Source organism: Streptomyces sp. NPDC042102, assembly GCF_055582305.1.
Genome location: NZ_JBVJDL010000001.1, coordinates 614,643 through 727,534, shown reverse-complemented (window position 1 = coordinate 727,534; position 112,892 = coordinate 614,643). Strand labels below are relative to the sequence as shown.

Annotated in this window: 98 protein-coding genes, 1 tRNA gene, 2 pseudogenes and 1 riboswitch (1 of these 102 only partly in view); of the genes and pseudogenes, 46 read left to right on the top strand and 55 right to left on the bottom strand. The window is 73.3% G+C overall.

The genetic code is table 11. The annotated features are described in order from the left end of the window. From ACZ6KO_RS03000 to ACZ6KO_RS02975, 6 genes are all read right to left on the bottom strand, one after another. Nucleotides 1–1,530 carry the 5' portion of a 3-hydroxyacyl-CoA dehydrogenase NAD-binding domain-containing protein gene (locus ACZ6KO_RS03000; RefSeq protein WP_469299193.1) on the bottom strand. The gene continues 642 nt to the left of window position 1, outside the view, so only the first 1,530 of its 2,172 coding nucleotides appear in the window; its start codon is at nt 1,528–1,530; its stop codon lies off the left edge, out of view. 50 nt (nt 1,531–1,580) lie between these two features. Next, nucleotides 1,581–2,795, bottom strand: coding sequence for an acetyl-CoA C-acetyltransferase (locus ACZ6KO_RS02995; RefSeq protein WP_469299191.1), 1,215 nt, complete (start codon nt 2,793–2,795; stop codon nt 1,581–1,583). 45 nt (nt 2,796–2,840) lie between these two features. Then, nucleotides 2,841–3,983: an acyl-CoA dehydrogenase family protein gene (locus tag ACZ6KO_RS02990; RefSeq protein WP_469299188.1), complete on the bottom strand. Its 1,143-nt coding sequence runs from the start codon at nt 3,981–3,983 to the stop codon at nt 2,841–2,843. Between the two features lie 9 nt (nt 3,984–3,992). Continuing rightward, the gene (locus tag ACZ6KO_RS02985; protein ID WP_469299186.1) at nt 3,993–5,018 is read right to left on the bottom strand and encodes an LLM class F420-dependent oxidoreductase; all 1,026 of its coding nucleotides are present in this window, start codon (nt 5,016–5,018) and stop codon (nt 3,993–3,995) included. Next, the gene (locus ACZ6KO_RS02980; RefSeq protein ID WP_469299184.1) at nt 5,018–6,274 is read right to left on the bottom strand and encodes a CaiB/BaiF CoA transferase family protein; all 1,257 of its coding nucleotides are present in this window, start codon (nt 6,272–6,274) and stop codon (nt 5,018–5,020) included. Before ACZ6KO_RS02980 ends, ACZ6KO_RS02985 begins: the two co-directional genes overlap by 1 nt. 173 nt (nt 6,275–6,447) lie before the next feature. Beyond that, nucleotides 6,448–6,837, bottom strand: a complete 390-nt coding sequence (locus tag ACZ6KO_RS02975) for an MmcQ/YjbR family DNA-binding protein (protein WP_469299182.1) — start codon at nt 6,835–6,837, stop codon at nt 6,448–6,450. A gap of 94 nt (nt 6,838–6,931) precedes the next feature. On the opposite strand from ACZ6KO_RS02975, the gene ACZ6KO_RS02970 reads away from it, so the two are divergent. Next, nucleotides 6,932–8,131: a saccharopine dehydrogenase family protein gene (locus ACZ6KO_RS02970; RefSeq protein ID WP_469299180.1), complete on the top strand. Its 1,200-nt coding sequence runs from the start codon at nt 6,932–6,934 to the stop codon at nt 8,129–8,131. Between the two features lie 13 nt (nt 8,132–8,144). Here ACZ6KO_RS02970 and ACZ6KO_RS02965 read toward each other — a convergent pair whose 3' ends face one another. Then, a complete protein-coding gene (locus ACZ6KO_RS02965) occupies nt 8,145–8,822 on the bottom strand; it encodes an endonuclease V (protein WP_469299178.1) in 678 nt (225 codons plus the stop codon). Nucleotides 8,823–8,848: 26 nt separating this feature from the next. Between ACZ6KO_RS02965 and ACZ6KO_RS02960 the strand changes: the two genes are divergently transcribed. Further along, a complete protein-coding gene (locus tag ACZ6KO_RS02960) occupies nt 8,849–9,148 on the top strand; it encodes a YciI family protein (protein ID WP_469299176.1) in 300 nt (99 codons plus the stop codon). A gap of 1,027 nt (nt 9,149–10,175) precedes the next feature. On the opposite strand, the gene ACZ6KO_RS02955 is transcribed toward ACZ6KO_RS02960, so the two are convergent. Continuing rightward, complete coding sequence (locus tag ACZ6KO_RS02955) at nt 10,176–11,279, bottom strand: WD40/YVTN/BNR-like repeat-containing protein (protein WP_469299174.1); 1,104 nt, start codon at nt 11,277–11,279, stop codon at nt 10,176–10,178. A 303-nt stretch (nt 11,280–11,582) separates the two neighbouring features. Here ACZ6KO_RS02955 and ssgD point away from each other — a divergent pair, with 303 nt between their 5' ends. From ssgD to ACZ6KO_RS02940, 3 genes are all read left to right on the top strand, one after another. Continuing rightward, nucleotides 11,583–11,999 (top strand): spore wall synthesis regulator SsgD, encoded by a 417-nt coding sequence (gene ssgD, locus ACZ6KO_RS02950; protein ID WP_469299172.1) that lies wholly within the window; start codon nt 11,583–11,585, stop codon nt 11,997–11,999. A 294-nt stretch (nt 12,000–12,293) separates the two neighbouring features. Then, a complete protein-coding gene (locus ACZ6KO_RS02945; RefSeq protein ID WP_469299170.1) occupies nt 12,294–13,937 on the top strand; it encodes an ABC-F family ATP-binding cassette domain-containing protein in 1,644 nt (547 codons plus the stop codon). 223 nt (nt 13,938–14,160) lie between these two features. Beyond that, on the top strand, nt 14,161–15,132 hold the full coding sequence (locus ACZ6KO_RS02940) for an acyl-ACP desaturase (RefSeq protein WP_469299169.1): 972 nt from the start codon (nt 14,161–14,163) through the stop codon (nt 15,130–15,132). 104 nt (nt 15,133–15,236) lie between these two features. On the opposite strand, the gene ACZ6KO_RS02935 is transcribed toward ACZ6KO_RS02940, so the two are convergent. Further along, the gene (locus ACZ6KO_RS02935) at nt 15,237–15,488 is read right to left on the bottom strand and encodes a WhiB family transcriptional regulator (RefSeq protein WP_401450126.1); all 252 of its coding nucleotides are present in this window, start codon (nt 15,486–15,488) and stop codon (nt 15,237–15,239) included. A gap of 83 nt (nt 15,489–15,571) precedes the next feature. Then, a complete protein-coding gene (gene ligD / locus ACZ6KO_RS02930; RefSeq protein ID WP_469299165.1) occupies nt 15,572–16,591 on the bottom strand; it encodes a non-homologous end-joining DNA ligase in 1,020 nt (339 codons plus the stop codon). Nucleotides 16,592–16,665: 74 nt separating this feature from the next. Here ligD and ACZ6KO_RS02925 point away from each other — a divergent pair, with 74 nt between their 5' ends. After that, nucleotides 16,666–17,739 carry an ATP-dependent DNA ligase gene (locus ACZ6KO_RS02925; RefSeq protein ID WP_469299161.1) on the top strand — a complete coding sequence of 358 codons (1,074 nt, stop codon included), beginning with the start codon at nt 16,666–16,668 and terminating at the stop codon, nt 17,737–17,739. A gap of 49 nt (nt 17,740–17,788) precedes the next feature. Here the strand turns inward: ACZ6KO_RS02925 and ACZ6KO_RS02920 are convergent, their stop codons facing one another. The 3 genes from ACZ6KO_RS02920 to ACZ6KO_RS02910 form a co-directional block, all read right to left on the bottom strand. Further along, nucleotides 17,789–18,529: a class I SAM-dependent DNA methyltransferase gene (locus ACZ6KO_RS02920; RefSeq protein WP_469299159.1), complete on the bottom strand. Its 741-nt coding sequence runs from the start codon at nt 18,527–18,529 to the stop codon at nt 17,789–17,791. A gap of 69 nt (nt 18,530–18,598) precedes the next feature. Further along, nucleotides 18,599–19,990, bottom strand: coding sequence for an NAD(P)/FAD-dependent oxidoreductase (locus ACZ6KO_RS02915; RefSeq protein WP_469299157.1), 1,392 nt, complete (start codon nt 19,988–19,990; stop codon nt 18,599–18,601). Between the two features lie 120 nt (nt 19,991–20,110). Further along, the gene (locus ACZ6KO_RS02910; protein WP_469299155.1) at nt 20,111–21,043 is read right to left on the bottom strand and encodes an NAD(P)/FAD-dependent oxidoreductase; all 933 of its coding nucleotides are present in this window, start codon (nt 21,041–21,043) and stop codon (nt 20,111–20,113) included. 124 nt (nt 21,044–21,167) lie between these two features. Between ACZ6KO_RS02910 and ACZ6KO_RS02905 the strand changes: the two genes are divergently transcribed. Beyond that, nucleotides 21,168–21,668, top strand: a complete 501-nt coding sequence (locus ACZ6KO_RS02905) for a nucleotide triphosphate diphosphatase NUDT15 (RefSeq protein WP_469299152.1) — start codon at nt 21,168–21,170, stop codon at nt 21,666–21,668. Between the two features lie 39 nt (nt 21,669–21,707). On the opposite strand, the gene ACZ6KO_RS02900 is transcribed toward ACZ6KO_RS02905, so the two are convergent. The 3 genes from ACZ6KO_RS02900 to ACZ6KO_RS02890 all read right to left on the bottom strand — a co-directional run bounded on the left by ACZ6KO_RS02900 (nt 21,708) and on the right by ACZ6KO_RS02890 (nt 26,318). Next, complete coding sequence (locus ACZ6KO_RS02900; RefSeq protein ID WP_469299149.1) at nt 21,708–23,804, bottom strand: DHA2 family efflux MFS transporter permease subunit; 2,097 nt, start codon at nt 23,802–23,804, stop codon at nt 21,708–21,710. 80 nt (nt 23,805–23,884) lie between these two features. Beyond that, a complete protein-coding gene (locus ACZ6KO_RS02895; protein WP_469299147.1) occupies nt 23,885–25,234 on the bottom strand; it encodes a 6-phospho-beta-glucosidase in 1,350 nt (449 codons plus the stop codon). 97 nt (nt 25,235–25,331) lie between these two features. Further along, nucleotides 25,332–26,318, bottom strand: a complete 987-nt coding sequence (locus tag ACZ6KO_RS02890) for a helix-turn-helix domain-containing protein (RefSeq protein WP_469299143.1) — start codon at nt 26,316–26,318, stop codon at nt 25,332–25,334. 219 nt (nt 26,319–26,537) lie between these two features. Here ACZ6KO_RS02890 and ACZ6KO_RS02885 point away from each other — a divergent pair, with 219 nt between their 5' ends. From ACZ6KO_RS02885 to ACZ6KO_RS02870, 4 genes are all read left to right on the top strand, one after another. Beyond that, nucleotides 26,538–27,221, top strand: coding sequence for a helix-turn-helix domain-containing protein (locus tag ACZ6KO_RS02885; RefSeq protein WP_469299141.1), 684 nt, complete (start codon nt 26,538–26,540; stop codon nt 27,219–27,221). Nucleotides 27,222–27,286: 65 nt separating this feature from the next. Continuing rightward, nucleotides 27,287–27,844 carry a toxin-antitoxin system, toxin component gene (locus ACZ6KO_RS02880; RefSeq protein WP_401450099.1) on the top strand — a complete coding sequence of 186 codons (558 nt, stop codon included), beginning with the start codon at nt 27,287–27,289 and terminating at the stop codon, nt 27,842–27,844. After that, nucleotides 27,841–29,028: an MAB_1171c family putative transporter gene (locus ACZ6KO_RS02875; protein WP_469299138.1), complete on the top strand. Its 1,188-nt coding sequence runs from the start codon at nt 27,841–27,843 to the stop codon at nt 29,026–29,028. Before ACZ6KO_RS02880 ends, ACZ6KO_RS02875 begins: the two co-directional genes overlap by 4 nt. Nucleotides 29,029–29,213: 185 nt before the next feature. Further along, nucleotides 29,214–30,575, top strand: coding sequence for an FAD-dependent oxidoreductase (locus ACZ6KO_RS02870; RefSeq protein ID WP_469301496.1), 1,362 nt, complete (start codon nt 29,214–29,216; stop codon nt 30,573–30,575). Between the two features lie 64 nt (nt 30,576–30,639). Here the strand turns inward: ACZ6KO_RS02870 and ACZ6KO_RS02865 are convergent, their stop codons facing one another. From ACZ6KO_RS02865 to metG, 5 genes are all read right to left on the bottom strand, one after another. Then, nucleotides 30,640–31,416, bottom strand: coding sequence for a bestrophin-like domain (locus ACZ6KO_RS02865; protein ID WP_469299136.1), 777 nt, complete (start codon nt 31,414–31,416; stop codon nt 30,640–30,642). A 41-nt stretch (nt 31,417–31,457) separates the two neighbouring features. Next, entirely contained in the window at nt 31,458–32,066 is a 609-nt protein-coding gene (locus ACZ6KO_RS02860; RefSeq protein WP_469299134.1) for a hypothetical protein, read from the bottom strand. A 121-nt stretch (nt 32,067–32,187) separates the two neighbouring features. Further along, nucleotides 32,188–32,607, bottom strand: coding sequence for a DoxX family membrane protein (locus ACZ6KO_RS02855; protein WP_469299131.1), 420 nt, complete (start codon nt 32,605–32,607; stop codon nt 32,188–32,190). Between the two features lie 96 nt (nt 32,608–32,703). Continuing rightward, a complete protein-coding gene (locus tag ACZ6KO_RS02850; protein WP_469299129.1) occupies nt 32,704–33,447 on the bottom strand; it encodes an antibiotic biosynthesis monooxygenase in 744 nt (247 codons plus the stop codon). 154 nt (nt 33,448–33,601) lie between these two features. Continuing rightward, complete coding sequence (gene metG / locus ACZ6KO_RS02845; protein WP_401450087.1) at nt 33,602–35,314, bottom strand: methionine--tRNA ligase; 1,713 nt, start codon at nt 35,312–35,314, stop codon at nt 33,602–33,604. Nucleotides 35,315–35,766: 452 nt separating this feature from the next. Here metG and ACZ6KO_RS02840 point away from each other — a divergent pair, with 452 nt between their 5' ends. Next, the gene (locus ACZ6KO_RS02840; protein WP_469299126.1) at nt 35,767–36,300 is read left to right on the top strand and encodes an RNA polymerase sigma factor; all 534 of its coding nucleotides are present in this window, start codon (nt 35,767–35,769) and stop codon (nt 36,298–36,300) included. A gap of 824 nt (nt 36,301–37,124) precedes the next feature. After that, nucleotides 37,125–37,874, top strand: a pseudogene (locus ACZ6KO_RS02835) (IclR family transcriptional regulator domain-containing protein); the annotation flags it as partial. Between the two features lie 324 nt (nt 37,875–38,198). Here ACZ6KO_RS02835 and ACZ6KO_RS02830 read toward each other — a convergent pair. After that, nucleotides 38,199–38,286 (bottom strand) — tRNA-Leu (locus ACZ6KO_RS02830). Nucleotides 38,287–38,494: 208 nt separating this feature from the next. Here ACZ6KO_RS02830 and ACZ6KO_RS02825 point away from each other — a divergent pair. Then, nucleotides 38,495–39,688, top strand: a complete 1,194-nt coding sequence (locus ACZ6KO_RS02825; protein WP_469299123.1) for a low temperature requirement protein A — start codon at nt 38,495–38,497, stop codon at nt 39,686–39,688. 66 nt (nt 39,689–39,754) lie between these two features. On the opposite strand, the gene ACZ6KO_RS02820 is transcribed toward ACZ6KO_RS02825, so the two are convergent. Continuing rightward, the gene (locus ACZ6KO_RS02820; RefSeq protein WP_469299121.1) at nt 39,755–40,696 is read right to left on the bottom strand and encodes a beta-ketoacyl-ACP synthase III; all 942 of its coding nucleotides are present in this window, start codon (nt 40,694–40,696) and stop codon (nt 39,755–39,757) included. A gap of 243 nt (nt 40,697–40,939) precedes the next feature. On the opposite strand from ACZ6KO_RS02820, the gene fdhD reads away from it, so the two are divergent. Continuing rightward, nucleotides 40,940–41,776 (top strand): formate dehydrogenase accessory sulfurtransferase FdhD, encoded by an 837-nt coding sequence (gene fdhD / locus ACZ6KO_RS02815; RefSeq protein WP_469299118.1) that lies wholly within the window; start codon nt 40,940–40,942, stop codon nt 41,774–41,776. A 30-nt stretch (nt 41,777–41,806) separates the two neighbouring features. Here fdhD and ACZ6KO_RS02810 read toward each other — a convergent pair whose 3' ends face one another. Continuing rightward, nucleotides 41,807–42,250: a (2Fe-2S) ferredoxin domain-containing protein gene (locus ACZ6KO_RS02810; RefSeq protein ID WP_469299116.1), complete on the bottom strand. Its 444-nt coding sequence runs from the start codon at nt 42,248–42,250 to the stop codon at nt 41,807–41,809. Next, nucleotides 42,247–43,278 (bottom strand): bile acid:sodium symporter family protein, encoded by a 1,032-nt coding sequence (locus ACZ6KO_RS02805; protein ID WP_469301494.1) that lies wholly within the window; start codon nt 43,276–43,278, stop codon nt 42,247–42,249. Before ACZ6KO_RS02805 ends, ACZ6KO_RS02810 begins: the two co-directional genes overlap by 4 nt. Before the next feature lie 209 nt (nt 43,279–43,487). Here ACZ6KO_RS02805 and ACZ6KO_RS02800 point away from each other — a divergent pair, with 209 nt between their 5' ends. Then, nucleotides 43,488–44,366 (top strand): LysR substrate-binding domain-containing protein, encoded by an 879-nt coding sequence (locus ACZ6KO_RS02800; RefSeq protein ID WP_469299114.1) that lies wholly within the window; start codon nt 43,488–43,490, stop codon nt 44,364–44,366. Nucleotides 44,367–44,410: 44 nt separating this feature from the next. Here the strand turns inward: ACZ6KO_RS02800 and ACZ6KO_RS02795 are convergent, their stop codons facing one another. Continuing rightward, complete coding sequence (locus ACZ6KO_RS02795; RefSeq protein WP_469299112.1) at nt 44,411–44,824, bottom strand: VOC family protein; 414 nt, start codon at nt 44,822–44,824, stop codon at nt 44,411–44,413. A 50-nt stretch (nt 44,825–44,874) separates the two neighbouring features. Beyond that, on the bottom strand, nt 44,875–45,552 hold the full coding sequence (locus tag ACZ6KO_RS02790) for a hypothetical protein (protein WP_469299110.1): 678 nt from the start codon (nt 45,550–45,552) through the stop codon (nt 44,875–44,877). Nucleotides 45,553–45,883: 331 nt separating this feature from the next. Here ACZ6KO_RS02790 and ACZ6KO_RS02785 point away from each other — a divergent pair, with 331 nt between their 5' ends. From ACZ6KO_RS02785 to ACZ6KO_RS02750, 8 genes and pseudogenes are all read left to right on the top strand, one after another. Further along, nucleotides 45,884–47,713, top strand: a complete 1,830-nt coding sequence (locus ACZ6KO_RS02785; protein WP_469299108.1) for an AMP-dependent synthetase/ligase — start codon at nt 45,884–45,886, stop codon at nt 47,711–47,713. Between the two features lie 91 nt (nt 47,714–47,804). Continuing rightward, nucleotides 47,805–48,071, top strand: a complete 267-nt coding sequence (locus ACZ6KO_RS02780) for a hypothetical protein (protein WP_469299106.1) — start codon at nt 47,805–47,807, stop codon at nt 48,069–48,071. An 88-nt stretch (nt 48,072–48,159) separates the two neighbouring features. Next, a complete protein-coding gene (locus tag ACZ6KO_RS02775; RefSeq protein WP_469299103.1) occupies nt 48,160–49,425 on the top strand; it encodes an ABC transporter substrate-binding protein in 1,266 nt (421 codons plus the stop codon). Nucleotides 49,426–49,447: 22 nt separating this feature from the next. Beyond that, nucleotides 49,448–52,273 carry an ABC transporter permease subunit gene (locus ACZ6KO_RS02770; RefSeq protein ID WP_469299101.1) on the top strand — a complete coding sequence of 942 codons (2,826 nt, stop codon included), beginning with the start codon at nt 49,448–49,450 and terminating at the stop codon, nt 52,271–52,273. A 146-nt stretch (nt 52,274–52,419) separates the two neighbouring features. Beyond that, nucleotides 52,420–52,872 (top strand): annotated as a pseudogene (locus ACZ6KO_RS02765) (ATP-binding cassette domain-containing protein); the annotation flags it as partial. An 18-nt stretch (nt 52,873–52,890) separates the two neighbouring features. Further along, complete coding sequence (locus ACZ6KO_RS02760; RefSeq protein ID WP_469301492.1) at nt 52,891–53,109, top strand: ABC transporter ATP-binding protein C-terminal domain-containing protein; 219 nt, start codon at nt 52,891–52,893, stop codon at nt 53,107–53,109. A 136-nt stretch (nt 53,110–53,245) separates the two neighbouring features. Next, a complete protein-coding gene (locus ACZ6KO_RS02755; protein ID WP_469299098.1) occupies nt 53,246–54,094 on the top strand; it encodes an aldo/keto reductase in 849 nt (282 codons plus the stop codon). 17 nt (nt 54,095–54,111) lie between these two features. Then, nucleotides 54,112–54,567 carry an RICIN domain-containing protein gene (locus ACZ6KO_RS02750; RefSeq protein WP_469299096.1) on the top strand — a complete coding sequence of 152 codons (456 nt, stop codon included), beginning with the start codon at nt 54,112–54,114 and terminating at the stop codon, nt 54,565–54,567. A 105-nt stretch (nt 54,568–54,672) separates the two neighbouring features. Here ACZ6KO_RS02750 and ACZ6KO_RS02745 read toward each other — a convergent pair whose 3' ends face one another. Together ACZ6KO_RS02745 and ACZ6KO_RS02740 are read right to left on the bottom strand one after the other, a co-directional pair. Then, nucleotides 54,673–55,443, bottom strand: a complete 771-nt coding sequence (locus ACZ6KO_RS02745) for a class I SAM-dependent methyltransferase (RefSeq protein ID WP_469299094.1) — start codon at nt 55,441–55,443, stop codon at nt 54,673–54,675. Next, complete coding sequence (locus ACZ6KO_RS02740; RefSeq protein ID WP_469299092.1) at nt 55,443–55,745, bottom strand: 4a-hydroxytetrahydrobiopterin dehydratase; 303 nt, start codon at nt 55,743–55,745, stop codon at nt 55,443–55,445. The genes ACZ6KO_RS02745 and ACZ6KO_RS02740 overlap by 1 nt, the downstream gene beginning before the upstream one ends. Before the next feature lie 170 nt (nt 55,746–55,915). Here ACZ6KO_RS02740 and ACZ6KO_RS02735 point away from each other — a divergent pair, with 170 nt between their 5' ends. Both ACZ6KO_RS02735 and ACZ6KO_RS02730 read left to right on the top strand, forming a co-directional pair. Next, nucleotides 55,916–57,811: a hydroxysqualene dehydroxylase gene (locus tag ACZ6KO_RS02735; RefSeq protein ID WP_469299090.1), complete on the top strand. Its 1,896-nt coding sequence runs from the start codon at nt 55,916–55,918 to the stop codon at nt 57,809–57,811. A 44-nt stretch (nt 57,812–57,855) separates the two neighbouring features. Beyond that, nucleotides 57,856–58,647, top strand: coding sequence for a helix-turn-helix domain-containing protein (locus ACZ6KO_RS02730; protein WP_469299087.1), 792 nt, complete (start codon nt 57,856–57,858; stop codon nt 58,645–58,647). On the opposite strand, the gene ACZ6KO_RS02725 is transcribed toward ACZ6KO_RS02730, so the two are convergent. The 3 genes from ACZ6KO_RS02725 to ACZ6KO_RS02715 all read right to left on the bottom strand — a co-directional run bounded on the left by ACZ6KO_RS02725 (nt 58,633) and on the right by ACZ6KO_RS02715 (nt 62,525). Further along, entirely contained in the window at nt 58,633–59,049 is a 417-nt protein-coding gene (locus tag ACZ6KO_RS02725; RefSeq protein WP_469299084.1) for a hypothetical protein, read from the bottom strand. The two genes, ACZ6KO_RS02730 and ACZ6KO_RS02725, sit on opposite strands and share 15 nt — an antisense overlap. Nucleotides 59,050–59,179: 130 nt before the next feature. Continuing rightward, on the bottom strand, nt 59,180–61,558 hold the full coding sequence (locus tag ACZ6KO_RS02720) for an SEL1-like repeat protein (RefSeq protein ID WP_469299082.1): 2,379 nt from the start codon (nt 61,556–61,558) through the stop codon (nt 59,180–59,182). Between the two features lie 118 nt (nt 61,559–61,676). Beyond that, nucleotides 61,677–62,525, bottom strand: coding sequence for a bifunctional 5,10-methylenetetrahydrofolate dehydrogenase/5,10-methenyltetrahydrofolate cyclohydrolase (locus ACZ6KO_RS02715; RefSeq protein WP_469301489.1), 849 nt, complete (start codon nt 62,523–62,525; stop codon nt 61,677–61,679). 109 nt (nt 62,526–62,634) lie between these two features. Next, nucleotides 62,635–62,750: riboswitch (ZMP/ZTP riboswitch) on the bottom strand. A 133-nt stretch (nt 62,751–62,883) separates the two neighbouring features. Here ACZ6KO_RS02715 and ACZ6KO_RS02710 point away from each other — a divergent pair. Beyond that, nucleotides 62,884–63,651, top strand: coding sequence for a methyltransferase domain-containing protein (locus tag ACZ6KO_RS02710; RefSeq protein WP_469299080.1), 768 nt, complete (start codon nt 62,884–62,886; stop codon nt 63,649–63,651). A gap of 203 nt (nt 63,652–63,854) precedes the next feature. Continuing rightward, nucleotides 63,855–65,432, top strand: coding sequence for an RNA polymerase sigma factor (locus tag ACZ6KO_RS02705; protein ID WP_401450030.1), 1,578 nt, complete (start codon nt 63,855–63,857; stop codon nt 65,430–65,432). 38 nt (nt 65,433–65,470) lie between these two features. On the opposite strand, the gene ACZ6KO_RS02700 is transcribed toward ACZ6KO_RS02705, so the two are convergent. The 6 genes from ACZ6KO_RS02700 to ACZ6KO_RS02675 all read right to left on the bottom strand — a co-directional run bounded on the left by ACZ6KO_RS02700 (nt 65,471) and on the right by ACZ6KO_RS02675 (nt 73,173). Continuing rightward, nucleotides 65,471–67,306, bottom strand: coding sequence for a vWA domain-containing protein (locus ACZ6KO_RS02700; RefSeq protein ID WP_469299078.1), 1,836 nt, complete (start codon nt 67,304–67,306; stop codon nt 65,471–65,473). Then, nucleotides 67,303–68,364 (bottom strand): ATP-binding protein, encoded by a 1,062-nt coding sequence (locus ACZ6KO_RS02695; RefSeq protein WP_469299076.1) that lies wholly within the window; start codon nt 68,362–68,364, stop codon nt 67,303–67,305. The genes ACZ6KO_RS02700 and ACZ6KO_RS02695 overlap by 4 nt, the downstream gene beginning before the upstream one ends. A 162-nt stretch (nt 68,365–68,526) precedes the next feature. Beyond that, nucleotides 68,527–68,895 carry a YbjQ family protein gene (locus tag ACZ6KO_RS02690; RefSeq protein ID WP_469299073.1) on the bottom strand — a complete coding sequence of 123 codons (369 nt, stop codon included), beginning with the start codon at nt 68,893–68,895 and terminating at the stop codon, nt 68,527–68,529. 85 nt (nt 68,896–68,980) lie between these two features. Next, complete coding sequence (locus tag ACZ6KO_RS02685) at nt 68,981–70,378, bottom strand: amino acid permease (RefSeq protein ID WP_469299071.1); 1,398 nt, start codon at nt 70,376–70,378, stop codon at nt 68,981–68,983. 78 nt (nt 70,379–70,456) lie between these two features. Beyond that, entirely contained in the window at nt 70,457–72,577 is a 2,121-nt protein-coding gene (locus ACZ6KO_RS02680; RefSeq protein WP_469299068.1) for a phage holin family protein, read from the bottom strand. Between the two features lie 191 nt (nt 72,578–72,768). Next, nucleotides 72,769–73,173, bottom strand: coding sequence for a hypothetical protein (locus tag ACZ6KO_RS02675; RefSeq protein ID WP_469299066.1), 405 nt, complete (start codon nt 73,171–73,173; stop codon nt 72,769–72,771). 157 nt (nt 73,174–73,330) lie between these two features. Between ACZ6KO_RS02675 and ACZ6KO_RS02670 the strand changes: the two genes are divergently transcribed. Together ACZ6KO_RS02670 and ACZ6KO_RS02665 are read left to right on the top strand one after the other, a co-directional pair. After that, nucleotides 73,331–74,107, top strand: a complete 777-nt coding sequence (locus ACZ6KO_RS02670) for an MBL fold metallo-hydrolase (RefSeq protein WP_469299064.1) — start codon at nt 73,331–73,333, stop codon at nt 74,105–74,107. A gap of 17 nt (nt 74,108–74,124) precedes the next feature. Next, the gene (locus ACZ6KO_RS02665) at nt 74,125–74,739 is read left to right on the top strand and encodes a DedA family protein (RefSeq protein ID WP_469301486.1); all 615 of its coding nucleotides are present in this window, start codon (nt 74,125–74,127) and stop codon (nt 74,737–74,739) included. A gap of 85 nt (nt 74,740–74,824) precedes the next feature. On the opposite strand, the gene ACZ6KO_RS02660 is transcribed toward ACZ6KO_RS02665, so the two are convergent. The 3 genes from ACZ6KO_RS02660 to ACZ6KO_RS02650 all read right to left on the bottom strand — a co-directional run bounded on the left by ACZ6KO_RS02660 (nt 74,825) and on the right by ACZ6KO_RS02650 (nt 78,153). Continuing rightward, nucleotides 74,825–75,808 (bottom strand): MBL fold metallo-hydrolase, encoded by a 984-nt coding sequence (locus ACZ6KO_RS02660; RefSeq protein ID WP_469301484.1) that lies wholly within the window; start codon nt 75,806–75,808, stop codon nt 74,825–74,827. A 323-nt stretch (nt 75,809–76,131) separates the two neighbouring features. After that, nucleotides 76,132–77,349 (bottom strand): aminotransferase class I/II-fold pyridoxal phosphate-dependent enzyme, encoded by a 1,218-nt coding sequence (locus ACZ6KO_RS02655; RefSeq protein ID WP_469301482.1) that lies wholly within the window; start codon nt 77,347–77,349, stop codon nt 76,132–76,134. Nucleotides 77,350–77,544: 195 nt separating this feature from the next. Beyond that, complete coding sequence (locus tag ACZ6KO_RS02650; RefSeq protein WP_469299063.1) at nt 77,545–78,153, bottom strand: TIGR03086 family metal-binding protein; 609 nt, start codon at nt 78,151–78,153, stop codon at nt 77,545–77,547. A gap of 162 nt (nt 78,154–78,315) precedes the next feature. On the opposite strand from ACZ6KO_RS02650, the gene ACZ6KO_RS02645 reads away from it, so the two are divergent. Continuing rightward, on the top strand, nt 78,316–79,155 hold the full coding sequence (locus ACZ6KO_RS02645; RefSeq protein ID WP_469299060.1) for a class I SAM-dependent methyltransferase: 840 nt from the start codon (nt 78,316–78,318) through the stop codon (nt 79,153–79,155). Nucleotides 79,156–79,213: 58 nt separating this feature from the next. Here the strand turns inward: ACZ6KO_RS02645 and ACZ6KO_RS02640 are convergent, their stop codons facing one another. Genes ACZ6KO_RS02640 through ACZ6KO_RS02630 form a run of 3 tightly spaced genes read right to left on the bottom strand, consistent with a single transcriptional unit; the run spans nt 79,214 to nt 82,741 of the window. Next, nucleotides 79,214–81,208: a DUF5107 domain-containing protein gene (locus ACZ6KO_RS02640; protein ID WP_469299057.1), complete on the bottom strand. Its 1,995-nt coding sequence runs from the start codon at nt 81,206–81,208 to the stop codon at nt 79,214–79,216. 58 nt (nt 81,209–81,266) lie between these two features. Then, a complete protein-coding gene (locus ACZ6KO_RS02635) occupies nt 81,267–82,172 on the bottom strand; it encodes an arginase family protein (protein WP_469299055.1) in 906 nt (301 codons plus the stop codon). A gap of 5 nt (nt 82,173–82,177) precedes the next feature. Beyond that, a complete protein-coding gene (locus tag ACZ6KO_RS02630) occupies nt 82,178–82,741 on the bottom strand; it encodes a GNAT family N-acetyltransferase (RefSeq protein ID WP_469299052.1) in 564 nt (187 codons plus the stop codon). Nucleotides 82,742–82,778: 37 nt separating this feature from the next. On the opposite strand from ACZ6KO_RS02630, the gene ACZ6KO_RS02625 reads away from it, so the two are divergent. Then, nucleotides 82,779–83,471, top strand: coding sequence for a hypothetical protein (locus ACZ6KO_RS02625; RefSeq protein WP_469299049.1), 693 nt, complete (start codon nt 82,779–82,781; stop codon nt 83,469–83,471). Nucleotides 83,472–83,491: 20 nt separating this feature from the next. Here the strand turns inward: ACZ6KO_RS02625 and ACZ6KO_RS02620 are convergent, their stop codons facing one another. The 5 genes from ACZ6KO_RS02620 to ACZ6KO_RS02600 form a co-directional block, all read right to left on the bottom strand. Next, nucleotides 83,492–84,988, bottom strand: coding sequence for an SDR family oxidoreductase (locus tag ACZ6KO_RS02620; RefSeq protein WP_469299047.1), 1,497 nt, complete (start codon nt 84,986–84,988; stop codon nt 83,492–83,494). 34 nt (nt 84,989–85,022) lie between these two features. Further along, complete coding sequence (locus ACZ6KO_RS02615) at nt 85,023–87,008, bottom strand: prolyl oligopeptidase family serine peptidase (protein WP_469299045.1); 1,986 nt, start codon at nt 87,006–87,008, stop codon at nt 85,023–85,025. Beyond that, nucleotides 87,008–88,393 (bottom strand): M20/M25/M40 family metallo-hydrolase, encoded by a 1,386-nt coding sequence (locus ACZ6KO_RS02610; RefSeq protein ID WP_469299043.1) that lies wholly within the window; start codon nt 88,391–88,393, stop codon nt 87,008–87,010. Before ACZ6KO_RS02610 ends, ACZ6KO_RS02615 begins: the two co-directional genes overlap by 1 nt. Next, nucleotides 88,386–89,222, bottom strand: a complete 837-nt coding sequence (locus tag ACZ6KO_RS02605; protein ID WP_401449986.1) for a M55 family metallopeptidase — start codon at nt 89,220–89,222, stop codon at nt 88,386–88,388. Before ACZ6KO_RS02605 ends, ACZ6KO_RS02610 begins: the two co-directional genes overlap by 8 nt. A 185-nt stretch (nt 89,223–89,407) precedes the next feature. Then, nucleotides 89,408–89,854 carry an SRPBCC family protein gene (locus ACZ6KO_RS02600; RefSeq protein WP_469299041.1) on the bottom strand — a complete coding sequence of 149 codons (447 nt, stop codon included), beginning with the start codon at nt 89,852–89,854 and terminating at the stop codon, nt 89,408–89,410. Between the two features lie 153 nt (nt 89,855–90,007). Between ACZ6KO_RS02600 and ACZ6KO_RS02595 the strand changes: the two genes are divergently transcribed. The 3 genes from ACZ6KO_RS02595 (at nt 90,008) to ACZ6KO_RS02585 (ending at nt 93,209) form a co-directional block, all read left to right on the top strand. After that, on the top strand, nt 90,008–91,057 hold the full coding sequence (locus tag ACZ6KO_RS02595; RefSeq protein ID WP_469299039.1) for an Rv2578c family radical SAM protein: 1,050 nt from the start codon (nt 90,008–90,010) through the stop codon (nt 91,055–91,057). 108 nt (nt 91,058–91,165) lie between these two features. Continuing rightward, nucleotides 91,166–92,734 (top strand): alpha/beta hydrolase, encoded by a 1,569-nt coding sequence (locus ACZ6KO_RS02590; RefSeq protein WP_469299036.1) that lies wholly within the window; start codon nt 91,166–91,168, stop codon nt 92,732–92,734. A 55-nt stretch (nt 92,735–92,789) separates the two neighbouring features. After that, entirely contained in the window at nt 92,790–93,209 is a 420-nt protein-coding gene (locus tag ACZ6KO_RS02585) for a RidA family protein (RefSeq protein ID WP_469299034.1), read from the top strand. Nucleotides 93,210–93,219: 10 nt separating this feature from the next. Here ACZ6KO_RS02585 and ACZ6KO_RS02580 read toward each other — a convergent pair whose 3' ends face one another. Further along, nucleotides 93,220–93,762, bottom strand: coding sequence for an adenylosuccinate lyase (locus ACZ6KO_RS02580; RefSeq protein ID WP_469301480.1), 543 nt, complete (start codon nt 93,760–93,762; stop codon nt 93,220–93,222). Nucleotides 93,763–94,196: 434 nt separating this feature from the next. Here ACZ6KO_RS02580 and ACZ6KO_RS02575 point away from each other — a divergent pair, with 434 nt between their 5' ends. The 9 genes from ACZ6KO_RS02575 (at nt 94,197) to pssA (ending at nt 105,213) form a co-directional block, all read left to right on the top strand. Further along, nucleotides 94,197–95,993 carry a 3-hydroxyacyl-CoA dehydrogenase family protein gene (locus ACZ6KO_RS02575; protein WP_469299032.1) on the top strand — a complete coding sequence of 599 codons (1,797 nt, stop codon included), beginning with the start codon at nt 94,197–94,199 and terminating at the stop codon, nt 95,991–95,993. Nucleotides 95,994–96,138: 145 nt separating this feature from the next. Continuing rightward, nucleotides 96,139–96,975 (top strand): TetR family transcriptional regulator, encoded by an 837-nt coding sequence (locus tag ACZ6KO_RS02570; protein ID WP_469299030.1) that lies wholly within the window; start codon nt 96,139–96,141, stop codon nt 96,973–96,975. 424 nt (nt 96,976–97,399) lie between these two features. Next, nucleotides 97,400–98,737 (top strand): crotonyl-CoA carboxylase/reductase, encoded by a 1,338-nt coding sequence (ccrA, locus tag ACZ6KO_RS02565; RefSeq protein WP_469299026.1) that lies wholly within the window; start codon nt 97,400–97,402, stop codon nt 98,735–98,737. Nucleotides 98,738–98,768: 31 nt separating this feature from the next. Continuing rightward, entirely contained in the window at nt 98,769–100,832 is a 2,064-nt protein-coding gene (locus ACZ6KO_RS02560) for a protein meaA (protein WP_469299024.1), read from the top strand. After that, nucleotides 100,829–101,803, top strand: coding sequence for an HpcH/HpaI aldolase/citrate lyase family protein (locus tag ACZ6KO_RS02555; protein WP_469299022.1), 975 nt, complete (start codon nt 100,829–100,831; stop codon nt 101,801–101,803). The genes ACZ6KO_RS02560 and ACZ6KO_RS02555 overlap by 4 nt, the downstream gene beginning before the upstream one ends. A 5-nt stretch (nt 101,804–101,808) precedes the next feature. Then, a complete protein-coding gene (locus ACZ6KO_RS02550; RefSeq protein ID WP_469299020.1) occupies nt 101,809–102,321 on the top strand; it encodes a MaoC family dehydratase in 513 nt (170 codons plus the stop codon). 2 nt (nt 102,322–102,323) lie between these two features. Next, entirely contained in the window at nt 102,324–103,529 is a 1,206-nt protein-coding gene (locus ACZ6KO_RS02545; protein ID WP_469299018.1) for an acyl-CoA dehydrogenase family protein, read from the top strand. A gap of 177 nt (nt 103,530–103,706) precedes the next feature. Continuing rightward, entirely contained in the window at nt 103,707–104,363 is a 657-nt protein-coding gene (locus tag ACZ6KO_RS02540; protein WP_401449953.1) for a phosphatidylserine decarboxylase, read from the top strand. After that, a complete protein-coding gene (gene pssA, locus ACZ6KO_RS02535; RefSeq protein WP_401449950.1) occupies nt 104,350–105,213 on the top strand; it encodes a CDP-diacylglycerol--serine O-phosphatidyltransferase in 864 nt (287 codons plus the stop codon). Before ACZ6KO_RS02540 ends, pssA begins: the two co-directional genes overlap by 14 nt. An 85-nt stretch (nt 105,214–105,298) precedes the next feature. Here the strand turns inward: pssA and ACZ6KO_RS02530 are convergent, their stop codons facing one another. Further along, entirely contained in the window at nt 105,299–107,134 is a 1,836-nt protein-coding gene (locus ACZ6KO_RS02530) for a VWA domain-containing protein (protein WP_469299014.1), read from the bottom strand. A gap of 369 nt (nt 107,135–107,503) precedes the next feature. On the opposite strand from ACZ6KO_RS02530, the gene ACZ6KO_RS02525 reads away from it, so the two are divergent. Next, nucleotides 107,504–108,985, top strand: a complete 1,482-nt coding sequence (locus ACZ6KO_RS02525; RefSeq protein WP_469299012.1) for an AlkA N-terminal domain-containing protein — start codon at nt 107,504–107,506, stop codon at nt 108,983–108,985. Nucleotides 108,986–109,002: 17 nt separating this feature from the next. Further along, nucleotides 109,003–109,536 (top strand): methylated-DNA--[protein]-cysteine S-methyltransferase, encoded by a 534-nt coding sequence (locus ACZ6KO_RS02520; protein WP_469299010.1) that lies wholly within the window; start codon nt 109,003–109,005, stop codon nt 109,534–109,536. A gap of 9 nt (nt 109,537–109,545) precedes the next feature. Here ACZ6KO_RS02520 and ACZ6KO_RS02515 read toward each other — a convergent pair whose 3' ends face one another. The 4 genes from ACZ6KO_RS02515 to ACZ6KO_RS02500 all read right to left on the bottom strand — a co-directional run bounded on the left by ACZ6KO_RS02515 (nt 109,546) and on the right by ACZ6KO_RS02500 (nt 112,796). Continuing rightward, nucleotides 109,546–110,094 (bottom strand): YcxB family protein, encoded by a 549-nt coding sequence (locus ACZ6KO_RS02515; protein ID WP_469299007.1) that lies wholly within the window; start codon nt 110,092–110,094, stop codon nt 109,546–109,548. A 27-nt stretch (nt 110,095–110,121) separates the two neighbouring features. Beyond that, nucleotides 110,122–110,559 (bottom strand): hypothetical protein, encoded by a 438-nt coding sequence (locus tag ACZ6KO_RS02510; RefSeq protein WP_469299005.1) that lies wholly within the window; start codon nt 110,557–110,559, stop codon nt 110,122–110,124. Next, entirely contained in the window at nt 110,556–111,047 is a 492-nt protein-coding gene (locus ACZ6KO_RS02505; protein ID WP_469299002.1) for an NUDIX domain-containing protein, read from the bottom strand. The genes ACZ6KO_RS02510 and ACZ6KO_RS02505 overlap by 4 nt, the downstream gene beginning before the upstream one ends. Before the next feature lie 66 nt (nt 111,048–111,113). Continuing rightward, nucleotides 111,114–112,796, bottom strand: a complete 1,683-nt coding sequence (locus ACZ6KO_RS02500; protein ID WP_469299000.1) for a BCCT family transporter — start codon at nt 112,794–112,796, stop codon at nt 111,114–111,116. Between the last annotated feature and the right edge of the window lie 96 nt (nt 112,797–112,892).

Here is a 112,892-nt window from a genome sequence, read left to right as displayed (position 1 = left end):
GATCACCCGGGAGGTGAAGAAGCCCCGCGAGTCGTTGACCACGATGGGCGTCTTGTTGATCTGCCGGACCAGGTCGAAGGCGCGGGCGACGGCCTCGTCACCGGTGCGCGCACCCTTGATGATCTCCACCAGCGGCATCTTGTCGACGGGCGAGAAGAAGTGCAGCCCGATGAAGTCGGCCGGGCGCGCGACCCCTTCGGCCAGGCCGGTGATGGGCAGCGTGGAGGTGTTGGAGCACAGCAGGGCGTCGGGCGCGACGACGTCCTGGATCTCCTGGAACACCTTGTGCTTGAGGCCGGTGTCCTCGAACACCGCCTCGATGACGGCGTCGCAGCCCGCGAGGTCGGCGACGGCCGCGGTCGGGGTGATCCGGGCGAGCAGCGCGAAGCGCTCGGCCTCGGTGGTGCGCCCGCGCGCCACGGCCTTGTCGAGGATCCCCCGTGAGTACGCCTTGCCCTTCTCGGCGGCCTCCGGGGTGACGTCCTTGAGGACCACCTCGATCCCGGCGCGCGCGCACGAGTACGCGATGCCCGCGCCCATCATGCCGGCGCCCAGCACGGCGACCTTGGTGACCGGGCGCGGGGCGATGCCCTGCGGGCGGCTGCGGCCGGCGTTGACGGCCTGGAGGTCGAAGAAGAACGCCTGGATCATGTTCTTGGCGGTCTGGCCGGTGACCAGCTCGGTGAAGTAGCGGGCCTCGATGACCTGCGCGGTCTCGAAGTCCACCTGGGAGCCCTCGACGGCGCAGGCCAGGATGTTGCGCGGGGCCGGGTACGGGGCCCCGTTCAGCTGCTTCCTGAGGTTGGCCGGGAACGCCGGGAGGTTGGCGGCGAACTTCGGGTTCGACGGAGTGCCGCCCGGGATCCGGTAGCCGGGGACGTCCCAGGGCTGCTGCGACTGGGGGTGGGCGTCGATGAAGGCGCGCGCCTTGGCGAGCATCTCCTCGGGGGTGGCGGCCAGTTCGTGGACCAGGCCGGCGTCCAGGGCGCGCCGCGGGCTGTACTGGGTGCCCTGGAGCAGCACCTTGAGCAGGGCGTCGGCGATGCCCATCAGCCGCACGGTACGGGTGACACCGCCGCCGGCCGGGAGCAGGCCCAGGGTGACCTCGGGCAGGCCGATCTTGGAGCCGGGGGCGTCGAGGGCGACGCGGTGGTGGCAGGCCAGGGCGATCTCGTAACCGCCGCCGAGGGCCGCGCCGTTGATGGCGGCGACGACGGGGATGCCGAGGGTCTCGATGCGGCGCAGCGAGGACTTGATCGCCGTACCGGTCTCGAAGGCGAGCTGGGCGTCCTCGGGGCGGAGGCGGATCATCTCCTTGAGGTCGCCGCCCGCGAAGAAGGTCTTCTTGGCGGAGGTGACGACGATGCCGCGGATGGAGTCCTTCTCGGCCTCGGCGCGCTCCGCGACGGCCGCGATGGAGTCCTTGAACGCCTGGTTCATGGTGTTCGCGGACTGCTGGGGGTCGTCCAGGGTGAGGGTGACGACGCCGGTCTCGTCCTGCTCCCAGCGGATCGTGCTGGACTCGCTCATGTTCTCTACTTCCGTTGTCGGTGGCGTGTCGGTCGCGGGATCAGGACGGTTCACAGTCGCTCGACGACGGTGGCGATGCCCATGCCGCCGCCGATGCAGAGGGTGGCGAGGCCGTAGCGCTTGTCCTGGCGCTCCAGCTCGTCGATGAGCGTGCCGAGGATCATGGCGCCGGTGGCGCCCAGCGGGTGGCCGAGCGCGATGGCGCCGCCGTTGACGTTGACCTTGTCGAGGCTGACGCCCATGTCCTTGACGAAGCGGAGCACGACGCCGGCGAAGGCTTCGTTGATCTCGATCAGGTCGATGTCGTCGATGGTCAGCCCGGCCTTGGCGAGGGCCTTACGGGTGGCGGGGGTGGGGCCGGTGAGCATGATGGTGGGCTCGGAGCCGGAGACGGCGGCCGAGACGATCCGGGCGCGCGGCGCCAGACCGTTGCGGTCGCCCGCCTCGCGGGAGCCGATCGCGACGAGCGAGGCGCCGTCGACGATGCCGGAGGAGTTGCCGGCGTGGTGGACGTGGTCGATCCTCTCGACCCAGTGGTACTTCTGCAGCGCGACGGAGTCGAAGCCGCCGAGCTCGCCGATGTCCGCGAACGAGGCCTTGAGCTTGGCCAGGGAATCGGCGGTGGTGCCGGGCCGCATGTGCTCGTCGTGGTCGAGGACGACCAGGCCGTTGCGGTCGGTGACCGGGATGACGGACCGGGCGAACCGGCCCTCCTTCCAGGCGGTGGCGGCCCGCTCCTGGGAGAGGGCGGCGAACTCGTCCACGTCGCGCCGGGAGAATCCCTCGATGGTGGCGATGAGGTCGGCGCCGATGCCCTGCGGGACGAAGCTGTTGTTGAAGTTCGTCATCGGGTCGTTGAACCAGGCGCCGCCGTCCGAGGCCATCGGGACCCGGGACATCGACTCCACGCCACCGGCCAGGACCAGGTCCTCGAAGCCGGAGCGGACCTTGGCAGCGGCCAGGTTGACGGCCTCCAGACCGGAGCCGCAGAAGCGGTTCTCCTGGACGCCCGCCACGGTGTCCGGCAGCCCCGCGGAGATCGCCGCGGTCCGCGCGATGTCCGAGCCCTGGTCGCCCACGGGGCTGACCACGCCGAGGACGATGTCGTCGACGGTGGCCGGGTCCAGGCCGGGGTTGCGCTCGCGCAGCGCGTGGATGAGGCCCACCACCAGGTCGATCGGCTTGGTGCCGTGCAGGGATCCATTGGCCTTGCCGCGCCCGCGCGGGGTGCGGATCGCGTCGTACACGTACGCTTCGCTGCTCACTGGTCAAGCCTTTCGGGGAGGTCTGGGTCGGTGCGGAGGAGGGTCTCAGCCGAGCAGGGAACGGCCGATGATCTCCTTCATGATCTCGGTCGTCCCGCCGTAGATGGTCTGGATGCGGCCGTCGGTGAAGGCCCGTGCGACCCGGTACTCGGTCATGTAGCCGTAGCCGCCGTGCAGCTGGAGGCAGCGGTCCGCGACGCGTTTTTGCAGTTCGGTGGCCCACCACTTGGCCATCGAGGCGTGCACGTGGTCCAGCTCGCCGTTGGAGTGGTCCACGATGCAGCGGTCGAGGAAGGTGCGGGTGACGGCGCACTCGGTGGCCATCTCCGCGATCTCGAAGCGGATGTGCTGGAGCTTGGACAGGGGCCGGCCGAAGGCCTCGCGCTCCTTGACGTACCCGGTGGTGATCTCCAGCAGGTGCTCCGCGGCCGCGATGCCGGCCATGGCGATGCCCAGGCGCTCCTGGGCGAGGTTGGTCATCAGGTGCACGAACGCGCCGTTGAGTTCCCCGAGGAGGTTCTCCTTGGGCACGGTCACGTCGTGGAAGAACAGCTCGGCCGTGTCCTGCGCCTTCTGGCCGATCTTGTCGAGGTTGCGGCCGCGCTCGAAGCCGGCCGTGCCGCGCTCGACGACGAGCAGGGACAGGCCGTGGGCACCGCCCTCCGGGGTCGTCTTCGCCACGACGATCACCAGGTCGGCGAGTATGCCGTTGGAGATGAAGGTCTTGGAGCCGTTGAGCACCCAGTGGTCGCCGCGGTCCTCGGCGGAGGTCTTGATGCCCTGGAGGTCGGAGCCGGCGCCCGGCTCGGTCATCGCGATGGCCGAGATGATCTCGCCGCTGCAGAAGCCGGGCAGCCAGCGCCGCTTCTGCTCGTCTGTGGCCAGCGAGGTGAGATACGGGCCGATGATGTCGTTGTGCAGCCCGATGGCGAGCCCGGCGGCCCCGGCCCGGGTGAACTCCTCGGCGATGACGGCGGCGTAGCGGAAGTCGGGGTTGCCGCCGCCCCCGTACTCCTCCGGTACGGCCAGGCCCAGCAGGCCCTGCCGGCCGGCCGCGCGCCAGGCCTCGCGGCTGACGATGCCGTCCTTCTCCCACTGGTCGTAGTGCGGGAGCACCTCCTTGGCGAGGAAGGTACGGACGGTCTCGCGGAACGCGTCGTGGTCGGCATCGAAGATGCGGCGTTGCATCGGGTCCCCCTACAGCCAGTTCTTGACGGTCTCGACGAGCTTGGCCGGCTCCGGGCCGACCGGCGTGACGTTCAGCATGGTGACGCCCGCCTCGCGGAAGGCCTCGATGCGCTCGCGCACGTATCCTTCCGGCCCGCACAGCGTCATCAGCTCGCAGAACTCGTCCGGGACGGCGGCCGCGGCGTCGCGCTTGTGGCCTGCGAGGTAGAGCTCCTGGATCCGGCGGGCGGCGTCCCCGTAGCCGTAGGCGACGGCGAGGTCGTTGTAGAAGTTCTTGCCGACCGCACCCATGCCACCGACATACAGGGCGATCTGAGGACGCGCGAGGTCGCGTACGGCGGCCGCGTCCTCGCCGATGGCGAGCAGGCCGCCCGCCACGGTCCGGAGCGGGCCGAGCGCCGGGTCGCGCCGGGCGGCGCCCTCGGCGAGCGGCGCTCCCCAGACGTCCCGGGCCTTCTCGGGAAGGAAGAGGGTGGGCAGCCAGCCGTCGGCGATCTCGGCGGTCAGCGCCACGTTGGCCGGGCCGAGGGAGGCGATGTAGACGGGGATGGCGGGGCGCACGGGGCGGGTGAGGATCTTCAGCGGCTTGCCGTGCCGGCCGCCCCGCTCGGGCGGCAGCGGCATGTCGGTGATGCCGTGGTGGTCGATGGTCTCGCGGCGCCAGATCCGCCGGCACAGCTCGACGGTCTCGCGGGTGCGGCCGAGCGGCTTGTCGTACGGCTTCCCGTGCCAGCCCTCGACGACCTGCGGGCCGGAGGCCCCGAGTCCCAGCAGGGCCCGGCCGCCGGAGATCGCGTCGAGGCCGGCGGCGGTCTGGGCGACGAGGGCGGGGGTGCGGGAGTAGACGTTGAGGATGGCCGAGCCGATCTTCATCCGCTCGGTGCGGGCGGCCAGGTAGCCCATGATCGTCGGGGAGTCGAAGCCCCAGGCCTCGGCGACCCAGACGGCGTCGAGGCCGGCCGCCTCCAGCGCGGCCGCCTCGTCGGCGGCGCGGCGTGGATCGCCGGCGTAGTCGAGCAGCATGGACAGTTCCATCAGGCGTCGTCCTTCCCGGCGGCGTCCTGCGCGCCGCCGGCCGTGGCGGTCGGATCGATGGGAGCGGGGGCGCCGGGGTCCGGCACGGGGGCACCGGGGTCCGGCGCGGGGGCGCCGGGATCCGGCACGGGCCCGGCCAGGGCCGGTACGTCCCAGTCGCGGGCCACGGACGCCGTGTCCGCCCCCGGCAGGGCCGGGGCGGTGACGACCGTGGCCGGTGTCGCCGAGAAGCGCGGCGCGGGCGCGGGCTGGGTGATCCCGCCGGCCTCCGTGAAGGTGGACCGGGCGGCGAGGTGCGGGTGGTGCGGGGCCTCGCGCAGCGACAGCACGGGGGCCACACAGGCGTCGGAGCCCTCGAAGACGGCCGTCCACTCCTCGCGCGTACGGGATCTGAAGCGGGCGGCGACCACCTCGCGCAGCTCGCCCCAGCGCGCCAGGTCCTTGCGGGCCGGGGCCTCGTCCTTGATGCCGAGCAGCTCGGTGAAGGTGTCGTAGAACTGCTGCTCCAGCGCGCCGACCGCCATGTACCCGCCGTCGGCGGTCTCGTAGGTGCCGTAGAACGGGCAGCCGCCGTCGAGGAGGTTGGCCCCGCGCCGGTCCTGCCAGCCGCCGGCCGCCAGCATCCCGTGGATCATGGCGGTGAGGTGGGCGGTGCCGTCGACGATCGCGGCGTCGACGACCTGGCCGGTACCGGTGGTGCGGGCGTGCTGGAGGGCGGCGAGGACACCGATGACCAGGTACAGCGAGCCGCCGGCGTAGTCCCCGACGAGGTTGGCGGGGACGGCCGGGGGCTCGCCCGGTTCGCCGATCATGCCCAGGGCGCCGGTGACGGCGATGTACGCGATGTCGTGGCCGGCGGTGCGGGCCAGCGGGCCCTCCTGCCCCCAGCCGGTCATCCGGCCGTACACCAGCCGCGGGTTGCGGGCGTGGCATGCGGCCGGGCCGACGCCGAGCCGCTCGGCGACCCCGGGGCGGAAGCCCTCGATGAGGACGTCGGCGCGCTCGACCAGGTCCAGCACGCGGGCGGGGCCCTCGGCGGACTTCAGGTCGAGCAGCACGGAGCGCTTGTTGCGGTTGGTGACGTCGTAGGCGGGGTCGACCGCGAGGGCGCCACCGCCGGGCCGGTCCACGCGGACGACGTCCGCGCCGAGGTCGGCGAGCAGCATGGCGGCGAACGGTCCGGGGCCGATGCCCGCCAGTTCGACGACACGTACGCCCGCGAGCGGACCGTGCGGAGCGTTGCCTGTCTCTGCCATCGAGCCCCCAGCATCCCGGCGTCCATCCGCCGTCCGCGCGTATGACACAACTGATGTAACACCAGCGATGCTAGGAACGCGTTCCACGCAGCACAAGCCCCCGGGCCGGTCCGATTGAGCAAGCGCTTAGCCCAGGGGCATCGTGTCCGACACGTCTGCCCCGCCCGCACGGCTCACGAGGCGCCCGCTCGCTCGTCGAGCACCTTGACGTGGCGCTTGAGGGCCACCGTGCGGTAGCTCTCCTCCACCCACTCGCACAGCATCTGCGCGCTCGGCGCCCCCTTCTCCCCCAGCGGTACCGACACCCATCCCGAGCGGCCCAGCCCGTACCCGGTGGGTTCGGCACCCGGCGCGGTCATCGCGTGGCCGTGCAGCGCCTCGTCCTTGAGCTTGACCGACAGCCCGGGCGGGTTCGGCCCGTCCGTGTTGCCCAGGAAGACGAAGATCTTCTTGTTGACCTTGATCACGCAGTCCTCGGGTCCCCACGGGAACTCCTCGACCGCCTCCGGCAGCCCGAGCGCGAACGCGCGCACCTGCTCCCACTTGCGCACCGCAGCCTTCACCCAAGCCTCCTCACTCCCGCGGGCCCACCCGCTCGCACGAGCGGTCGCTCCTCACGCTAGCCTCAGCCACCGACATCGGCCCGGAGGAGCGAAGGTGACTGGACAGGTTCGCCACGTCGACGCACAACGCACGTATGACGTCGTGCTCTTCGGCGCGACGGGTTTCGCGGGGTCCCTGACCGCCGAGTACCTCGCGGCGAACGCCCCGGCCGGCTGCCGCTGGGCCCTCGCCGGCCGCGACACGGCCAAGCTGGAGCGACTGCGCGAGCGCCTGGCCGCCCTCGACCCGGCGTGCGCGAAGCTGCCGCTGCTGCGCGCGGACGCCTCCGACGCGGGCGCGCTGCGCGAGCTGGCCGCCGCCACCCGGGTGCTCGCCACGACCGTCGGCCCGTACGTCCTCTACGGGCAGGAACTCGTCGCGGCCTGCGCCGAGTCCGGCACCGACTACGTGGACCTGACCGGCGAGCCGGAGTTCGTGGACCGGGTGTTCGTCGAGCACGACGCACGGGCCCGGGAGACCGGCGCGCGGATCGTGCACGCCTGCGGCTTCGACTCCGTCCCGGCCGACCTCGGCGCGTACTTCACGGTGCGCCAGTTGCCCGAGGGCGTGCCGCTCACCGTCGACGGCTTCATGAGCGGCCACGGGCTCTTCTCCGGCGGAACGCTCGCCTCCGCGCTGACCGCGTTCAGCCGCGGCCCGCAGACCCTGGCCGCCGCGCGGCGGCGCCGGCTGCACGAGCCTCGACTGCTGGGCCGCCGGGCCCGGGGGCCGGTCGGGGCGCCCCGGTTCAGCCGTGAGACGGGCCGCTGGGCGCTGCCGCTGCCCACCCTGGATCCGCAGGTGGTGGCCCGTTCGGCGGCCGCCCTGGAGCGCTACGGCCCGGACTTCCGCTACCGGCACTACGCCTCCGTCAAGCACCTGCCGGTGGCGTTCGGCGCCGCCGCGGCCGTGGGCGCGGCCGCCGCCCTGGCCCAGATCCCGCCCGCGCGGCGCTGGCTGATGAACCGCTGGGAGCCGGGCTCCGGCCCGGACGCGGAACGCCGGGCGCGCAGCTGGTTCACGGTCCGCTTCGTGGGCGAGGGCGGCGGCCGGCGGGTCTTCACCGAGGTGTCGGGCGGCGACCCGGGGTACGGGGAGACGGCCAAGATGCTGGCCGAGTCGGCGCTGTGCCTCGCGTACGACGAACTCCCGGCCCGGGCCGGACAGCTGACCACAGCCGTGGCGATGGGCGACGCGCTGCTGGAGCGGCTCCGGCGGGCGGGGATCCGCTTCCGGGTGGCCGACGTCCGCTGACGGAACCGTCGCCCTACCGCGCCTCGCGCAGGGCCCGGCGGCACAGGGAGTCCGCGTGCCGGGTCGTCTCGGGTATCCGGAAGCGGGGGCTGAGGGCCAGGGCGTGCGCGCAGGCGTTGTCCAGGCCGATCCGGTGGCCCACGGAGACGTAGACGGGCTTGACCGCAGCCTGCGTGCGCAGGGCCCGCCCGACCTCGCTCCCGTCGGCGGCGCGCAGGGGCGTGGCTTCACCGCGGCCGGCGCCCGGTTCCTCGTACGTGAAGGTGAACGGGTTCTTGGCCACGCCCATGCTCGGCAGGCCGGTCACCACGCCGAGGTGGCAGGCCAGCCCGAAGCCGCGGGGGTGGGCGAGGCCGTAGCCGTCGCAGACGACGAGGCCGGGGGTGGCGGTCAGGGCGTCGAGGGCGGCCAGCACGGTGGGCAGTTCCCGGAAGGCCAGCAGCCCGGGGACGTAGGGGAAGCTGACGTGCCCCACGGCGGTGGCCTCCTCGACCACGTCGAGGGTCCGCCCGTCGAGGACGACGGCCGCCGCGGCGACGAGGTCGCGCTCGTCGTCGTAGGCGACGTCGACCCCGGCGATCAGCCCGCCGCCGGGTGGGGGCCCGGCCTCGGTGAGGATGACCCGGTCGCGCAGTTCGTCCTGTATCGCCCGGGCCTCGGCCTCGTCGGCGGGGGTCTTCACACTCGTCATGATGGTCCGAGAGTAGCCTGGCGATCATGTTCATCATGGAGTTGACCTACACCGCCCCCGTCGAAGCCGTGGAGGAGGAGATGGACGCGCATATCGCCTGGCTGGACGGCTACTACGCCTCGGGCGTCTTCCTGGCCTCGGGCCGCAAGGTCCCGCGCGACGGCGGCGTCATCCTGGCCCACGGCGTCTCGCGCGCGGAGGTCGAGCGGATCGCGGAGGAGGACCCGTTCACGGTGGCGGGCGTCTGCGCGTACCGCATCACGGAGTTCATCGCGACGAAGACCTCCTCCGACCTCGCCCCGGTCCGCGAAACCCTGGCCGCGTAGGGCCGCTCCGGCAGTTCGGGGGGGGCGGGTGGCAGCCCTGGCCGCGCTCCGGCGCTTCGGGGGGCGGGTGGCAGCCCCGGCCGCGCTCCGGCGGATCGGGAGGCGGGCAGCGGCTCCGGCCGTGCTCCGCCGGACCGGCCCTGGGGGGACGCCGTCCCGCACCCTCCCTCCCGCCCGCCGGGCGAACGAAGCCGTCCACGCACCGCCCCCGGCCGGGCCCGGGGCGGGTGGCCCGCCGAAAGGCGCCGGCCGACCCGGCCCGGCGTGAGCCGCCCCCGCCCCGGCCGGTCGGTGCCCGTCCATGCCCGGGCCCGGCCAGCCCTTGGCCGCCCCGGGGCGGGCGGCCCGTCGGCAGGTGCAGGCCGACCCGACCCAGGGTGAGCCGCCCCCGCCTTGGGCGATCGGTGCGCGTCCCCGCCCGGGCCCGGCCAGCCCCTGGCCGCCCCGGCGAAGGCGGACCATCAAAAGATGCCGGCCGACCCGGCACGGTGAGCCGCACCCGCCCCGGCCGGTCGGCACCCGTCCACGCCCGGGACCGGCCAACCCCTGGCCGCCCCGGGGCGGGCGGCCCGCCGGAACGTGCCGGCCGACCCGGCCCGGGGTGAGCCCCCGCCCCGGCCGGTCGGCGCCCGCCCCCTGCCGTTCGTTCGGGTGGGCGGCGGTCCATCGGCCGGGGGCGGCAGTCCGGGCCGCCCCGCCCGGACGGCGGACTGCCGAGAGCCACCGGCCTGTGCCCGCCACGGGCCGGGCCGGTCCCTGGGCCACGGACCCCGGACGAGGGGATCCGGGCCGGACGCCGGGCTGCGGACGCGGGTGTAGGGATCCGGGCTGGACCCCGGGCCGCGGACCTCGGGCGAGGGGATCCGGGCTGGACCCCGGGCCAACGAACCCCGGCCGAGAGGATCCGGGCCGGACCCCAGGCTGCGGACGCGGGTGTACGGATCCGGGCCGGGCTCCGGGCCACGGACCCCGGGCCGGGGGGCCGGGTCGTCAGGGGCTGGGACCCCGGGCACCGGGAGCCCCGGCCTCACCCCATGCCCGGTTCCAGCCTGCCCACCCGGCCCTTCTCGCCGGCCGCCCAGCAGCCCCCGTCCCGCCCGCACGCCACCGTGTCGAACGACCCGGTGTCGACCTGGCGCCACGTACGCCCCGCGTCCAGGGTCACGTCCGTCCCCGTCGGCCCCACCGCCAGCGCCACCGAGCGCAGGTACGGCATCCAGGTCACGCCCGACCGGTAGGCGGCCGGCGGCGTGGCCGAGGCCCGCCAGGTCGCCCCCGCGTCGGACGAGACGGCGGCCGCCCGCGGCGACGCCTCCCCGGTGCGGTAGTCCCCACCGACGGCCAGCCCGGCCGCGCGCGCCCCGCCTTCCCGGAACGCCAGCCCGAAGACCCCCTTCGCCGGATCACCGCCGGGCACGGTGGAGTCGGCCACCCGCCACGTCAGGCCCCGGTCCGACGAGTGCAGCACCCGGCCCGCCGCCCCGCCACCGGTCGCGAGCCAGACGTCCCGCGAGCCCGCGCTCACCAGACACTGACCGCTCGCTGCGAAGCCCGCCTCCCCTGGCAGGGCGGCCGGCATCCCCTCGGCCGGCAGCACCCGCCAGCTCCGCCCGCCGTCCTCCGTCGCGAGCATCCGGAACCTGCCGTCCACCGGGTCGCTCACCGCGAGCCCGTGCCGTGGGTCGAAGAAGGTCAGACAGTCGTAGAACGCCCGCGCGTCACCGTTCCTGAACGCCTCGCTCCACGTCGCGCCCCCGTCCTCCGTACGGAAGATCCGCGAGTCCTCGCCCTCCCCGATCGACAGGGCGACGGCCCGCCGCGCGTCGAACGCCTCGATGTCCCGCAGCTCCAGCCCGTCCGCCACGGCCGCCGGCGGCGACACGTTGCTCCAGCTGCGTCCCCCGTCGACCGTGCGCAGCACGGTCCCCTTGGACCCGGACACCCACGCCGTACTCCGGCTCACCGCCGCGAGCCCGCGGAAGCGGGCGTCGGCCCCCGTTGCCTTGAGCGCCCACCCGGCTCCGCGCAGGTCCCCGCGTAAGTCCTCGCGCACGCCGTGCACACCCTGTGCTCCGCTGCCCGCCGCCTGCGCGGGTGCGGCCAGCGCCCCGACCAGAAGTGCCGCGCACATGCCAACTCCCAGAAGTCTCATGGCGCGGGAAGCTAACGCACCGCGCGAATCTCCGTCCAGGGCGCCTTGCGCTCGCCGGGTGAGCGGAAATCAGCCGTACTCCGGACCTCCCGCCACCCCGTCCCGCCCCCGGAATCCCTCACCCACCCCCACTCCTGTGCGATCGCACCATCAAGAACCGGCCAATCGGTGATACAGCTCACGTACCCCTGGCATGCACGGATTCGCCGTTTTCCGCGTCTATCCGGGTGCCGGGCGCCCACCCCTTCCGCCCGCACCCGATCCGCAGCAAGGGAGCGAGCCTTGATCACTGTCATCGAGCAGGCCGTGCAGGCCCGTCTGGTCGCCACCGCACCGAAGGTCGAGATCGTTCCCGTCACCCTCTGCTACGACCGGGCGGACCCCTTCGCCATCCGCATGGCCTTCCCCGCCCCCGCGACCCTGGAGGGCATCGAGGTCTCCTGGACCTTCGCGCGGGAGCTGCTGGAAGCCGGCCTGGACCGCCCGACGGGCCACGGCGACGTCCGCGTCCGTCCGTACGGCGCCGGCCGCACGGTCGTGGAGTTCCACGCGCCGGAGGGCGTCGCGATCGTCCTCATGGAGTCGGCGGACCTGTACCACTTCCTGGAGCGCGCCGCGGCGATCGTCCCGCCGGGCACGGAACACCTGTTCCTCGACATGGACCACAGCCTGGCCGAGCTGATGCGCGACTCCTGCTGACGCGGCCACCAGAGCACCACCCGGCCCAGCCCTCCCCTCCCCGCACCACCCACCCCACCCACCCCGATAATTCGATTGCGGGCGGTACCACCCGCCCGTAGCTTCGAAGGCGACCCATCCCCCGCCGATCGGAGCAGGACGTTGCTCTTCTGAGGTCCGAGACACCCACCCGTACGCACAGGCGCCCCGTGCCTCCGCACCCCGCGCCGTGACTGCAGCCGCCATCCGGTGGCCGCTGCCGTACGCCGGTGTCTCCCCGCGTTGCACCGCACATCCACGCAACCTGGAGACCTCATGAGTCACACCCATGCCCCGGCGTCCATCGCCTGCTCCGCCCTCTCCTTCGACTGGCCCGACGGCACCCCCGTCCTCGACGGGCTCCAGCTCACCGTCGGCCCCGGTCGCACCGGCCTGATCGGCCTCAACGGATCGGGAAAGTCGACCCTGCTGAAGCTGATCGCGGGCGCGCTCACCCCGTCCGACGGTCACATCACCGTCGCCGGAACGGTCGGCCACCTCCCGCAGGACGTCACCCTCGACACCGCCCTCCGCGTGGACGACGCCCTCGGCATCGCCGCCACCCGGGCCGCCCTGCACGCCATCGAGGCGGGCGCGGCGACGGAGGAGAACTTCGCGGCCGTCGGCGACGACTGGGACGTCGAGGAGCGCGCCCTCGCCACGCTCGACCAGCTCGGCCTCGGCTCGATCGGGCTGGACCGCACCGTGGGCGACCTCTCGGGCGGCGAGTCGGTCCTGCTGCGCCTGGCCGCGCTGCTCCTGGCCCGCCCCGACGTCCTGCTGCTCGACGAACCCACCAACAACCTCGACCTGCGGGCCCGTAACCGCCTCTACGCGGCCGTCGAATCCTGGTCCGGGGTGATGGTCGTGGTCAGCCACGACCGGGAGCTGCTGGAACGGGTCGACCAGATCGCCGAGCTCCGCGAGGGCGAAGTGCGCTGGTACGGCGGGAACTTCAGCGCGTACGAGGAAATGGTCGCCGCCGAGCAGGAGGCGGCCGAGCGGATGGTCCGCGTGGCGGAGGCCGACGTACAGCGCCAGAAGCGTGAACTGGCCGACACGCACGTCAAGTTGGCCCGGCGCAAGCGGTACGGCCAGAAGAGCCAGGAGAACAAGCGCGTGCCTCCCATCGTGGCGGGCGCCCGCAAGCGCGCCGCGCAGGAGTCGGCCGGCAAGCTCCGTACCGCCCACACCGAGAAGCTCGTCCAGGCGCGCGAACGTCTCCATGAGGCGATCGAGTCCGTCCGGGACGACGCCGAGATCCGCATCGAGCTGCCCACCACCCTGGTGCCGCCGGGCCGCCGGGTGCTGACCCTGCGTGACGTGCGGCTCGCCCACGGGGCGACCGTCCGGGGTGAGTGGGACCTGCGCGGACCGGAGCGGATCGCGCTCGTGGGCCGCAACGGTTCGGGCAAGACGACGCTGCTGCGGACGATCGCGGGCCTGATCGAGCCGCGGGCCGGGGAGGCGGTCACGCACGTGCCGACCCGCTTCCTGCCACAGCGTCTCGACGTACTGGACGAGCGCCGGACGGTGGTGGAGAACGTGGCGTGGTTCGCCCCCGAGGCCACCAACAACCGGATCCGGGCGCGCCTGGCGCACTTCCTGTTCCGCGGCGGGCGGGCGGACCAGCCGGCCGGCAACCTGTCCGGCGGCGAGCGCTTCCGGGCGGCGCTGGCCGCGCTGCTGCTGGCGGAGCCGGCCCCGCAGCTGCTGATGCTGGACGAGCCGACGAACAATCTCGACCTGGCCAGCGTCCGGCAGCTGACCGACGCCCTGGAGTCGTACCAGGGGGCACTGATCGTGGCGAGCCACGACGTGCCGTTCCTCGAATCCCTGGGCATCACCCGCTGGCTGCTGCTCGACGGCGAGCTCCGCCCGACGACGGCGGAGCAGGTCCGCGCGGCGATGTGGGAGTAGGACGGCAGGCGCGTGATCACGCCTGCGGCACCCCTTCCCCCACCCGAAGCGGGTGCCGCAGGTCACCTCTCTGCTGCCCTCACCACACCCTCGAACTGCGGACATAACAGCACGTAACCGTCCACACCCACCCCTGGGACTTGGCTGACCTTCACGCCGCGCTTAACCTACGGTTTCGTAGGCTACGGAACCGTAGGTAATTCGCTTGTCCCCAGGAGCACCCGTGACGATCACTTCTCCCCACCTCGGCAGCTCGGAGGCGTGGACCGACGCCAAGCTGCTGTACGCGCTGGAAGAGGTCGTGGAGAAGGAGCTCAACCGCCATCTGAAGGTCACCAAGGACTGGATGCCCCACGAGTACGTCCCGTGGAGCGACGGGCGGAACTTCCCCGGCTTCTTCGAGGACGGTGAGGCCTGGGACCCGGAGCAGTCCAAGGTCACCGACATCGGCAAGATCGCGCTGGTCGTGAACCTGCTGACCGAGGACAACCTCCCCAGCTACCACCACGAGATCGCCACGCTCTTCGGCCGGAACGGCGCCTGGGGCACCTGGGTGCACCGCTGGACGGCCGAGGAGGGCCGCCACGGCATCGTGATGCGCGACTACCTGCTGGCCTCGCGCGCCGTGGACCCGGACAAGCTCGAAGTGTTCCGCATGCAGCACATGTCGGAGGGGTTCGAGTCCGACAACCGCCACTCCATGCTGCACTCGGTGGCGTACGTCGCCTTCCAGGAGCTCGCCACCCGCATCTCGCACCGCAACACCGGCCACCAGTCCGGTGACCCGGTCTGCGACCGGATGCTGGCGCGCATCGCGCAGGACGAGAACCTGCACATGATCTTCTACCGCAACCTGCTCGCGGCCGCCTTCGAGCTCGCTCCCGACCTGACGATGCAGGCGGTGCGGGACGTGGTCGTCAACTTCCGGATGCCCGGACACGGCATGCCCGGCTTCGAGCGGATGGCCGCGCAGATGGCGATCGGCGGGGTCTACAACCTGCGGATCCACCACGACGACGTGCTGAGCCCCGTGATCCGCTTCCTGAAGATCATGGACATCGACGGCCTGGGCCCCGAGGGGCAGAAGGCGCAGGACGAGCTCGGCCTGTTCATGAACGGCCTGGACTCCGAGGCCCGCAAGTTCGACGAGCGCCTGGCCGCCCGCGCCGCGCGCCTGGCCGCCCGCAAGGGCTGACCGCACGAGCTGACCGCACGAGCCCGGCCCGGAAGGCACCCACCGGGCCTCCCTCAGGGAGGCCCGTGCCGCCGGGCCGGAAGCGCGCGAACACCGCTCCCCGCTCAACCCCGGCGGCTGCCGCTCGGCCGCAGGGCGTTGCGCTCGCGCTCCGACAGACCGCCCCAGACGCCGAAGCGCTCGTCGTTGGCCAGCGCGTACTCCAGGCATCCGGCGCGGCCCTCGCACGCCCCGCACAGGCGCTTCGCGTCGTGCAGGGACGTGCCCGGTTCCGGGAAGAAGAAGTCGGGGCCGGTCTGGGCGCAGAGGGCGAGCTCGTGCCAAGCGGGAGCCGTCGTGTTCGTGTTGATCGACATGCGCCGATCCTTGTCGGGCCCGATGAGCGTCCGATCAACGACCGATCAACGCGCGTCAAGCCGACGTGCCGGAGCACGACCCCTCAGTCCTCGCGCTTGGCGCGGCTCGGCTGGACCCGCTTGGGTTCGCCCGGCATCTTCGGGTAGTCCGGCGGGTACGGCATGTCTCCCAGGCCGTGGTCATGTTCGTCGCGGTGGGACAGCTCCAGGACGGAGTCCAGGGTGAAGGCGTGCTCGTCCATGTCCGCGTGGAGGTCGCCGAGTTCGGCGTAGCGCGCGGGCATGGTGACGATGTCGAAGTCGCGGGGCTCGGCGGAGTCGATCTCCTCCCAGCGCAGCGGGGCGGAGACCGGGGCGTACGGGCGCGGGCGGACGGAGTAGGCGGAGGCGATGGTGCGGTCCCGGGCGGTCTGGTTGTAGTCGACGAAGATCCGCTCGCCGCGCTCCTCCTTCCACCAGGCGGTGGTGACCTTGCCGGGCATCCGGCGCTCCAGTTCCCGGCCCAGCGCGATCGCGCAGCGGCGGACCTCGGTGAAGGTCCAGCGCGGCTCGATCGGCACGAAGACGTGCAGGCCCCGGCCGCCGGAGGTCTTGGGCCAGCCGCGCAGGCCCAGCTCGTCCAGCAGGGCCCGCAGCTCGTGGGCGGCCGCCACCGCGTGGTGGTAGTCGGTGCCCGGCTGCGGGTCGAGGTCGATGCGCAGCTCGTCGGGACGGTCGGTGTCCGCACGGCGCACCGGCCAGGGGTGGAAGGTCAGACAGCCCAGGTTGGCGGCCCACAGCACGGCGGCCGGTTCGGTCGGGCAGATCTCGTCGGCCGTCCGCCCGCTGGGGAAGGCGATGTGGGCGGTGGGGATCCAGTCGGGCAGGTTCTTCGGGGCGCGCTTCTGGAAGAACGACTCGCCCTCCACCCCGTCGGGGTAGCGCTCCAGGGTGGTGGGGCGGTCCCGGAGGGCGCGCGTGATGCCGTCGGCCACGGCCAGGTAGTACGTGGCCACGTCCCGCTTGGTCAGCCCCCGCTCCGGGAAGTACACCTTGTCCGGATTGGACAGCCGGACCGTCCGTCCGCCCGCGTCCAGCTCGATCGCATTACCGGATGCACCCATGTGCGCCACGGTAGGCGGGCCGGGCGGGCCCCGCACACCGGGCGAGTCCGTCCGTACCACCGCAGAATCGAGGCATGGATCTGCCCGTGATGCCTCCCGTCAAGCCGATGCTCGCCAAGTCCGTGACCACGATCCCGCCGGGCATGCAGTACGAGGCCAAGTGGGACGGCTTCCGGGCCATCGTGCACCGCGACGGGGACGAGGTGGAGATCGGCAGCCGCACCGGCAAGACGCTGACCCGCTACTTCCCCGAGCTGGTGACGGCCCTGAAGGAGAACCTGCCCGGCCGCTGCGTCGTGGACGGCGAGATCGTGATCGTTCACGGCGGACGGCTGGACTTCGATCGCCTCACCGAGCGGATCCACCCGGCGGCGTCCCGCGTGAAGATGCTCGCGGAGACGACCCCCGCCAGCTTCGTGGCCTTCGATCTGCTCGCCCTCGGCGACGAGGCACTCCTCGACACCCCGCTCGCCGACCGCCGTACCGCGCTGTCACAGGCCCTGTCCATGGCCCGGCCCCCCGTTCATCTGGCGCCCGCGACCACCGACCCCGCCCTCGCGCGGGAGTGGTTCGAGCGATTCGAAGGCGCTGGGCTCGACGGGGTGGTCGCCAAACCCCTCGACCTGCCCTACCGGCCCGACGCACGCCTCATGTTCAAGATCAAGCACGAGCGTACGGCCGATGTCGTCGTCGCCGGCTACCGTTTCCACAAGAGCGGTCCGATTGTCGGATCGCTCCTCCTCGGCCTCCACGACGACCACGGCCGCCTCCAGCACGTCGGGGTCTGCGCCGCGTTCCCCATGAAACGCCGCGCCGAACTCGTCGGCGAACTGGAACCCCTGCTGATGCCGGACGGCGCGGCCGGCCATCCCTGGGCGGCCTGGACGGACGAGAGCGCACACGAGAGCGCCCGCCTGCCCGGCGCGCAGAGCCGCTGGACCGGCAAGAAGGACCTCTCCTGGGTCCCCCTGCGCCCCGAGCGCGTCTGCGAGGTGGCCTACGACCACATGGAGGGCGACCGGTTCCGCCACACGGCCCGGTTCCGCCGCTGGCGCCCGGACCGTACGCCGGCGGGCTGCACGTACGAACAGCTCGAAGAGGTCGTGAGCTACGACCTGAACGAAGTGCTCGGCACGGACGGGACGTAGCCCGGGGTCGAGACGGTCACGGAGTACGTCGACGGGCCGGTGGCCGGCCTCAGTGCGGCTTGCGCCACACGGAGATGTGCTTCGCGGAGGCCTGGGTGAACGGAGCCCCGTCCCAGTCCGCGACGCGACGTTCCAGCTCGAGCCCGGCGATCCGTGCCATCAGGTCGAGCTCGGCCGGCCAGGCGTACCGGTGCATGGAGTTGTCGCGGCGGTAGCTGCCGTCGTCGCCGTCGCGGGTGAAGTGGTGCGAGACGAGGATCTGCTCGACGAGGTCGAAGGTGTCGAAGCCGACATGCTGTTCGGAGACGTCGAACGGCACCGCGACCTGGCCGGGCGGCAGGAACCGCAGCGGCGGCACGCCCAGCTCGATGACGAATCGGCCGCCGGGCGCGAGATGACGTGCGGCGTTGCGGAAGCACTCGACCTGCTCGTCCTGCGTGAGCAGGTTCGTGATGGTGTTGTAGACGAGATAGACCAGGGTGAACTCGCCGGGAACGACGGTGGTGGCCATGTCACCGATGACGACCGGGAGCGTGTCCTCGTCGCTCTTGCGCCGCAGCACCGCTGCCATGTGCTCGGACAGTTCGATGCCCACGACCGGCACGCCGCGCTCCCGGAGCGGTACGCCCACGCGTCCGGTTCCGATGGCGAACTCCAGTGCCCGGCCGTCTCCGGCGAGCTCGGCGAGGAAGGCGAGGGTCGGTCCGAGAACGGCGGCCGAGGACGTCTCGGCCTCCTCGGCGTCGTAGCGTTCGGCGGTCGCACGGGTCCACAGCTCACTGCTCGTCACGAACGGCAACTTTGCCGGACACCGAGGGGCGCTGTCGAAGCATTTGCACGGCTTCGGGGTACCGGCGGCTCACAGGCCGGTGATCTTTTCCCAGGTGGCGCGGTCCGGTCCGGCCGCGTTCGGGACGTAGTCCGGGCGGGCCGCCAGCCACCGCGCGACCCGGGCGCGGACCTCGGGGTCGGTGTAGGCGCGTTCGGGCGACTCGGCGAGGTGCCGGACCCTGGCCCGCACCCGCATCACCTCGGGGTCGTCCAGCGCGCAGTCGAAGAGGGCGGCGGCCTCGCGGGCCGCGCCGGTGCGTCCGGCCCGGGCGGCGTAGCGTTCGCCGATGGCCGCGTCGGCGGTCACCTGGAAGTCGAACCACGGCTTGAGGGTGCGCACCGCCCAGGCGTGGTAGCCGGCCGCGAAGTCCGCCGAGCCGGTGTCCCGGTCCGCCGTACGGGCGATGCGCAGTGCGGCCCAGAGGGCGAGCGAGGCGCCCTGGCCCAGGGTCGGATTGGTGTGCGTGATCGCGTCGCCGACGGGCACGAACCCGGCGACGACCGGGCCCCGGTCGTCCACCAGGGCGCTCCACCGGTTGTCCAGGCCGGCCTGGGCGAGCACCTCGGACAGCGGCTCGGCCCCCAGGTCCAGCCAGGCCGCGCCGGGCGCGAACGTGCGGGCGGCGGCCTCGAAGACCGCCGGGTCGCGCAGGGCCGAGCGGCTGGGGTCGTCGGTGTGGACGAACAGCGTCACCGCGAAGACCCGGTTGTCGGCGGGGAAGGCGGCGCAGCCGGCGAACGTGCCGCCGCTCACGCTCCAGGGCCGGCGCGGCCCCTCGTCGACGCCCTCGGGCAGCCGGTACCAGCGGCAGAAGTACGCGAGTCCGGTCCGGTGGCGCTCGACGACACCGGGGCGGCAGCCGGCCGCGACCAGCCACCGCTCGGCGGCCCCGCGCCGCCCGCCCGCGTCCACGACCAGATCGCCCGCGTGGACGGCCCCTTCACCCGTACGGACGCCCGTCACCCGGACCACCGGGCCGGGTTCGGTCGTCACGCCGGTCACCGGTTCCCCGTACCGGCTGACCACGCCCGGCTCCCGGCGCAGCGCACCGGCCAGCGCGCTCTCCAGCACGATCCGCCGCGCCTGGAGCATCACCAGGTCCTCGTCGCCCTCCCGGGCCGGCGGCCGCTCGTCGAACCAGTCCAGTTCGTGCCGCTCCCGCGCCCCGAGCCGGAGCATCTCGGCGTACACGTCGGGCAGTTCGTCGCGCAGCACCCGGCGGGCCGCGCCCAGCAGGACGTGCGGCTGCATCGCCTGCGGTACGGCCGGCCGGCGCCACCCGAAGAAGTCCCGGTCGAGGGCGGCGCCGGGGGCCCGGGTGTCCCGCTCGAACAGCTCGACGGTATGCCCGTGCCGGGCGGTGAGCAGCGCGGTGGCCAGTCCGCCGACCCCGCCGCCGATGACCAGCACATGTGCCATTGCGTCCCCCTGACCTGAGCGAGCGAGCAAGCGAGCAAGCAAGCCGTACGACGATCACATCGCCCGTAGCCTGCACTGCCCCGCCCCGGCCGAAACCCGTCCGCCCCGCCCCACCCCCGACTAGACCCCGTCGCCCGCGGCCCGCCGGGCCGCGACCGCCCCGCGGGTCTCCTCGGCGATCAGGTCCGCGTTGAGTGCGGCCGCCGCCCGGGCACCCGACGCCGCCGCGCCGACGACGTGTCCCGTCGGGTCGGCCACGTTCCCCGCCACCCATACGCCGGGCAGCGCCGTGGCGCCGCTGCCGTCGGCCTGCGCGGTCAGCCCCAGGCTCGCCAGGATCCCGGTGCGGGGCCGGGGTTCCGGGGCCACGACCAGCGCGGCGCACGGCAGTACCGCCCCGCCGTCCAGGACCACCCCCGTCAGCCGGTCGTCGTCGACCACCAGGCCGGCCGCCCGGCCCTCGGTCACCTCGATCCCGCGGGCGGCCAGTTCCTCGTACGCCTCCTCCCCGAACACCCGGCCCTGGGCGATCAGCGTGATCCGCGGGCTCCACTGCCGCCACAGCTGGGCCTGCGCCACCGCGTGCGGCCCGCCGGCCAGCACCGCGAGCGGCTCGTCCCGTACCTCCCAGCCGTGGCAGTACGGGCAGTGCAGCACGTCCCGCCCCCACCGGGCGGCCAGGCCCGGTACGTCGGGCAGCCCGTCCACCAGCCCCGTCGCGACCAGCAGCCGCGCGGCGCGGACCGCGCGGCCGTCGTCGCACCGCACGAGGAAGCCGCCGTCGGGCAGCCGGTCGGCGGCCAGCGCCGTCCCCGCCAGCATCCGCACCCCGTACGCGGCCGCCTCCGCGCGGCCCCGCGCCAGCAGCCCGGCCGGGCTCGCGCCGTCGTGGCCGAGGTAGCCGTGCACCCGGGCCGCCGGGGCGTTGCGCGGCCGGCCCGCGTCGATCACCAGGACCGAGCGGCGCGCCCGGCCCAGGGTCAGGGCCGCGCTCAGGCCGGCCGCGCCCCCGCCCACCACCACGATCTCGTACTCCTGCGTCTGCACGTCCATACCGGCGAGGGTGCGGCCGGGCGGGCTGCCACGGCAAACCGTGGTGCCGAAGCGGCAAATGGGATCATGGAGGAGGAAGGCAGGACAACGCTCCCGCGCGTGCGCTCCGAACGGAAGGACTCCCATGACCACCGATTCCCCGCACCCCGACCGCGAGCGCCCCGAGCGGGCCGTTCCGCAGCCCAACGCGGTCGTCGGCGTCGGCCTGATCGTGCTCGGCCCGGGCGGCCGGGTGCTGCTCGGCCAGGCTCACGACGGCCGCTGGGAACTGCCCGGCGGCAAGGTCGACCCCGGCGAGGGCTTCGAGACGGCTGCGGCCCGGGAGCTCCTGGAGGAGACCGGTCTGCGCGTGGCGGCGGACGCCGTCGGCATCCTCGGCGTACAGATCGACTCGGCGTCGCAGGTGACCCGGTTGACGGCGGCGGCCCTCGCGCACGGCGCCGAGGGCACCGCGCGGGTCACCGAACCGCACAAGATCGCCCGCTGGGAGTGGTTCGCCCCGGCCGACATCCCGTCGGTGCTGTACGCACCGTCGGCCGGCGTCCTGCGTACCTGGCGCCCGGATCTGCCCCAGCTCCCGCCCGTACCCGCGTACGCCTATCCGGCCGCGGCCCCCGCGCGCTGACCGCCGCCGCCGGTCCCGCGACCATCGCCACGACGGGCCTCAGACCCCGGCCGGCGGCCGGGGCGCGAACGTGCCCTGGGCCAGGTCCTCGGCGAGCAGGCGCTTGGCGATCGCGTCGGCCGCGGCCCGCAGCTCCGTGCCGCTGGGGCGGCCGCGGTCGCGTTCGAGCCGGTCGCTGAGCCAGTCGCCCCAGGCGGCGGAGACCACCTGGGCCTCGCGCTCGCCGGCCGGGGTCAGGGAGTAGTAGCCGTCCTGCCGGGTGAGGTATCCCTCGTCCACCATCCGTTCGAAGACCGGCAGCAGGACCTCCGGCGGCAGCGAGCGGCGGCCGGCGATCAGGCCGAGGCCGGCGTAGCCGACGGTGCGCGTCGTCGTGTCGACCTGCATCACGGCCCACACGCCCGCGATGTCCAGGCGGGTGTCGCAGGACGCCACGATCGCGCGGGCGGTGTCCGGATCCATCCCCCGGATCAGCTTGCCGACGGCCAGTTCCAGCAGTTTGGCCGAGTCGCCGGAGGCGGTGGCGGGGGAGGCGAAGCCGTCGCCCATGTCCGTGGAAGCGGCCCGGGCGCTGTCGCGGAGCTTGACCTCCTTGAGGAAGAGGGCCACGACGAAGCCCACGGCGGCCACCGGCACGGTCCACAGGAAGACCGTGTGCAGCGCGTGCGCGTACGCGTCGATGACGGGCCCGGCCGCCGCCGGTTCCAGGCGGTGGACCCCCGTCGGGCTCTGCGCGGCGGCGGCCAGGGCGACCGGGTTCGTGCCGGTGGCGCGGGCCGCCTCGGCGACGGCGGAACGCAGCTCGGGGCCGAGGGTGTTGGCGTAGATGGTGCCGAAGACGGCGGCACCGAAGGCGCTGCCGAGCGTACGGAAGAACGTGACACCCGAGGTGGCGGTACCGAGGTCGGCGTAGTCGACGGTGTTCTGCACGGCGATGGTGAGGACCTGCATGCTCAGGCCGATACCGGTGCCGAGCAGGAACATGTAGAGGGATTCCCGCCACGGGTTCATCCCCGGCCCCATGGTCGAGAGCAGGTAGAGCCCGACGCCCATCACCAGGCAGCCGACGATGGGGAAGATCCGGTAGCGGCCGGTCCTGCTGGTGACGTTGCCGCTGAAGACGGAGGCGATCAGCAGGCCGACGACCAGGGGCAGCGTCCGTACGCCCGACCAGGTGGCCGAATCCCCGTCCACGAACTGCAGGTACGTCGGCAGGAAGATCATCGCGCCGAGCATGGCGAAGCCGACGATGAAGCTGAGCACCGAGCAGACCGTGAAGACCGGGTTGGCGAAGAGCCGCATGGGCAGCATGGGTTCGGCGGCCCGGGTCTCGGCGACGCAGAACAGCGCGAGGGCCGCGGCGCCCAGCGCGAACAGGCCGACGATGACGGGCGAGCCCCACCCGTACTCGTTGCCGCCCCAGCTGGTGGCGAGGATCAGCGCGCTGGAGCCGACGGCGACGAGCGCGATGCCGAGGTAGTCGATCACGGGGCGGGCGGTGGCGCGGACCGCCGGAATGGTGCGGGCGGCCGCGACGACCACCATGATGGCGAGGGGGACGTTGACGTAGAAGGCCCAGCGCCAGCTGAGGTGGTCGGTGAAGAACCCGCCGAGCAGCGGCCCGACGACGGTCGCGACGCCGAAGACGGCGCCGATCGCGCCCTGGTACGTGCCGCGTTCGCGCAAGGGGATCACGTCGGCGATGAGCGCCATGGCGGTCACCATCAGGCCGCCGGCGCCGACGCCCTGCAGACCGCGCCACAGGATGAGCAGGGTCATGTCGGCCGCCAGCCCGCACAGGAACGAGCCGGTGATGAAGACGACCGCGGAGACCTGGAAGACGAGCTTGCGGCCGAAGAGGTCGCCGAACTTGCCCACCAGCACCGTGGCGACGGTCTCCGCCAGCAGGTAGGCGGTGACCACCCACGACATGTGGTCGCCGCCGCCCAGGTCGGCCACGATCGTGGGCAGCGCGGTGCCCACGATCGTCTGGTCGAGGGCGGCCAGCAGCACGCCCAGCATGACCGTCGCGAAGATCACGTTGCGCCGCCGCCGGTCCAGTACCGGCGGGGCGGCGGCGACGGCGGGGGCTGTGGTCACATCTCGCACTCTCACAGTGCCCCCGACGCACCGCATGCGGCGTTGCGCCGTACGGATGCACCGCGCCGGTGCCGCCGGTGCCGCCGTACGGATGCACCGCGCCGGTGCCGCCGCTGTCAGCGCAGGTACGCCAGGCCCGGGTGCTCCTGCCCGTAGCGCTCCAGCAGCCGGCGGGCGACCGGGACGGAGTCCACCAGCGGATGCAGGGCGAAGGCCTTGACGGCGGTGTCCCGCGAGCCGCTCGCGGCGGCCGCCAGCACCTCGCGCTCGACGGCCTTGACCGAGGTCACGAGCCCGACCGCGTGGTACGGCAGCGGGTCGACGGCCACCGGGTGCGCGCCGTTGGCGTCGACCAGGCAGGGCACCTCGACGACCGCCTCGGCGTCGAGGACGGCGAGGGTGCCGCGGTTGCGGACGTTGAGGATGAGCGTGGCGCGCTCGTCGCGGGCGATGGCCCGCATCAGGGCCAGGGCGACCTTCTCGTAGCCGCCGGACTCCAGGTCGCTCGCGTCGCGCGTGCCGGCGCCCGCCGCCTCGCGGTTCTCCGCCATGTACGTGGCCTCGCGCTCGGCCCGGGTGCGTTCCCAGGCGTCCAGGGCGGCGCCGGGCGCCCGGCCGGGGCGGTCGGCCGCGGCGTAGAAGGCGCGCTGCTGCTCGCGCAGGAACGCGCCGCGGGTCTGCCCGGCCTCCCGGTAGGCCCGTACGGTCTCCCGGTTGAAGTAGTAGTAGTGCAGGTACTCGTTGGGTACGGCGCCCAGGGAGCGCAGCCAGTCGGCGCCGAAGAGCCGGCCCTCCTCGAAGGACTCCAGGGCCTCGGTGTCGGCGAGCAGCCGGGGCAGCTCGTCGCGCCCGGCGACCCGCAGGCCCCGGACCCAGCCCAGATGGTTGAGGCCGACGTAGTCGATCCACGCGTCCTCGGGGCGGACCCCGAGCAGCCGGGCGATCCGGCGGCCCAGGCCCACCGGGGAGTCGCAGATGCCGATGACCCGGTCGCCGAGGGTCTCGGCCATGGCCTCGGTGACCAGGCCCGCCGGGTTGGTGAAGTTGATGACCCAGGCGTCCGGGGCGAGGCGGGCGATGCGGACGGCGAGTTCCCGGGCGACGGGCACGGTCCGCAGCCCGTACGCGATCCCGCCCGCGCCGACGGTCTCCTGACCCAGGACGCCCTCGGCCAGGGCCACGCGCTCGTCGGCGGCACGGCCGTCGAGGCCGCCCACGCGGATGGCGGAGAAGACGAAGTCGGCGCCGCGCAGGGCTTCGTCGAGGTCGTTGGTGGCGGTGACGGCCGGGGCGTCGGCCACCCCGCGGGCCTGGTCCGCCAGGACCCGGGCCACGGTGGTGAGGCGGCCGGGGTCCTCGTCGTAGAGCGTGACGTGGGCGACCCGCCCCTCGGCGCGGTCGCCCAGCAGTGCTCCGTACACGAGCGGGACACGGAATCCGCCCCCGCCGAGGATCGTCAGCCGCACGTTCCCGCCGCCCTTCGCCCGCGCCCCGCGGCGCCACCGGTGTCCGCGCCGTGCCACGTTCGGTGACACGGACCCGACCAGTGTGGCCCCTGCGGGGTCACTCTCCCAGCGACGGCACGGCGCGCAGGCGCGGTCCCTGGCCGCGTGGGGTCCCGGCGGGCGCCGGGCCGGCGGGCGCGCCCTGCGGGGCCGAGAGGATGAAGGTGATCCGGGTCAGTCCCATCGCGTCCAGCTGCCGGCTGGTTTCGGCCACCATCCGGCAGCGGGCCACGCCCTGGCCCGGGTCGGGGTGGCGTACGGCGCGGACCGCGCCGTCCCGTTCGGCGGCCTCGGCGCCGTAAGTGCTGAGCCAGTGCGGCACCCCGTACCGGTAGGCGGCCTCCATGAACGGGTCACGGGCCACCTCCTGACGGATGCTGCGCAGGCCCTCGTCGTCCGGCTCGGCCGCCAGGGCGGTCGCGAACTGGGCGAGCAGCGGTACGCACCAGGCGGGTTCGTGGTCCTCCAGCACGGCCGCGGCGTCCGGGTGGAAGAGCACGAACCGCAGGAAGTTGTCGTCCGGGAGCGCCGTCGGGTGCGGCCGGACGGCACGGAAGAGCTGGTCGAAGGCGGAGTTGGTGAGGGCGACGTCCCAGCGGTGGTCCACCAGGAAGCTCGGGTACGGCACGGCTTCCATCAGGGCCGCGTAGTCGCGCAGGTAGTCGCGCTGGGCCGGATCGTCGGGCAGCCGGCTCTCCTCGGCGGCGTGCCAGGTGGGCGGCGGGTCGCGGTCGACCATGATCCGGAACAGCCAGAAGCACTGCCGCTCGCTCATCTCGAGCGCCTCGGCGAGGGCCAGCAGCTTGCGGTCCGTCCACTCCTTGACCAGACCGCGTTCCCAGTTTCCGTACGCGCGGACACTGATGCGCAGGCGTGCGGCGACGTCCTCCTGGCTCAGGCCCAGCTCCTCGCGCCGCTGGCGCAAAAGCTCCTTGCGTCGTTCCGACCGTACTGCGCCGCGTACGGACTCTTCGCCCGTCAGGCGCTCCTCACCGGTCGTGCGGGAGAGGCCGTCGGACGGGCCCACCGCTGCGAGATGTGGCACCGAGAGCTCCCCCTTCTCGCGGTCTGGATCTTCGTTTCCGTGTGGCGATCCTGCTACCGACGTCATTCGAGTGTCAACTATTGTGGCAATTCCAGCCTCTTGACAGCTCATTCCCGCCACAGCTGTGGCAAGTTCTAGCCGTACACGCACTGACCGGATAGCCTCCAAGGGCCCACGACATGCCCCGAAGCGGCCCCGCGCGATCTAGGAGAACCACTGGTGACAGACGGCTTCCCGGCTCCCGTCGCGGTGGCCAACGTGCCCCTGGCAGCCACCGTCACGCGCGTCGCCGAACTCGCGGACAAGCTAGGACGCGCCCACAGCGAGGTCTTCGACCTGCGCCGGCTCTCGGAGGCGTCCGGCGTCCCCACGGACGTGGTCCGCACCCTGCTGGAGGGCCGCCCCGCCGGCGAACCCGACCTCCAGGCGCGCTTCCTGCAGCGGCTGGACCTGCTGCGCCGCACCCGGGTCAAGCCGAACGGCCGCCGCTACACCCAGCAGGAGATCGCGGACGGCGCCGCCATGTCGCGCCAGCAGGCGGGCGCCCTGATCAACGGGGACCGCCGCCCGACGATGGAGCACTGCGACGCGATCCAGCGGTTCTTCGGCGTGCACGCCGGATTCCTGACGGCCCATGACGCCGACGCCCTGACCGACGCGCTGCAGCGGACCGAACAGCAGCTTCTTCAGGACTTCGCAGGTCGGGAGCGGGACCGGGAGCGCCGCGAAAGCGTAGCCTCGAAGTCGGATTCGGCGGACGATCCGCTGGCGAGACTTCTGCAGAACCACGGAGTGCGGGGCATCGCCTGGCGCGCCGCCCAACTGCCCAGCGACAAGCACCGGGACAAGGTGACGGAATGGCTGGACATGCTTCTCGAGAGCGTCAAACCGAACGAGTCCTGACCCAGGCGGATGTCTGGGTCCGACCCCACGAGTCCTGATCCGGATCCGCGCCGACGGGGAGAACGGTGAGCATAGGCAGAGAGCAGCGGCGGCTGTGCGGGGAGCTGGTGGCCGGCCTCACGCTGGACGCCCCCGTGGAACCCGTGGACCTCTACGCCGCCCTGTGCGACGGCATGAGCAGGCACCGGGGCCGTCGGGTGGATTTCCGGATGGCCGCGTTCCCGGCGGGCACGGCCAGCGGCCTGTGGCTCGACATGGCCGACCGAGACCTGGTCGTCATCGAGGAACGCACCGCACCCGACCACCAGTTGGTGATCCTCGGCCACGAGCTGTGGCACATGAAGGCCGGCCACTGCAGCCACCACGTCGACGGCGCCGCCGTCGCCGCCCGGCTGCTGTCCGACGAGGCCGACCTCAGCGAGACGGTACGGCGGGTCGCCGCGCGCACCCGCTCCGACGTCCAGGAGGAGACCGAGGCGGAGACCTTCGGCCTGCTGCTGGGCAGCAAGTGCCGCCCCTGGCTGGCCGGCTCGGCGAGCCACCGGGCCCCCGTGCACCGGGACCAGCTCGCGGGACGGATCGAGGCGTCGCTCGGATACCGGGGGCACAGGACCGACCGTTGAACGGCGAGGACTACTACGTACCCGCAGCCGCGATGGCGGTCTCCCTCGCCTTCAAACTGCCCGCGTTACGGCACAACTGGCGCGACCCCCTGCTGCGTTCCGTGTGCGCCCTGCTCGTCCTGGCGGGCGCCGTCTTCACCTTCGCCGCCCCTCCCACGATCGCGGCGGTCAACAGCTGGAGCGGGATCACCAACTTCTCCGCCCCGCTCGTCTACTGCCTGATCACCGCCTTCAGCGCCTCCTGCCTGGTGCTGATCGTCAACTGGCGCGGCGGCCCGCCCGAACGGACGCGCCGCGTCTCCCGCCGCTGGATCCTCGGCTACAGCTGCGTGATCGTGGCGCTCATCGTGCTGTTCGCCCTGGGCGACGCCCCGGTCGAACGACTGCGCGACCTGGACACGTACTACATCACCACGCCCTTCATCCGCGAGATGATCGTGCTGTACCTGGCGGCGCACACGGTCGCCGCCGTGGTGATGGTGGCCCTGTGCTGGCGCTGGTCCCTCCAGGTGCGCGGCTGGCTGCGCTGCGGGCTCATGGTCATCGTCGTCGGCTACGTCTTCAACCTCAGCTTCGACGCAGCGAAGTTCACCGCGATCTTCGCCCGCTGGTTCGGCGCCGACCTCGACCACGTCAGCTCCTACGTCGCCCCTCAGCTCGTCTCGATCGGGGCCATGATCAGCGCGATCGGGTTCATCGTGCCGCTGGTGTGCCAGCGGGTCTCCGACAGCTGGCAGACCTGGTCGACGTACCGGCGGCTGGGCACGCTGTGGCACGAGCTGCGCAGCGCCGCGCCGGAGGGCACTCCGTGCGTGCGGATGGCCTGGTGGTCCCCGGCCGAACTCCGCATGATCCAGCGCGAGTCGGACATCCACGACGGTTTCCTGCACCTGGGGCCGTACCTGGACCACCGGCATGGGGAACAGGCGTACGAACGGGCCGTGGCCACCGGCGCGGACGAGGAAACGGCCCGGGCGGTCGCCGTCGCCGCGATGGTCGCGGTCGCCCTCCAGGCACGCTCGGCGGACCCGGAGGGCAGGATCGTGGGATCCAGCCGGCAGCACGTGCACGATCCGGCCGACGGTCCCCGCGACCTCGTGCGGATCTCCCACGCGCTGCGTCATTCACCCGTCGTGGCAGCGGTGCGCCGCCACGCGGCAGCCACAGGGAGCGGCCTTCGATGAGCGAAGCACACAGAGTGACCCACGGCCCCTCCCCCGGCCGACGCGGCTGCCCCGCCGGCTCGTCGGCCGGCTCACCCCATGGCTATTCCACCGGCTCGTCCACCGGTTCGTCCGCCGGCTCGTCCGTGGGCTCTTCCGCCGGCTCCGCACGGCACGCGGTGGTGATCGGCGGCGGGCTCGCCGGCATGCTGGCCGCCGCCGCCCTCGCCGACCACCTCGCCACGGTGACCGTCATCGACCGCGACACGCTGCCCGACGCCCCCGGGCCCCGCCGCGGCCTGCCCCAGGCGCACCACGCGCACCTGCTGTGGTCGGGCGGCGCGCGGGCGATCGAGGAGCTGGTGCCGGGCACCGTGGACCGCTGGCTGGCGGGCGGCGCGCGGCGGATCGCCCTGCCGACGGGCCTGGTGTCGATGTCGGCGAGCGGCTGGATCCGGCGCTACCCGGAGATGCAGTTCCTCATCGCCTCCAGCCGTGACCTGCTGGACTGGACGGTGCGCGACACGGTCGTACGGCGGCCGGAGGTCACCGTGCTGCACCGGACGGAGCTGCTGGGGCTCCGGGGCGGCCCGGAGCGGGTCACCGGCGTGACGATCCGTGCGGCGGACGGCGCGGAGCGGGTGCTGGCCGCCGATCTCGTCGTCGACGCGAGCGGACGGGGATCGCGGGCGCCGCGGCTGCTGGAGGAGCTCGGCGCCGGCCCCGTGCACTGCGAGGAGGTCGACTCCGGGCTCGCCTACGCCAGCCGGATCTTCCGGGCTCCCGCGGGCACCGAGGACTTCCCCGTGGTCAACGTGCAGTCCGATCCACGGGTTGCGGTGCCCGGGCGCACGGCGACGGTCATGCCGATCGAGCACGGGCGCTGGCTGGCGACGCTGTCGGGCACCCGCGGCGGCGAACCGACCGGCTGCGCCGGCGACTTCGAGGCCTTCGCGCGCTCCGTGCGCCACCCGGTGGTGGGCGAGCTGATCGCACGGGCCGAGCCGCTGACGGACGTGGTGGTCACCCGCTCCACGGTCAACCGGCGCAACTTCCTGGAGCGGGTCAAGCGGTGGCCCGAGGGTCTCGTGGTCGTCGGCGACGCCGTCGCGACGTACAACCCGGTGTACGGGCACGGCATGTCGGTGGCCGCGCAGGGGGTGCTGGCTCTGCGTACGGAACTCGAGGCGCGCGGCCTCGACGCGCCGGGTTTCGCCCGCCGCGTGCAGCGGGCCGTGGCCGGGCCGGTCGCCACGGCGTGGGACCTGGCGACCGCGCAGGACATCCTCTACCCGGACGCCCGGGGCAAGCAGCCGGGGCGGGCCGCGGGCCTGCTGCGCGGCTACATGGACCGGCTGATGCTGACGGCGACGAGCCGGCCGCTGGTCACCAGGGCCCTGTTCGACGTGATGACCCTGTCGGCCCCGCCCACCGCGCTGCTGCGCCCGGAGGTGGCGCTGGCCGTCGCGCGCGGGCCGCGGCGCGAGCCGCTGACCGCGCCGCCGCTCACGGACCGGGAGCGGCGGCTGGTGGAGCGGGCGGACGAGCGCACCGAGGCCGGGACCTGAGGCGCCGGACGGACGGCGGGCCGCCCGGCGGGGGCGACCGGCCCTGGGGCGACCGGCCCGGGGGTCACTCCCCCAGGGCCAGGCCCAGGGACGGGAAGAGGTCCTGGAACGGGGCCGCCGAATCGATTCCGTCCCGGCCGTAGGGCGCGTCGAAGCTCCACACCATGAACAGCAGGAAGACGATCAGCGCGGTGAACAGGCCGGCGAGCAGCAGCTCGCGGCCCGAGCGGCGGATCTGCAGGGTGAAGATCAGCCCGATGGTCACCACACCGCCGGTGAGCAGGCCGAACCACACCACGCCCGGCAGCGTGGCCTCCGAGCTCTGGGTCCGCGAGTGCCGGGCGTCGTCGGCGGTCGCGATCTGGTCCAGCAGGGGCTGGTAGGCCTGCGCCTGGAGCTCGGTCGCCGGGCTCTGGTGGGTGACGTCGGAGCGCAGCTTGCCGAGGAGTTCGGCGCCCTGCGCGGTCGGGCTCTCGCCGTCGGCCATCCGCGGCCAGTCCACGCCGACGGTGTGGGCGACGTACGCGTGCACCTCGCCGCGGATCCGGTCGCGGACGGCGGCCGGGTAGACGTCGGCGCGCTGGCTGACCTCGTACAGTGCCTGCGCCTCGCGGCGCACGGTGTCCTCGGCGGCGCCGCGCGCCTCCCAGACCCCGGCGATGGCCAGGCCCAGCACGATCGCGTAGACCACGCCGACCATCATCGTCATGTACTCGATGACGTCGGGGGTTTCACTGGTGTCCTCGTCGTCGGCCGCGCGGCGGTGCCGGAGGGCGGTGAAGGCGAAGACGAGGGCGCAGACGAGCACCATGGCGATGGCCAGGACCAGCCATTCGGACACGAGGGGTCTCCCGTTGACGGTGTGGTGGGGGTGCGGGGGGATCAGGCGCCGCGGCCCTTGGAGCGCGGGCGCAGTGCGGCGGCCGCGAGGACGGCCGGGGTGGTGACGACGACCATGAGCATCACGGTGGACAGGCCGTCCGGGCCGCGCCGCTGGAGGGTCGAGCGGTACGGACGGACGTGGAACACCGGGGCGGCGGCCGGGGCCGGCCGGGCGGAGGGCCGCGGGGAAGCGGGCGGTGGCGGTGCCGGGGCGGGCGGGGCGGGGGTCCCGGCCCGCGCGACGGCCGGAGCCGGCTGCGGCTCCGGGACGGCCGGTGGCGGTACGGGGAGGGCCACCGGCGCGGGCGCGGGCGGCGGTGTGGGTACCGGGGCGGGCGTCGGTGCGGGCGGCGGCGGCGCGTGCCGTACGGTCGCCCCCGTGGGCCCGGGCGGGAGCGCCCGTACGCTCGGCCGGCCCGCCGCCGGCGCGGGCCGGTCCGGTGCGCACCCGGGGGCCGCCGGGGGCACCGTGGCCACCGACGGCGCCGTGGCCCGCGCGGACGCCGGGGCGCGGTCCGCGCCGTCATCGGCCGGGGCGGCCACCTGACCGTGCAGCGGTCCGAGCGCCGCCACCAGGCCCGCCCCGGCGATGTACTGCCAAGCGGTCACCGCGTGTCCTCCCGTACCGGCGTGTGTCAGGTGCTCCCGCCGGAGAAACGATCACGACACGGGTTTCGACACGCTCGGGACGCGGCGGGATCGCCGCCCGGGGCCGGTTCGAGCCCTCCGGTCAGCTGATCGAGCAGAGCGGCCCGGTGACCATCAGCCCGAGGTCGTGGCCGGCGTACGCGAAGAACGCGAACATCACCAGCGCGGCGCCGCCGAGCGCGATGTCCTTGAGGAACATCGTCTGCTCCAGCTGCTTCGCCTGCGGTGTGCTCTCCTTCCAGAACGCGTGCATCAGGACGGCCGTCGGGAAGCAGAACGCGGCGAGCGCCAGCGCGCCGAGGTCCGCCCACAGCCCGACCGCCACGCTGACCCCGCCGGCCAGCAGCAGCAGTCCGCTGCCGAAGGTGGCGGCCGTCGCCATCGGCAGGCCGCGGGAGGCGGCGTAGCCGGCCATCTCCTTGGTCCTGGTCAGGTGCCCCAGGGCACTGCCGAGGAAGAGTACGACGAACAGGATGCGTCCGATCAGCACGAGGACGTCCATCGTGACCTCCTGAACACCATCGAAGCGCCGCGGCAGCGGCCCCCCGCGTCTACCCCGTTCCGCGCCGCCCACCCGTCGGCGCCGGCCGCGGCCGGGTCAGGCGGGACCCGGGCGCCGACCCGGTTCCGGGGCCAGGCTCAGGGCCGGCAGGTAGCGGCGGAAGCGGTTGCCGGTCGTGGCGGGGAAGGCGAGGACCTTGTCCCACTCGGGGGTCTGCGAGCCGATGCCCCGGCCCGGGGCCGCCAACGCCTCGATGTGGGCCTGCTCGCTCTCCCACTCCGCGTAGTTGAGCATCCGGGTGCCGTCGGATCCGAGGTGGAAGGTGGCGGAGATGCCGCCCGGCGCCGGGTTCGGGTCGGACTCCAGGGCGGCCAGGACCAGGTCCACCCAGGCGCGCGGGTGGCCCGGGTCCGTGCCGTCGAACTCGGCCTCCACGGCCACCACGCAGCCCACCGCCCGGTCCGCCGCCCCGCCGCCCGCGCCGGGACCGATCGCGCGGTAGGGGACGTACGTGTGGAGGCCGACCCGCTCGATGCCCGGCACCGCGGCGTCGATCTCGGCGTTCCGGTCGTCGCGGTAGGTACGGGAGAACTCCTGGTAGGCGGCCTCGTCGGTCCACTGAGCGTAGTGGAAGAGGGTGTCGCCGTCCGTGCCGATGTGCACGGTGTACGACAGCAGCCCGACCGCCGGCCAGTCCCGGCTGCGCCAGGCGGCGGCGATGGCGTCGACGGCGGCCCGCTGACGCTGCGGGGTGCCGACCCGCCAGGTGCTGGCAGTGACGACGCCCGCATCGGGGCGGGTGAGATCGGGACGGGCGTCGGGCAGGACGATGGTCTTCATGGGGTGCCTCCTCGCGTTCACGGCTGCTGCACAGAGCCTCCGCCCTCAAGCACGCTTGAGGTCAAGCACCCTTGAGGCCGGCGCGAGACGGCGGACATGCGCGAGGGGCGCGACCTTCGCGGATCGCGCCCCTCGCACCGTACTCGGGTGGCCGTCAGGCCTCGGCACCGCCGAAGCGCTCGCGGTAGGACTCCAGGTCCTCCTCGGTGATCTTGGCGAAGAGCACCGGCGGCACGGTGAACGGGGTGCCCGCCGGGACCGCGTCCAGAGCCCTGGCCTGCTCCGGGGTGACCCACGTCGCCGTGTCGTCGGCCAGTGCGAAGGCCGAGCGCATGGCGGCGGCGGAGGCCGGGATGAAGGGCTCGGAGACCACCGCGTAGAGGTGGATGAGGTTCATCGCGGTGCGCAGCGTGAGCGCGGCGCCCTCCGGGTCGGTCTTGATCTCCAGCCAGGGGGCCTTCTCCTCCAGGTAGGAGTTGCCCGCCGACCACAGGGCGCGCAGCGCGGCCGCCGCCTTGCGGTACTGCAGGGTCTCCATGTGGCCCTCGTACTCGGCCAGCAGCTCGGCGATCTGCGCGCCCAGCTTGGCCTCGGCCTCCCCGGCGGCGTTCCCGGCGGGGACCTCGTCACCGAAGCGCTTGCGGGAGAAGGACAGCACGCGGTTGACGAAGTTGCCCAGGGTGTCGGCGAGGTCCTTGTTGACCGTGGCGGTGAAGTGCTCCCACGTGAAGGACGAGTCGTCGGACTCGGGGGCGTTGGCGATGAGGAAGTAGCGCCAGTAGTCGGCCGGCAGGATCTCCAGCGCCTGGTCGGTGAAGACGCCGCGCTTCTGCGAGGTGGAGAACTTGCCGCCGTAGTACGTCAGCCAGTTGAAGGCCTTGACGTAGTCGACCATCTTCCACGGCTCGCGCACACCGAGCTCGGTGGCCGGGAACATCACGGTGTGGAACGGGACGTTGTCCTTGGCCATGAACTGCGTGTAGCGCACGTCCGCGGCCTCGTACCACCAGGACTTCCAGTCGCGGGTCTCCGGCTCGGCGTCCGCCCACTCCTTGGTGGCGCCGATGTACTCGACGGGTGCGTCGAACCAGACGTAGAAGACCTTGCCCTCGGCGGCCAGCTCCGGCCAGGTGTCGGCCGGGACCGGGACGCCCCAGTCGAGGTCGCGGGTGATCGCGCGGTCGTGCAGGCCCTCGGTCAGCCACTTGCGCGCGATGGAGGAGGCCAGCTGCGGCCACTCGTCCTCGTGCTGTGCGACCCAGGCCTCGACCTCGTGCTGGAGCTCGGACTGGAGCAGGAAGAGGTGCTTGGTCTCGCGGACCTCCAGCTCGGTGGAGCCCGAGATCGCCGAGCGCGGGTCGATCAGGTCGGTCGGGTCCAGCACGCGGGTGCAGTTCTCGCACTGGTCGCCGCGGGCCTTGTCGTAGCCGCAGTGCGGACAGGTGCCCTCGACGTAGCGGTCCGGCAGGAAACGGCCGTCGACCGGCGAGTAGACCTGCCGGATCGCGCGCTCCTCGATGAAGCCGTTCTCGTGGAGACGGCGCGCGAAGTGCTGGGTGATCTCGCGGTTCTGCTGCGAGGAGCTGCGGCCGAAGTAGTCGAAGGACAGCTGGAATCCGTCGTAGACCGCCTTCTGCGCGTCGTGCGCCTGGGCGCAGAACTCGGCGACCGAGAGCCCGGCCTCCTTGGCGGCGAGCTCGGCGGGGGTGCCGTGCTCGTCGGTGGCGCAGATGTAGAGGACGTCGTGGCCGCGCTGGCGGAGGTACCGGGAGTACACATCCGCCGGAAGCATCGACCCGACCATGTTGCCCAGGTGCTTGATCCCGTTGATGTACGGAAGCGCGCTGGTGATCAGGTGTCGAGCCATCCTCGGATGCTCCATTTCATATGTGCGGTACGTAACGGATTGTGATCCGGTTCATCGTATCGAACCGCCCGGAGGCCGTGTGCCGCATTTTCGAGGGGGACGTAACGCAAAAGCGAGGACTGTGACCTCTGCGTCACGGCCCTCGCGCTCGCCCATGCTACAGCCGGAGCCGGGAGCCTCCGACCCGGGGCACTCGCGGGACAGCACCAAGGGCATATGCATCAGGACGACATGGGCTGCCGTGCGATCGAAGGCGATCACCGAACGGCCATCACCGAACGTAATGTCACCGGCATTCTTCTCTGCACACTACGGCCCTCCCAAACGCTGGAATGGTTGGAGGCGAGCGCCTCCAGTGCCACAAGGGGAGAGGTGGAACGGTGAGCGATGGCGGACCGGAAGAGTCGGGTGGGGCGGTGGGACTGCCCAGCCGGCGGAAACGGCCGACGCCGATGAGCCAGTGGGATGCCACGGCACGCCTTTCGTACTGGGCCTTCCACGCCGACCGGCGGCCCGCGTACATGAGGTTCGCCTACCTCCAGCTGGGCTCGGACGCCGATGCCGAGGACGCGGTGGACGCGACCTTCGACGCGATCATGAACGAGTGGCTGCGCATGCTCCACATGGACCGCCTCGAGGCGTACGCCTGGACCGTCCTCAAGCACCGCATAGTCGACCAGCAGCGCAAGCGGAACCGCCGCCCCGAGCCGATGGACATCACCGCCTTCGAAGCCGCACTCAAGGACGCCGCCGTCGATCCGTACGACGTGCTGACCGACACCATCCAGTTCTACTCCGCGGTCTCCCGGCTCGCCGAACGGCAGCGCGACGCCGTCCTGCTCCGCTACGGCCTGCAGTGCACCACGGGCGAGGCCGCCACCGTGATGGGCGTCGAGGAGGCCACCGTCCGTTCCCACCTCAGCCAGGCGCTGCGGCGCCTCGCCCGGCTCCTCGCGACTCCTCGTGACGGGATGCCGGGCTCATGACCGACCGCACCGGCGGCCCCCGCCCCCTGGACCACTTCCTGGCCCGGGCCGGGGTCCGCGACCGCTACGTCCGCTACGACCTGCCCGCCGCCGAGGCCCGGCTGCTGCGGTCCCGCACCAGTCACCGCTGCCCGTGGAGCGGCGGCTGGAGCGATCCCGCGCGGGACTGCCCCGTCGACGCCGAGCAGGCGCGGCGGGACCTGAAGGCGGTCTGCCTGGCCGTGGTCTGCGCCCCGGACGCGGGGCACGGCCTCGGCGCCTTCATCCGCGGCGGTCATACCGACCTGCCCGGCGCGCTGGTCTTCGCGTGTCTGCTGCATCTCGCGGGGCTGCGCGACGGCGCCCGCTTCTGGTGGCAGTTCGCGGCCGGGGCCGGCGGCGAACAGGCCGCCTACTGCCTCTTCCTGGACCACTCGCGGCGCGGTGAGCACCACGACGCGCGGATCTGGGCCGGACAGCTGGCCGCCCGGGGCTTCCGGCCCGGCGGTCAGCGCGAGCTGCGCGAGGTCCGGCTGTGCGCGCAGGCCGCGGTCCTGCGGCACGTCGAGAGCCACGACGACGAGGACCTCGGGCCGGTGCCGCTGCCGCGCCCGGGCCTGCCGGAGGTGCTGCCGGCGTTCCGGCCGGCCGCCACGGCCGTCACGGGCGGCGGCAGCCCCGGCGGCCCCGGCGGCTTGAGCGGGAACGTCAGGAGCGGGAGCGGGAGCGGGAGCAGGGACAGGGGCGGGGGGTACGTCGCTCCGGTCGCGGCCCCGGCGGCCCGGCCCTCCCCCGGCCCGCTGCGGCACCCGGCGCTCGCCGCGGCCGCGCAGCGGGCCGTACGGCTGCCGGCACGCGGTGGCGACGACCGGGCGCTGGCGCGGGCCCGGCGCGCACTGGACGTCGTACGGGTCCTGGAGCGGCACCCGCTGGGGGTGAGCAGCGGACAGCTGGGCCGGGAGGCGGGACTGGCCGGGCCGGAACTCGGGGCGGTGCTGGCGATGCTGTGCGAGGAGGAGTACGCCTACCGGCCGGCCCCGGGCGTCTACGGGCGCGGCCCCGCGCTGGACCGGCTGGCGGCGCCCGGCGGCCACGGCCTGCCGGCCCAGCTCCAGCACACCCTGGCGCTGGCCCGGGACAGCGTGGGCGCGGCCGTGTACCTCAGCCGGTACTCCGAGGGCGAGGTCCGCATCACCCAGATGGCGGACGGGCCCGGTACGCCGCCCGTGCACGAGTGGGTGGACTTCGCCACGGCCGCGCACGCCAGCGCGGTCGGCAAGTGCCTGCTGACGCAGCTCGACCACGACGGGCGGGCCGACCACGTGGCCCGGCACCGGCCGGCCCGGCTGACCTCGCGGACGATCACAGACAGCCGGACGCTGTTCAGCGCCCTGGACGCGCTGGCGCCCGGGGAGCCCGTCTTCGATCTGCGCGAGTACTCCCCCGGCGTGGTCTGCTCGGCCGTCCCGCTCGCCCTCGGGGAGACGGCCGGCAGCCTCGCCCTGTCCCTGCCCGCGGCGCACGCCCACCGGCTGCGCGCGGCGACCGGGCGGCTTCGCCGCAAGGCGGTACCGGTGCTGCTGGCGCTGCTGCTGACCGGAGCGATCCCGCCGGACGCCGACGGCGCGCCGGACGCCGCGGAACCGGACCTGGCCGTGACCCCGCGGACCGTACGGCACCTGCGGAGCATCTTCCGTACGCCGCTGCGGGGTGCGGCGGTGTCGGCGGGCCCGCACCTGGTGAGCGACCCCGCGGCGGCCGCGGCGTACTTCTTCGGCGCGGAGCCGGAGGAGGGCTCCGCGTCACTGGCGCTGCCGCTGACGTACACCCCGTTCGAACCGGCCGGGGACCGCCTCCTGGTGCTCCGGATGTAGGCCCGCCCCAACGCAAAGGAACCCCACCGAAGTGGGGTTCCTGTGTGGTGTCCGAGGGGGGACTTGAACCCCCACGCCCGATAAAGGGCACTAGCACCTCAAGCTAGCGCGTCTGCCATTCCGCCACCCGGACCAGGTGGTCTTCGCGGTTTCCCGCGGCGACATGGACAACAATAGCAGGGGTTCGAGGTGCTCTTCACCCGTATAAGTGGTGGTCAGCTGCGTGCGGGCACCCGTCCCTCCCGTGCCCGCCGGCCCCGGACGGCGGGGCGAGGGTGGACACCGGGGGCGGGGAGGCGGTCGGATGGCCGCGCCTCACACGCTCTCGGGGGGAGTCACCGATGGACACCGAGCACCGCGTCAGCACGCTGGAGCTCTTCTTCGACCTGGTCTTCGTCTTCACCGTCACGCAGCTGACCGTGCTGCTGGCGGACGACCTGTCCTGGCGCGCCGCCGGGCAGGTGCTGCTGATCTTCACGGTGCTGTTCTGGATGTACGGCGGCTACGCGCACCTCACGAACCAGGTGCCCCCGGACCGCACCGGCCGCCGGGTGGCGCTGATGCTGGCGATGGGCGCCTTCATGGTGTGCGCACTGGCGGTGCCGACCGCGTTCGGCACGGGCGGGGTGGCCTTCGGGCTCGGCTACCTGCTCGTCGTCCTCGTCCACGGCGCGCTCTTCACGCAGGCCCACGGCCGGGGCGTGATGTGGTTCGCGCTGCCGAACGTGCTGTGCGCGCTGGCGGTGACGGCGGCCGCCTTCTTCGACGGGCCGCCGGCGCTGGCGCTGTGGCTGCTGGCGCTGGCCTTGCAGTTCGTGACGCCGGTCATCGTGCGGCGGGTGTCGGCCGGCGGCGGGGGCAGGACCGCGGACGCGGACACGGGGGATGCGGGCGCGGGGGACGCGACGGTCGGTGAGCAGCTGGGCGGGATGAGCTCGTCGCACCTGGTGGAGCGGCACGGCCTGCTGCTGATCATCGTGTTCGGTGAGTCGGTCATCGCGATCGGCATCGGTGTCGGGACGCTGGAGCTCGACTTCGGCATCGCCGGGGGCGCCTTCCTCGCGCTGGCGGTCGCGTCGGCCCTGTGGTGGATGTACTTCGTGCGCGACGAGGGCCGGGCGGAGGAGGTGTTCGCCGGGACCGCGCCGCAGGAGCGGTTCAAGCTGGCGATGCGCGCCTACTACTACGCCTTCCTGCCGATGCTGCTGGGCATCGCCGTCTTCGCGGCGGGCGTGAAGAAGAGCATCGGGCACCTCGGCGAGCACCTGCACGCGGGCCCGGCCGTCGCCCTGGCGGGCGGGGTCGCGCTCTATCTGGCCGGTGACATCGCGTTCCGGTCGGCCCTGCGGATCGGGCCGAACGCGTACCGGGCGGGCGCGCTGGTGCTGGCGCTGGCCACCGCGGCGGCCGGGATGCGGGCCGGCGCGGTGTGGCAGCTGGTGGCGCTGGTGATCGTCCTCGTCGCCACCCTGGCCGCAGAGGAACGCCATGGGCGGCGGGCGGCGGCCGCCGGCGGTGTCCCCGGCACCGGCTGATCGGCGGCGCCGGGGCGTCGAGGCGTCGAGGCGTCGAGGCGTCGGGGCGTCAGGAGCGGGGGCCGGTCAGGGGCAGGTGATGACCTGGCCGGCGTACGACAGGTTGCCGCCGAAGCCGAAGAGGAGGACGGGGGCGCCGGAGGCGATCTCGCCGCGCTCGACGAGCTTGGACAGGGCCATCGGGATGCTCGCGGCCGAGGTGTTGCCGGAGTCGACGACGTCACGGGCGACGACCGCGTTCACGGCGCCGATCTTCTGCGCGACCGGCTCGATGATCCGCAGGTTCGCCTGGTGCAGGACGACGGCGGCCAGGTCCTCGGGGGTGATCCCGGCCCGCTCGCACACCTTGCGGGCGATCGGCGGCAGCTGGGTGGTGGCCCAGCGGTAGACGGACTGGCCCTCCTGCGCGAACACGGCCGGGCTGCCCTCGATCCGGACCGCGTGGCCCATCTCGGGCACCGAGCCCCACAGCACCGGGCCGATCCCGGGCTCGGCGCTGGCCTCGACGACGGCCGCGCCCGCGCCGTCGCCGGTCAGCACGCAGGTGGTGCGGTCGTTCCAGTCGGTGATCTCGGTCATCTTGTCGGCGCCGATGACGAGCGCGCGGGTGGCGGAGCCGGCCCGGATGGCGTGGTCGGCGGTGGCCAGGGCGTGGGTGAAGCCCGAGCAGACCACGTTGATGTCCATGACCGCCGGCGCCCCGCCCATGCCCAGCTTGGCGGCGACCCGGGCCGCCATGTTGGGCGAGCGGTCCACGGCGGTGGAGGTCGCGACCAGCACGAGGTCGATGTCGTCGGGGGTCAGGCCCGCGCCCGCGAGGGCCTTGCCGGCCGCCTGCGCCGCCAGCTCGTCGACCGGCTCGTCGGGGCCGGCGATCCGGCGCGTCCTGATGCCGACGCGGGAGCGGATCCACTCGTCGCTGGTGTCGACCATGGCCGCCAGGTCCTCGTTGGTGAGGACCTTCGCGGGCTGGTAGTGCCCGAGCGCCACGACGCGGGAACCGGTCATGGGCGCGGTCGTGGGCGCTGTCGTGGGCGCGGTCATGGGTGGGTTTCCCCCTACGTGCGGAGTCAGGATCACCCAGCTTCGCCTGCTACCAGTGGGTACGGGTGCGTGTGACCCGACAGGATTCGAGCACCCTATTTTGGAGAGTCTCATGGATCTTCCTGGCGTACAGGACAATGGACGCCCCAGGGGCGCGAGGGCTCCATGGGTTGCCTGCACGCGTGGACGAGGGGACGGCTGATCGGCATGGGACGGGTCACCGAGCGTCGGCGTGTCGTCCGGATCCGGGGCGGCGCGGCCGGCGTACGCCCCGACACCCTGGTCGCCGAGGAGCCGCTGGAGATCCGGCTGAACGGCAGGCCCCTGGCCATCACGATGCGCACGCCCGGCGACGACTTCGCGCTGGCCGCCGGTTTCCTCGTGAGCGAGGGCGTGCTCGGCTCGGCGTCGGAGCTGCGGGCGGTCACCTACTGCGAGGGCGCCACCGAGGACGGCTCCAACACCTACAACGTGGTCAACGTGCAGCTGGCCCCCGGCGTGCCCGTGCCCGACATCACGCTCGAACGCAACGTCTACACCACCTCCTCCTGCGGTCTGTGCGGCAAGGCCAGCCTGGACGCGGTACGGACGGCCACCCGCTTCCCGGGGCTCGCTTCCGACCCGGTGCGGATCACCGCCGGGATGCTGGGTGAGCTGCCGGACCGGCTGCGGGCGGCGCAGAAGGTCTTCGACCGCACCGGCGGCCTGCACGCGGCCGCGCTGTTCACGCCGGAGGGCGAGCTGGTCGACGTGAGGGAGGACGTGGGCCGGCACAACGCCGTCGACAAGATCGTCGGGCGGGCGCTCCAGGAGGGGCGGCTGCCGCTGGCGGGTTCGGTGCTGCTGGTGTCGGGCCGGGCCTCGTTCGAGCTGGCGCAGAAGGCGGTGATGGCGGGCATTCCGGTGCTGGCGGCCGTCTCGGCACCGTCGTCGCTGGCCGTGGACCTGGCGCTGGAATCCGGGCTGACGCTGGTCGGCTTCCTGCGGGGCGGCGACATGAACATCTACGCGGGCGAGGAACGCATCGCGCTGCCGGTGGGCTGAGCGCGCCGGTACCGCCGATCAACGCGCTGATCAGCGCCGGCCGGTCCGCCGGGTCCGGCCGGACCGGCGCGACCGGTCCTCGGTCCCGTTCGACGGCGGGTCGATCCGGTGGAGGTCGAGCGTCGCCGGCAGCGGGGTGACGCCCGGCCCGCCCGACAGCGCCCAGTCGATGATCTCGTCGGTGGCCGTGTCGTCCAGGACCCACCCGAACCAGGTCGCGCGGGCGCCGCGTCGGCGGGCCTCCGTGGTGGGCTGGACGACGACCACGTTGGCCTGGGCGCAGGGGCCGAGGCAGTCGGTCGTACGGACGGCCAGGCGTCCCTCGGACGCGGCGGCGGCCGCGCGCAGCCGGGCCAGTTGGCCGGCGTGGTCGGTACCGGCGTTCTTGCGCGGGTCGCCGCAGCAGCAGCCGCGGCAGAGCACCAGGGTGCAGGGGCGTTCGGCGTGGGCCCCTTGGGGACGTATCCAGGTCACCGTCGAACGGTATCGGAGACCTGTTCGGAACCGGGGCGCGGGAGTTGAGGACCGGCCACCGCGTCCATGGCGGCCTCCGGGTCCTGGGCGCGGCGGCGGGCGAGGACCGCGCAGACCATGAGCTGCATCTGGTGGAACAGCATCAGCGGCAGTACGGCGAGGGCCGCCTGCGCGCCGAACAGCACGCTGGCCATGGGGAGTCCGGCCGCCAGGCTCTTCTTGGACCCGGCGAACTGGATGGCGATCCGGTCCTCCCGGCCGAAGCCGAGCCGCCGGGCGCCGTACCAGGTAACCAGCAGCATCACCGTCAGCAGGGCCGCCTCGACGAGCACCAGCGCGCCCAGGCGCGCCACGCCGACCTGGTGCCAGATGCCGGCCACCATGCCCGCGCTGAAAGCGGCGTAGACGACGAGGAGGATCGAGCCGCGGTCGACGAGGCCGAGCACCGGCTTGTGGCGGACCAGGAAGCCGCCGATCCAGCGGCGCAGGAACTGGCCGGCGAGGAAGGGCAGCAGCAGCTGGAGGAGGATCTCGAGGAGGGAGTCGAGGGAGAAGCCGCCGCCGTCGCCGCCGAGCAGGGCGGCCGCGAGCAGCGGGGTGAGGAGGATCCCGGCGAGGGAGGAGAAGGAGCCGGCGCAGACGGCGGCGGGCACGTTGCCGCGGGCCATCGAGGTGAACGCGATCGAGGACTGGATGGTGGACGGCACCAGGCAGAGGAAGAGCAGGCCGCTGTAGAGCGGGGGCGTGAGCAGGGCGGGCACGAGGGCGCGGGCGGCCAGGCCCAGCAGCGGGAAGAGGACGAAGGTGGCGGCGAGGACGGTGAGGTGCAGGCGCCAGTGGCGCAGTCCGTCGAGGGCTTCGCGGGTGGAGAGCCGGGCGCCGTAGAGGAAGAAGAGGAGGGCGACGGCGCCGGTGGCGGCTCCGTCCGCGACGGTGGCCGCCGGGCCCCGGGCGGGGAGGAGGGCGGCGAGGCCGACGGTGGCGAGAAGGGCCAGGACGTACGGGTCCAGCGGCAGCCGGGCCGGCATGCGCAGGCGGCGCGGGCCGGGTATGCGCGTCGGGCCGGGTGTGCGCGGGCGGCTGGGCATGGTGCGGTGCTCACTTGCTGTCGAGGGCGGTGGGGCGGCGTCCCTTCGGCACCCCGTGCCATGGTGACCCTCGGACCCGTGATCGGGAAACCCGTACACCACTCTGACTGTCATCACGCATCGCGATGACCGGCGCTAGGCTGGCCCGTATGTACGATCCCGTCCAGCTGCGGACGTTCCTCACCGTCGCCCAGACGCTCAGTTTCACGCAGGCCGCCGGGCGGCTCGGCGTACGGCAGTCGACGGTGAGCCAGCACGTGCGGCGGCTGGAGGAGGCGACCGGGCGGCCGCTGTTCGTACGGGACACCCACAGCGTGGAGCTGACCGAGGACGGTGAGGCGCTGCTCGGTTTCGCGCAGACCATCCTGGAGGCGCACGAGCGGGCAGCGGCCTTCTTCACCGGGACCCGGCTGCGCGGGCGGCTGCGGTTCGGGGCCTCGGAGGACTTCGTCCTGACCCGGCTGCCGGAGATCCTCGAGTCCTTCCGCCACCAGCACCCCGAGGTGGACCTGGAGCTGTCGGTGGAACTGTCGGGCACCCTGCACGAACGGCTGGACGCGGGGCGGCTGGACCTGGTGCTGGCCAAGCGGCGCGGCCCGGGCGACGAGCGGGGCCGGCTGGTGTGGCGGGACCGGATGGTGTGGATCGGGGCGGAGGGGCTGCGGGTGGATCCCGACCGTCCGGTTCCGCTGATCGTCTTCCCGCCGCCGGGGATCACCCGGGCCCGCGCGCTGGAGGTGCTGGAGCGCGAGGGGCGGGCGTGGCGGATCGCGTGTACGAGCGGCAGCCTGAGCGGGCTGATCGCGGCGGCCCGCGCCGGACTCGGCGTGATGGCGCACACCCGCGGCCTGATCCCGCCGGGGCTGGTCCGGGTGGGCGGGCTGCCGGAGCTGGGGCCGGTGGAGTTCGCGCTGCTCCAGGGACGCAGCGCCGAGCGTGCCGCGGGGGGACGCACCGCGTCGGCGGCGGCCGAGGCGCTGGCGGCGGCGATCCTGTCGGGCGGCGACCGCCTCAGCCGCCCGGCGTGACCCGTCCGGCGTGACCCGTCCGGCGTGACCGGCCCGGCGCGACCCTACGCGTCGTGCGTGGGCCAGCTGGGGCCCTGATCGGTCCAGACGACACCCTTGTTGCGGCAGAGGCAGAAGGGGTGGCCGATGGGGTCGGTGTAGACGCGGAAGCCGTAGCCGTTCGGGCCGACGCAGTCCCGCTGCAGGGTCGCGCCGAGAGCCAGGACCCGGCTCTGCTCGGCCTCCATGTCGTCGACCTCGAAGTCGAGGTGGAACTGCTTGGGGTGCTCGCTGTCGGGCCACTGCGGGGCGCGGTAGTCCTCCACCTGGATGAAGGCCAGTTCGATCTCGCCGAACCGGATGCCGGCCCAGTGCTCGTTGCTGCTCTCCTTGACCGGGAGCCCCGTCACCTCGGAGTAGAAGGCTGCCAGCTTCATCGTGTCCGGGCAGTCGATGATGAAGTCGGTGAGTCGTAGCATCCGGCGATCTTGTCACAAGATCATATGAGCCGGGACCGTGACTCAGGTCACTAGCCGTGGGGGCGGATCTCGCGGGGGCGCGGGATGACGTCGAAGGGGATGTCGCCGGTGTACGCGGAGATGCCCGCGGGCAGGCAGTTCTCCTCGCGGACGGTGGCCAGGCCGTCGCAGTGCTCGGCCCGCAGCTCGAAGAAGACGGTCGTGGTGTGCGTACCGAGGCCCAGGGCCTTCAGGGGCGGCGAGACGATGCCGGAGGACGGCAGGCCGTCGGGCGTGGTGAAGCCGGTGCGCAGCACCTGCTTCTTGGGGTAGGTCAGGCTCCGCTCGTGCGGCGTGCCGATGTCGTGGACGTAGGTGACGCTGACGAACTTGGCGTTGAAGTCGTCGATCGGGTTGCTCCGGTCCGGTCGGTAGCCGGCCGGGTAGCGTGCGCCGCGGGCTCCGGCGGCGGTCGACCATTCCGGGACCACGCGGACCCAGTCCGCCTTGTTGAAGGCGGTCCGGCAGGCGGCGGGGCCGATGATCCGCTGGGTGACGCGGTGGCGCTTGTTGAGGTCGGCGCCGTCGGGGCCCAGGCAGTGCGGGACGACCGGCTTGGTCGCGTGGTCGGTGGCCGCGGCGTGCGGGAGGTGCGAGGCGCGCGGGGTGGCCGCGGCGGACGTGCCTCCCAGGGTCGCGGCCAGCAGCAGGGACGGGACGACGACGGCGAGGACGCGGGATCGTTTCACCGGGCGACCACCTCTCGTATGCGGTGTCGGCGCGTGCGGCCTTCGCCAGCGGACCACGAAGGGCGGCCGCGGTGGCGGCGACATTCCTGCGGGGAGGGCCGGACGGCGGACCGGATCACACGGGCGGACGCCCGGGCACCCGTCCCCATGAAGCGGCGGTGCACGGCTCGCGCAGATCCGGTGGAGATCGGCACGGCCCAGCCCCCACGGCCCTGACCAGTGGTGATGGCTTCGCAACGGATCTCCCGACAGCCTCCCGCCGGGCCCTCCCGTGCTGTACGTTCGCGGCGCTGTACGGAACGTGGTTGTTCCTGGAGGGAGGAGCCGGCCCTTGCGCGAGTTCACCGTCCCGCCCGTCGTCGCGGCCACCGCGGTGGGTGGTCTGGCCGACGTCGTGTTCCAGCATGCCCGGCAGGATCCGGACCGGGTGGTGCTCGGCCGGAAGTCCGGCGGGGCGTGGCGGGACGTGACGTCCGGTCAGCTGTGCGCGGAGGTGCTGGCGCTCGCGAAGGGCCTGCTGGCGCAGGGGGTGGGGTTCGGGGAACGGGTCGCGGTGATGGCCCGCACCCGGTACGAGTGGACGCTGTTCGACTTCGCGCTGTGGGCGATCGGGGCGCAGCCCGTACCGGTCTATCCGTCGTCCTCGGCCGAGCAGGTGTACTGGATCCTGCACGACTCCGGCTGCGTGGCGTGCCTGGTGGAGGACGAGGACCAGGCGATGACGGTCGGCTCGGTCGTCGACCGGCTGCCGCGCCTGCGCCGGCTGTGGCAGCTCGACGCCGGGGCCGTGGAACAGCTGGAGGCGGACGGGCGGGCGGTCTCGGAGGACGTCGTGCACCGCCACCGGAGCGCCGTCACCCCGGACGCGGTGGCGACCGTGATCTACACGTCGGGGACCACGGGACGCCCGAAGGGCTGCGTCCTGACGCACGGCAACTTCATGTACGAGACGGACACGATGGTGCGGCGATGGGAGTCGGTCTTCCAGGCCGGCCCGGGCGAGACGCCCTCCACTCTCCTCTTCCTCCCGCTGGCGCACGTCTTCGGCCGGATGGTGGAGGTCGCGGCGGTCCGCTCGCGGGTCAAGCTGGGGCACCAGCCGGTGCTGGCGGCGGCGGAACTGCTGCCCGACCTGGCGGCGTTCCGGCCGACGTTCGTGCTCGGGGTGCCGTACGTCTTCGAGAAGGTGTTCGCGGCGGCGCGCCGCAAGGCGGAGACGGAGGGGCGCACGGGTCCCTTCGACCGGGCGGTGGAGACGGCCGTGCGGTACGCGGAGGCGCGCGAGCAGAAGGCGTTCGGGACCGGGCCGGGGCCGTCGGCGGGGCTGCGGATGGAGCACCAGCTGTTCGAGAAGCTGGTGTACGGCAAGGTGCGTGAGGCGATGGGCGGGCAGGTGCGGCACGCGATGTCGGGCGGGTCGGCGATGTCGCGGCGGCTCGGGCTGTTCTTCGACGGCGCCGGGATCACGGTCTTCGAGGGCTACGGGCTGACGGAGTCGTGCGCGGCGGCCACCGCGAACCCGCCGGGCGCCACGAAGTACGGCACGGTGGGCCGCCCGATCCCGGGCAGCACCGTCCACATCGCCGAGGACGGGGAGGTGTGGCTGCACGGGCCGCACGTCTTCTCCGGCTACCTCAACGACCCGCGGGCGAGCGAGGCGGTGCTGCGGGACGGCTGGCTGGCCACGGGCGACCTGGGGCGGCTGGACGAGGACGGCTACCTGACGATCACGGGCCGGAAGAAGGACATCCTGGTCACGTCGAACGGCAAGAGCGTCTGCCCGGGCCCCCTGGAGGAACACGTCCGCTCCCACCCGCTGGTCTCGCAGTGCGTCCTGGTCGGCAACGACCGCCCGTACATCGCGGCCCTGATCACCCTGGACCTGGAGGGCGTGGCCCACTGGCTCTCGATGCGCGGCCGGCCCCAGATGTCGGCGTCCCAGCTGGTCGACGACCCGGACCTGACGGCGGAGGTCCGCCGCGCGGTGGTGGCGGCGAACACCCTGGTCTCCCAGGCCGAGTCGATCCGCACGTTCCGCGTCCTGGCGGACCAGTTCACGGAGGAACGCGGCATGCTGACCCCGTCGCTGAAACTGAAACGCCGGGCGATCGAAAAGGCGTACGCATCCGAAGTCGCGGACCTGTACGGGGTGGTGGGATGACACGGGGCGGCGGGACGGGTGTGGCGGTGGAGTTGCTGGGAGCCTGGCGGGCGCCCGGAGGACGGCTTCGAGACCTCGTGGGACAAGGGCGATGTCGCCGGATGGGTCCACCCCTACGCGGGCGGGATCCGGGTCGAGCCCCCCGTCCGCCTTCCTGCCCGGGATCGAGTCCTCAACGGTCCTGGCACCGCGCCTGACCGAGGTCCCGGGCACGGACGCCGACGCCGACGCCGACGAGTTCGTCGCCTTCAAGAAGTGGTCCCTGGACGGCCGCCCTCTGGTGGCGGGTGTCATCCAGGAGGACGCCGAACTACCGGTCCGTGTCATCGTCGCGCTGGAGGACACACACTCCAGCTGACGGTTCGTCATTTTACCTTGGCGTTGATATTGACGATGCGTCAGGTCGCGCACAGAATGCGGGGATTCCGACCCTAGGGGGAGCTCCCATGCCGCGTTCGATCCGTACGCTGGCCGCCGCCGTGGCCGTGTTCGCGCTGGTGTCCGGGTGCAACTCGGCCTCCTCCGGTGGCTCTTCCGGGAAGGGCGGGGGTGGGGGCGGGGACGTGCGGGGGGTGTCCGCTACCTCGATCAAGGTCGGGGGGATCGTGTCGATGACCAGTGCCAGCGGATACAGCAAGAAGGACACCGATCTCGGGGCCAAGGCGCGGTACATGCGGGCCAATGCCGAGGGCGGGATTCACGGGCGGAAGATCGAGTACCTCGGGGCCGAGGACGACGGGCAGGATCCCGGGAAGAACCTCGCGGCCGCGCGCAAGCTCGTGCAGCAGGACAAGGTGTTCGCCGTGGCGCCGATGAGCTCCGTCACGTTCTCCGGCGCCGACTTCCTGGAGCAGGAGAAGGTGCCGACCTTCGGGTGGGGGACGCTGCCCTCGTTCTGCGGGCCCCGGTACATCTACGGGTTCAACGGATGCCTGGTGCCCAGCCCCGGCGGGACGATCAACCAGACCTGGCCCGAGGGCATCGCCACCGTGCTGGGCGGAGCCCAGGGCAAGTCGGTGGCGGTCATCGCCAACGACAGCGACGCCGGGAAGTTCGGCATCCGCACCTTCTCGCAGGGCTTCGCGGCGGCCGGGTTCAAGGTCGCGTACGCCAAGCCGTCCGTACCGGGCACGGCCGTGCCCAGCGACTGGTCGGCGTACGTGAAGGAGATCCTCAGCAGTAACGAGGGGAAGGCGCCCGACGCGGTGGTGTCGGTGATGCAGACGCCGGCCAACATCGGACTGTTCACGGCGCTGAAGCGGGCGGGGTACAAGGGGCTGTTGTCCGACCCCACCGACTACGACCCCGGGCTGCTCGCCAAAGACGCCACCAAGCAGGCGCTGGACGGGGTGCACGTGCTGCTGCAGTTCATGCCGTTCGAGTCCACCGATCCGAAGATGGAGCAGTTCAAAGCCGATATCAGGGCGGTGGGGGGTGGGGAGGATGTGCCGCTGAACATGCATATGTTGACCGGGTACATGTCCGCCGATCTGTTCGTCTCCATCGCGCGGACCGCCGGCAAGGACCTGACGGTGGAGTCCTTCCAGGCCGCCGCCCAGGGCTTCTCCGACACCGGCACGCTGGTCGGCGACCGGGCGCTGCCGAAGGGGCAGAAGGACAGCTTCGGCTGCGGGGCGCTCGTCCAGCTGAGGAACGGGGCGTACGAGGTCTCCGTCCCGTTCAAGTGCCACCAGCCCATTCCCTTCAAGTAGGCGATGACGAAGTCGGGTTGTCGTGGGGGATCTGCTGGTCTTCGTGTTGAGCGGGCTGGTGTCCGGGGCCCTGTACGCGTTGCTCGCCACCGGGCTGGTGCTGTCGTACTCCGCGTCCGGGCTGTTCAACTTCGCGCACGGCGCCACCGCGTACGTCTGTGCCCTCACCTTCTACGAGCTGCACTCGGGGCTGGGCTGGCCGGCGGTGCCCGCCGCGCTGCTGGTCGTCTGCGTGCTGGCGCCGGGGCTCGGGTGGGCGCTGGACCGGCTGATGTTCCGCAAGCTGGCGCGCGTCGGCGAGACGGCGCAGATCGTGGCGACCATCGGTCTGCTGGTCGCGCTGCCGGCCGCCGGGCTGTGGGCGGTGGAGCTGCTGACGGAGGCGGGGGCGCCGGTCAAACCGGCGGAGAACCAGTTCGGGCTGCCGGGGGTGGGGCCGAGTCCCGCGAAGTCCTGGCAGCTGGCGGAGGGCGTCGGCATCGACTCCGACCAGCTGATCACATGGGTGGTGACGGCGGTGGTGGCGGTGGCCCTGTGGGTGCTGCTGCGGCACACCCGGCTGGGGCTGCAGCTGCGGGCCGCCGTCGACAACCGCTCGCTGACCGAGCTGCGCGGGATCAGCGCCGACCGGCTGTCGTCGCTGGCCTGGATGATCGCCTCGGGGCTGGCCGGGCTCGCGGGGGTGCTGGCGACGCCGCTGCTGGGGCTGTCCGCGCACGACTTCACGCTGTTCCTGTTCGTGTCGGCGACGGCGGCGGTGATCGGGCGGTTCGCCTCCGTGCCGCTGGCGTTCGCCGGCGGGCTGGGGCTAGGGGTGCTGCAGAACCTGGTGGCCGGGTACGCGTCGTTCGCGGAGGGGATCACCGGCTTCCGTACGGCGGTGCCGTTCCTGATCCTGTTCGGCGGGCTGCTGGTGCTCACGCGTCGGGCGCGTACGGCCGGGACGGCGGCCTCGGACCCGCCGCCGCTCGATCATCTGGCGGGCGCGTCGTGGGGACGGCGCTGGGGCTGGTGGGCCGGGGCGGCGGTGGCGGTGTGCGTGGCGCTGTACACGGTCACGACCCCGTTCTGGAGCGGGCTGCTCGCGCAGGGGCTGGCGATCTCGCTGGTCTTCCTGTCCTTCACGGTGGTGACCGGGCTGGGCGCGATGGTCTCGCTGGCGCAGGCGACGTTCGTGACGGGCGCGGCGCTGGTGGCCGGGCTGCTGATGAGCCGGGGCTGGCCGTTCGTGGCGGCGCTCGTGGTCGGTACGTGCGCGGCCGCGCTGCTGGGGGCGCTGGTGGCGCTGCCGGCGCTGCGGCTGGGCGGGCGGTCGCTGGCGCTCGCCACGCTGGCGCTGGCGTTCCTGGCGGACCAGGTGCTGTTCCAGATGCGGTGGCTGCGCAACGGGGACGCGGGGTGGGCGGTGCCGCGGCCGGTCTTCGGTCCGGTGGACCTGTCCGACGACCGGGCGATGGGGGTGGCGATGGTCGTCCTCGTCGCCGTGGTGGCGGCGGGGCTGACGCGCTTGCGGAACTCGCCGGCGGGGCGGGCGATGCTGGCGGTCCGCTCGGCGCCGGCGGCGGCGATGGCGTCGGGGGTGTCGGTCGTACGGACGAAGCTGGTGCTGTTCACGGTGTCGGCGGGGCTGGCGGGGTTCGGGGGCGTGCTGTACGCGTCGTACAACACGCGGATCACGGCGACCGACTTCACGGCGATGACGGGGCTGGTGTGGCTGGCGGTGGTCGTGGCGGCGGGGGTGCGGCGGCCGCAGTACGCGGTGGTGGCGGGGCTGGTGTTCGCGCTGGCGCCGCGGGTGATGGCGGACTACGTGACGTCGTCGGCGCATCTGCCGGTGATCTTGTTCGGGTTGGCGGGGCTGGCGCTGGCCAATGATCCGGACGGGTACTGCGCGGCGGGCTCCTTGCGGAGGGCTCGGCGGAGGGTCGGGGGACGGTCCCGGGGCGCTGCCCCGGACCCCGCGCCTCAAACGCCGGCGGGGCTGGAGGTGGGGCCGGCGGCCGTGGGAGGCGGGTCGGCGAAGCCGAACGCTGCGCGGACGGACGGGGACCAGCAGCCGAGCCGGGGCGCCCTACCGCCTCGGGGCTCCGCCCCGAACCCCGCGCCTCAAACGCCGGCGAGGCTGGAAAAGGGGGCGGTTGGTGGGGGTGTGGGAGGTGTGCGGTTGGAGTTGCGGGGGGTGGGGGCCGGGTATGACGGGGGGCTGGTGCTGCACGGTGTCGATCTCGCCGTGCGGGCCGGGGAGATCCTGGCCGTCCTCGGGCCCAACGGGGCCGGGAAGAGCACCGCGTGCCGGGTCGCCGCCGGGCTGCTGCCCGTGAGCCGCGGCCGCGTGTACGTCGGCGGGCGCGACGCCACCGGGGACGGTCCCGTACGGCGCGCCCGGGCGGGGGTGCTGCTCGCGCCCGAGGGGCGGGGGATCTTCCCCTCCCTCACCATCGACGAGAACCTCGCCCTCCAGCTGCGCGACCCGCACGCCCGCGACGCCGTGTACGACCGCTTCCCGCGGCTGCGCGAGCGCCGTACCGTCGCCGCCGGCTCGCTGTCGGGCGGCGAGCAGCAGATGCTCGCCCTCGCCCCGCTCCTCCAGCGCCCGCCCGCCGTCCTGATCGCCGACGAGCCCTCGCTCGGTCTCGCGCCGCGCGTCGTCGACGAGGTGTACGCCCTGCTGGCCGAGTTGCGGGCAGCCGGTACCGCGCTGCTCCTCGTCGAGGAGAAAGCCGCCGAGATCCTCGGTGTCGCCGACACCGTCGCCTACCTCGCCGAGGGCCGGGTCGCCTGGTGCGGCCCGCGCGCCGAGGTGGAGACGGACCGGCTCACCGAGGCCTACCTGGGGATGGCCACATGAGTGAGGGGTACGGGCGCGGGGGTGTGGAGGGATCCCGGGCACGGGAGAGAGTCGGGGAAGGGGGCGGGGAAGTGGGCGGGGAAGGGGTCGGGGCCCGGGACGGGTACGTGTTGGAGGCGCGGGGTGTCGGCGTTCGGTTCGGTGGGGTCCGGGCTCTGACCGACGTCTCCCTCGGTGTCCGGCCCGGTGAGATCTGCGGGCTCATCGGGCCGAACGGCGCCGGGAAGACCACCCTGTTCGACGTCCTGTCCGGCATCCGCCGCCCCGACCAGGGCCGGCTGCTGCTCGACGGCGCCGACATCACCCGCCGCTCCCCCGTCTGGCGGGCCCGGCACGGGATGCGCCGGACCTTCCAGCGGCAGCAGCTCTTCGGCCAGCTCAGCGTGGCCGACAACCTGCTCGTCGCCCAGGAGTGGCGCGGCGGACTCCGGGGGCGCCGGCACAAGGAGCGGGTCCGGCGGGAGCGCGCCGGGCAGGTCCTGGCCGACTGCGGGCTCGGCGCGCTGGCCGCCGCGTACGCCGGTGGCCTGCCCGTCGGCCGGGCCCGCATGGTCGAACTGGCCCGCGCCGTCGCCGACCCGCCCCGCGTGCTGCTGCTCGACGAGCCGGCGTCCGGCATGTCCGCGGCCGAGCGCGCGCAGCTGGCGGCGGTCGTACGGCGGCTCGCGCGCGAGGAGGGGTGCGCCGTGCTGCTCGTCGAGCACAACGTGGCCTTCGTGATGGAGCTGTGTGCACGGGTCGTCGTCCTGGACCTGGGCACCGTGCTCGCCGAGGGCGCGGCTGCCGACGTACGGGCGAACCCGCTCGTCCGGGAGGCGTACCTGGGCGCCGCGTGAGATCGCGGCCGCCGGCAGCGGGAATAGGGTCCCCGGGTGTCCGGTTGTCGCCCGTCGTACGGCACCCCGTACGACAGTTCGTACGGCGCTCCGTACGACGTTCCGCCGACGACGTGACATGAGGAAACGACCCCACGTGAACCAGGTCCCCACGCTTCCCCTCAACAACGGCACCCGCATGCCCCAGCTCGGCTTCGGCGTCTGGCAGATCCCGGACGACGAGGCCGAGCGGTCGGTCGCGAGCGCGCTCGAGGCCGGCTACCGCAGCATCGACACCGCCGCGGTCTACGGCAACGAGGCGGGCACCGGCCGCGCGCTGGCCGCCGCCGGGGTGCCGCGCGAGGAGCTGTTCGTCACCACCAAGCTGTGGAACGGCCCGTCGGAGACCTGGGGCCGGGACAACGTGCTGCGCGAGTTCGACGCCTCGCTCGCCAAGCTGGGCCTGGACCGGATCGACCTGTACCTCATCCACTGGCCGCGCCCGATGCGCGACGACTTCCTCACCATCTGGAAGACGTTCGAGGAGATCGCCGCGAGCGGCCGCGCCAAGGCCGTCGGCGTGTCGAACTTCCGTACCGCCGACCTGGAGCGGCTGACCGCCGAGAGCCCGCTGGTCCCGGCGGTCAACCAGATCGAGCTGCACCCGCTGTTCCCGCAGGCCGAGCTGCGCGCGCTGCACGCGAAGCTCGGCATCGCGACCGAGGCCTGGTCGCCGCTGGGGCAGGGCAAGGAGCTGCTGACGCTGCCCGAGGTCGCCGCGGTGGCGCACAAGCACGGGCGTTCGGCGGCGCAGGTGGTGCTGCGCTGGCACGTGCAGCACGGCATCATCGCCATCCCGAAGTCGGTGACGCCGTCGCGGATCCGGGAGAACCTGGACGTCTTCGGCTTCGAGCTGGACGCGGACGACCTGGCGGCGCTGGACGCGCTGGGCGCGTCGGGCGCGGGCCGCCGGATCGGCCCGGACCCGGCCCACTTCGACGTCTGAGGGGCGGGGGCGCACGCGTGGGCGGGAAGTCCGGGGCGGGGACCTACCTCGTACGTCATGTCGCGGACGGTCTGGTGCTGGAGGTGGACGCCGCGGGGCGGCGGGGCGGGGGCAGCGGTACGCGGGTCCGGGTCGGCCCGGAGGGCCCGCCGGCGCTGCCGGACGCGCAGCGGTGGGAGATCGTGCCGGTGCACAGCGGCGGTGCGGTCTTCCACGTCGTGAACGTGCACAGCGGCAAGCGGCTGGATGTCGCGAACGCCTCGGCGGATCCGGGCACCCGGATCCAGCTGTGGAAGGCGAACGGTTTCGGCGCGCAGGAGTGGCTGGTCGAGGAACACCTCGACCAGCCGGGCGTGGTGTCGCTGATCGCGTGCATCAGCGGGCTGCCGCTGGATGTGGACGCGGAGGGGTACGCCCGCCAGGAGGAGGAGACGGACTCCCCGTCCCAGTGGTGGCGCCTGGAACCGGCCTGACGGCGGGGCGGGGCGCAGGAACGGCGCGGGACAGCCGGCCCGTACGGCTGCGGGCGGTGCGGGGCGGGAGGGGCGGGAGGGGCGGCGGCTCCGGGGCGGGCCCGCTCACGTGCGGGCGAACGCCTGTACCCGGTACGTCGGGTCCGGGCGGCTCGTGTCCGGGGAGGGGAGCGACCTCAGAGCCGCGGCCAGGGCCTGCGGGGTGATGCCCCGGGGGCTGATCCGGGAGGCGTAACGGCCGGCCAGCAGGGACTCCGCCGCGCCGTTCGGGGTGCGGCCCTGGCCGTGGCCCGTGAAGCGGGTCTCGCCGCAGGGGCGCAGGCCCGCCGCCGCGGCGTACGCGGTGACCGCATCCGACGCGTCCGCCGGGTGCTGCGTCAGGTGCGGCGCGAGGACGTCGTCGATGTCGCAGCCGACGTCGTGCGCGGCGTCCTTGTCCACCGTGGTGACGAACACCCCGCCCGGCCGCAGCACCCGCCCGGCCTCGGCGACCACCTCCCGTACGGCCCCCGGCTCGCGCAGCAGGTGCAGCAGCCAGATCGCGCTGACCGCGTCCACGGCGCCGTCGCGCAGCGGCAGCCGGGTGCCCGACGCCCGCACGACCGCCGTACCCCGCCGGGCGGCCATCGCGGCCATCCCGGCCGAGGCGTCCACGCCGAGCACCCGCAGCCGCGGGCGGGCGGCGGCCAGCCGGGTGGTGACGATGCCCGTGCCGCAGCCGAGGTCCAGCAGGGCGCGGGTGGCCGCCGGGAGCAGGCCGAGGACGGCCGCGGCGGCCGCCGCCGCGCGCGGCTCACCGCCGCGCGTGGCGTCGTACGCGGCGGCCGCCGCGTCGTAGTCGACCAGCGGGGCCGGCAGCGGATCGCGTATCGGCATCAGCTCGCGCCGTGCGCCGGAGCGATGCTCTCGACCCGCTGGGCGAGTTCGAAGTCGGTGTCGGTCACGGCGTCGCCCGCGCTGTGGGTGTTCACCGACATCCGGACCGTGTTGTACCCGAGCGTCAGGTCCGAGTGGTGGTTCAACTCCTCCTGCACCGAGGCGATGTGGACGACCAGGGCGCTGGCCGCGACGTGCCCGCCCAGCCGGTAGGTCCGGACGATGCGGTCGTCCTCGAAGGCCCAGCCCGGCAGTTCCCGCAACCGGTCCTCGATCTCCTTCTGCGACAGCGGCTCACTCATCTGCGGCTCCTTCCCCGTGACGTGCTGTCAAGGTTCCCACAGCACAGCCCTGGGGGAGCGTTTCGCGCCATAGTGCGGGCGGGTCCTCCCGCGCCTTCCGTGACCACGGTGGCACCCCTATGCTCCTGCGCCGGATGCGAAGGTTACCGGCGGTAAGGAGGGGACCGGGCATGACAGGCAGCACCATCGACACGGACCACGGCGGCAGCGGCACCGGGGCGGCGAGCGGCACCGGGGCGGCGAGCGGCGGCGGCACCAGGGCCGCGAGGGACGGGGCCACGGGCGGCTCCCGGCGTACGTTCCTCGCCGGCGCCGCGGCGGCGGTCGGCGCGGCGGGCGCCGCCGGCACGCTGGCCGGCGCGACCCCGGCCGCAGCCGCCACCGCGGCACCGGCCCCGGCCGCCGCACCCCGCCACGTCGCCGTCCTCGGCGGCGGCGTCGCCGGGCTGACCGCCGCGCACGAGCTCGCCGAGCGCGGCTACCGGGTCACCGTGTACGAGCGCCGGGCGCTGGGCGGCAAGGCGCGCAGCATGGACGTACCCGGCAGTGCCCGCGGCGGCCGCCGGCCGCTCCCCGCCGAGCACGGCTTCCGCTTCATCCCCGGGATCTACCACAACCTGCCCGACACGATGCGGCGCATCCCCTTCCCCGGCAACGCGGGCGGCGTGTGGGACAACCTGGTCGCCCCGCCCGAGATGATGTTTGCCCGCGCGGGCGGCCGCGAGGAGCTGCGCGCGCCCATCCCGTGGCCCGGCCACACCGGCGCCGACCTCACGCTCGACGAGGTCCGCCGGATGGTCAGCGGATTCCTGCAGACCCTGGTCCGGCTCCCGCTCCACGAGAGCGCCTACTTCCTGGACCGCGTCGCCGTCTTCCTGACCAGCTGCGACGAGCGCCGCGACCAGGTCTGGGAGCACACCCCCTGGTGGGACTTCGTGCGCGCCGCGCAGATGTCGTCCGAATACCAGCGCATCCTCGCCGTCGGCATCACCCGCAACATCGTGGCGACCAAGGCCGAGGAGGCCTCCACGCGTACGGTCGGCACACTCGGCGAGGCCTTCGTCTTCAACGCGCTCGGCCGCGGCGCCGACGGCCCGCCGGACCGGATCCTGAACCTGCCCACCAACGAGGCCTGGATCGACCCCTGGGAGACCCATCTGCGCTCGCTCGGCGTGGAGTTCCGGATCGGCTGGACCGTACGGGAGGTGCTGTACGGCGGCGGCCGGATCACCGGGGTCGCCGTCGAGGACGAGGCGGGCGGCCGCCGCACGGTCACCGCCGACCACTACGTCAGCGCGATGCCCGTCGAGCACGCCCGCCGCACCTGGGGACCGGGGCTGCGTGCCGCCGACCCGATGCTGGCGCGCTGCGACCGGCTCCAGACGGACTGGATGACGGGCATCCAGTTCTACCTGACCGAACGCGCCCCGCTCGTCCACGGACACATCAACTGCATCGATTCCCCGTGGTCGTTGACGGCCATTCAGCAGGCGGAACACTGGCCGGCCCGCGACTTCCCCGCCGACTACGGCGACGGCGCCGCCGTCGACTGCCTCTCGGTGGACATCTCCGAGTGGGACAAGCCGGGGATCCTGTACGGCAGGACCGCCAAGCAGTGCACCCGCGACGAGGTGGCCCGCGAGGTGTGGGCGCAGCTGAAGGCCTCGCTCAACGACACCGGCCGGACGCTGCTGCGCGACGGGGCGCTGCACTCGTGGTTCCTGGATCCGGGCGTGGACGGCCTGGGCACCCCGAACCCCACCAACCAGGACGAGTTGCTGATCCACCCGGTCGGTACGTTCCACAACCGGCCGAGCGCCCGGACCGCGGTCCCCAACTTCTTCCTGAGCGGGGACTACGTCGCGGTCGACATCGACCTGGCGACGATGGAGGGCGCGAACGCCTCGGCCCGCGCCGCCGTCAACGCCCTGCTGGACCGGGACGGTTCAGCGGCCGCGCGGTGCACGGTGACGGGGATGTACCGGGCCCCGGAGATCGAGGCCCTGCGCCGCCACGACCGGTGGCGCTACCGGCTCGGCCTGCGCAACGTCTTCGACGTCGGCTGACGGCTCTGCAGCCGCGGCTCGGCGGCTCGGCTACGGTCGTACGCATGACGACCACGACGTCCGTCGGCAGCCTGCTCCGCACCTGGCGGGAGCGGCGCGGCATCAGCCAGCTGGAGCTGGCGGGCCGCGCCGACTCCTCCTCCCGGCACATCAGCTTCATCGAGACCGGCCGCTCCCGTCCCAGCGAGGAGATGGTGCTGCGGCTGGCGGACCGCCTCGACGTGCCGGTGCGCGAGCGCAACGCGCTGCTGCTGGCGGCCGGCTACGCCCCGGTCTACGCGCAGACCCCGCTCGACGACCCCTCGATGGGGACGCTGCGCGAGGGTCTGGAGCGGCTGCTGACCGGCTACGAGCCGTACCCGGCGCTGATCGTGGACGGCACCTATCACGTGATCGCCGCCAACCGGGGCATCCTGATGCTGCTGGACGGGCTGCCCGAGCACCTGCTGGCCCCGCCGCTGAACGCGATGCGGATCACGCTGCACCCCGAGGGCCTGGCGCCGAGGATCGTCAACTTCAAGGAGTGGCGCGGACATCTGCTGGCCCAGATGGAACGGCAGATCGCGCTGGCCCGCTCCGAGCCGCTGCGCGCCTTGTACGAGGAGGTCGCGGCGTACCCGGTCCCGGACCGTCCGGGGGACGCCGAACCGGCCGAACCGGTGCCGTACTTCGCGCTGCCGCTGGTGATCGAGCACGACGGGCAGGTGCTGTCGTTCGTGTCGTCCATCTCCACGTTCAACACGCCGATGGACGTGACCGTCGCCGAGCTGGCCATCGAGACGATGCTCCCGGCCGACCCGGCGACGGTGAAGTACCTGCGCTCACTCGGAGGCTGAGCGCAGCGCGAGCTGCTGCAGCACGGCGAACGTCGCGACGGTGAGGGCCTGCGCCGGGATCCACACGGTCCCGGCGGTGGTCGGCTCGAGCCAGGCCACGAGGGCGACCAGACTGGCCACGGCCCAGACGTAGTTGGTCTCGATCACGGCCTTGACCGCGCCGGCGGCGGGCCGCTGCCGCGAGGCCAGCCAGCCGACCCCGGCGCCGTACGCGACGAGCAGCAGGCCGAGGTCCAGCAGCAGTCCCTGCCCGATCCCGAGCAGCCGCCCGAGCGGCGCCGCGAAGGCGACGTAGGCCAGCCCGTTGGCGGTGGTGACGACGGAGTCGAGGGCGAGGAACCGCCGCAGCGCGACCTGCGGCCGGTCGGTACGGGCGATGCTGCCGAGCAGGGTTGCGGACATGACGGATCAGCCTCCATCGAGGGTCGGATGCGCAAGGGGAACCGGGAACCGGCCCCCGGAGGGCGAGTGCGCGCCCTCCGGGACCCGATGCCCCTACCTTGCCGCCCGGCCCGTGACCTGGTCGATTACTTCACAGGTAATGCCCGTGGGCCGGGTCCGGCAGCCACGCGGGGGCGGGGGCGCCTGCCACGTCGAGGCCACGCACGAAGAGGTCGTCGGGCTGCTTGAGCCGGCCGGCCGCCGCCCAGACGCGGCCGAGGACAAGGAGTGCACCGGACTGCCCTGCGTCGACGGCGGCGAGGGCGGTCCGTTCGGCCGGCGCCTGTTCCCCGGCAGCCTCGTGGTCGAAAGCGAGTTTCTCCAATGCGGGCAGATGGCCGCCGGCTACTGCGGCTCGGTACAGGCGCAGCGCCTCCTCCCTGTCGCCGCTGTCCCGCCAACGCAGCAGCTCCGCCAGCACGGTGGTGGCGTGCAGATCGCCCTCAGCGGCAGCCTGCCGCCATACCGCCACATCCATCTCGGCCGCGTTCTCCGCCTCAGCCGCTCCGGCGAGCATCATGAGGGCGGTGAGCCGGCCGACATAACGCCACCAGGGCAGATTGACCATCTGTGAGGGCGGCAGTCCGCCCAGGTCGGCAGCCTGGCGAAGGATCCTCTCGCCTTCCACCGGGTCCTCGTTCATCACTTCCTGGCCCAGGAACGCCATCGTCGAGTAGCTGCCGGCCGCTGCCGCCTCCCATGCCGCGGCTTCGGCTCCGGCCACATCGCCCCGCCGCATGCGCTGGTCGGACAGTTCCACGGCCGCCGCATGGTGCCCCGCGGCAATCGCTCTCCGAAACAGCTCCTCCGCACCGTCCACGTCACCGGCCTTCATACGGCCGCTCGCGAGCTGTGTGAGGGCGTCCAGGTCACCGCTGTCCGCAGCGGCCCGGATCAGCCTCTCGCTCTCCGCGCTGTCGGTTGTGTACTGCTTGTCGGCCAGAAGCAGCATGGCCTCCGTGTTTCCGGCGCGGGCCCCCTCGCGGGCGTACCGTTCGGCCTGGTCGTAGTTTTCGTGCTCGTGGTGCCAGTACGCCAGGTCGGTCAGAGCGCCGGAGTCACCGAGCTGGTGCGCCTTGTCGATGAGCGCAACAGCAGCCTCATCGTGGCCCCGCTCCCATCGCAGCCGGGCCATCTCGACCCACCCACGAGGGTTCCCCTCCTCCCCCGCCCGCCGGAACAGCGCGTCGGCGAGCGCGAACCGGCTCCGGTCCTCCGCGGAGCCGCCCAGGGCGAGAAGGTCCGCAGGGCCGGTCACGTGCGCCAGTACGGCGTCCCAGAACCCCTGCGGCGGGAAGATCCGCGCCCGGGTGAGGCGTCCGTGGTGGTCGAGGAAGTCGGCCAGCCGCCGTACGCCGGGCTCGGCACCCATGCCCCCGGCTGCCACGACACCGCTGAGCGGCCGGACAACACCCCGGATCTCCGTCTCGGCGAAGGCGAGCGCGCGGTCGAACCAGTCGGGCGGGGCCGCGGCCCGCTGGGTCTCGGTCAGGTAGGCCGGAGCCGCCGCTTCCAGCAGACCCAACGGGAGCGCCGCGCCGTGGCCCAGCCGCCGGACGTCCATGGCCGCCGTCAGGACGGCCCGGCCGTAGCAGGCAGATCCGCCGTCGGCGGACTCGTAGTGCTCCACGAGCTGAGGGGCCGCGGCCAGGGTCTGGGTGATCGCCCCGTCCCGGCCGGTCAGCAGGGCCAGTTCGAGGGACGTGTCGCGGCCCGCGCCAGCCTCCTTGACCGCCTCTTGCGAGAACGCGGCGGGCACGTGGAAGACAGCTGCCTGGGTCAGCAGCGCCCGGACCTGGCGGTGGGGGTCCTCACGCGGCCCCTCCGGGCGTTCGGAGAGCCGCCGCACGTGTTCGGGCCACATGGTCATCAGGACCACGAAGGGCCGGTCCGTCTCCAGCAGCCGGCGCAGCCGCAGCGCGGCGGGCTCGCTGTGCGGGCCGGTGAAGACGTTCTGTGCCTCGTCCAGCCAGAGCACCAGATGCGGATCCAACGCGCCGGCATCGAGCCCTTCCAGCAGTTCGAGCAGGCTCTCCGCGCTCTTCGGGAAGGCCAGTCGCCAGTCGCCGAGGCACGACCTGATCGCCTCGTAGCCCGTACGGGACTTACCGGTGCACGATTCTCCCTGCACCAGCACGACCGCGGGCCGGCCGGCGTCGGCCGCCCGCGTGAGGCAGGTACGCAGGGCCCGGTCGTGATCGCGGACGACGTACTCGGGCAGGACGAACCGCGCCGGGTCCGCCTCCCGCGCGCCCGGGACCGCCGGATGGACCCCGAGCAGACCAGGCTGCCAATCGGCGACGGGGCGAGGTCGGTCGAAGGGCGCAGCCGCCCGATGGACGGCGGGACACCGGGCAGGGTCCGGCAGCTCGGGACCGCTCCCTGTGGTGCGCGGAGCGCCGTGCACGAGTTCCTGCGCCTCGCGCACGGCGGCGGCGAGGTCCGCCGACCCGCGTCCTGACTGCCCCATGCGCTCCCCGCCGTGCCCCGCTCCCGGATCCACCAGGATGCCGTATCCCTGCGGCATGGGAAACGCCGGACGCCCCCGGGCCGTACCCGGCCGGGGGCGTCGGGTCAGCGCGTACGGGTCAGAGCAGGTCCGACAGGGCCAGGCCCGCCTGGGTGGCGGCGGCCTGGACCGTCTGTTCCAGGAGGACCGCGATCGTCATCGGGCCGACGCCGCCCGGGACCGGGGTGATCAGGGAGGCGCGTTCGGCGGCCGAGGCGAAGTGGACGTCGCCGACGTTGCCCTCGTTGTAGCCGGCGTCCAGGACGACCGCGCCCGGCTTGATGTCCTCGCCGCGGATGAACTCGGCCTTGCCGACGGCGGCGACCAGCACGTCCGCCTGGCGCACGATCGAGGAGAGGTCCTGGGTGCGGGAGTGGCAGTAGGTGACGGTGGCGTTCTGCTCCAGGAGCAGCATGCCGGCCGGCTTGCCGAGGATCGCGCTGCGGCCGACGACGACCGCGTGCTTGCCGGTGAGGTCGACGTCGTACTCCTCCAGCAGGCGCATGATGCCGCCGGGGGTGCAGGAGACGAAGCCCGGCAGGCCGAAGCCCATCGCGGCGAAGGAGTGCATGGTGACGCCGTCGACGTCCTTGCCCGGGGCGATGGCCTCGAAGGCGGCGCGCTCGTCGATGTGGTGCGGGACCGGGTGCTGGAGCAGGATGCCGCTGATCTCCGGGTCCTCGGAGAGGCCGGTGATCACCGCGACCAGCTCCTCCGTCGTGGTCTCCGCCGGGAGGGCGACGTGGCGGGAGGTGATGCCGGCCTTGGCGCAACGGTTCTGCTTCATCCGTACGTAGGTCACGGACGCCGGGTCCTCGCCGACCAGGACGGTCGCGAGGCAGGGCGCGGTACCGGTGCGGGCGGTGAGCGCGGCGGCGTAGCGGGCCGTCTGCTCGCTGATGCGGCGGGCGACGGCGGTGCCGTCCATCAGCCGGGCGGAAGGGGTGGCGGAGGCGGCGGTGGGGGTGGCCTGGGCGGTCGTCTGGGCAGTCGTCACGGGATCTCCTGAGCGTCGCTGCGGATCGCGGTTCGCGGTAGCGGTTCGCCCAGGCGCGCGGCAGCAGGCATTACCCGGGGTTACGCGAGGTGCCTCCGAGTACGCCGGGCCGCTCCCCGGTGGTGATCCACCCAAGCGCCAGTCACGGCCCGCTGCCCACTGTAGTCGACGCCGTCCGGCCCGGGCCGGACCCGGTCGGCCCCGCACCGGACGGGCCCGTCCGGTGCGGGGCTCCCGCCGGTCCGCTTATCCGGTGGAGAGCTCGCGCCCCAACTGGGACGATCAAGACATGACACCCACTTTCGACCATCTCGTGGCCGAGGCCGAGTCGGTCTCGGTGGACGGCTGGGACTTCTCCTGGCTGGACGGCCGGGCCAGCGAGCAGCGTCCCTCCTGGGGCTACCAGCGCCTCCTGGGGCAGAAGCTCGCCGGCGTGCGCGCGGCCCTGGACATCCAGACCGGCGGGGGCGAGGTCCTCGCCGGTGCGATCGGCGCGGGCGGGCCGCCGCTGATGGCGGCCACCGAGTCCTGGCCCCCGAACGTCGACCGGGCGACCCGGCTGCTGCACCCGCTGGGCGCGGTCGTCGTCGCGGACACCGACGAGCCGCCGCTGCCCTTCGGAGACGCGGCCTTCGACCTGATCACCAGCCGCCATCCGGTCACCATCTGGTGGGAGGAGATCGCCCGGGTCCTCAAGCCCGGCGGGACCTACTTCTCGCAGCAGGTCGGGCCGGCGAGCGTCTTCGAGCTCGTCGAGTACTTCCTGGGCCCGCAGCCCGAGGAGGTCCGGCGGGCCCGGCACCCCGACGACGCGGCCGCCGACGCCGCCCGGGCCGGCCTGGAGGTGGTGGACCTGCGTTCGGAACGGCTGCGGACGGAATTCGGTGACATCGGGGCCGTGATCTACTTCCTGCGGAAGGTGATCTGGATGGTGCCGGGCTTCACGGTCGGCCACTACCGGGACCGGCTGCGGGAGCTGCACGAACAGATCGAACGGGAGGGCCCGTTCGTCGCGCACACCGCCCGCTTCCTCATCGAGGCCCGTAAAACGGGATGATGGAGGAGACTGGACATCGGTTGCGTCTCGACAGCGTGGCGCAGGTCACTCAATTCAGCGCGTAACGAATCGACTCGGGCATGCGATGAACCGACAGGTGTCTTCGCGCGCCGCCGGAATACCGACCCCGTCGGGCCTGTTTCCGCTGGGACGCGCGATGATGTCCCGCCCGCCATTTATCTGTTCGCAACGAGAGGCTCCTTGTGTCGCTCAGCCCGTCCCGTACGTTCCCTCCGGAGATCGCCGAATCCGAGGCCCTGGTCGCTCTTGTCGAGCGCGGCCGCGAGCAGGGTCACATCAACGGTGACGACGTGCGCCAGGCCTTCGAGGCCGGTCGCATCCCGGTGGACCAGTGGAAGCGGGTCCTGCGCAGCCTGAACCAGGTCCTGGACGAGGAAGGCGTGGCGCTGCACGTCAGCGCCGCCCCGGCCACGAAGACCGCCGCCAAGAAGCCCCGCAAGGCGGCGGCCCCGGCTCGTACGGTGACCAAGAAGGCGGCGGCCGCGCCGCGCCCCATCGGCGCGCGCAAGACCGCGGCCGCGGTGCCCGCCACCGCTGCCGCGATATCCGCTCCTGCCCCCTCGACCGCCGCGGCCACCGAGGACGAGACGGCCGCCGTCGCCGAGCCCAAGAAGCGGACGGTCAAGAAGACCGCCGCGAAGAAGACCGCCACCAAGAAGACGGCGGCGAAGAAGACCAGCGCCAAGGACGACGCCGAAGCCGGTGAGAACCCGGAGCTCGAGGGCGACGACCTGTTCGAGGACCTCGCCGACGAGCCGGAGGAGGACACCGCCAAGGCCGGCACCCAGGGCTTCGTGCTGTCCGACGAGGACGACGACGACGCCCCGGCCCAGACCGTCATGGTCGCCGGCGCCACCGCCGACCCGGTCAAGGACTACCTCAAGCTGATCGGCAAGGTGCCGCTGCTCAACGCCGAGCAGGAGGTCGAGCTCGCCAAGCGCATCGAGGCGGGCCTGTTCTCCGAGTACAAGCTGGAGGAGGAGGACGACCACAAGCCGGCCTACCGCCGCGAGCTGGAGATCCTGGTCGAGGACGGCCGGCGCGCCAAGAACCACCTGCTGGAGGCCAACCTCCGCCTCGTGGTCTCGCTCGCCAAGCGCTACACGGGCCGCGGCATGCTCTTCCTGGACCTGATCCAGGAGGGCAACGTCGGCCTGATCCGCGCCGTGGAGAAGTTCGACTACACCAAGGGCTTCAAGTTCTCCACGTACGCGACCTGGTGGATCCGGCAGGCGATCACGCGTGCCATGGCCGACCAGTCGCGCACGATCCGCATCCCCGTCCACATGGTCGAGATCATCAACAAGCTCGCCCGTGTGCAGCGCCAGATGCTCCAGGACCTCGGCCGGGAGCCCACTCCGGAGGAGCTGGGCAAGGAGCTCGACATGACCCCGGAGAAGGTCATCGAGGTCCAGAAGTACGGCCGTGAGCCGATCTCCCTGCACACCCCCCTGGGTGAGGAGGGCGACAGCGAGTTCGGTGACCTCATCGAGGACTCCGAGGCGGTCGTCCCGGCGGACGCAGTCTCCTTCACCTTCCTCCAGGAGCAGCTCCAGTCGATCCTGGGCACGCTCTCCGAGCGCGAGGCGGGTGTCGTGTCCATGCGGTACGGCCTGAACGACGGCCAGCCGAAGACCCTGGACGAGATCGGCCGCGTGTACGGCGTCACGCGTGAGCGGATCCGGCAGATCGAGTCCAAGACCATGTCGAAGCTGCGCCACCCGTCGCGCTCGCAGGTCCTGCGCGACTACCTCGACTGAGAAGTACGAGGTCAGGCCAGGCCAGGCCGGGTACGAGGTCAGGCCAGGCGGAACACCGGGCCCACCGGTGTGAACGGCAGGGAGGCACCCTGCGGGATCAGGAAGGCGTGCTCGCGCCTGATCCGCAGGGTGTCGCACCACCCGTCCGTGATCACCAGGACCGGAGCTCCGGGCGGAAAGTCCTCCGCCCGCTGGAGCAGGTCGATGCCCGGCTGCAGCTCGGTGCCGCCACGGCCCCGCACCCGTACCCGGCCGGCGATCTCGGTCGGCGGCAGATAGCCCGCGTCGTACGGCGCCGCGTCGCAGAACACGACGCGGGCGGCCGGTACGTCGCGGGCTTCCGCGTACGAGGCGATGGCGCCCAGGGCCTTGCCGAGCAGGGCCCGGTCCATCGAACCGGAGGTGTCGAGCACCACACCGAAGGTGCAGCGCGCCACCTCCTCCGGCGGGAAGTACCGGCCCGCGCGCGGGATGTCCGGGGTGGCGGCCTGCCGGCGCGCCGGGCGCCCGTAGGTCCGTACCGGCTCGGGCCGGGGGACGTACTCGTCGAACCAGCGCGCCAGCTTCGCGTCCCACGGCACGGGCGGATGGGCGAGCGCCCGGATCTCCTCGACCAGCCCGGCGGGCAGCAGCCCGCGGTCCCCGGCCCGGTGCAGGTCCAGGCCCTGGACCAGGCCGCGCCGGTAGAACTCGTCGAGGTCGGTGTACGGGCGGGCCGCGCCGTGCGCCAGCGGCTCGCCGAGGATGTCGCCGACGCCCTTGCCGCACAGGGTGGCCAGCCGGCGCGTCCGGCGCAGGTCGACCGTGATCCGGTCGTAGACCTCCTCGACCGAGAGCCCGCGCAGCTGCGGATCGTGCAGCAGCCCCTCGGGCATCTCGCCGACGGCCATCTCCACCAGCCAGCCGTTGACGACGTAGTCGGCGGCGACGTTGTGCAGGAAAGGCTCGCGCGGGCCGCGGCGCTCGCCGTGGCGCAGGGCGGCGTGCAGCATCTCGTGGGCCAGGATGAAGCGCCACTGCTCGTCGGTGAAGGTGCGCAGCGGGTTGATGTAGATCTCGCCGGCGCGGGCGGAGACGGCGGCGATGGAGATGCCGCGGGCGCGGGCCAGCTCGGCGTCGGCGACGACGGTCAGCCCGGCCGCGAGGCCGCCGAGCAGCGGGTACGCGGAGACGAACCAGTTCAGCGCCAGGTCCCAGGGCCGGCGAAGGGTCCCGGGTTCGCGGCCGCCGGCGGTGTCCATCGCGGCGGAGACGCTGCGGGTGAGGGCGGCGGCGAAGGCGGTCTGCCAGTCGGGGGCCGGGTCGTTCCAGTGCCGCCAGGGGCGCAGGTACTGGTCCGGGCCGGTTCCGGCCGTACCGCAGTGGCGGTAGACGGCGGGCAGGCCGTCGCGGCGCCAGCGGGTGGCCAGCTGCTCCTCGTCGCCGCCGGGGTAGGCGGCGGGCAGGTGTTCGGGGGTGTGGCCGAACGGAACGGTCTGCAGGAAGCGGTTGACGACCACGCAGCGGGCCGCGAGGTCGTGCTCGTCGGGCTGCTCCCGGTCGTCCGCGGTGGCGGCGGGGACGTGGCCGAAGCCGAGGTGGAGCAGGCCGTGGGCGAGGGCCCAGGCCCACTCCGCGGGCTCGGCGTGGCGGGTGGGGTGGGCGTGCAGGACCCCGTTGGAATCGATCACGACGAGGCCGGTACGGGGGCACAGGCTGCACTCGTCGCTGCGGCAGAACTCCTGCTCCAGGGCGGCGAAGGCCGGGTTCTGGCCCACCTTGGCGCGCCCGGCCGCGTACGCCTCGGCGGCCGGATCGGGCTTGGTGTCCTTGCCGTGCTTGCCGCCCTTGGCCCCCTTGCCGCCCTTGCGGCCCTTGCTGCCGGTCGTCGTCACCGGCGGGCCTCGACCAGGCGCGGCATGTCGCGGGCGGCCTCCACCAGGAACCAGGCGGGCAGCACCGGCTGCCCGTCGGTGTCGTCGGCGATGACGGTCTGGGCGACCTCGACGGAGATCTCGGCGAGCTGGACCAGCAGCGACTTGGCCCGGTAGGCGGTCTGCCGCATGGCGGGCGAGACGTGCTCCTTGCGGTCGGGGAGCTCCTTGATCAGCCGGCCGCGGAAGGCCTCGGCCAGGTAGTAGAGCAGGTCCCGGTCGGCCGGGCGGGTGGGCCAGGAGGCGTCGCCCTTGATGATCGCCTCGATGCCGAAGCTGTGCCGGACGATCTTGGCGTAGCCGCAGAAGGAGACGGCGTGGGCGGGCGTGAGCGTGCCGTGCGCGAGGACCTTCAGGGTGGGCTCGTCGAGGGCGGGCCCGAAGGAGTGCAGCGCGTCGGAGAGCATGTGCCAGGAGCGCGGTGTGGAGAACGGCTCCTCGGTCTTGGGCGGCTGTGACCAGAGGTGGTCGGGGCGGTCGGTGAGGTAGTCGGTGATCCAGGGGTGGATGCCGGCCTCTCCGGCCCAGACCATCCAGTCCGCGGCACTCGCCCGGAGGTGGACGTGGGTGAGGCGGTTGACGAGGGCGGAGGCGATGGGGCGGGCCAGGGCGTTGTCGGTGGCCCGGTTGCCGGCGCCGATGACGATGGAGCCCTCGGGAAGCTCGTACGCGCCGATCCGGCGGTCCAGGATCAGGGAGTAGAAGGCCTTCTGGACGTCGGGGGTCGCGGCGTTGAGCTCGTCGAGGAAGAGGCAGTACGGCTCGTCGCGCGCGATGGCTTCCGGCGGGCAGAACACCGACCGGCCGTCGCGGATCTGCGGCACGCCCATGAGGTCCTCGGGCGCGAGCTGCGTGCCGAGCAGGCTGACGCACTCCAGGCCGAGCGAGTCGGCGAACCTCCGCACCAGGGACGACTTCCCGATACCGGGCGCGCCCCACAGGAACACGGGCCGCACGGTGGCGAGGCCGAGGAGCAGTTCGGGGATCTGGGCGGGGGTGACGGTGACAGCTGCCTGCACGGGTGGGGACGTCCTCGGGGTCGGGGGATCCGGCCCGCACAGTCTGGGCCGGGCCGGGCCCCGGGCGCACGCGAATAACGCACCGGCCGGCGCCCCCGGCCGTCCCGCCGTCCCGGCCGCCCGGCCGCACCGCCGTCCCGGCCGCTCCGGCCGGCCGCGTCGCTACGCCTCCGGGACCAGGACCACCGCCGTGCCGTACGCGCAGACCTCCGTGCCGACGTCCGCCGCGTCCGTGACGTCGAAGCGCATCATCAGAATGGCGTTCGCGCCCCGGGCGCGCGCGTGCTCGATGAGCCGTTCCATCGCCTGGTTGCGGGTCTGGACCAGGGTCTTGGTCAGGCCCTTCAGCTCTCCGCCGATCATGGACTTCAGGCCCGCGCCGATCTGGCTGCCCAGGTGGCGGGAGCGGACCGTGAGGCCGAAGACCTCGCCGATGACCTGGTGGACGCGGTGGCCGGGGACGTCGTTGGTGGTCACGACGAGGATGCCCGCCTCGGGGCCGGGGCCGCCGCCGTAGTCGTCGATGCTCATGGCACCCACCCTCGGGGCAGACGCGCGCGCCCGCATCCCGGGGCGGACGCGCGGGCCCGCGTCCCGGGGCGGCACCCGGCGTGCGTCAGGCCGTGGCCCGGCGCTGCCTGCGGGCCGACATCACCGCGTACACCAGCACGCCCGCGAAGAGGAACAGCACGCCCTGGTAGACGGCCGCGTAACCGGAACCGGCGACCAGCCACATCGAGAACCCGAAGGCCAGGCAGGCCAGGACCGCGTCGCGCACGAGACGGCCGCGGTCGACCCGGTCCGCGCGCCCCGACGCCAGGAAGTAGATCTGCGCGGCCGTGGACAGCAGGTACGGCACGGTCGCCGTGAACGTCGTGACCAGGACCAGGATCTCGAAGACGCCCTTCGAGCCGGCCGTGTAGTTGTAGACCGTCAGGGCGGAGGCCAGCACGACGGTCACGACGACGCCCACGACCGGGACGCCGCGCCGCTTGGTCTCGAAGACCTTCGGGAAGAGGCCGTCGCGGGCGGCGGCGTACGGGGTCTGGGCGCTCAGCAGCGTCCAGCCGTTCAGCGCGCCCAGCATCGAGATCACGGCGGCGACGGCGACCACCGTGCCGCCCCAGGTGCCGCCGAACATGGCGTTCACCGCGTCCGTGAACGGCGCCGTGGAGTTCACCAGCGTGTCGTGCGCCACCAGCCCGAACACCGAGACGGTGCCCAGCAGGTACACGACGGCCGCGCCGACCGTGCCGAGGATGGTGGCCCGGCCGACGTTGCGGGCGGGGTCGCGGACCTCCCCGGCGCTGACCGCCGCCGACTCCACGCCCAGGTAGCTGAAGAGGAGGATGGCCGCCGCGGCCGACACCGCGCCCATCGCACTGGAGTCGCCGGCCCGGTACGGGCCGAGGTTGGCGGGGTCGAAGAAGAACAGTCCGCCCACCGCGACCAGCAGCAGCGGTGCGAACTTCAGCACGGTGGCGACGAGTTGCACCGCGCCCACGTAGCGCGTGCCCGCGAGGTTGGCGAGCGCCGGCAGCCACTGGACGGCCAGCGCGGCCAGGCACATCGACAGCTTGTGCTCACCGACCGCCGGGAAGAGGACGCCGAGGTAGCCGACGGCGGCGACGGCGAGGGCCGCGTTGGACACCCAGGCCGTGATCCAGTAGCTCCAGGCGGCCAGGAAGCCCGCGAAGTCGCCGAAGGCGGCGCGCGCGTAGACGTACGGCCCGCCGGTCTGCGGGTGGCGTTCGGCGAGCCGCCCGAAGACCAGGGCCAGGGCTATCGCACCGACCGTCAGCACGCCGAAGGCGACCAGGCTGATGGTGCCGAAGGGGGCGACCGAGGCGGGCAGCAGGAAGATGCCGCCGCCGATGATGTTGCCCATGACCAGGCAGGTCGCGACCGGCAGGCCGAAGCGGCGGGCGTGCGGGCTGCCCTCCGGGCCGGTCTCCGGCTCGGGCGTGGCTGCGGCGGGCGCCTCGGCGCGGGGTGGTGCTGCGTGCGTGGTCATGGGTGGTGCGTCGCCTTACGGTGTCTCACATGCTGGGCAGGTCGACATATGGTCGGCCACCGGGAAAGCCGCACCAAATCAATGGTTTTCGTCCTGCGCGGGCACCCCCATGGAAGGAAAGGTTCCGTCGCCGGGCCCCTCCGGCCGCCGATCCTCCACCGCAGAGTGCGGGGCCAGTGGCACCTGCGGCCCGTCCGCCTCCCGCAGCCAGCGCCGCAGCACCCGGTGCACCGCCTCCGCCCCCACCAGCCCCCGCGGCGGCGCGGACAGGTCCACGGGCCACATCAGGAAGGGGCGGCACTGCTCCCCGCCCAGCCCGCCGTGCGAGCCGATCTGCTCCTCGAAGGCGTGCACGGTGCCGGTGCGCGGGTCGTACGCCGAGTTCACCATGACGTCCGCGACGTGCGGGAAGGTGTCCGTCCGCCGTACCGACTCGGCCGCGCCCGGCCCGTACAGCGCCAGCAGTTCCTCCGCCTCGCCCGGCGCGTCCAGCCGCGCCTGCGCCCCGTCCGGCCCCAGCAGCACCCCGTCCACCAGCAGGAAGCCGACGCCGGGGTGGTTGGCCAGGGTCGCCAGCAGCGCCGGGTGGGCGGTCTCGATCCACTCCCGCGTCGCCCGGCCGGGCGCGTCGGGGAAGGAGATCAGGGCCAGGTTCCCGGAGGCCAGGACCACCGGGTCCGAGCCGCGGCCCGCCCGTGCCCCGTCCTCGTCCTCGCCCTCCTCCACCGGGCGGTGCAGGGCCGCCCGTACGGCCGCCCGCGCCTCCGCGCCGCTGCGCGTGCGGCCCGCGCGGCGCGACACGGGCAGCCCGCAGCCGGCGCGGACCAGGTCCTTCAGCGTGAGCCCGTACCGCCCCAGGAAGGTCTCCCCCGGGCTCTGGCCGTGGTCGGACAGCAGCACGATCCGGTACGGGCGGGGCGCGTGCTCGGCGACCCGGGCGAGCAGCGCGAGGCTGCGGTCCAGACGGTGCAGCACCTGGTCGGTGTCGTGGCCGTGCGGCCCGGAGTGGTGGGCGACCTCGTCGTAGGCGACCAGGTCGGCGTAGACGGCGGCGCGGCCCGCGAGCATGTCACCGATCACCGCCGCGACCACGACGTCGCGTTCCACCACGGTGGCGAACGCCCGGACGAAGGGGTACAGCCCGCCGCGCGCCACCCGGGGCCGGTCCCCGCGCAGCCGGGTCCGTACCGACTGGACCGTCTCGCGGCCCACCTCCGCCACCAGGGAAAGGGCGGTGCGCACGGCGTTGGCCGGGTCGGAGAAGTACGCGAAGTAGCCCGCCCGGGACCGGTTGGCCCGACCCCGGCGGGCCGCGACCGACAGCACCAGGGCCAGTTGGTCGGCGCCGCCGCTGAACAGGTTGCCGCGGCTGGCGCCGTCGTGGGTGAGCAGTCCGCCGTCGGCGGTCCGGGTGATCGCGCGCCGCTGGAGTTCGGCGGCGCTGGTGGGCCGGTTGCAGACGACCACCTCGCCGCTCTCCTTCTCGTACCAGCGGAAGGCGGGGACGTCGAAGTTCGAGCCGTGCAGGATGCCGAGCTGGCTGGAGCCGGTCTGGCTGGACCAGTCGGTCCGCCAGGACACCACCCGGTGGCTGCGGTCCAGCCAGCGGGCCACCGTGGGCATCAGGCCGGTGCGCGCGGCGCGGCACAGCACCTCGTAGCCGACACCGTCGAGCTGGACGAAGACGATGCCGGGGGCGGCGGCGCCCGGCCCGGCGGCGTCCGCGGGCCGGTGGCGGCGGCGTCTGCGGTCGGCGAGCCGGTACAGGCGCCTGCGGTACGCCTCGTCGTCGCGCACGGCGAGGGCGGTGGAGGTGGCGGAGGCGACCGCCGACATCACCGCGGCCACCACCACCGCGGTCTGCGGGGCCACCTCGCCGTACCCGGCCGGGATCAGGTTGAGGGCGAGGAGCAGCAGCGAGCCGTTGAGGAAGAACACCAGCAGGCCCAGGACCAGGGCCGGCACCAGCAGCAGGGCACGCACCACGACCGGCCAGACCAGGGCGCTGAGCAGGCCGAAGGCTCCGGCAGCCCAGGCGGCGGTGAGGCCGACCCGGGTGAGGCTCTCGCCGTCGTGGGACTGCAGGCGGAAGTCGGGCAGGATGCCGGCCAGCACGAGCATGGTCAGGGTGGAGACCGCCCAGACGATGGTCACCCGCACCAGGGCGCCGCCCGCACTCCGCCATCGTCCTCGCAGCACGCCGCACCCGCTCTCCGCCGCCCCTCCCGGATCTTTCCCAGCGTCGCACAGGGCGATGCGGCGGGCCGGGCGGCGCACAGGGGTGCGGGGCGCGGCGTGCGGCGCGCCGCCGGTGTGCCGGGCCGGGGCCGTCGGCCGGGTACGACGGGCCAGGACCAGGCCTCCGACTGTGGCTGTGGCTGTGGCTCCGGCTACGTGCCGTCGTAGCCGGCGGTCGGCATGGACAGCCTGCGGTGCACCTCGGCCTTCATGGCGGAGGTGTAGCTCGGCTCGTCGATCCCGGCCGTCTCCAGCCGTACGCCGCGCCGCGCGCACTCGGCGGTGAACTCCTCGACCGAACGCAGCGCGCGCCGCAGGACCCGGTGGTTGGGGACGACGAACAGGTCGACCCGGCCGTCGTCGACATCGCGCCACAGTCCGAAGTGGTCGGCGCGCAGCCCCAGGAAGAGCAGCTGCCGGGTCACCACGTAGCCCTGGTCGGCCGCCCAGCGGTCGCACATCGCGTGCTGGCTGCGGGTGTCCACGACGAAGGGGTCGGCGTCCAGTTCCTCGAGCGGGGCCAGGCTGGCGATAGCGGCCACGCGCAGCTCATCCATGCCGCCCGACCCTACTCCGATCCGCGACCCCCGAGGAGGGTCCCGTCGGCCACGACGGGCCGCCAGAACGGCCGGACAAGGCCTAGTCTCGGAGATGACTCCACGGCGGGCCCGCCGTGGGCCGGGGCGGTGGAGGTCCGCAGGGAGGGAGGGCCGCGTGCCGGTGGAGATCACCTGGTGGGGTCATGCCACGTGCACGGTCGAGGACTCCGGGGTGCGGCTGCTGACCGATCCGCTGTTCGCCCGCCGGCTGGTGCACCTGCGGCGGCGCCGCGGCGACCCGCCACCGCCGGAGGCCGCCGTCGCGGACGCGGTGCTCGTGTCGCACCTGCATGCCGATCACCTGCACCTGCCCTCGCTGGCGGCGCTCGCGCCGGGCACCCGGCTGGTGGTGCCGCGCGGGGCGCGCCGGGCGGTACCGGGTCTGGCGCGGCTGGCCGGGGAGCGGCGGCTGCCGGTGACGGAGGTGGCGCCCGGGGAGGAGGTCGTGGTGCGGGAGGGCGTACGGGTGCGCGCGGTGAGCGCGCGCCACGACGGGCGCCGGCTGCCGTTCGGGCCGCATCTGGCGCCCGCGCTCGGGTACGTCGTCGAGGGCGCGGCGCGTACGTACTTCGCCGGGGACACCGGGCTGTTCGACACGATGGCGCGGGAGGTCGGCCCGGTGGACGTGGCGTTGCTGCCGGTGGGCGGCTGGGGCCCCTACCTGGGTCCCGGGCACCTGGACGCGGGGCGGGCGGCGCAGGCGCTGGCCCGGCTGGCGCCGGCCGCGGCGGTGCCGGTGCACTACGGGACGTTCTGGCCGATCGGGATGGACGCGGTGCGGCCGCACGAGTTCCATGCCCCGGGCCCGGAGTTCGAACGGCTGGCGGCGCGGCTCGCGCCGAAGGTGGCGGTACGGGTGCCGGGGCACGGCGAGCGGGTACGGGTGCCGTGACGCTGCTGCGGGAGGCGATGCAGCAGGTGCCGCCGGAGTCGACCCAGCAGGCGGTGGGCTACCCGGCGCTGTTCGTGCTGGTGGCCCTGGGGGCGCTGGTGCCGGTGATTCCGACAGGGGCGCTGGTGAGTTCGGCGGCGGTGGTGGCCTTCCACCATGCGCTGCCGTTCGGGCCGATGCTGGTGTTCGTGGTGGCGGCGCTGGCGGCCTTCACCGGTGACATCGCGCTGTACTGGCTGGGGCAGCGCGGGGTCGGCTCGCGGGGCGGTTCGCGCTGGCTGGCCCGGCTGCGCGGGCGGGCCACCCCGGAACGGCTGGCCCAGGCGCAGGCCAGGCTCGACGAGCACGGCGTGCAGGTCCTGGTGCTCTCCCGGCTGGTACCAGCGGGCCGGATCCCGGTGATGGTGGCCTGTCTGCTGGCCCGGATGCCTCTTCGCCGCTTCGCTCGCGGGGCCGCGCCCGCCTCGCTGGCGTGGGCGGCGACGTACGCCTTGATCGGCATCCTGGGCGGCTCGCTGTTCGCGGAGCCCTGGAAGGGCGTCGCGCTGGCCGTGGCCCTGGCCCTGCTGATCAGCGCGGCGCCGGCGCTGTGGCGCCGGGTACGGCGGTCCCCGCCGGAAGGCGGCGGCTAGGCCCAGTCCGGTCCGGTCCGGCCCAACGTGGACCGGGCGACGGTCTGCGTGACGCCCGCGATCACGCGCAACGCCGGATCGGGGGCTACAGGGTGGCCGAGGCGCCGATCGGGAGGTCCCACAGGTCCTCGCGGGGCAGGCCGGCGCGGGCCCAGGCGGCGCGGACGCGGTGCAGCGGTTCCATGACCGGCTCGGCGGAGAGCACGAAGGTGGCCCAGTGCATGGGGGCCATCCGGCGGGCCCCGAGGTCCTGGCAGGCCCGGACGGCCTCCTCCGGGTCGGCGTGGACGTCGCGCAGCCACCAGCGGGGCGCGTAGGCGCCGATGGGCAGGAGGGCCAGGTCGATACCGGGGTGGCGGCGGCCGATCTCGGTGAACCAGTGGCCGTAGCCGGTGTCCCCGGCGAAGTACACCGATCTGCGGGCGGTGTCCCGGGGGTCGGTGAGCACCCAGCCGCCCCACAGGGTCCGGCAGGTGTCGAGGAGGGACCGCTTGGACCAGTGGTGGGCGGGGACGAAGTCGAAGCGTACGCCGCCCAGTTCCGCGGCCTCCCACCAGTCGAGCTCGGTGACGGTGGTGAATCCGCGCCGCCGGCACCAGCGGCCCAGGCCCGCCGGGACGAAGAGGGGGGTGTGGCGGGGCAGCCGTTTGAGGGTGGGCGCGTCGAGGTGGTCGTAGTGGTTGTGGCTGATGACGACGGCGTCGACGGGCGGCAGGTCCTCCCAGCGGACCCCGACGGGGGTCATCCGGGCCGGGGTGCCGAGGATCCGCCGGGACCAGACCGGGTCGGTGAGCACGGTCAGCCCGCCGACGCGCAGCACCCAGCTGGCGTGCCCGGCCCAGGTGACGGCCACCGTGCCGGGCCCGGCGGCGGGCAGCGGGCCCGGCGCCCAGGGCAGGTCGGGGATCCCGTGCAGCCCCTCGGGCGCCGGCCGGAAGGCCCCTTCGCGGGCCAGCCGTGCGAACGCCCGCACTCCGGGCAGCGGCGAGGTCAGCCGGTCGGCGAACGACCGCGGCCACGCCCGATGCTCCCCGAGCGCCCGCGTCCCGCCCCCGGTACGGCCGCCCACCGGGGCCGTGGCGTGTCCCGGCCCCGGGGCACGGACCGGGCCTCCGTCGGTGACCGGGTCCCGCGCCGGGACCGGGCCCCCGGCACGGACGGGGCCGGACCCCGGGGCCACGGCGTGCGCCCGGGCGGACGCCGGGTCGGCAGACTCGGCCAAGCCCTGAGCAGCCCCCTGAGCCGACGCCAGGTCCAGGGCCGGGGTCGGGGTTTGGGGTGGGGCCGGGGTTTGGGGTGGGGGGCTCGGGTGGGGGGTGGGGGCGGGCGGGGAGGTGGCGGGTGGGTGGGCGGCCGTCTGGTCCCTCATCGCGGTCTCTCCGTTCGGCGTCGTCACATCAGGTCGGCGAGCACCGCGGCGAGGGCGTCCAGGGAGCGCCGTACGTGCGGGAGCCCCAGCGGGTCGCGGGAGGTGAGGGCGGCCAGGCGTTCCTCCGGGGTGGCACCCAGCAGCGGTCCGGTGGACAGCCGTACGCGCAGGGCGCCCAGTTCGTCCGCGAAGCGCTGGCCTCCGGGGGCCGGGGCGCCCAGCCGGCCACCGAGGTGGTCCTCCAGCTCCATCGCGTCGCCGACACCGTGGCGGGCGAGGCCGGCGCGCAGCGGGGTGAGGTCGGCGTACACGTGGCGGCCCGCCCGTGGCGGCCGGGCCAGGGCGCCGGCGGCCAGCAGTTCCCGGTGGACGGCGGCGGCCACCACACCGTGCAGCCGGGCCGAGGCGATCACCCGGGCCGCGACCTCCTCCGGCTCGTCGAGGGCGTGCGCGGCGGCCCCCGCGACGGGGCCCGCGACCTGCGCACCGGTGGCGGTCAGCACGTCGAGGGTGCGGGCCCGCAGCCAGGTGCCCCGTGGGGTGTCGGGCAGCCGCAGCACCGCTGCGGGCCAGCCGCCCGGCAGCAACGCGCCCGACAGGTCGACGAGCACGGCCGTGTGCTCGGGCAGCATCTCGGCGGGGCTGAGCACCAGGGTCTGGTGCGGCTGGTGCACGGTGTCCCGCCAGGTCTCGTCGCTGACCACGAACAGGCCCGCCGACTGCGCGGCCTCGCACGCCTCGCGCATCAGTTCCGGCGGGGGCACGGTGGCGGTCGGGTCGTCGGCCACGGACAGCAGCAGCACCCGCGGGTCGCCGCCCTCGGCGCGCACCCGCCGTACGGTTTCCAGCAGCGCGTACGGGTCCGGCACGCCCCCGCACTCGGCGGGCGTCGGCACGTGGTAGGCGCGCCGCCCCAGCAGCCGGACCTGCGGCGTCCACCAGGCGGGACAGGGGCGGGGCAGCAGCACGTCACCGCCGTACGCGCCGAGCAGGGCGAGCAGCAGGGCCGGCGCGCCGGGGCCGGCGGCGACGTTCTCGGGGTCGGCCGGCAGCCCCCGCAGCCGCCAGTAGCGGCAGGCGGCCTCGCGTACGGGCGGGCCACCGCCGGGCGGTTCGGGCGCGGAGCGGTCGGCGGCCGCGGCGAGCACGGCGGTCAGTCCGGGCGGCACCGGCAGGCCCGGCTCCGGCGCGGGCGGTCCGTACCGGACCGGTCCGCGCCCCTCGGGCGCCGTGCGCTGCATCCCCGCCACCGCCCTCGTCCTGTGATCCGCGCGCCACGGGCCCCCGGCCCGCGGCACCACACCCTCTCTCCCTGCCCTTTATAAGGCTGATGAGGCGGATTCGCCCCTTATGGACGTCCGCTCACGGACCTCCGCCGACGGCCGTCCGGACCGGGCGGGGCCGGGCGGGGCCGGGCGGGGCCGGACCGCCGGATGTCAGCGCCGCCGCCCCGTCAGCGCGAGCAGCCGCGTCTGCGGGTCCGCGCCGGCCGGCACCTCCACCGGGGGGTCGAACATGCCGCTGGCGGCGAGGGCGTCGGCGTACGGCGTGACCTGCCGGAGCGCGAACTCCACCAGCCGGTCCGGCAGCCGGTCGTCCCCGCCGATGGCCCGCGCCAGGTCCCAGGTGTGGACGACGCAGTCGGTCGTCAGCTCGGAGCAGTACGCGGTGCCGGGCGTGGGCCCGTAGCTGAGGGTGACCGTACGCGCCAGCGCGCCGGGCGCCTCGAAGGTGGCGTGGGCGGCGGCCGCGGCCCTGTCCCAGGCGGCGGCCGGGGCGTCGCCGAGGAGGTCGCCGGAGAGCGCGTCGCCGACGTCCTCGACGGTGCGACCCTCGCCGGCCAGCGGCGGCACCCAGGCCTGCTCGCCGGTGACGTGGTTGACCAGGTCCCGCACGGTCCAGTCGGTACAGGGGGTCGGCCCGTCCCACTGGTCGTCGGCGACCGCGTGCACGTGCTCACCGAAGAGGCGCAGCGCCTCCTCGTGGCGGGCGAGCAGTGCGGCCGGGTCCAGCGGGGCCTGCGGGTCCTGAGGGGCGTCTCCCACGGATCCCACCATCCTCTCGCATCACAGCCGTCCCCCTGGCACCAGGCTCCTCCGCATCTCCTTGCCCTGCAACGGGTGTGTCCACATGTCAAAACGGCAGTCTCATATACCGGCAAGATCCCCTACGGTGGAAGCACCCTTCGACGCAGAGGAGTCGCCGTCATGACGCCCGCCCGGGAGCAGGAACAGGGACACGAACAGACCGCGGTCTACACCCACGGCCACCACGAGTCGGTCCTGCGCTCGCACCGCTGGCGCACGGCACGGAACTCCGCCGCGTACCTGATCGGCGAGCTGCGGCCGGGCCTGTCCGTCCTGGACGTCGGCTGCGGTCCGGGCACCATCACCGCCGATCTGGCGGAACTGGTGGGGCCGGGCGGCCGCGTCACCGCGGTCGACGCGGCCCCGGAGGTACTGGAGCAGGCGCGGGCGTACGCGACGGAGCGCGGCCTGGACACGATCACCTTCGCCACGGCCGACGTGCACGCGCTGGACTTCCCGGACGGCTCCTTCGACGTGGTCCACGCCCACCAGGTGCTCCAGCACGTGGGCGACCCGGTGCGGGCGCTGCGCGAGATGCGCCGGGTGTGCCGCCCGGGCGGGATCGTGGCCGCGCGGGACGCCGACTACGCGGCGATGACCTGGTTCCCCGCGTCGCCCGCGCTGGACGAGTGGCTGTCCCTGTACCGCCGGGTGGCCCGCGCCTGCGGCGGTGAACCGGACGCGGGCCGCCGGCTGCGCTCGTGGGCGCTGGCGGCGGGCTTCGATGACGTCCGTGCCTCGGCGAGCGCGTGGTGCTACGCGACGCCGGAGGAGATCGCCTGGTGGTCGGGCCTGTGGGCGGACCGTACGACGGCCAGTTCGTACGCGTCGCTGGCGACGGCCGCCGGTCACGCGACCCCGGACCGGCTGTCCGCGATCGCCGACGCCTGGCACGCGTGGGCCCGCTCCCCGGACGCCTGGTTCTCGGTCCTGCACGGCGAGATCCTGTGCCGCGCCTGACACCCCACCGCCCCTGACACCCCGCCGGGCGTAGACGCCCCGCCCCGCCCGGCCGGGGTCAGCCGGGCCCTTCGCCACCCTCCCGGGTCCCCGGCGGACGCATGCGGAAGTCGTAGCGGGGCGGGAGGGGGCACGGGGTCAGGCTGGTCCACAGGTCGCCGAGGGTCTCGTCGCCCTCGCGCAGGTCCGGGACCTCGAAGCCCTCTTCGAACAGCCGGCGCGCCGCGGCCACGTGCCCCTCGGCCGCCAGCAGCCGGGCCGCCAGCAGCCGGAAGCGGCCCTGTTCGCGCAGGGCGGGGCGCAGCCGTTCCCACACCGAACGGGCCGCCGCCGGGCGGCCCGCCGCCAGGGCCGCCGCCATCGCCTCCCGGGCCAGCGCGGATTCGGCGGCCGCCCACGCCTCGCCGTCCCCGCTCTCGTGCGCGAGGCCGGCGAAGGCCTCGGCGTACCGGTCGGCGGCCCGGCCCGGGTCGCCCGCCAGCTCCTCCGCCACCGCCAGGCACCGCAGCAGCGGCCAGCGCGAGGGGGCGGCCGCCAGCCCCCGCTCCCAGCTGCGCACCGCCTGCGCGATGTCGCCGGCGTGCCACTGGGCCACCCCCAGGTGGTACTCGGTCAGCGGGTCGGCCCGCGCCGTCTCCAGCATGTCCCGCCAGTGCGGGGCCACCAGGCTCGGCCCCGGCGGGGCGGCCGTGCGCGGGCCGGGGAACACCGCCGTGCGCCACAGCTCCAGCCACGGCGCCTGCGCGTCCTGGAGCGTGTCCTCCCCGAAGGGGGTGCCCGGCAGCGTGTGGCCCGCGCACAGCACTTCCAGCGCGCCCCAGCCGGAGCCCGTCGCCAGCCGCTCCCCCGGTTCGGCGTCGGCGTACGGACGCCACGCGGCGTACGCCTCGTCCACCGTCCCGCTCGGCAGGACCGCCGCCAGGGCCTCCTCGGCCGCGCCGCGCGCGGCGGCCCAGTCGCCGCCGTGCACCCGCGCGCCGTCGGCGGCCAGCGGCCCGTACGCCTCCAGCCAGCTGAACTCCCCGCCCGCCTCGAGGCGTACGTGCTCCAGCTGGGTGCGGGCCAGGCCTGCCTGGATCTCCGCGTACCCGGGCGTGCCCGGCTCGGTCAGCCACTCCTGCCAGCGCCGGCCGCCCCGGCCCGCGCCCCACACGAAGAGCTTGCGGCCGCGCAGCGCCCCGGTCGACGTCTGGACCAGCCCGCGCCCCTCGCCGTCCAGCGCGGCGATCCACGGCCGCCCGCCCTCGGGCACCTCGTAGAAGTGGTCCGCCGGATAGTCGCTGCGCAGCGGGTAGGTGCGGTCGGCGCCCTCCCACACGGGCACCGCGACCTCGCGCAGCGCCCGCTCGTAGCCGAAGTTCCAGGCCCGGTCGGCGGGGGCGAGGACGCGGGTGTCCGGGGTCTCGGGGACGGCGGTGTTGGACCACCAGTAGACGGGCGCCGGCCGCTCGTGGGGATTGCGCACGCGGACGCCGACGTAGAGGAACTCGCTGTCCCCCGGCAGCCAGAGGTCCACCTGGAAGGGCAGGTCGCGCAGCCGCTCCCACTCCCACAGCCGCACCATGGTGCCGCCGTCGGGTGCGGGGACGAGGGCGGCGTGCAGCGGCGCGCACGACAGGGTGGTGTGACCGGTGGCGCCGATGTTCCACTCGATGCCGCCGGAGAACCAGGCCCCGTTGAGCGCGAACGCCGCGGGCTGGAACACCGGGTTGCGGTAGAGCAGTTCGCGTCCCGTGGGCACGTGGACCAAGGAGTGCACCCGGCCGCCGAGGCCGGGCAGCACGGTCACGCGCAGGTGCGCGTTCTCCAGCACCACGGCCTCGATGCCGGCCGGGGCCCGCTCCCGCCCGTACCCGTCGAGCAGGCGGACCGGCAGCAGCGATCTCAGCGGCTCGTAACCGATCTGACGGGCCATCTCGCGCGGCAGCCGCGCGCGTGCGCGGTCGTCGAGGACGTGGACCCCGTCGAGGGGGCGCAGCGGCGGCAGCGGGTTCTCGGGGCCGAGCGGGGCGGCGGGCCGCATGACGACCGCGCGGCGGACAGAAGTGGCCATGGGGAAAGGGAACACGCCGGGGCGGCCGCGGGACAGGGGTTTGGCCCAGTACCGCCCGTCAGGGTTGGGCGAAGGCGCCCGCGACGAGGTCGGCGAGGAGGGCGCCCGCGGCGCCGTCCGGGTCGCGGTCGGGGTCGTAGATGGTGACGTTGAGCCCGACGCAGCGCGGGGAGCCGGTCAGCACCGCGAGCAGTGCGGCCAGTTCGTCCGGGAGCAGGCCGCCGGGGTCGGGGCTGTCGACGGCCGGCATGACGCTCGGGTCCAGGACGTCGGCGTCGAGGTGGACCCAGAACCCCTCGGTGACGGGCGGGTGCAGTCCGGCCAGCGCCTCCCGCGCCACGGTCGCGGCGCCCCGGCCGCGGATCTCGCCGACGGTCGCGGTACGGATGCCCAGCGCGGCCAGTTCGGCGAGGTCGTCGTCGCCGTCACGGATCCCGAACAGCCGTACGTCCTCGTCGCGCAGGTACGGCGAGAGCCCCTCCAGGTCGCAGAGGTCGCTCTGGCCGCGGCCGGTGGCCAGCGCGAGTTCCTCGCCGCCGGCGGCGCCGACGGGCCCGTTGGCCGCCGTGTTGCCGGGGTGGCGGAAGTCGGCGGAGCCGTCGACGGCGGCCAGCCCGTAGCGGCCGAGGCGGCGCATCGCGAGGGAGGCGCCGAGCTGGATGGAGCAGTCGCCGCCGAGGACGACGGGGAACTCACCGGCCCTCAGGTGCTTTTCGATCCGGTCGGCGAGGGTGACGGTGTACGCGGCGAGTTCGGCGGCGTGGAAGACGCCGTCGCCCTCGCGCCAGTCCCCGCGGTCGTAGCGGGGCGGCACCACGACCCCGCCCTCGCGGGCGCCGAGCCGGGCAAGCAGCCCTTGCTCGCGCAGCGCTCCGGCGAGTTTGTACACGCCGGGCACGGTGCCGGGGGCGGGCGGGCGCAGGCCGAGGTTGGAGGGGGCGTCGAGCAGCACGATCGTTCGCATGGTCGTCATCCTGTGGCAGCGGGAACGGGCGGTACGGGCATCTCGCGGGTGATCGCCCAGCGTTCGTGATCGCGCCAGGCGCCGTCGACGTGGAGGAAGTCCGGCGAGAGCCCTTCGAGGCGGAAGCCGCGGCCGCGGACGAGGGCGATCGAGGCGGTGTTGCCGGGCTGGATGTTGGCCTCCAGGCGGTGCAGCTCCAGCGGCCCGAAGGCGTGCGCGAGGAGCAGGGCGAGCGCCTCGCCGAACAGGCCCCGGCCGGCGGCGTGCGCGAAGGCGCCGTAGCCGAGGGCGCCGCACCGGAACGCGCCGCGCACGATGTTGTTGATGTTGAGAAAGCCGGCGAGGGTCCCGCCGGCCCGCTCGCACACCAGGAACCCGGCGCGCGCGGGGTCCTCGTTCAGCCGCCGCTCGTACGCCGTGTAGTCGGCGGCGGTGGTGGGCGGGAACAGCCAGGGCCGGTGCAGAGCGGTGCTCTCGCGCGACCGCGCGGTGAACTCCGGGCCGTCCTCCGGCCGGAAGGCCCGCAGTCCCACGCGGGCGCTCCGCGCGACGTACGCGATCTCGGTCATCCGTCCAGCGTAGAGCCGGGCGTGTCATCATCGGGGCGTGATCGACGACGAACGCGCGGCGCGCAACAACGCCGACTGGTGCGACGCGGTGTGCCGGGCCCACGGCCTGCCCGGAGCCTTCGGCGCCACCGTCTGGAGCAGCCCCCGCCGTACCCCGCCCCTGTATCCCGACGCGGTGACCCTGAGCCCGGCGGCCACGGCCGCCGAGGTGCTGGCCGGGATCGACACGGTGTCGCCGGGCTGCTCGGTCAAGGACAGCTTCGCGGGCCTGGACCTGACGCCGGCGGGCTTCGAGGTCCTCTTCGAGGCCCGGTGGATCCACCGCCCGGCGGGCCCTCCCGCCGCCGTCCCGCCCGCCGGCTGGCACCGCGTGGGCACCCCGCAGGAGCTGACCGCCTGGGAGGCGGCCTGGTCGGGGGCCGCGCCGGCCGGGCTGTTCCGCCCGCACCTGCTGGGCCCGGACACCGCGTTCCTGTACGCCGCCGAGGCCGGCCGGGTGACGGCCGGCGCCGCGGTCCACCGCACCGGGCCGGTGGTGGGCCTGTCCAACGTCTTCGCCGTCGACGACGCCCGCCTCGATGCGGCCTGGTCCGGCGTGCTCGCGGCGGTCGCCGCCCACTGGCCCGGCCTGCCCGTGGTCGGCTACGAGTCGGGCGACGACCTCGCCGTGGCCGTCCGCCACGGCTTCGCCCCGGCCGGCCCCCTCCGCGTCTGGCTCCACACGGCTTGAGGGGTGACCCGCTCCGGCCGCTAGGAAGTGACCCGCTCCTGCCGCCGGCTCCGGGCCGTGCGGGCGATGTTCCTGGTCATGCCGCCGAAGACGAAGGCGTGGAAGGGGGAGACCGACCACCAGTAGAGGTGGCCCAGCAGGCCGTGGGGGTGGAAGAGGGCGCGCTGGTGGTAGCGGGAGGTGCCCGGGGGGCCGGGGCTGACCCGCATCTCCAGCCAGGCCAGGCCCGGCAGCCGCATCTCGGCGCGCAGGCGCAGCATCCGGCCGGGTTCGATCTCCTCGACCCGCCAGAAGTCCAGGGAGTCCCCCACGCGCAGCCGGGCCGCGTCACGGCGGCCGCGGCGCAGGCCGACGCCTCCGACGAGCCGGTCGGCCCAGCCCCGGGCGGCCCAGGCCAGGGGGAAGGAGTACCAGCCGTTCTCCCCTCCGATGCCCTCGACGACCTGCCACAGCGCCTGCGGTGACGCCTCGACCGCCACCTCCCGGTGGTCGGTGTAGAGGCTGCCGCCGGCCCAGTCCGGGTCGGTGGGCAGCGGGTCGCTCGGGGCACCGGGGACGGAGGCGGAGGACCAGCGGGTGGTGACGTCGGCCTCGCGGACCCGCTGGAGGGCGAGGGCAAGGGACCGGTCGAAGCCGATCGGGGCGCCCGGCGGGTCGGGCACGTAGCGGGCGATGTCGTGCTCGCGGCACACCACCTCGTGCCGCAGGGACTCCGCGAGCGGGCGGGCCAGCGCCCGCGGGACGGGGGTCACCAGGCCGATCCAGTGGCTGGACAGGCCCGGTGTGAGCATCGGGACGCGCAGGATCAGGCGGTGCGGCAGGCCGGCGACGGCCGCGTACCGGCGCATCATCTCCTCGTACGTGACGACGTCCGGGCCGCCGATGTCGAACGCCCTGCTGACGCCCTCGGGCAGGGTGGCGCTGCCCACGAGGTAGCGCAGCACGTCCCGGACGGCGATCGGCTGCACGCGGGTGCCGACCCAGCTCGGGGTGACCATCACCGGCAGCCGTTCGGTGAGGTAGCGCAGCATCTCGAAGGAGGCCGATCCGGAGCCGATGATGACGGCGGCGCGCAGGACGGCGGTGGGCACCCCGGACGCCAGCAGGATCCGGCCGACCTGCGCGCGCGAGCGCAGGTGCGGCGAGAGCTCCGGGACCGGGATGCCGGCGGGGGTGAGCCCGCCCAGGTAGACGATGCGCCGTACGCCGGCGGCGCGGGCCTGCTCGGCGAAGGTCCGGGCGGCGGTGCGGTCGCGCTCCTCGAAGTCCTTGCCGCCGGTCATCGCGTGGACGAGGTAGTAGGCGACCTCGATGCCGCGCAGGGCGTCGGCGAGGGACCGCGCGTCGGTGACGTCGCCACGCACCACCTCGGCGCGCCCGGCCCACGGGTGGTCGCGCAGCCGTTCGGGCGACCGGGCCAGGCACCGTACCCGGTGGCCCGCGTCGAGGAGTTCGGGCACCAGGCGGCCGCCGATGTAGCCGGTGGCCCCGGTGACGAGGACGTGCGCGCCCGTCATGGTCCGCCTTTCTCGCGTGCCGACCGCGCCGGGGTCAGGGCCGCAGTCGTACGGCCGGGACGTCCGACCGGTCCAGTCCGAAGACCTGTACGTACAGGGAGAGTTCGGCTTCCAGGGCGCGGACCATGGTGTCCGCGCGGCGGAAGCCGTGCCCCTCGCCCTCGAAGGCGAGGTAGGCGTGCGGCACGGCCCGCCCGCGCAGGGCGGCCAGCAGCCGCTCGGCCTGGGCGGGCGGGCAGATCACGTCGTCCAGGCCCTGGAGGAGCACGAAGGGGGCGGTGATGCTCCCGGCGCGGGCGACCGGGGAGCGTTCGCGGCAGCGGACGGCGAGGGTGTCGGGCGGGCCGGCGAGGCCGTCGACGTAGCGGGACTCCAGGTCGTGGGTCTCCTCCGCGAAGCCCAGCAGGTCCAGCACCGGGTAGATGATCGTGCCGCAGGCGTAGACGTCGGTCGAGGCCAGTGAGGCGGCCGCGGTCCAGCCGCCGGCGCTGCCGCCGCGGATGGCCAGGCGCGCCGGGTCGGCGGTGCCCTCGGCGGCCAGCGCGCGGGCCACCGCGGCGCAGTCCTCGACGTCGACCACGCCCCACTGTTCGCGCAGCCGCTCGCGGTAGGCGCGGCCGTAGCCGGTCGAGCCGCCGTAGTTGACCTCCACGACGCCGATGCCGCGCGAGGTGAAGTAGGCGATGTGCAGGTCCAGTACGGGCGGCACGTGGTCGGTGGGGCCGCCGTGCGCCCACACCACGTACGGCGGGAGTTCGTCGGCCGGGGCCCGGCGGACGGGGTGGTGCGGCGGGTAGACGTGGGCGTGGATCTCGCGGTCGTCGGGGCCGAGGAAGGTACGGCTCTGCGGCTCCGGGTAGTACGCCGGGTCGACCCGGTCCACGCCGTGCGCGCCGACCACCCGGGCCCGGCCGGTGGCGGTGTCCAGCTCCACCACCTCGTACGCGCTGCGCGGGCTGGCCGCGACGCCGTAGACGCGCGAGCCGTGGGCGGCCAGCGTGGGCTGCCAGGCCGTCCAGGGCCCCGCCACGTCGACGAGGTCGCCGGTGTCGGGGTCCAGTATCCCGAGGACGGAGGAGCCCTGGCCGTGCAGCACGGCCACCGGCCCGGCGGCCAGCGGGGCGATCCAGTTCAGTCCGGTCTTCCACAGGGCGCCGCCGAACTCCTCCTCCCGCGGGCACAGGTTGACCGCCTCGCCGGTGGCCGGGTCCAGGCGGTACGGGTTCCACCAGCCGCCGCGGTCGGAGACCGCCAGCAGGGTGCCGTCGGCGGTCCACTCGGCCTGTGCGACGGCTTCCTCGGGGCCGCCGAGCACGGTGCGCGCCCCGGCCAGGCGCCCGTCGGGCGTGACCTCGGCCAGCTTCAGCTCGGTCCCGTCCCACGGCATCCGCGGGTGGTCCCACACCAGCCACACCGCGTGCCGGCCGTCGGGCGAGAGCCGCGGCCCGCTGCTGAACCGGTGCCGGCCGTCGGTCAGTTCCCGCACCGCCGCGCGGTCCCCGGCGGCGGACCCGTCCAGAGGTACGGCGGCCAGCACGCGCCGGACGTCGGTCGGCGCGGGCCCGGTGAACTCCTCCAGCACGCACCACGCTTCGCCGCCGTGCAGCACCGGATCCGCCCAGCGCAGCCCGCCGCCGACGGTGGAGAGCGGGGTCAGCGGCCGGGGCGCGGCGCCGGGCACGTCCGGCTCGTACGCGTACAGCCGCTGGTCGGCGAAGTGTGCGAAGACCACCAACGGGCCACGTCCGTCGTGCTGTTCACGCCCGGTCCAGGGGCGGCCGCCGTACTCGGTGACCCGGCTGCGCACGTTCCACGGGGCCGGCAGCACGGATTCCTCGGGGCCGCCGTGGCCGCGCCGGCGCACCAGGCTGCGGCGGCCGCCCTCGGCCGGCCGGGGCTCGGTCCACCACACTTCGGCGCCCACCGTGCCGACGTACTCGGGGCGCCCGTCGAGGGAGGCGGCGAGGGCGGCGTCGATGGGCGAGGGCCAGCTCCCGTAGGAGCCGGTGGGCACGGCCATCACAGGGCCCGCAGGGCGTGGTCGAGGACCCGGACCCCGAAGTGCAGGGCGTCGACCGGCACGCGTTCGTCGACGCCGTGGAAGAGGGACCAGTAGTCGAAGCCGGGCGGCAGCTTGAGCGGGGAGAAGCCGTAGCCGGTGATGCCGAGCCGGGAGAACTGCTTGGCGTCGGTGCCGCCCGCCATGCAGAACGGCACGACCTGCCCCTCGGGGTCGAAGCGTTCGACGGCGTCCCGCAGGATCGCGTACGTACGGCCGTCCACGGGTGCTTCGAGGGGTACTTCGCGGTGGTGGAACTCCCACTCGACGTCGGGGCCGGTGAGTTCGTCGAGCGTACGGCGGAACTCGTCCTCGCCGCCGGGCAGGACGCGGCCGTCGATGTAGGCGGTGGCGTGGCCGGGGACGACGTTGAGCTTGTAACCGGCGCTGAGCATGGTGGGGTTGGCGCTGTTGCGCACGGTCGCCTCGACGAGGGCGCCGGCCGGCCCGAGCTTGTCGAGGACGGCGTCGAGGTCGAAGTCGCGGGCGTGCGGGTTCACCGACATCCCTTGCAGGGCGGCGAGTTCGGTGATGCAGGCGGCGACGGTTCCGGTGAGCCGGACCGGCCACTCGTGCTCGCCGATCCGGGCGACGGCGGCGGCGAGCCGGCTGACGGCGTTGGCGCGGTTGGGCTTGGAGCCGTGCCCGGTGGTGCCGTGGGCGGTGAGCCTGAGCCAGGCGGTGCCGCGCTCGCCGGCGGCGATCGGGTAGAGGGGGGCCCGGCCGGGGGCGGTGTGGATGCTGAAGGCGCCGGATTCGCTCAGGCCCTCGGTACAGCCCGCGAAGAGGTCGGCGTGCCGGCCGGCGAGGAAGTCGGAGCCGTCGACGGCGCTGTCCTCCTCGTCGGCGGTGAAGGCGAGGACGATGTCGCGGCGCGGCCGCACGCCCGCGCGGGCCCAGGCCCGTACGACGGCCAGGACCATCGCGTCCATGTTCTTCATGTCGACGGCGCCGCGGCCCCAGACCACGCCGTCGCGGATCTCGCCGGAGAAGGGGTCCACGCTCCAGTCGGCGGCCTCGGCGGGGACCACGTCGAGGTGGCCGTGGACGAGGAGGGCGTCGGCGGCCGGGTCGGTGCCCTCGATCCGGGCGACGACGTTGGTGCGGCCGGGGGTGCGTTCCAGGAGGGCCGGTTCCAGGCCGATGGCGGCCAGGCGTTCGGCGACGTACTCGGCGGCGGGGCGCTCGCGGCAGTCGCCGCCGCCGCGGTTGGTGGTGTCGATGCGGATCAGCCCGGAGGTGAACTCGACGACCTCGTCGAACGCGAGGGGGTCGAGCGGCGCGGCCGGCCCGCCCCGGTCCGGGGAGTTCGCCGGGGGCACCTCGGGGGACGTCATGTCAGCCATACTGCTCCTCCACAGCCGCCGAGACGATCGTCGTGACCGCCTTGAAGGTCCGGATCCCCTCGTACATCGTCGCGCTGGTGTACGCGATGCGACGCTCGCCCGACGCGTGCTCGACGCCCGGGACGACGGTGGCCGCCGCCGCGAGGTGCGCGGCGTCGAACTCGACCTCGACGGCGAACGGGCCGCCCCGTACGGGGTCGTGGCGGACCGCGAGGGCGGCGGCCTCCTTGGCGGCGGACCGGATCGCGGCGGCGGTGCGCGCCGGGGTGCGGCAGACGGCGGCGTAGCGCGAGACGTGGTCCTTGACCGCCACCGTGCGCGCGCCGGGCGCGTACGTCGCGGCGTCGGCGCAGGTCAGGTCGTCACCGGTGACCAGGACGACGGGCACCCCGTACTCGGCGACGACCAGCGCGTTGAGCAGGCCCTCGCTCGCGCGGACCCCGTCGACCCAGACCCCGGTGATGGAGTTGGCGAGGTAGGTGTGGGCGAGCACGCCCTCGGTGCCGGCGCCGGTGTGGTAGCCGACGAAGGCGATGCCGTCGACGTCGCCGTGCTGGACGCCCTCGATCATGGAGAGGGACTTGTGCCGGCCGGTGATCATCTGGGCGCGTTCGTCGAGCCGCTCCAGGAGCAGGTTGCGCATGGTCCAGTGGGCCTCGTTGATGAGGACCTCGTCGGCGCCGCCGTCGTAGAAGCCGAGGACGGCGGCGTTGACGTCGGAGGTGAACAGGGCCCGGCAGCGCTCCCACTGCGGCGTCCCGGGCAGCACGTCGGCGGGCCAGGTGACGCCGGTGGCGCCCTCCATGTCGGCGGAGATGAGGATCTTCATCGGGCCCCCGGTCGGTCAGCTGTCCGCACAGACGCCTCACCCTAGCCGTCCGGCGGCGCGCCGCGCAGGGGCCACGCCCGGCGCCGGGGCACTCTTCCCGGGCGCCGCGCCGCCCGGCCGCCGGGTTCACTCGAAGCGGTGAAGCCGCGCGCAGCGGCCCCACCGTCCGGTCCTACGGAAGGGCGTCAGCCCTTCTCGACCTCCTGGGCCAGGTTGTCCAGGAAGGTGTCGTAGATACGGCCGAGGCCCTTGGGGGCGAAGGTGCGCTCGAAGAAGCCGCCGATACCGCCGGCGCCGTCCCACACGGTGGTGACGACGGCCTTGGAGCGGCCCTCACCGGCCGGGGTGACGGTCCAGGTGGTGACCATGGAGGAGTTGCGGTCCTTCTCGACGAGGCGGCCGTCGCTGGGCTCGGTGACCTCCAGCAGGCAGTCCCGTACGCGCTTGCTGGTGGCCTGGAGCTTCCAGTGGACCAGGGTGCCCTCGCCGTCGCCGCCCTCGCGCACCTCGTACTCGCTGAAGTGCTCGGGGAGCAGCTTGCCGCGGGTGCCGCTGTAGTCCGCGAGCGCGTCGAACACCGTCTCCGCGTCGGCCGCGATGATCCGCTCCGTGGTGGCCTCGACCTGCGCCATACCTGTTCCTCCAGCAGTTGTGAACGCTCCTTGCGGCGGCAAGCCAACCACCTCCCGGCGCGGGCGCCCAAATCCGCCCGCCCCCGGAGCCGCTCCGCACGATCATGGGAACGTTTGTTCTATTCTCGCACCCGGACGACCGAGGGAGGCGCCATGCGCTGGGAGAATCTGGGCGACGGGAGCGGGCCCGACGCGGCCGGCGGAGCCCTATTCGGGGTCGGGGCCGTGGTCACGCGGACCTTCGACACCCCCGAGTTCCGGGGGATCACCTTCCACGAGGTCCGCGCCCGGTCGATCGTGAACCGGGTGCCGGGGGCCTCCCGGATGCCGTTCGAATGGACCGTCAACCCCTACCGGGGGTGCAGTCACGCCTGCGTGTACTGCTTCGCACGCAAGACCCACGGCTATCTCGACCTCGACACCGGCCTCGGCTTCGACTCGCAGATCGTCGTCAAGACCAACGCCCCCGAGCTGCTGCGCCGCGAGCTGGCCGCGCGCCGCAGCGGCGGCGCGCACATCGCCATGGGCACCAACGTCGACTGCTACCAGCGCGCCGAGGGCCGCTACCGCCTGATGCCGGGAATCATCGAGGCCCTGCGCGACCACGCCAACCCCTTCTCCATCCTCACCAAGGGCACGCTGATCCTGCGCGACCTCGGCCTGCTGCGCGAGGCCGCCGAGGTCACTGAGGTCGGCATCTCGGTCTCCGTCGGATTCACCGACCCCGCGCTGTGGCGCACCGTGGAGCCGGGTACGCCGTCGCCCGCGCGCCGCCTGGACGTCGTCCGCACCCTGACCGACCACGGCATCGGCTGCGGCGTGCTGATGGCGCCCGTGATCCCCTTCCTCTCCGACGGCCCCGGGCAGCTGCGCGCCACCGTCGCCGCGATCGCCGCCTCCGGGGCCACCTCGGTGACCCCGCTGGTGCTGCACCTGCGGCCCGGCGCCCGGGAGTGGTTCATGGCGTGGCTCGCCGCGCACCACCCGCACCTGGTCGAACGCTACGAACGGATGTACGCGGGCGGCAGCTACGCCCCGACCTGGTACCAGCGCCGGATCACCCGTCAGGTGCACGAGCTGGCCGACTCGTTCGGCATCGGCCCGGCCCGGCGCGGCGGGACCCCCGCGGTCACCGCACCCTCGGACCCCGGACACCCCGGACACCCCGGCCGGAGCGGCCCGACACAGCTCACGCTGCTGTGACCGGCCGCTGAAGCCTCATCACATCGGGCCAAAAGGCGCCACAATCCCGTCTTCCAGGCGCGGCTTCCGGGACGATTCCGCCCAGAACACTCGGCTGGGAGGCCCCTTGTGAAGAAGCGTGCAGCAGTCCTGTTGTCGATCGCCACCGTCGCCACCGCCCTCGCGGGCCCGGTGACGGCCACCGCGTCGGCCACCCCCGCCCCGGGCACGTCCGCCGCCCCGGCCGCGGCACCGCGCTGGACGAAGTGCGCGACCCCGCGCTACCCCACGTTGCAGTGCGCCTCCCTCCAGGTCCCGCTCGACCACGCGCAGCCCGGCGGCAAGAAGATCACCCTGGCCCTGACCCGGGTCCCGCACACCGCCGCCACCTCCCAGGGCCCGCTGCTGGTCAACCCCGGCGGGCCGGGCGGCAGCGGCCGCGCCCTCGCCGGGTTCGTCGCCGCCGCGCTGCCCAAGGACGTCGCCGCGCAGTACGACGTCATCGGCTTCGACCCGCGCGGCGTCGGCCAGAGCGAGCCGGTCCTGGACTGCGGCAACGGCCACTTCGCACCCGTACGCCCGGACTCCGTGCCCCGGGACCCGGCCGTCGAGGAGGCCAACCTGGAGCGCGTGCGCGGCTTCGCCCGGACCTGCGCCACCCGGCACGCGGGGGTGCTGCCGCACATCGGCACCGTCGCCGCGGCCCGGGACATCGAGCTGCTGCGCGCGGCGCTGGGCGCGCCCAAGGTGAGCTACTTCGGCTACTCGTACGGCACCTACCTGGGCGCCGTGTACGCCAAGCTGCACCCGGGCCGGGTGCACCGGCTGGTGCTGGACTCGGTGGTCGACCCGACCGGCGTCTGGTACCAGGACAACCTCGCCCAGGACGTGGCCTTCGACGCCCGCCACAAGGCGTTCCTGGCCTGGGTGGCCAAGAACGACGCCACGTACCACCTGGGCACCGACCCGGCCCGGGTCGAGTCCCGCTGGTACGCGATGCGCGACGCGCTGCGCACGGCCCCGGCCGGTTCGAAGGTCGGCCCGGCCGAGCTGGAGGACACCTTCCTTCCGGGCGGCTACTACAACGGGTACTGGCCGCACCTGGCGGAGGCGTTCGCGGCGTACGCGGTGAAGGACGACCCGGCGCCGCTGGTGGCGGCGTACCAGCGGTTCGGGGCGGTGGAGCCGTCGGCGGGCAACAGCTACAGCGCGTACAGCGCGGTGCAGTGCCGGGACTCGGCCTGGCCCAAGGACTGGAACGTGTGGCGCGCGGACATGTGGCGTACGCACGCCAAGGCGCCGTTCATGACGTGGAACAACGCCTGGTACAACGCGCCGTGCGCGTTCTGGCCGACGGAGGCGCTGACGGCGCCGGACGTCACGAACGCGGACCTGCCGCCGGCGCTGCTGCTCCAGGCGACGGAGGACGCCGCGACGCCCTACGAGGGCGCGGTGAGCATGCGCGCGAAGCTGGCGGGGGCGGCGCTGGTGGTCGAGGAGGGTGGCGGCAACCACGGCATCGCGCTCAGCGGCAACACGTGCCTGGACGAGAAGGTGGCGGCGTACCTGAGGTCGGGGACCGCCGCCGACGCCACGTGCGCGGCGCAGGCCGAGCCGCAGCCGACGACGGCCACCCGCGCCGCCCCGGCCTCCGCGGGCGGCGCGGCCCTGCACGGACTGCTGGGCTTCCGCGGCTGACGGCCGCGGGGGGAACGCCTGACGGCCGGCGGCGGAGGTGCGTCATGATCGGGGCATGACCAGTGATCACCTCACCCGCATAGCCGGCCCCGAGGGCGTCCTCCCGGGCACCGGCTACAGCCACGTCGTCCTGGGGACGGGGACCTTCGTCGCCGTCTCCGGGCAGTGCGCCCTCGACGAGAAGGGCGAGGTCGTCGGCGCCGGCGACCCCGCCGCGCAGAGTGCGCGGGTCTTCGAGAACCTGCGCCGGTGCCTGGCCGCCGCCGGGGCGGGGTTCGACGACGTCGTGAAGCTGACGTACTTCGTCACCGACATCGCCCACCTGCCCGCCGTCCGCGCGGCCCGCGACGCCGTGATCCCCGCGGACCGCCTGCCCGCCTCCTCGGCCGTCGAGGTCGCGGCGCTGTTCCGGCCGGAACTCCTGGTGGAGATCGAGGCGTTCGCCGTGCTCCCCGCTCCCCCGGCGGCCGGCTGACGCCGCCGCGTCACCGCGGCAGCAGGTGCAGGGACCGGGTCGCCGCCACCGCCAGCCGCGGATGGGCCTGGGCCCGGGCCAGGACCTCGCGGGCGGCCGGGTCGGCCAGTGCCCCCAGACCCTCGACGCAGGCCAGGGCGACCCGCCAGTACGGGTCGTGCGGGGAGAGCAGCCGGGACAGCGTCGTGACCAGCGCCGGTACGGATTCCGGCGCCCGCAGGGCCACCAGCAGGCGTACGGGTTCCAGCGCGTAGGCCGTGCGCAGCGCGTTGGTGGCCAGCGCCGCCGCCGCCCGCGCGGTGCGGGGGTCGCCGAGTACGGCCAGCGCCCGCGCGGCGGCGGCGCAGCGCGGCGGGTCCCGGTGGTTGAGCAGCAGCACCAGGGCCTCGAAGGCGCGCCGGTCGCCCGCCAGCCCCAGCCGGTACGCCGCGAGTTCCCGCGCCCACAGCGGGCGGCCCGCCGAGGTCAGGGCCGCGGCCAGCCCGTCCGGTTCCGCCGCGGCCAGCCGCTCGTACTCCGGCGACCCGGCCGCCTCCGCCCGCAGGCGCTCCAGCACGTCCACCCGGGTCAGCGTAGGCGGGCGGCGGGGTCGCGGCGGACGGTTTGCGCGGATCGCCCGCCACGCGGCGCACATCACATCTCCCGTGCTCTGGCCAACGAGTTACTCACCGGTTAATCTCGCCCTACGAGCGCGGCCTGGTGACGCAGCCGCACTCGTGTTCGTCGGTTCGGCACAGCTGCACGGCGTGCGCCCCGGGACAGGGCCTCGCCGATTCCCGTACGCAGGTACTCGGGCCCTGTGCGCCCCGCGTGCCCCGTACACCGTGCACGCCGCCTTCTCACACGTATCTGCATCCGCACCTGTACGCGTGCGCCTTCGTACCCGTACACCGTGCTGCCGCGTACCCGCGCTTCCCGCGTGGTGCGCGCGCTCCGCGCTCCGCGCCCCTCCCTCAGTCGTCACCCTCATTCCACCGGAGTCCCGCGATGGACCGTCAGCCCAGTCAGCCCACCCTCCAGACCATTGCCGTCGTCGGCCTCGGCACGATGGGCACCGGCATCGCCGAGGTCCTCACCCGCGCCGGCCGCGAGGTCATCGGCATCGACATCAGCGAGTCCGCCACCCGTACCTGCGTCGCCGCGCTGGAGGCCGCCACGGCCCGCGCCGTCGCCAAGGAGCGCCTCACCGAGCAGGAGCGCCGGGACGTGCTGTCCCGCTTCCGCACCTTCACCGATCTGCAGGCCGCCGCCCACGCGGACCTCGTGATCGAGGTCGTGCCCGAGGACTACGCGCTCAAGAGCCGGGTCTTCGCCGCGCTCGACGCGATCGTGCGGCCCGACACGCTGCTGGCCACCGGCACCAACGCGCTCTCGGTGACGCGCCTGGCCGCCGAGTCGCAGCGCCCCGAGCGCGTGCTCGGCGTGCACTTCTTCAACCCGGCCCCGGCCATGAAGCTCGTCGAGGTCGTCTCCTCGGTGCTGACCTCCCCGACGGCGGTCGAGGCCGTCACGGCGCTGGCCCGCGAGCTCGGCAAGGAGCCGGTCGCCGTCGGCGACCGCCCCGGCTTCGTCGCCGACGGCCTGCTCTTCGGCTACCTCAACCAGGCCGCCGCCATGTACGAGGCGAAGTACGCCTCCCGCGAGGACATCGACGCGGCGATGAAGCTCGGCTGCGGCCTGCCCATGGGCCCGCTCGCGCTGCTCGACCTGATCGGCGTGGACACCGCCCGGACCGTCCTGGAGGCGATGTACGCCGCCTCCGGCGACCGGCTGCACGCCCCGGCGCCGATCCTGGGCCACCTGGCCGAGGCCGGGCTGACCGGGCGCAAGGCGGGCCGCGGTTTCTACACGTACGAGGCCCCGGGCAGCTCCGTGGTCGTGCGGGACGCCCGTACCGGCCTGGACGAGGCACGCCTGGGCGAGGGCCGTCCGGTGACCTCGGTCGGCGTGGCCGGCTCCGGCACCATGGCGAGCGGGATCGCGCAGGTCTTCGCGCAGGCCGGCTTCGACGTCGTGCTCGCCGCCCGCAGCCAGGAGAAGGCCGACGCCGCCAAGGCCGCGATCGGCAAGTCGCTCGGCCGGGCCGTGGCCAAGGGCCGGCTGACCGAGGAGGCCGCCGAGCAGACGCTCGCCCGCATCGCTCCGGCCGCCTCCCTGGACGCCTTCGCCGAGGTGGACCTGGCCGTCGAGGCCGTCGCCGAGGACCTGGCGGTCAAGCAGGAGCTCTTCGCGACCCTGGACAAGGTCTGCAAGCCGGGCGCGGTCCTGGCGACCACGACCAGCTCCCTGCCGGTCGTCGCCTGCGCCCGCGCCACCTCGCGTCCGCAGGACGTGATCGGCATGCACTTCTTCAACCCCGCCCCGGCCATGAAGCTGGTCGAGGTGGTCCGCACGGTCCTGACGGCGGACGACGTGCACGCCACGGTCCGCGAGGTCTGCACCCGGATCCGCAAGCACCCGGTGGACTGCGGGGACCGCGCCGGCTTCATCGTGAACGCGCTGCTGTTCCCGTACCTGAACAACGCGATCAAGATGGTCGAGGAGCACTACGCCTCCCTCGACGACATCGACGCCGCGATGAAGCTGGGCGGCGGCTACCCGATGGGGCCCTTCGAGCTCCTCGACGTGGTCGGCCTCGACGTCTCGCTGGCGATCGAGAAGGTGCTCCACAAGGAGTTCCGCGACCCCGGCCTGGCCCCGTCCCCGCTGCTCGAGCACCTGGTGGCGGCGGGCTGCCTGGGCCGGAAGACCGGTCGCGGATTCCGTGAGTACGCCCGGCGGTAGGCGGCGGGCACACGAACCGGATGCGTGGGGAGGGCTGCTCGGGTCCGCCGGACCCTCACGGCGGACGAACCCTTCCGAGCCCAGTGCGGGCCCTCCCCCGCATCCATCCCGCCCCTCGGGACCTCAGGCGCGCCCTCCTGCACCGATGCAGTACGTTCGCTCTATGTCCCAGTCCGCGAAGACCTCGCCCCGCGCCTCCTCGGCCGCCGACGCCCCGGAGAGCGCGGCCGGCTCCCGGGCGGCCGCCCAGCGCCTGAAGATGCGCCGGGAGCTCGCCGCGGCGGCCATGGAACTGTTCGCGACCAAGGGATACGAGGCCACGACGGTCGACGAGATCGCCGCGACCGCCGGTGTGGCCCGCCGCACCTTCTTCCGCCACTTCCGCTCCAAGGAAGAGGCGATCTTCCCCGACCACGACGACACCCTGATCCGGGCCGAGGCCGTGCTGGACGCGGCCCCGGCGCACGAGCACCCGCTCGACACGGTGTGCCGGGGGATCAAGGAAGTCATGAAGATGTACGCCGCGTCGCCGGCGGTGTCGGTGGAGCGCTACCGCCTCACCCGTGAGGTACCCGCGCTGCGCGAGCGCGAGATCGCCTCGGTGGCCCGCTACGAGCGGCTGTTCACGCGCTATCTGCTGGCCCACTTCGACGAGACCGACCATCACGACGGCAACGACGACCCGCTGCTGGCCGAGGTGGCAGCCTCCGCCGTCGTGACGGCCCACAACCACGTGCTGCGGCGCTGGCTGCGGGCCGGCGGCCAGGGGGACGTGGAGGCGCAGCTGGACCACGCCTTCGGGATCGTGCGCAAGACGTTCGGCACCGGGATCGGGGCGGGGCGGACGCTGAGCGGGGCGCAGCCGGCCCCGGCGGCGGCGCAGGCCCGCGCCGAGGGCGAGGTGCTGGTGGCGGTGGCCCGTACCGACGCGCCGCTCGACGAGGTCATGCGGACGATCGAAGAGGCCCTGAAGAACAAGTAGGCATCAGCGGGCGACTCTCGTCACAGCGGCCGCACCCGGTTCCGGGTGCGGCCGCTGTCGTTTGTCCCAGTTGCCCCTACTCGCGGGTAACACTGATCGATCATCGCTCATCTGCGCAGGTCAATCGGCAAATGAGAGAAAGTTTTGGCACGCAGTGCCTTGCCGAGTGACACGGGGTGCCATACGTTGAAGTCGTCCGGATGTCCCCGCGGTCCACGTCGGCACAGACGAGGAACGCGCCCCGGACGCCTGCGTCACAGGCAACCCTCGCGCCCCACCACGGCGCTGCCGAGCACCAACCGCACCCGCCGGACCGACGGCACACCCTCATCTCGATCTCGTACGCACCGCGTAATCCCTCAAGCGCACCCTCAGCGCTCCGTCCCCCAGACTCCGTCCGGGGGTGCCCCCAGGAGGCATCACCGTGAAGCACATCCTCGACGCGATCCAGTCGCAGGCCGCCACCACCGAAGACTTCGCGGCCCTGCCGCTGCCCGACTCGTACCGCGCGGTCACCGTGCACAAGGACGAGACGGAGATGTTCGACGGGCTCACCACCCGCGAGAAGGACCCGCGCAAGTCGCTGCACCTCGACCAGGTCCCGGTCCCCGAACTCGGCCCGGGCGAGGCCCTGGTGGCCGTCATGGCCTCCTCGGTCAACTACAACTCGGTGTGGACCTCGATCTTCGAGCCGGTGTCCACCTTCAGCTTCCTGGAGCGCTACGGGCGCCTGTCGGAGCTCACCAAGCGCCACGACCTGCCGTACCACATCATCGGCTCCGACCTGGCGGGCGTGGTGCTGCGCACCGGTCCCGGCGTGAACTCCTGGAAGCCGGGCGACGAGGTCGTCGCGCACTGCCTCTCGGTGGAGCTGGAGTCCTCCGACGGCCACAACGACACGATGCTCGACCCCGAGCAGCGGATCTGGGGCTTCGAGACCAACTTCGGCGGCCTGGCGGAGATCGCGCTGGTCAAGTCGAACCAGCTGATGCCGAAGCCGAACCACCTGAGCTGGGAGGAGGCCGCCTCCCCCGGCCTGGTCAACTCCACCGCCTACCGCCAGCTGGTCTCCAACAACGGCGCCGGCATGAAGCAGGGCGACAACGTCCTGATCTGGGGCGCCAGCGGCGGCCTCGGCTCCTACGCCACCCAGTTCGCCCTGGCCGGCGGCGCCAACCCGATCTGCGTCGTCTCCTCCCCGGAGAAGGCCGACATCTGCCGGTCCATGGGCGCCACCGCGGTCATCGACCGCAACGCCGAGGGCTACAAGTTCTGGAAGGACGAGAACACCCAGGACCCGCGCGAGTGGAAGCGCTTCGGCTCGAAGATCCGAGAGCTGACCGGCGGCGAGGACATCGACATCGTCTTCGAGCACCCCGGCCGCGAGACCTTCGGCGCCTCCGTCTACGTCACCCGCAAGGGCGGCACCATCACGACCTGCGCCTCCACCTCCGGCTACATGCACCAGTACGACAACCGCTACCTGTGGATGTCGCTGAAGCGGATCATCGGCTCCCACTTCGCCAACTACCGCGAGGCCTGGGAGGCCAACCGCCTGATCGCCAAGGGCAAGATCCACCCGACCCTCTCGAAGGTCTACTCCCTGGAGGAGACCGGCCAGGCCGCGTACGACGTCCACCGCAACCTCCACCAGGGCAAGGTCGGCGTCCTCGCGCTCGCCCCCGAGGAGGGCCTGGGCGTGCGCGACCACGAGCTGCGCGCGCAGCACCTCGACGCCATCAACCGCTTCCGTAACGTCTGAGACCGGTCAAAGGGCAAAAGGACAGCCTGAGATGACAGAGCGCCAGAAGGACCGTCCGTGGCTCATGCGGACGTATGCCGGCCACTCCACGGCCGAGGCGTCCAACGAGCTGTACCGCCGCAACCTCGCCAAGGGCCAGACCGGCCTGTCGGTCGCGTTCGACCTTCCGACGCAGACCGGCTACGACCCCGACCACATCCTCGCCCGCGGCGAGGTCGGCCGGGTCGGGGTCCCGGTCTCCCACCTGGGCGACATGCGGCGGCTGTTCCAGGACATCCCCCTGGAGCAGATGAACACCTCGATGACGATCAACGCCACCGCCATGTGGCTGCTGGCGCTCTACCAGGTGGCCGCCGAGGAGCAGGGAGCGGACATCTCCAAGCTCCAGGGCACCACCCAGAACGACATCGTCAAGGAGTACCTCTCGCGCGGGACGCACGTCTTCCCGCCCGGGCCCTCGCTCCGGCTGACGACGGACATGATCGCGTACACGGTCAACCACATCCCGAAGTGGAACCCGATCAACATCTGCAGCTACCACCTGCAGGAGGCGGGGGCCACTCCGGTCCAGGAGATCAGCTACGCGATGTGCACGGCGATCGCCGTGCTGGACTCCGTGCGCGACTCGGGACAGGTCCCCGAGGACCGCTTCGGCGAGGTGGTCGCCCGTATCTCGTTCTTCGTGAACGCGGGCGTCCGCTTCATCGAGGAGATGTGCAAGATGCGCGCCTTCGGCCGGATCTGGGACCAGGTCACCCGCGAGCGCTACGGCATCGAGGACGCAAAGCAGCGCCGGTTCCGCTACGGCGTCCAGGTCAATTCCCTCGGCCTGACCGAGGCGCAGCCGGAGAACAACGTCCAGCGCATCGTCCTGGAGATGCTGGCGGTCACCCTCTCCAAGGACGCCCGCGCCCGCGCCGTGCAGCTGCCGGCCTGGAACGAGGCCCTGGGCCTGCCCCGGCCCTGGGACCAGCAGTGGTCGCTGCGCATCCAGCAGGTCCTGGCGCACGAGAGCGACCTGCTGGAGTACGAGGACATCTTCGCCGGATCGCACGTCATCGAGGCCAAAGTCGACTCCCTGGTCGCCGACTGCCTGGCCGAGATCGACCGGATCCAGGAGATGGGCGGCGCGATGGCGGCCGTCGAGTCCGGTTACCTGAAGTCCCAGCTGGTCTCCTCGCACGCCGAACGGCGGGCCCGGATCGAGACCGGCGAGGACAAGATCGTCGGCGTGAACTGTTTCCAGCAGACCGAGGAGAACCCCCTCACCGCCGACCTGGACGGTGCCATCATGACGGTCGACGCGGCCGTGGAGGCGGTGACCGTGGCGCGCATCGGCCGCTGGCGGACCGAGCGCGAGGAGTCCTCGGACCGGCAGGGCAACGGCGACCCGTTCGTGTTCCCCACCACACGGCAGGCGCTGGAGCGGCTGAAGGAGGCCGCCGCCGGGACCGAGAACCTGATGGAGGCCACTTTGGAGTGCGCCCGCGCGGGTGTCACCACCGGTGAGTGGGCGAACGCCCTGCGCGAGGTCTTCGGCGAGTTCCGGGCCCCGACCGGGGTCTCCTCGGCCCCGGTCGCGGTCACCGCCGAGGAGGGCACCCCCATGGCCTTCGTCCGCGAGAAGGTGGCCCGGACCGCCGAGGAGCTCGGCTCCGGACGGCTGCGCCTGCTGGTGGGCAAGCCGGGCCTGGACGGGCACTCCAACGGCGCCGAGCAGATCGCCGTACGGGCCCGCGACGCGGGCTTCGAGGTGGTCTACCAGGGCATCAGGCTGACCCCCGAGCAGATCTCGTCGGCGGCGCTGGCCGAGGACGTGCACTGCGTGGGACTGTCGATCCTGTCCGGCTCGCACAGCGCGCTGGTGCCCGACGTCCTGGAGCGGCTGCGCGCGGCGGGGGCGGGGGACATCCCCGTCATCGTCGGGGGCATCATTCCGAACGCAGACGGCGAAGAACTGAAGGCCGCCGGTGTGGCCGCCGTCTTCACCCCCAAAGACTTCGGTATTACGGAGATCATCGGACGTATCGTCGACGAGATCCGTAAGGCGAACAAGCTCCACCCCCTTCACATGAGCACGGAGGTCCCCGCATGACCACGCCCCTCTCCCCGGTGAACCGGCTGCGTCCGCGCCGCTCCTGCCTCGCGGTCCCGGGGTCCAACCCGCGGTTCCTGGAGAAGGCCCAGGGCCTGCCGGCCGACCAGGTCTTCCTGGACCTGGAGGACGCCTGCGCGCCGCTGGCCAAGGAGGGCGCCCGGCACACGATCGTGGACGCGCTGAACAACGGCGACTGGACGGGCAAGACCCGCGTGGTCCGGGTCAACGACTGGACCACCCACTGGACCTACCGTGACGTGATCACGGTCGTCGAGGGCGCCGGCCAGAACCTCGACTGCATCATGCTGCCGAAGGTCCAGGACGCCCAGCAGGTCGTCGCGCTCGACCTGCTGCTGACGCAGATCGAGAAGACCATGGGCTTCGAGGTCGGCAAGATCGGCATCGAGGCGCAGATCGAGAACGCCAAGGGCCTGGTCAACGTCGACGAGATCGCCGCCGCCTCGCCGCGGCTGGAGACGATCATCTTCGGCCCGGCCGACTTCATGGCCTCGATCAACATGAAGTCCCTGGTCGTGGGCATGCAGCCGCCCGGCTACCCGGCGGACGCCTACCACTACATCCTGATGCGGATCCTGATGGCGGCCCGCATGCACAACCTCCAGGCGATCGACGGCCCCTTCCTTCAGATCCGCGACGTGGACGCCTACCGGGAGGTCGCCGGCCGTGCCGCGGCCCTCGGCTTCGACGGCAAGTGGGTGCTGCACCCCGGCCAGGTCGACGCCGCGAACGAGGTCTTCTCGCCCTCCCAGGAGGACTACGACCACGCCGAGCTGATCCTCGACGCCTACGACTGGTGCACCTCCGAGGCGGGCGGCAAGAAGGGCTCCGCGATGCTCGGCGACGAGATGATCGACGAGGCCAGCCGCAAGATGGCCCTGGTCATCGCGGGCAAGGGCCGGGCTGCCGGCATGCAGCGCACCACCAAGTTCGAGATCCCGGAGGCCTGAGCACCATGCAGTTCGGACGCACCTACGAAGAGTTCGAGATCGGCGCGGTCTACAAGCACTGGCCCGGGAAGACCGTCACCGAGTACGACGATCATCTCTTCTGTCTGCTCACGATGAACCACCACCCGCTCCACATGGACACGAATTACGCCGAGAAGACGACGGACTTCGGCAAGAACGTGGTCGTGGGCAACTACATCTACTCGCTGCTGCTGGGCATGTCCGTGCCGGACGTCTCCGGCAAGGCGATCGCCAACCTGGAGATCGAGTCGCTCCGGCACGTGGCGCCGACCTTCCACGGCGACACCCTCTACGGCGAGACCACCGTCCTGGACAAGACCCCGTCGAAGTCGAAGAACGACCGCGGCATCGTCTACGTCGAGACCAAGGGCTACAAGCAGGACGGCACCCTCGTCTGCGTCTTCCGGCGCAAGGTGATGGTCCCGACCGAGACGTACATCAAGGAGCGCGGCGGCGAGCAGCCCGGCCGGCCCCAGCTGAAGGAACAGGGGAAGTAGTCATGGCCCGACTCGCCCAGACCGCCGGTCTGACCGACGTCCAGCAGGAGATCCTCAAGACCGTCCGCGAGTTCGTGGACAAGGAGATCATCCCGGTCGCGACCGAGCTGGAGCACCGCGACGAGTACCCGCAGGCGATCGTCGACGGCCTCAAGGAGCTCGGCCTCTTCGGCCTGATGATCCCGGAGGAGTACGGCGGCCTGGGTGAGTCGTTGCTCACCTACGCCCTGTGCGTGGAGGAGATAGCGCGGGGCTGGATGTCCGTCTCGGGCATCATCAACACGCACTTCATCGTCGCGTACATGCTCAAGCAGCACGGTACGCAGGAGCAGAAGGACTACTTCCTGCCCCGTATGGCGCTCGGCGAGGTCCGGGGCGCCTTCTCGATGTCCGAGCCGGCGCTGGGTTCGGATGTGTCGGCCATCACGTCCAAGGCGGTCAGGGACGGCGACGAGTACGTCCTGACCGGACAGAAGATGTGGCTGACCAACGGCGGCAGCTCCACACTGGTGGCCGTCCTCGTCCGGAGTGACGAAGGACACCCCGAGGGGACGGCGCCCCACAAGTCGATGACGACCTTCCTGGTGGAGAAGGAGCCGGGCTTCGGCGAGGTGCGCCCCGGCCTGACCATCCCGGGCAAGATCGACAAGATGGGCTACAAGGGCGTCGACACGACCGAGCTGATCATGGACGGACTGCGCATTCCGGCCGATCGCGTCCTCGGCGGGCAGACCGGCCGAGGGTTTTACCAAATGATGGACGGGGTCGAGGTCGGCCGCGTCAACGTGGCGGCGCGTGGCTGCGGCGTCGCACAGCGTGCGTTCGAACTGGGTGTCTCGTATGCCCAGCAGCGTCACACTTTCGGCAAGCCGATCGCCCAGCACCAGGCCATCCAGTTCAAGCTGGCCGAGATGGCTACCAAGGTCGAGGCCGCCCATGCGATGATGGTCAACGCAGCACGCAAAAAGGACTCCGGGGAACGAAACGACCTCGAAGCGGGGATGGCGAAGTACCTCGCCTCCGAGTACTGCAAGGAGGTGGTGGAGGACGCCTTCCGTATCCACGGTGGCTACGGCTTCTCGAAGGAGTACGAGATCGAGCGGCTCTACCGGGAGGCTCCGATGCTGCTGATCGGTGAAGGTACCGCCGAGATCCAGAAAATGATCATTGGGCGCCGCCTGCTCGAGGAGTACCGGGTCCAGGGCTGAACGTCCCGATTCGCACAGGTTTGACTGCGAAAAGGGTCACATCCCGTAACAGGCCTCGGGGCATCGACTCGGCTTCTGGCTTGCCCAGTTGTTGCGTGCAACCGATAGCATTCCAGTAAAGCCGCCGTCCCGTCCCCCTGTTTGCGGCGCGGCAATCACCCGCTACGAAGGTCATCCATGCCCCACAGCCAAACCTCTGCACCTCGCGACAGCCTTCTCGGTGGACGTCTCGCGCGCGGAGCATCGCCGTGGCTTCTGCCGACCGTCGCCACCGCGGCGCTCAGCCTCACCCGGGCGCGCAAGTCCGGGCGCTGGGCCGCGGTGGCCGTGCCCACCACCGCTCTCGCGGCGGGCATGCTGTGGTTCTTCCGCGACCCCGAGCGAGAGATCGCCCAGGGCCGGGTCATCTCCCCCGCCGACGGTGTGGTGCAGAGCATCATGCCGTGGAAGGACGGACGGACCCGGGTCGCGATCTTCATGAGCCCGCTGAACGTCCACGTCAACCGCGCGCCCCTCGCGGGCACGGTGACGTCCGTGGAGCACATCCCCGGCGGGTTCGTCCCGGCGTTCAACAAGGAGAGCGAGAACAACGAGCGCGTTGTCTGGCACTTCGACACCGAGCTCGGCGACATCGAGATGGTGCAGATCGCCGGCGCGGTCGCCCGTCGCATCGTCCCCTACGTGCCGGCCGGCACGAAGGTGGAGCAGGGCGAACGCATCGGTCTGATCCGCTTCGGTTCACGTGTCGACATCTACCTCCCGGAGGGTGTCGAGGTCGCGGTCGAGGTCGGTCAGGCCACCACCGCGGGGGTGACTCGAATTGACCGTGACTGATCCTGAATCACCGGCGAAGCGGACCGACTGGGTCCCGCAGGCCGAGGAGGAGACCGACGGCGAGGAGATGCCCCTCTCGCTGCGGCTGTCGATAGCGGACACCCTCACCCTCGGCAACGCGACGTGCGGATTCATGGCGGTGTACTTCACCACCACCGGAATCCTCATCCCGCACCTCACCGGCAGCGGCGAGTCGGGCATGGCCCGGCACAGCGCGGCGACCGCGGTGATACTGATGCTGCTCGCGGCGGTCTTCGACCTCTTCGACGGGATCGTGGCCCGCAAGCTGCGCAGCTCGCCGATGGGCGCCGAGCTGGACAACCTGTCCGACCTGATCAGCTTCGGGCTGGCGCCGGCGTACTTCGTGCTCGTCTACGGCATGGTCGCCGACGACGCGCACCAGAAGATCTCGGCGCTGGCCGCGATCGTGGTGCTGCTCGCGGTGGTGCTCAGACTCGCGAGATTCAGCTGCGTGACGCTGAAGGACGGCATGTTCCAGGGCATGCCGAGCCCCTTCGGCGCACTGACGGTCGTCTCGATCGTCCTGCTGGAGCTGCAGTTCATCCCGACGCTGCTGGCGATCATCGGGGTGGCCTGGCTGATGGTGAGCCGGGTCGAGTACCCCAAGCCGCGGGGTGTCCTCGCGGTGGCCATGCTCAGCTGGATCGTGGGGGCCATGGGCCTCCTGGCGGCCTGGGCCTTCGACGCTCCGGGCGGCCAGCTGCTGCTCCAGACGGGCTGCGCGCTGCAGATCGTCCTGGCGGCCACGATCCCGCTCTTCGCGACGACCCGGCGGGTGAACACCTTCCGCCACAACCGCCGCGAGGCAAGGGCCACACAGGTCCAGTAGTGTCTGCTCCTTCGCCCCGCCGAGCTGCTGCTCGGCGGGGCGAAGTGCTGCGACGGGGCTGGTGCGCCCGGCGGCCGATCTTTTGTCAGGCTGCCCTGCGCCGCCTGAGGGCGTAGAAGGTGATGCCGCCGAGCAGGAGGGCCCCGGCGACGACCCCGGCCGGCAGGGCGAGCTCGCCCACGAGCGAGTCGTCGTCCTTCGCGGCAGCGGTGGGGCTCTGCTCGTCAGGCCCGGTCACGCCGGGCTGCGACGGGCCCTCGGCGGCGTCGTCGCCGAAGGAGAACACCGGGCTGTTCCCGGAGCGCGGTGTGCCGGAGATGTCCACGGTCAGCGAGATCGGTACGACGATGCCCTTCGCCTTGTCGTGCGGCTCGGCGACCTGCGCCTGGATGTAGTACGTGCCGGGCACGTCGTATCCCTTGGAGTCGGAGCTCTTCGCCCCGCCCTGCTCGGTGATCTCCCAGGGACCGCAGACCCGCTCGATGCGCCCGGTCCTGCCCGCGAGGATCTCGGTCAGGTTGTGGTCCTTGTTGCACTGCGTCGACTCACGCTGGGCGTTGTAGACGCTGACGCCCCACCCGGCGGTGGCGGAGTTGGGGAAGTCGGCCGGGATGTCCACGCCGGCCTTGACCGTGAGCTTCTGGCCCGCCTTGAGCTCCACCCGCCAGAAGGGGGCCTCACCGACGGCGATGGACTGCCGGTGGGTGCCCGGTCCGATCGGGGTGGCGCTGTTGAAGGAGAAGCCGCCCTCGGCGTCGGCCCCGGTGCGGGGCTGGGGAGTCCGCGGGGCGGTCCCCTGGGTCGTCTTGTCGGCGATGCCGACGAGGAGTTCGACGGGCATCGGCTTGTCGCCGGACTTGGTCACGTCGTTCTCGATCATGATGCAGCCGATGTCGTCCGGCGCGGGCTTCTCGTTGCCCGATCCGGGCTTGCTGCGGCCTCCGGTGGAGATGATGTTCGCCCATCCCATCGACTGGGCGAACTCCCTCAGCCACTCGTAGGGTTGGCCGTCTCCCGGCGGGCCGGCCGCAACGGTGATGATGGAGCCGCGCCCGTACCCCTCCTCGGCGACGGCGGTGGCGCTGACCTGGAGCAGCTGGTCCGGCCGCTTCTTGACCTTGTAGTAGAGGTCGCGCCCTCCGGTGAACTTGTCCAGGTACTGGCCGGGCGTGACCAGCGGAGCGTCCTGGCAGCCGCCCAGGGAGCCCGCCACCGGCTTTCCGGTGGCGTGGTAGGTCCGCCACCCCTTGCGGAACAGGGTGCCCAGATTGGCGGTCAGCGAGTCGGCGTCGGCGGCGTCGGCGTACGACCCGCCGGTCACGTCGGCGATGCACTTCAGCTGCCCACGTACAGCCGAGGAGGGGGTCCGGAACCCGATCACGTCAATGGCGAGGTCGATGCCCTGCCCCTTGAGCTCGCGGGCCACCTCGCACGGAGGCGGCGGCGCGCAGGTGTCCTCACCGTCCGAGACCAGGACGATACGGCGCTTGCCGCTCGTGCCGAGGTCCTTGGCGGCTTCGCGGAGCGAGACGCCGATCGGTGTGAACCCGACCGCTTTGAAGCCCTCCACCCGCTTCTTGGCGTCGGCACGCGCCGCCCGGTCCATCGGCGTGACCGGCAGGACCTGCTGCGTGTCGGCGCAGCCCTCCTTCTTGTCCTGTCCGGGATACGTGGCGCCGTAGACGCGCAGTCCCAGCGGGGCCTGTTCGGGGGCGGTGTCGATGATCCGGGTGACCGCCTGCTTGGCGGCGGCGAGGCGGGTCTGGCCGCCGGCGTCGTTGTCGTTCATCGACCCGGACAGGTCGAGAACGAGGTCGATCCGGGCAGGGTCCGGAGCCCCGGGTGCTGCGGGGGCGGCGCTCGCGGCCGCCGCCGGCGACAGGAGCGCGCCGAGCATCAGCACGGAAACGGCAGCGAGCACGCGTCGTCGGCGTGGTCTTGGATGCATGAAGATGATCTCCAGGAGGTTTGTCTGTCGGTCTCTTGATACGTGCCGGTCGGGAACCGGGCCCTGCGGAGTCCAGGCTGTCCGAACTACCGTGCCGGGCAACGGCTTTGCGTACGGTACCGAACTCAACTCATCCGACGATAAGCAGATGCGAATGGTTCCACGAGTCCGTCAGCTGATACGGCCTGACACCTCTGGTGCGGCGGGGCGGGGGAACCGTTCCGATCGCAACCTCGGTGCGGCGGTCGCCACGCTGCGGGGGCCCGGTCCGGTCGCGGGCCCCGTATCCTTGATGTCGGAAAACCGCCAGCCACGCCCTGATCCACCCCGGATGCTGGAGCCATGCACACCGACACCGAGCGTTGCGTCCGGGCCGTGCAGTCGAAGGACGCGCGGTTCGACGGCTGGTTCTTCACGGCCGTCCTGACCACCCGCATCTACTGCCGTCCCAGCTGCCCGGCCGTGCCGCCCAAGGTCGAGAACATGACCTTCCTGCCCAGCGCCGCCGCCTGCCAGCAGGCGGGCTTCCGCGCCTGCAAGCGCTGCCGGCCCGACACCAGCCCCGGCTCCCCGGAGTGGAACGCCCGCGCCGACGCCGTGGCCCGGGCCATGCGGCTCATCCAGGACGGCGTCGTCGACCGCGAGGGCGTCCCCGGGCTCGCCGCCCGGCTCGGCTACTCGACCCGCCAGATCGAGCGGCAGCTCAATGCCGAGCTCGGCGCGGGCCCCCTGGCCCTGGCCCGCGCGCAGCGCGCCCAGACCGCCCGCCTGCTGATCGAGACCTCCGCCCTGCCGATGGGCGACGTCGCCTTCGCGGCCGGGTTCGCCTCGATCCGCAGCTTCAACGACACCGTCCGCGAGGTCTTCGCCCTCTCCCCCAGCGAGCTGCGCACCCGCGCCGCCCGGCGTCCCGGCACCCCGTCCAGCACGCCGGGGACGCTGTCGCTGCGGCTGCCGCACCGGGCCCCGCTCAACCCCACCAATCTGTTCGGGCACCTGGCCGCGACCGCGGTCCCCGGGGTCGAGGAGTGGCGCGGCGGCGCCTACCGCCGCACCCTGCGCCTGCCCTACGGCACCGGGACGGTGGCCCTGAGCCCGCAGGACGGCCACATCGGCTGCCAGCTGGCCCTGACCGACCTGCGGGACCTGACCATCGCCATCAGCCGGTGCCGCTGGATGCTGGACCTGGACGCCGACCCGGTGGCCGTGGACGAGCAGCTGCGCGGCGATCCGCTGCTGGCCCCGCTCGTGGACCGGGCCCCCGGCCGCCGGGTGCCGCGTACGGTCGACGCCGCCGAGTTCGCCGTACGGGCGGTGCTCGGGCAGCAGGTGTCGACGGCGGCGGCCCGTACGCACGCGGCGCGGCTGGTCACGGCCCACGGGGAACCGGTGGAGGACCCCGACCCGGACGGCGGGCTGACCCACCTCTTCCCCTCCCCCCGGGCGCTGGCCGCGCTCGACCCGGAGGCGCTCGCGCTGCCGCGCAGCCGCCGCACCACGCTGACCACGCTGGTCGGCGCCCTGGCCGACGGTTCGCTGCCGCTCGGCATCGACAGCGACTGGGAGGCCGCGCGGGCCCGGCTCGCGGGCCTGCCCGGGTTCGGGCCCTGGACCACCGAGGTGATCGCGATGCGGGCGCTGGGCGACCCGGACGCGTTCCTGCCCTCGGACCTCGGCGTCCGGCGCGCGGCGGCCGGCCTCGGGCTGCCGTCCACCCCGGCGGCGCTGACCGCCCGGGCGGCCTCCTGGCGGCCCTGGCGGGCGTACGCCGTGCAGTACCTGTGGGCGACCGACTCCCACCCCATCAACCACCTGCCCGTCTGACGGACAAGGACGACACGATGAACAGCAAGGGCAACACCGGCATGAAGCAGCACACCGTGGTCGACAGCCCCTACGGCCCGCTCACGCTCGTCGCCGCCGACGGCGTCCTGTGCGGCCTGTACATGACCGGGCAGCGGCACCGGCCCGCCGAGGAGTCCTTCGGCGAGCGGGTCTCGGCGCGGGAGGAGCCGTTCCCCGAGGTGGCGCGGCAGCTGACCGCGTACTTCGCGGGTGAGCTGACCGAGTTCGACGTGCCGATGCGCCTGGACGGCACCGAGTTCCAGCGCAGTGTGTGGGCGCAGCTGCGGCGGATCCCGTACGGCGAGACGTGGTCGTACGGCCGGCTCGCCGCCGAGCTCGGCAAGCCGAACGCGTCCCGCGCGGTGGGGCTGGCCAACGGCAAGAACCCGATCGGCATCATCGTCCCGTGCCACCGCGTGATCGGGGCGTCGGGCGGCATGACCGGCTACGGCGGCGGCCTGGACCGCAAGGAGCGGCTGCTGGCCCTGGAGTCGGGCGAGCCGGCCGCACCGCCGGCGGCGCTGTTCTAGCCCTTCGGCTCAGGCCCGCCGGAGCCGGGAATCGAGGACCGCGCCGAGGAGGTCGGCTTCGCCGGGCGCGGTCAGCAGGCGCTTGGGCAGGATCAGCGCCTTGGTCTTGAGGCCGGCCCCGCCGATGACGACGTAGAGGCTCGGGGTCTCGTGATATCGCGTCATCTGGTCCCAGCCCGTGCGGAAGGCCTCCGCGCCGTCGAGGACGGCCACGATGCCGGTGCCGTCGACGACGCACTCCGCGCCCTCGTGGTCCCGCTGGATCCGGAGGGCCTTCGCGACGATCTGCCGGGGCAGGATCAGGGACATCACCGACCCGTAGACGACGGCCAGCGCCAGGAGGACGAAGTTCACCGAGCCGCCCTCGGCGTCGACGCGCACGCCCGGGAGCGCGATGACGAGCGCGCACGCGGCGGCGAACCAGCGCACCCGGCGGAACGTTCCCGCCGCCTTCAGCCCCTCGCGGATCTCGCTCTTCTCCAACGTGCCCGTGAACCGAAGCACGACCTCGCCCGTGACCTGGGCATCCTGCTGACTTGGTATGTCTTCTGTTTCCACAGCCGCGGAGCATAGCGCTCCGCGTGCCTAGACCACGCTCAGCGGTACCAGCAGGGCGAAGGCCGCGCCCGCCTCCACGGCGTGACCGAAGTACGAGGGGTGCTGGACCGGGGCCGCGAGGAGGACCAGCTTCTGCTGGGCGACGGCGGCCGCCTGCCAGTCGGAGGGGGCGCCGAGGTAGCCCTGGAACCAGCCCTCGCAGGCGCCGGGGCCGGTGACGAACAGGGCGTCGTCGGCCTGGCGGTAGACCGCGTTCCAGTCGGGGGCGGTGGTGGCCCAGCCCTCGTAGTCGGTGAAGTGGGCCCAGCCGCCGTCGCGTATCGCGGTGTCGAAGAGCCAGATCGGCACCCCTTCGGGCGTGACCTCGTCGCCCGCGAGCTGTTCGGTGGTGAAGTGGACCATGGGGAGGGCGTCGGGGCCCTCGTCGCTGGTGCTGGGCCAGGCGTACATGTCGAGCGTGGTCATGCGGGGCGGCGTCCGTTCTCCAGTTCGGCGGTGCCCTCGCCCGACTCCAGGACCCGGCAGGCCTCTTGGATGCGCAGGCCGAGGGATCCGGGGAGGTAGGCGGTGAGTCGGGCGGGCTCGACCAGTTTCCAGGACAGGAGTTCCTCCTCCTGGAGAGTGATGGCGGCGAGCTGACCGGCGTCGAGGACGCCGCCGTCGTAGACGTACGCCACCAGGGGCGGCCGGCCGGTGCCCAGGACCCAGTCCACGGCGAGCAGCCGGCCGAGCGGGAGGTCGAGGCCGATCTCCTCGGCGCTCTCGCGGCGGGCGGCCGTACGCGGGGACTCGCCCTCGTCCGACTCGATGGTCCCGCCGGGCAGGGCCCAGCCCTCGCGGTAGTTCGGTTCGACGAGGAGGACCCGGCCCTCGGCGTCGCGGAAGAGCGCGGCGGATCCGGCCAGTACCCGGGGCAGGCTCGCGATGTAGGCGGCGTAGTCAGTGGTGGTCACGCCCGCAACCCTACCGATCCGGGGTGAACTCCGTGATCATGCCCGGGCCGCCCCCGGCGCCGTCGGCTACCCCTGTCCCGGCCGGCCCCGGCCCGGGCCGCGCGCCCGGCCCCCGGTGTGTTCGGTCAGGGCGTCGCCGACCATCGCCGTGACGGCGTCGCGCAGGCCGTGCAGCGGGTGGTGGCGGGCGGGTCCCGCGCCGGGGTCGGCGCGCAGTTCCTTCACCAGGGCCCAGCAGAGCAGCAGCATGACGACGACGAAGGGCAGCGCGACCAGGATGGTCGCGGTCTGGAGGGACTTCAGGCCGCCGGCGACCAGCAGTACGGCGGCCACGGCGGCCATCAGGACGCCCCAGGTCAGCACCAGCCAGGTCGGCGGGTTCAGGGAGCCGCGGCTGGTGAGGGAGCCCATGACCAGGGAGGCCGAGTCGGCGCTGGTGACGAAGTAGGTCATCACGAGCAGCATCGCGACGTACGAGGTGACGGTGCCCAGCGGCAGGGCGTCGAGCATGGCGAAGAGGGAGGCCTCGGCGCCTTCCTTGACGGCGGCGGCGAGGTCGGCCGCGCCGGTGGAGTCGAGCCGGATGGCGGTACCGCCCATGACGCAGAACCAGACGACGGTGGCGCCGCTGGGGACCAGGAGGACGCCGATGAGGAACTCGCGGATGGTGCGGCCGCGCGAGATGCGGGCGATGAAGGTACCGACGAACGGCGCCCAGGACAGCCACCACGCCCAGTAGAAGATCGTCCACGCGCCGAGCCAGGCGCTGTCGGTGAACGCGCCGGTGGCGGTGGCCATGGGGAGGAGGTTGTGCAGGTAGCTGCCGACGCTGGCCGGGACCACGTCGAGGATGTAGACGGTCGGGCCGAGGACGAAGACGAAGAGCATGAGGGCGCCGGCGAGCACGAGGTTGACGCTGCTGAGCCATTTGACGCCCTTGTGCAGGCCCGAGAAGGCGGAGAGCACGAACGCGGCCGACAGCGAGGCGATGATGATCAGCTCGACGCCGGTGGAGTCCTCGACCCCGGCGGTGATGCTGAGGCCCTCGGCGACCTGGAGGGCGCCCAGGCCCAGGCTGGTCGCCGTACCGAAGACGGTGGCGAAGACGGCGAGCAGGTCGACGGCCTTGCCCTGCCAGCCGTCGGCCCGGCGCGTGCCGATGAGGGGCACGAAGGCGGAGGAGAGCCGGTTGCCGCGGCCCTTGCGGAAGGTGGCGTAGGCGAGGGCGAGGCCGGCGATGCCGTAGATCGCCCAGGGGGTCAGGGTCCAGTGGAAGAAGGAGTAGTCGAGCGCGGCGCGGGCGGCGTCGCCCGTCTGCGGGGCCGCGCCGCTGGCGGGGGGCGGGGCGAGGTAGTGGGTGAGGGGCTCCCCCACGCCGTAGAACATCAGGCCGATGCCCATGCCGGCGCTGAACATCATCGCGATCCACGCGAGGTTGGTGAACTCGGGCTCGGAGTCGTCGGAGCCGAGCCGGATCCGGCCGAAACGGCTGATGGCGAGCACGACGCACAGGACGAGGAAGGTGTCGGCGGCGATCACGAACAGCCAGGCGAAGTTGTCCAGGACCCAGGCCAGGGCAGTGCTGGACGCGGTGTCGAAGGATCCCTTGGCGAGGGCCGCCCAGGCGACGGCGGCCAGCACGACGACCACGCCGACGGTGACGACCGTCCGGTCGGGGGCGCCGTCCCCGGTGCTTCCGGGGGGTTCCGGGCTGTCCGGGCGGGGCTGATCCAGGGAATCCGTGCTCATGCGGCCCCACTATGGTGGCGTAAATAGGGATTTTTAGGCATGGCGCGCCGGGTGTGGCCCAGGCCACCCATGGGCATAGGAGGATCCTCCGGATAG

Bases quoted from the DNA above. Each gene is read 5' to 3' on its own strand.
- ACZ6KO_RS02990 (WP_469299188.1), bottom strand. From the start codon at position 3,983: ATGCAACGCCGCATCTTCGATGCCGACCACGACGCGTTCCGCGAGACC.
- ACZ6KO_RS02985 (WP_469299186.1), bottom strand. From the start codon at position 5,018: ATGGAACTGTCCATGCTGCTCGACTACGCCGGCGATCCACGCCGCGCC.
- ACZ6KO_RS02980 (WP_469299184.1), bottom strand. From the start codon at position 6,274: ATGGCAGAGACAGGCAACGCTCCGCACGGTCCGCTCGCGGGCGTACGT.
- ACZ6KO_RS02965 (WP_469299178.1), bottom strand. From the start codon at position 8,822: ATGACGAGTGTGAAGACCCCCGCCGACGAGGCCGAGGCCCGGGCGATA.
- ACZ6KO_RS02960 (WP_469299176.1), top strand. From the start codon at position 8,849: ATGTTCATCATGGAGTTGACCTACACCGCCCCCGTCGAAGCCGTGGAG.
- ACZ6KO_RS02955 (WP_469299174.1), bottom strand. From the start codon at position 11,279: ATGTGCGCGGCACTTCTGGTCGGGGCGCTGGCCGCACCCGCGCAGGCG.
- ACZ6KO_RS02945 (WP_469299170.1), top strand. From the start codon at position 12,294: ATGAGTCACACCCATGCCCCGGCGTCCATCGCCTGCTCCGCCCTCTCC.
- ACZ6KO_RS02935 (WP_401450126.1), bottom strand. From the start codon at position 15,488: ATGTCGATCAACACGAACACGACGGCTCCCGCTTGGCACGAGCTCGCC.
- ligD (WP_469299165.1), bottom strand. From the start codon at position 16,591: ATGGGTGCATCCGGTAATGCGATCGAGCTGGACGCGGGCGGACGGACG.
- ACZ6KO_RS02925 (WP_469299161.1), top strand. From the start codon at position 16,666: ATGGATCTGCCCGTGATGCCTCCCGTCAAGCCGATGCTCGCCAAGTCC.
- ACZ6KO_RS02915 (WP_469299157.1), bottom strand. From the start codon at position 19,990: ATGGCACATGTGCTGGTCATCGGCGGCGGGGTCGGCGGACTGGCCACC.
- ACZ6KO_RS02910 (WP_469299155.1), bottom strand. From the start codon at position 21,043: ATGGACGTGCAGACGCAGGAGTACGAGATCGTGGTGGTGGGCGGGGGC.
- ACZ6KO_RS02905 (WP_469299152.1), top strand. From the start codon at position 21,168: ATGACCACCGATTCCCCGCACCCCGACCGCGAGCGCCCCGAGCGGGCC.
- ACZ6KO_RS02900 (WP_469299149.1), bottom strand. From the start codon at position 23,804: ATGCGGTGCGTCGGGGGCACTGTGAGAGTGCGAGATGTGACCACAGCC.
- ACZ6KO_RS02870 (WP_469301496.1), top strand. From the start codon at position 29,214: ATGCTGGCCGCCGCCGCCCTCGCCGACCACCTCGCCACGGTGACCGTC.
- ACZ6KO_RS02855 (WP_469299131.1), bottom strand. From the start codon at position 32,607: ATGGACGTCCTCGTGCTGATCGGACGCATCCTGTTCGTCGTACTCTTC.
- ACZ6KO_RS02850 (WP_469299129.1), bottom strand. From the start codon at position 33,447: ATGAAGACCATCGTCCTGCCCGACGCCCGTCCCGATCTCACCCGCCCC.
- metG (WP_401450087.1), bottom strand. From the start codon at position 35,314: ATGGCTCGACACCTGATCACCAGCGCGCTTCCGTACATCAACGGGATC.
- ACZ6KO_RS02840 (WP_469299126.1), top strand. From the start codon at position 35,767: ATGAGCCAGTGGGATGCCACGGCACGCCTTTCGTACTGGGCCTTCCAC.
- ACZ6KO_RS02825 (WP_469299123.1), top strand. From the start codon at position 38,495: ATGGACACCGAGCACCGCGTCAGCACGCTGGAGCTCTTCTTCGACCTG.
- ACZ6KO_RS02820 (WP_469299121.1), bottom strand. From the start codon at position 40,696: ATGACCGGTTCCCGCGTCGTGGCGCTCGGGCACTACCAGCCCGCGAAG.
- fdhD (WP_469299118.1), top strand. From the start codon at position 40,940: ATGGGACGGGTCACCGAGCGTCGGCGTGTCGTCCGGATCCGGGGCGGC.
- ACZ6KO_RS02805 (WP_469301494.1), bottom strand. From the start codon at position 43,278: ATGCCGGCCCGGCTGCCGCTGGACCCGTACGTCCTGGCCCTTCTCGCC.
- ACZ6KO_RS02800 (WP_469299114.1), top strand. From the start codon at position 43,488: ATGTACGATCCCGTCCAGCTGCGGACGTTCCTCACCGTCGCCCAGACG.
- ACZ6KO_RS02795 (WP_469299112.1), bottom strand. From the start codon at position 44,824: ATGCTACGACTCACCGACTTCATCATCGACTGCCCGGACACGATGAAG.
- ACZ6KO_RS02780 (WP_469299106.1), top strand. From the start codon at position 47,805: ATGTCGCCGGATGGGTCCACCCCTACGCGGGCGGGATCCGGGTCGAGC.
- ACZ6KO_RS02775 (WP_469299103.1), top strand. From the start codon at position 48,160: ATGCCGCGTTCGATCCGTACGCTGGCCGCCGCCGTGGCCGTGTTCGCG.
- ACZ6KO_RS02760 (WP_469301492.1), top strand. From the start codon at position 52,891: ATGTCCGCGGCCGAGCGCGCGCAGCTGGCGGCGGTCGTACGGCGGCTC.
- ACZ6KO_RS02745 (WP_469299094.1), bottom strand. From the start codon at position 55,443: ATGCCGATACGCGATCCGCTGCCGGCCCCGCTGGTCGACTACGACGCG.
- ACZ6KO_RS02740 (WP_469299092.1), bottom strand. From the start codon at position 55,745: ATGAGTGAGCCGCTGTCGCAGAAGGAGATCGAGGACCGGTTGCGGGAA.
- ACZ6KO_RS02735 (WP_469299090.1), top strand. From the start codon at position 55,916: ATGACAGGCAGCACCATCGACACGGACCACGGCGGCAGCGGCACCGGG.
- ACZ6KO_RS02730 (WP_469299087.1), top strand. From the start codon at position 57,856: ATGACGACCACGACGTCCGTCGGCAGCCTGCTCCGCACCTGGCGGGAG.
- ACZ6KO_RS02725 (WP_469299084.1), bottom strand. From the start codon at position 59,049: ATGTCCGCAACCCTGCTCGGCAGCATCGCCCGTACCGACCGGCCGCAG.
- ACZ6KO_RS02720 (WP_469299082.1), bottom strand. From the start codon at position 61,558: ATGGGGCAGTCAGGACGCGGGTCGGCGGACCTCGCCGCCGCCGTGCGC.
- ACZ6KO_RS02715 (WP_469301489.1), bottom strand. From the start codon at position 62,525: ATGGACGGCACCGCCGTCGCCCGCCGCATCAGCGAGCAGACGGCCCGC.
- ACZ6KO_RS02710 (WP_469299080.1), top strand. From the start codon at position 62,884: ATGACACCCACTTTCGACCATCTCGTGGCCGAGGCCGAGTCGGTCTCG.
- ACZ6KO_RS02690 (WP_469299073.1), bottom strand. From the start codon at position 68,895: ATGAGCATCGACGACTACGGCGGCGGCCCCGGCCCCGAGGCGGGCATC.
- ACZ6KO_RS02685 (WP_469299071.1), bottom strand. From the start codon at position 70,378: ATGACCACGCACGCAGCACCACCCCGCGCCGAGGCGCCCGCCGCAGCC.
- ACZ6KO_RS02675 (WP_469299066.1), bottom strand. From the start codon at position 73,173: ATGGATGAGCTGCGCGTGGCCGCTATCGCCAGCCTGGCCCCGCTCGAG.
- ACZ6KO_RS02665 (WP_469301486.1), top strand. From the start codon at position 74,125: ATGCAGCAGGTGCCGCCGGAGTCGACCCAGCAGGCGGTGGGCTACCCG.
- ACZ6KO_RS02655 (WP_469301482.1), bottom strand. From the start codon at position 77,349: ATGCAGCGCACGGCGCCCGAGGGGCGCGGACCGGTCCGGTACGGACCG.
- ACZ6KO_RS02645 (WP_469299060.1), top strand. From the start codon at position 78,316: ATGACGCCCGCCCGGGAGCAGGAACAGGGACACGAACAGACCGCGGTC.
- ACZ6KO_RS02640 (WP_469299057.1), bottom strand. From the start codon at position 81,208: ATGGCCACTTCTGTCCGCCGCGCGGTCGTCATGCGGCCCGCCGCCCCG.
- ACZ6KO_RS02635 (WP_469299055.1), bottom strand. From the start codon at position 82,172: ATGCGAACGATCGTGCTGCTCGACGCCCCCTCCAACCTCGGCCTGCGC.
- ACZ6KO_RS02630 (WP_469299052.1), bottom strand. From the start codon at position 82,741: ATGACCGAGATCGCGTACGTCGCGCGGAGCGCCCGCGTGGGACTGCGG.
- ACZ6KO_RS02620 (WP_469299047.1), bottom strand. From the start codon at position 84,988: ATGACGGGCGCGCACGTCCTCGTCACCGGGGCCACCGGCTACATCGGC.
- ACZ6KO_RS02615 (WP_469299045.1), bottom strand. From the start codon at position 87,008: ATGGCCGTGCCCACCGGCTCCTACGGGAGCTGGCCCTCGCCCATCGAC.
- ACZ6KO_RS02610 (WP_469299043.1), bottom strand. From the start codon at position 88,393: ATGGCTGACATGACGTCCCCCGAGGTGCCCCCGGCGAACTCCCCGGAC.
- ACZ6KO_RS02605 (WP_401449986.1), bottom strand. From the start codon at position 89,222: ATGAAGATCCTCATCTCCGCCGACATGGAGGGCGCCACCGGCGTCACC.
- ACZ6KO_RS02600 (WP_469299041.1), bottom strand. From the start codon at position 89,854: ATGGCGCAGGTCGAGGCCACCACGGAGCGGATCATCGCGGCCGACGCG.
- ACZ6KO_RS02595 (WP_469299039.1), top strand. From the start codon at position 90,008: ATGCGCTGGGAGAATCTGGGCGACGGGAGCGGGCCCGACGCGGCCGGC.
- ACZ6KO_RS02585 (WP_469299034.1), top strand. From the start codon at position 92,790: ATGACCAGTGATCACCTCACCCGCATAGCCGGCCCCGAGGGCGTCCTC.
- ACZ6KO_RS02575 (WP_469299032.1), top strand. From the start codon at position 94,197: ATGGACCGTCAGCCCAGTCAGCCCACCCTCCAGACCATTGCCGTCGTC.
- ACZ6KO_RS02570 (WP_469299030.1), top strand. From the start codon at position 96,139: ATGCAGTACGTTCGCTCTATGTCCCAGTCCGCGAAGACCTCGCCCCGC.
- ACZ6KO_RS02560 (WP_469299024.1), top strand. From the start codon at position 98,769: ATGACAGAGCGCCAGAAGGACCGTCCGTGGCTCATGCGGACGTATGCC.
- ACZ6KO_RS02555 (WP_469299022.1), top strand. From the start codon at position 100,829: ATGACCACGCCCCTCTCCCCGGTGAACCGGCTGCGTCCGCGCCGCTCC.
- ACZ6KO_RS02550 (WP_469299020.1), top strand. From the start codon at position 101,809: ATGCAGTTCGGACGCACCTACGAAGAGTTCGAGATCGGCGCGGTCTAC.
- ACZ6KO_RS02545 (WP_469299018.1), top strand. From the start codon at position 102,324: ATGGCCCGACTCGCCCAGACCGCCGGTCTGACCGACGTCCAGCAGGAG.
- ACZ6KO_RS02540 (WP_401449953.1), top strand. From the start codon at position 103,707: ATGCCCCACAGCCAAACCTCTGCACCTCGCGACAGCCTTCTCGGTGGA.
- ACZ6KO_RS02525 (WP_469299012.1), top strand. From the start codon at position 107,504: ATGCACACCGACACCGAGCGTTGCGTCCGGGCCGTGCAGTCGAAGGAC.
- ACZ6KO_RS02520 (WP_469299010.1), top strand. From the start codon at position 109,003: ATGAACAGCAAGGGCAACACCGGCATGAAGCAGCACACCGTGGTCGAC.
- ACZ6KO_RS02510 (WP_469299005.1), bottom strand. From the start codon at position 110,559: ATGACCACGCTCGACATGTACGCCTGGCCCAGCACCAGCGACGAGGGC.
- ACZ6KO_RS02500 (WP_469299000.1), bottom strand. From the start codon at position 112,796: ATGAGCACGGATTCCCTGGATCAGCCCCGCCCGGACAGCCCGGAACCC.